Genomic DNA, 114,182 nt, shown 5'->3' on the forward strand with positions numbered 1-114,182 from the left:
TAGGCGGCTGCAAGATAATGCAGGATCGCATGCGATTCCCAGACAACCAGATCGCCATCTTTGAGAACCGGCACTTTCCCATGCGGGTTCATCATGCGAAACTCCGGCGTATCGAGGCCACCGAACGCGCCGCCAAGTTCAATATGGCGATGCTCGATATCAAGTTCGGCGAGCAGCCAGGCAACTTTCTGCACATTGGAAGAGGTTCGGCGGCCCAGAAGTGTCAGCATTGTTTCTGCTCCAGATTTCATCAGGACCATAGCATGTCATCAATCCGGATTGATTCATGAAACAAGTGATCGTGGTCAATAAATCGCTCGATCTTCCGGCGGGCAAACTTGCCGCAGGTCGCCCATGCCTTTGTTGCGGCCCTTTTGGTGGCCGCCCTGCCCGACCGTCAGGCCCGGATCGAGCAAGCCATACCAAAAATCGTTCTCGCCACGCCTTCAACCGAAATTCTGGAAGAGCTCTTGTCTCTAGCGACCGCTCGCGGCCTGCCGGCCGAACTCGTCCGCGATTCAGGAAGAACGGTGCTTACCCCCGGGACCACGACCTGCCTCGGCCTGGGACCGGCAAAAGAGCAAGATATCGACCGGCTGACGAGCCGGCTGACGCTTTACTAGACCTGTGGCTGCTGCTGCGTGGCGCAATGGATCCCGCCACCCGTTTCACCGATGGGGTCGATGTCGAGCATGACGACCTCCCTGTCTGGATAGAGCTGGCCAAGAATACGCCGGGCCTCGCTGTCGGTCTCTGCATCGCCGAACTGTGCTGCAACAATCGCACCGTTGCAGACATAATAATTGACATAGGACGCGACAAAGTCCGCTGATTTGACACGTGTGCGTTCGGGTTCCGGTATAACCGTTATGTCGAGATGGCGGCCGGACGCATCCGTAGCGGAACGCAAGATATCGTAGGTCTGGAAGGCGGCAGCGGACCATGGTTCGTCCGGGTCCAGAGTTTTCGGCAGCTGAATCAGGATCATCCCCGGAGCGACGAAGCGGGCAAGGGAATCTATATGATAGTCCGTGATGTCAGCGCCCGCGATACCCGGCGCCCAGATCATCTTTTCGGCGCCCAGCGCTTGGAGCAGGTCGTGTTCGACCTTCTGGCGGCTGACAGAATTCCGGTTCGGATTCACCCAACTGCTCTCATGGGCGATCAGCGTGCCCTCGCCATCAGCTTCCAGGCCGCCAAGTTCCCCGACAACCGGGTTGTCAAAGATATGCAGGCCGAGGCGGGCGGCGACCCGTTCGGCAACCTTCGCATCATTGTTGTGGACCTGCTTGTTTCCCCAGCCGTTGAAATTGAGCTGTGTTACGGCCAGACCACCCCTGCCGTCCGTCAGGAATACAGGACCTGAATCCCTGCACCACAGATCGTCTGTTGCTATCGGCCAGATTTCCACGTCAGAGCTCAGATACCGGCGGGCGGCATTTTCCTGCGATGCATCCATCAAAAGGACAACCGGTTCGAATGCTGAAATTGTGTTGGCTATCTCTGCGATGGATTCCTGCAACATGCGCAGAAACACCGGATCGCTGTGCACCGTTCTGTTGGACGGCCACTGCATGAAGGTGCGCAGGTGAGGATGCGCTTCCTCCGGAAAATAATATCCATTCTCCCGGGCAGATCCTTGCATTGCGGCAGTTCCTTGTGATGACAACAGTGTGGCCGCCGATATGGCGCCCGCTCTAAGCAAACTGCGTCTTGTGATCATATGCCCACCTTTCAGCAAAGCCGGCGGCACTCGGTCTTGCCGCCGGGCGTGACCGCGCTACCTGCACATCTGGATGCTCTGGCCAACCAATATAATAGCATTTTGAAAGGGAACAGTATGTCTGAAGTCATCATCACACGGCGTTCGGCGCTCATCGGCGGCGCGGCACTGCCACTCGCAGCCAGTCTTGCGGCAACTGGTACAGCCAGGGCGGCGGCGCCGATGCAGACCAGCGCCCCACTGCCGTTTGCACGCTTCAAGGTCGGTGGGTTCGAGGTCAATACGCTTCTTGACGCATCGATGATCCGCGACAACCCGAAAGGCATTTTCGGATTGAATGTGTCGGCGGAAGAATTTGGGAAAGTATCATCGGACAACTTCATCCCGACCGACAAAACCAGGTTCTTCTTCACGCCGACCGTCATCAATACCGGCAGTGAACTGGTCCTGTTTGACACCGGATTGGGTGGCGACAACGGCGGCATCGTGGCAGCCCTCGGAAGCGCCGGCTACACGCCGGACCAGATCGACATCGTGGTCATTACCCATATGCATCCCGATCACATCGGCGGCCTGATGACGGACACAGGACCGACATTCCCCAACGCGCGTTATGTGACGGGAGAAACGGAATACAATTTCTGGACGACCGAAGGCGCTGAGGGAGGCGCCGGCCCGCTCGTCGCAAAGAATGTAAAGCCGCTTGCGGAAAAGACGACGTTTATCAAGGACGGTGACACGGTTGTGTCCGGCATCACTGCCATGGAAACCTTCGGCCACACTCCCGGACATCTCATTTTCATGATCGAAAGCGAAGGTAGCAGCATGCTGCTCACCGCAGACCTTGCGAACCACTATGTGTGGTCGCTTGCCTACCCCGACTGGGAGGTGCTGTTCGACATGAACAAGGAAGCCGCGGCAGCGCAACGCCGCAAGATATTGGGCATGTTGGCAACGGACAAAATTCCGTTTGTCGGCTACCACATGCCCTTCCCGGCCCTCGGCTATGTCGAGACGCGGGGCAACGGCTTCCGCTACGTGCCGGCGTCCTACCAACTGCAACTCTGACATAATGACCGACCGGAGGGGCCGGTTCCGCCCCTCCGCTCTTGCTTCCGATCCGGCAATCTGTTGACGGTGCGTAACCGGCGAGGCCGTTGAATGCGTGCCTGCGACGCTCATATTGATCCGAAAGGAGACTGACGATGAGCTGGAACCCGTCCCTCGACGCGCAATGCCCACAAACAGGCGATGCCGACAGCATTGAGACCATTATTGTTCCGCGCGCCCGCGATCTCGGCGGGTTCGAGGTGCGGCGCGCCCTGCCCGCGCCGAGGCGGCAAATGGTCGGGCCATTCATCTTCTTCGATCAGATGGGTCCTGCGGAGTTTATCACCGGACAGGGCATCGATGTGCGCCCGCATCCGCATATCGGGCTTGCAACCGTGACCTATCTTTACCGGGGCGAGTTTCATCATCGCGATTCCCTTGGGACCGACCAGATGATCTATCCCGGGGAGGTCAATTGGATGATCGCGGGCAATGGCATCACCCATTCGGAGCGCACCAGCGCGGCGACACGGCAAGCCCCAAGCAGCCTTTTCGGTATTCAAACCTGGGTTGCACTGCCGGATGATGCCGAAGAGACCGATGCCGCATTCGAACATCATGGCAAGGGAAACCTGCCGTTGCTGGAAGGTAACGGCAAGACTGTACGCCTGATACTGGGCAATGCGTGGGGCGAGCGCGCGCCGGTCAAGACATTCACCAACATGTTCTATGCGGATGCCGTGCTTGAAGGCGGGGCGCTTCTGCCCTTGCCCGATGACCATGAAGATCGCGGTATCTATGTGGTTGAGGGATCCATCGAAGTTGCCGGAGACCGTTTTGAAAGCGGCAAGATGATGGTCTTTCGTCCCGGTGACGCGATCACCGTCAAAGCTGGTGATATGGGCGCGCGCATCATGCTCCTGGGCGGCGATACGCTCAATGGACCGCGCCATATCTGGTGGAACTTCGTCGCATCTTCAAAGGAGAAGATCGATGCCGCCAAGGAGGCCTGGGCTCAAGGCGACTGGGCTCACGGCCGGTTCCAGCTTCCGCCCGGCGATACGGACGAGTTTACTCCGTTGCCCTGAATTCGATTATTCCAAGCATGCAAGACCGAACGCCGTCGCCGGCGTCCGGTCTCCCCACCGGCGTGATCATGGCGGCGATCACACCGGCTCTCCTGCACGATCCGGCCACGCCGTGATTTGCCCCAGCGACGTAGCGGATCGTGAAGGTCTATGGCGATGTGTGATGAGCCCCATGCCCGGAAACCTTCGCAAGCGGTTTCAGGCGCCTGCAAAAACAGGCTCAATGCTCCACCACCCGTTGCTCAGGTCGTTGTTGCACAGTCAAGCTGAATGCCGCCCGAACACGCTAGTGGATATACATCTGATTTAAATGTCGGACAGGATTCGCAACAGGCGTAACAGTTCCTGACGCTCGTCAGGATTGAGCCCGCGGGCGAAAAGGTCCTCACATGCTTCGATCTTCGGCCGCAAACCCTTGAACCAGAGTTCTCCGCTTTCTGTCATATGGTAACAGATAACACGCCGGTCTCTGGTCGATGGTGTTACGGCAATCGTGCCGTCGACAAGCAAGGGTTTGAGGGTTGTTGTGACAACCGACGGGGCAGCACCCACGCCACGGCTGATGCGCGAATGCGAGATACCGGGATTTCGCGAGATGAGTTCCAGGATCATGAACTGCAGCGATGTAATGCCGTCGCCGTCAAAAACTTCCGCAAACGTCGCCTGGCCCCTGTTGAACGCGTGCCGTAGCAGATGTCCGACAAGATCGTGGAGCATACCGTGATCGATTTGTGTACCGGGCTGGTCCTTTGTGGCGATCATGTTTGGCTTCAGTCCGTTTACTGGATAAACAATATTTGACATTCGTTTATCACATAAACTAATTTCAATTCAACAAACGGATGAGCCAACAGAAGGACGGATCACAGATCCGAACAGCCCATGACGGTCTTGATTGCCGGAGCCGGCATTGCCGGGTTGTCGCTGGCCCTCACCTGCGAACAGATCGGGGTGCCTTTCAAGGTCTTCGAGACAGCAGAAGAGCTAAAGCCGCTCGGTGTCGGGATTAACCTGCAACCGAATGCGGTTCGCGAGCTCTTCGACCTTGGGCTTGAAGACGATTTGTCCGACATTGGCGTTGCAACCCGCGAATACGGTTTCTTCTCCAAATCCGGCCTTGAAATCTGGACCGAGCCCCGCGGAAAATGGGCCGGATATCATTGGCCGCAATACTCCGTTCACCGCGGTGCCCTGCAGATGCTGCTTTACCGCAAGCTTGTCGAACGGGCAGGTCCTGATTGTGTCGAAACCGGCTGGCGGGCCGTCGGCTTCGAGAATACGTCTGAAGGAGCGGTTCTACGACTTGTTTCGACGCGAGACGGCGGCGAACGCAGAGAAGCGGCACGTCTGGCCGTTGGTGCGGACGGTATTCACTCGGCCATCAGGGCTCAGATGGAGCCTGATGAAGGCCCGCCAAAATGGGCGGGCGCGGTCCTGTGGCGCGCGACAACGAAGACCAAACCGTTCAGGACCGGGGCCAGCATGGCCCTCATCGGACACGCAACGCAGCGCCTCGTCGCCTATCCGATCTCAAAGCCGGATCCGCAATCGGGCCTTGTCACCGTGAACTGGATCGCGGAACTGACTTTCGATCCGGACGCCGTCTGGAACAAGGAGGACTGGAACCGCAAAGCCGATATCGGCGATTTCCTGCCCGCCTTTGCCGACTGGACCTTTGATTGGATCGATGTTCCCGCCCTCATCACCGGCGCCGAGACGGTCTATGAATATCCAATGGTCGACCGCGACCCGATCGAACGATGGACCGATGGCGCCGTTGCGCTGATGGGCGATGCCGCCCATGCCACCTACCCCGTCGGCTCAAACGGAGCGAGCCAGGCCATTGTCGATGCCCGCAAGATCGGACGTGCCTTTCTTGATCATGGCGTAACGCCCGAGGCGCTGCTGGCCTATGAAGATGAGATATTGCCGGCTACCCGCAATATCATTCTGACCAACCGTGGCAGCGGACCGGATGCGGTCCTGCAGATGATCGAAGATCGGTGCGGCGGCTCCTTTGACCGGATCGAGGATGTCGCCAGCCATGCCGAGTTGGCCAGCCATGCGGAGAAGTACAAGAAGATTGCCGGCTTCAGCGTTGATGAGTTGAACGCCCTGCCTGTAACAATTCCGGATGGCGCGCGCGTGTGAGACGCGGCAAATCGCATTGCGGGATTTTATTTAGCTGTGCAATCATACCAATACGTCCGCAGGCACGTCTCGCCCACCCGTGTGTGCTTGCACCAATGGAAAAGACAATTTGAGGCGCAGTGCGCTCGCGAATGCACCAAGATTTCCGCCGGCGAACATCAACACCGGTGAGCACCGGCAGGCAGCAAGCACAGGAAACGCAACAATGAAGCAGATCAAAGCCACCGCACGCATATGCATCTCATTTGCCGTCCTCGTCTTTGCGTTACCCCTCACCCAGCACGCCAATGCTCAAAGTCAATGGACCCCTGAACTCAGCCTTCAGGTGAAGCGGCTGTCGGACCTGTCGTTCTCACCCGACAACAAAAGCTTGCTCTACGGAATAAACTCCGTTGATCTGGATGGCGATATTTACCTGACCGAGTTCGTTGTCTCGGACCTTTCGGGGAAAAACATCCGCACGCTTTTGGCCCCCTCTGCACACATCTCCAGTGCCCAATGGTCCGCCGACGGTAAAACGGTCGCCTATCTGTCCTCTGAATCCGGTGTGAACAATATCTGGATGATTGACGCCGGGGGCGGAAAAGGCAGGCGGATAACCGATGTGAAAAACGACATATCGAGTTTTCAATGGGCGCCGGATTCTCAATCCATTGCATTTGTCATGACCGACCCGGATTTCAACGCACCGGATGTTCAGGATCCAGAAATCTTTAACAAGAACCGCCTTTGGCAACTCAAGCTGGATGATGCCAGAACGGGTGGGCAGATCATAAATCTGACAAAAGATCAGGACTTTACTGTCAGCGACTGGGCAGGCAGCTGGGCGTATGATTGGTCCGCCGACAGCCGGAAAATTGTGTTTGCCTATCAGGATGATCCGGGGCTTGATGCATGGACAAAGGCGCAGCTCGCCGTTGTGGAGACCGACACCGGGAGCCTGACCAAAATCGCTACGGAAAATGACCGGTGGAAGTATTTTCCGAAGTTCTCTCCCGATGGCAAGTGGATTGTCTTCATTAATGCGCCCGGCGCGTTCAAGTGGTCGTTCCTTTGGGATATGAAACTTGTTCCCGCCGATGGCGGAAGCATGATCAGCCTCGCCAGCTCAAACCGCCGCTTGCCATTTCCGTGGCAATGGGCGTCAGATTCCAAGAGTATCTATTACGTCGAGAATGATCGCGCGACTTACTCGTTCTTCAGCATGCCGGTCGACGGTGGGGCACCCGAAAGGGTTTTCGGTTCACCAAGCGATCTCGATGTCCCGGGGCTGAACACCTACCTCGTGTCCTCCTTTGTCGATGTCAGTTCAGACAATGAGAAAGTCGCCATCATTGGCCAGACCTACAACAAGCCGCCGGAGATATATGTCAGCGACCTCAAGCCCTTTTCGCCGGAGAAAGCAAGCGACGCCAACGCCGCGTTTTATGATGTGCCGATTGGAAAGACGCAACTGATTGAATGGCATTCGCTGGACAATACAAAGGTCGAGGGAATTTTCACCTATCCGCAGAACTTCGTTGACGGACAAAGATACCCTCTGGTCGTCCAACTCCATGGCGGACCGAATGGCGCAGACTTTAACGAGTACCTGCCGCTGATGAAGTTTTTCTCGACGGCGGCTTATTCAGCAAAAGACTATTTTGTCTTGCGTATAAACTATCGGGGCTCACTTGGGTACGGCAAGAAATTCCGGGAGGACCTCATCGGCAAGTTCGGTGTTGTGGATATCCAGGACATCATGTCCGGCGTTGCGCATACGATCAATCTGGGGCTTGTCGATCCCGAACAGCTTTTTGTTATCGGCCAAAGCAATGGCGGCACGCTGACAAGCTGGATCATCACACAGACTGATATGTTCAAGGCCGCCTGCCCGATCGCAGGCGAAACGGATTACATCAGCCTGGAGGGAACAAACGGGTATTTTCAGACAAGCTGGTATCTGGGCGGCAGCTTTACGGACAATCTGCAGCGTTTCCTGGAACGCTCACCGATTTTTCATGTCAAGAACGTGCGAACTCCGACACTGGTCCAGGGAGGCCTGCTCGATGACAACGTTCCCCACACGCAGTTGCAGGAATTCTACCGGGCGCTGAAAAGGGTCGGCGTTGACGCCCATCTGGTTGGATATCCGGGATCGGACCATGATGAATACCCACCGAAGCTTTATCTCAGGCTGCTTCAGTCATGCCTGGAATGGACGGACCGGCACAGGGCATCAGCCGGAAAGTAGATCACCGAACTTTTCGCGCAACACGTTCTTCTGCACTTTGCCCATGGTGTTACGCGGCAGTTCGTCGACAATGACCAGCCTCTTGGGCTGCTTGAAGCGGGCAATCTGTCCATCGATGGCGGCCATGATCTCTTCTGCAGCGAGGTCGCGCCCCCGTTCCGGCACAACAAGGCCGATGACGCCCTCGCCGAAATCGGGATGCGGTACGCCGATCACCGCCGATTCCAGGACGCCGTCCTGTTCATCAAGCAGGAGTTCGATTTCTTTCGGGTAGATATTGTAGCCGCCGGAGATGATCAAATCCTTCTGGCGGCCGACAATGTGCACATAGCCGTCCTCATCGACCCGGCCGAGATCGCCCGTAATGAAAAACCCGTCATCGCGGAATTCCTCTTTCGTCTTTTCAGGCATCTGCCAATAGCCCACAAAGACGTTCGGTCCGCGCACCTCGATCACGCCAATTTCGCCGGTGGCAACAGGCTTGCCACTTTCCGGGTCAGCAACGCGCAGTTCGACACCTGGCAGCGGAAAACCAACGGTTCCTGCCCGGCGCTCGCCATCGTACGGATTGGACGTGTTCATATTGGTCTCGGTCATGCCGTAACGCTCGAGAATGCGATGTCCCGTGCGGCCTTCGAAAGCGATATGCGTTTCGGCGAGCAACGGCGCGCTGCCCGAAACGAAAAGGCGCACATGCGAGGCCAGTTCTCCGGTGAAACGCCCGTCATCCAGCAAGCGCGTGTAGAATGTCGGCACGCCCATCATCGACGTGGACTTCGGAAGATGTTCCACCAGATCATCGACGTTGAAGGCGGGCAGGAAGATAACCTGACAGCCGGCAAGCAGGCTGACATTCATGGCCACAAACAGGCCATGGGTGTGAAAGATCGGCAGCGCATGGAGCAGCACGTCTTTTGAGGTGAAGTGCCAAAAATCCACCAGGGTTTGCGCGTTCGACAAAAGATTATTCTGGGTGAGCATTGCGCCCTTCGAGCGACCGGTCGTGCCCGATGTGTAAAGCAGAGCCGCCAGATCGTCCCCGCTCCGCTCAACCGTTACGAACTCAACCGATTTTTCTTTCGCAGCCTGAGCAAAGCTTCCACTTCCATCGGCATTCAGCGTCATCAGCGATGCACCGGTTTTGGCAGCGATAGGCGCAAGCGCTCCGGCAGCGCCGTCGTCGCACAAAAGCAGCTTCGCACCGGAATCATGCAGAAAATATTCAATTTCCGCTGGGGTGTAGGCGGTGTTGAGCGGCAGGAAGACGACACCAGCGCTTACGCAGGCAGCGTATACGGCAAAGGCCTGCGGCGATTTTGCGACCTGTAAAGCGAGGCGATCACCGGGCTCAAGGCCGGCATCACGGATCGCGTTGGCGAAGGTTCCGGCCATAAGCAAGAACGCCTCGTATGTGATTGCGCTGCCGTTTTTCAGGTGAAGGAAAGTGCCGGAATTGCCACGATGGGGCGCAAAGAGGGAATCATAGAGCGGGTTAGCCATTGACCGTCTTCCGTGTCTTGTTGTCGGGCGGACCGGCCCGCAGAATGGATTGAACCGCGCGCGACTGGGCAACAACCTGTCTGGAAGCAAACTCCTCGTGGTTCTGCTCGACACGCGAAAGGTCGTAGAGATAATTCACCATGACTCCGCCCGATTGCCTCAGGCCGTTCGGCGAGATGTCAGCCAGCGCATGGATATCGTGGACGGACGCTCCATTGCCGAGATGAAACCGTGCGACCGGATCGCGCGGCAATCCATTTGAGCGTTTTTCTTCGATGAGATACCAGGCTGCAAGATACCGCAGATCATTCGAAAGCTGTTCCAGTTCTGTCGTATCACCGGTGTCAGCCGCACGCTCGACGGCGCCGACAATGTCTTCGGGACCTGGGTCCGGCTCATCGCCGTCCAGTTCCTTCAGCCATGCTTTCAATCCGGGGATCGGAGACAGCGTCACGAATGTCTTCAGATGCGGCAGTTCGCGAGACAGATCCTCTACGACCTGCTTGATCAGGGAGTTGCCGAAGGAGATGCCGCCAAGACCGCGCTGGCAGTTGGAGATGGAATAAAAAACCGCCGTATCTGCCTGCGATTCATCGAGAATGTCCCGTTCTTCGGCAAGAACATCCTGAACCGAGGCCGGAATACCTTTAGAAAGCGCAACTTCCACAAATATCAGCGGCTCGTCGGGCATCACAGGATGGAAAAAGGCAAAACAGTGCCGGTCCTGCGGTTCGATCCGGCGGCGCAGATCATCCCAGTCGTCGATGGCGTGGACGGCTTCATACTGGATGATCTTCTCGAGGATATTGGCAGGCGTATCCCAATCGATCCGTCGCAGCACAAGGAACCCCCTGTTGAACCAGGATGAAAACAGGTGGACGAAATCCAGATCGGTTCGACCGAATGAGGGCTCTGCGTCCAAGATATCAAGAAGGTCAAGACGCATGGCGACAAGTTTCGCCGTTGCGCCAGGGGCCTGATTGATACGGCGCAGCAGTTCCTGGCGCACCGGCTCGGCGGTGCGCACAAGTACTTCGAGGTGCTCTGGTGTACGCTCTCGGCTGTAGTTCTCAGCGGCTGCTGCAACAGTGTCGGTATCGACGTCGAGTTCATCGTTGAGGAATGTAAAAAACGCCTGCTTCTCGTCCCGATCCAGCAGTGCGTATCGCGACACGACCGCACGGGCCAGTTTGAGTCCGGTGACTTCACCAGTCCCGCTGAGCAAAGACCGGCAAAGTTCCTCGATCGGGCGCTTGTCGACATCGGCTGAAGCGGAATATCGGCGCTCGAAGATGGTGGACAATAGATCCGACAGAAAGCGTGACCGGTTCATCAATCAGTTCCAGGTGGCCTTGAGCCCGGCGAGATATTACGTCGCCCGGTCTGGGAAACATGAACCGAGGCTATTCATTTTGCATTCCATGTCAATCATCTTGTATACAAGAATTCAGATCGAACGAGCCGCGAGAGCAAGCCGGGTATTCACCATGGATCAACAGATGGCAGACAGCGTACGCCAAAAGCTGGAAGAGTTGATCATCACGGGAGCCTTCGCCGACGGAGAGCGGCTCGACGAAATGCGTCTTGCACGCCGTTTCCGTGTTTCGCGTACGCCGTTGCGCGAAGCGTTCCGGATGCTCGCGGCCTCCGGCCTCCTGGAACTGGTGCCCCGCCGCGGCGCCTATGTACGCCATCCCACCATGGTGGGACTGGTGGAAATGTTCGAAGTCATGGCAGAGCTAGAAGCGTTGTGCGGCCGGCTCGCCGCGCGACGCATTTCCGATGAAGAGCTTGCCGCTTTGGAAAAGGCAGCAATTGCCTGTGAACAGGCGCTCGGCGAAGATGACGCCGATGCCTATTATCACGCCAATGAAACGCTTCACACGATCCTCTACGAAGCAAGCGGCAACGGGTTTCTGGCCACCGAAGCCCGCAAATTGCAGCGACGCCTGCAGCCCTTTCGCAGAATGCAGCTTCATGTGCGCGGGCGCATGAAACAGTCAATGGGCGAGCACCGCTCTATCATCGCCGCACTCGAAGCCGGCAATGCGGCTGAGGTGGAACGTTCACTTCGCAAGCACGTAGCCATACAGGGCGAGAAGTTCAACGATCTGGCGGCAAGCTACAGCCGGTCCGGATTGCAGCGTTTGAACTGACGCTGCCTGCTCAAATCTTTTCCAATGCACCTCGTCCCGCTTTCAGTGCCTGGCATGTGAATATCGCGGCTATTAAATTTTCAGCCGGCGTTATCCACGCTTGACCGCTCAATAATTTCTATATAACTAGAATATTAGTTTTATTAGATTCGCAGGACCGAGAGAAACCGACTGTGGCTATCATTTCGACCGACGAAACACACAAACCTTTGTTATTGCCCGGAAAGTTACTCTCTCCGTGGTCCGCGGTGGTCGCCGTTCCTCTCGCCGTTCTGATCTTGGATCAGCCAAATGCGATACCCGTCGTGGTATTCGCCCTGAGAGCTCTTGCAAACACGCTGCCCTACATCCTCATCGCCGTCATCATGATCGCCTGGCTGAAGGCGGCGAGTGCGGAAGCCTATGCAACGCGTGTTTTCGAGGGACGCGAAAACCGGATGATCGTCTTTGCTGCCCTGGTGGGCGGGCTTGCGCCTTTTTGTTCCTGCGAGGTTATTCCGTTCATCGCCGGCCTCCTGGCCTTTGGAGCTCCATTGTCGGCCATCATGGCCTTCTGGCTGTCCTCTCCGCTGGTCGATCCCCCTACCCTGATCATCACGGCAAGCGCCCTTGGATGGCCCTTCGCGATCGGCAAGGCTGCTGCTGCAGTGTTCATCGGGCTTGCCGGGGGCTTTGCCATCAAGGCAGCCCGTGCGACAGGCTTTTTTTCCAATCCGACACGGCCACGGGCGGGCAGCACTTGTTGCAGCGCGCCAAAGCCTGCAGAGCAAAGCCCGCGCTGGACGTTCTGGCACGAAGCGGAAAGGCGTGATGTCTTTCGCTCCGAGTTCATTGCCAATGGGGTCTTCCTCGTTAAATGGCTCGCATTTGCCTATGTGATGGAAGCGCTTCTGGTCACCTATGTGCCGGCTTCGCTAATCGCAGCATCTGTCGGCGGCGACGGCGTCGGCTCGATCATAACGGCGGCGGTCGTCGGCATGCCGGCCTATCTCAACGGCTACGTGGCGCCACCGCTTTTGGCCGGCTTGATGGATCAGGGTATGGGAGCCGGTGCCGCCATGGCCTTCATGGTCGCCGGGGCGGTCAGTTCAATTCCGGCGATGGCGGCTGTCTGGTCGCTGGTCAATCGCGGAGTTTTCGCAACCTATCTGGCGCTGGGCCTGTCCGGAGCCATTGTGTCGGGGATCATATTCCAGGCCATTCACTAGGCGACAAAACCCTTCCTAGAACCTCAGAAAATGAGCAAGCCTTGCACCGCTTTCATAATAGGCTGCTCTCAGCGCGGTCGCTGTCTCCGAATGCCTTTCGGATGGTGGAACAGGTAACTCATCCTCGTTGTCCGTTGCAATCGCGGCTGCCAGCCGGATCCCAAACAGAGTTCCCGGCGCAATGCCTCGTCCTGAATAACCGAAGACGGAATAGGCGCTTGGCCCAAGTCGCATGACTTTCGGCAGATGATCGGACGTCATCGCGATACGTCCATGCCATGCAAATTCAATCGGCAGGTCTGCCAGATGCGGAAACAACTGCAAAACCTTCGCCCTTGCCCAGTTGCGGTGGATCCGTTCGCCAATGCCGGCCAAGGATCCGACAGCGCCAACCAAAAGCCGTCCGGCTGCGTCCCGTCTGAATGATGACATGACCGGTGCTGTATCCCAGCATCCCTCAAGACCCGGCAAAATGGCGGCGGCACTGGCGTTTTTCATAGGGGCCGTTGCCACCTGAAAGTAGTGAACAGGCACAAAGGCCGGCTGAGCGACGCCATCGACGGCCTCATGATAGGCGTTGGTTGCGAGCAACATTGCGCGTGCCGAAACCGAACCACCATCGGTGTGCGCGATCCAGCGGTCGCCCTTGCGCCCGACGTTCTTTACAATCGTTTCGGTAAATATACGGGCGCCGGCCTGATTTGCTGCTCGCGCGAGCCCGTTGCAATAGGCCGATGGCTGGATGGTTCCGGCACGCCTGTCAAATAATGCCCCATGATACCTGGAGGTGCCGGTGCGGGCGGCGGTATCGAGAGGATTGAGAAGCCTGACAGGCGCGCCCCGCTCAATCAGTTGATCAAAACGGCGGCGCAGATCGGACATGCCAGCCCGCGAATGTGCGCAATGCAAGGTGCCTTTCCGCGTCGCCTCGCATTGGATGTCATGTTTATCAACAAGGGAGAAGACTGTTTCCGGCGCTGCGGCCAGCAGTGCATTCAACTTGGCCCCGACCTCCCGGCCAAGTTTCTTTTCAACCTTTTCCGGCGGGGTCCACAGGCCCGCATTGACCAGGCCGACATTTCGCCCGGAGCCGCCATGGGCAATGCGGTCGGCTTCGATCAGGCATACGTCGAGACCGCGCCCGGATGCCTCCAGCGCCGCCGCGCAGCCAGTGAAACCGCCTCCAATGATTACCAGATCCGCTGCAAGGCTCCCCTCGAGCCTCGACCCTGTGTATTTTTCAGCAGTCGTTACCTGCCAAAGACTGCTCTCCAAAATTTTAACACTCATAAAAATAAATCTTTAGTTGTGTCGACTACACCAGACTAACCGATAAAACCAAGCGTTTTCCGCCGCAATACCCATGACTCGGTACGAACTTCTTCCGCACCTTTCATCAGGATTGTGTTCGTTTGCCGGATCACGGAATGTAATTGAGTTCAAAATCGCACACCCTTTCCGGGCCTTTCGCTTTGCAAAATACTGTCATTTTAGGCAAGGGTCTGCGTTGAATGTCCGGCAAGGAGAGAGCCGTTGGATAATCTGGCGACCAGAACATACAATATCGATGACTTTCCGGCTGTCGCGATCGGCATCATCGTATTTTTCCTTGGCGCCTTTTTGACCCGCCGGGTGTCATTCCTGAAAAACTATAATATTCCCGAACCTGTCTCCGGTGGGCTTACCGCCGCACTCGTCACCTGGATTATCTTTTCCTGGTTCAATCTCGAAATCACCTTTGACCTGAGCACCCGGGATGAGCTGCTGGTCGTCTTTTTTGTCACCATCGGGCTTAATGCCCGGGTATCGGACCTGATTTCAGGCGGGCGGATATTGATTATCCTGCTTGCGGTCACTTTGCTTTTCATCGTCCTTCAAAATGCAATCGGACTCGTCGGGGCGACAGCATTTGATCTTCCCAGGCCAGCCGCGGTCCTGCTTGGTTCCGCATCACTGATCGGCGGACACGGCACCGCAATTGCCTGGGGGCCGACCATTCAGGAGATGACCGGTTTTGACGCTGCGGCTGAAATCGGAGTGGCGGCGGCGACGCTTGGTCTTGTCTGTGCCGCGCTAATTGGCGGACCGATTGCAAAGCACCTGATCGACCGCAACCAGTTGGAAGCCTCGGCATCCGCCGGACCGATTGTCGGCCTGCCTTACCGGACCGACAACAAAGAAGCCGGAGCAGTCAATCACATCAGCATCATGCGCTCGATCCTTGCCATCTATATCGCGATCATTATCGGTTATGGTGTCAATGAGGCGATCCTTTCAGCGGGGCTGAAACTACCGTTGTTCGTTTCCTGCCTGCTTGTTGCGATCGTCATGTCCAACACGATTCCGCTTGTTTTTCCCGACCTGCCCTGGCCGGCGCGCACCCGAGCCCTTGCCGTCATCTCCGACTATTCGCTGTCCGTCTTTCTCGCCATGTCACTGATGAGCCTGAAGCTTTGGTCGCTCGCCGGGCTCGGCGGCCCTTTGATCGGTGTGCTTGTACTTCAGGTTGCCGGAACAGCCGCGTTCATCGTTTTCATATTTTTCAAGATCATGGGTCGCGACTATACGGCAGCGGTGCTCAGTTCGGGCTTTGCAGGGTTTACGCTTGGGGCAACGCCGACAGCCATCGCCAATATGTCGTCAGTGACCAAACGATACGGCCCTGCCCCATTGGCCTTCATCATTCTTCCGATGGTTTCGGCCTTCTTCGTCGATCTTGCCAACGCTGTGATCATCCGTTTTTTCATCACACTCTAGCGCCGCCTTTCAAAACAGCAGCTTCAAAAGTTGACATAATACCTTTTGGTGTTATTTTAAATAGTACTAAAAGGTATTACATTGGAGGTCGCCATGCATTCCCGGTTTCAAACCAGAGCCCTGTCCAGCTTTATCGCATTGTCAGCTTGCACCATGCCTGCACTTGCAAGCGAGCCCATAACAAATGCACCACCAGATCAATTTGCCTGGGAGAGGACAGCTGAAGGGGTTGGATTTGCCGCGCTCGACGGCAACCGATTCGAAGAGGCTTATATGGCCATGGTTCGCTTGCCGGCAGGCCTCGTCAGCCCTGCGCACACCAAAAGCGCCACTATGTACGGCGTCGTTGTTTCTGGGGTGCTGGTACATACCGAGGCCGGTGTTGGCAAAAATGAAGAGACACGGCTCCCGCCGGGATCCTTCTACAAGATTCCCGCGGATTTACCGCATGTCAGCAAATGCGTCTCCAGCACGGACTGCGTGACGTTCCTTTATCAGGACGGACGTTTCGACTTCCTGCCGGTGCAGCCATGAACGGCGGCATACAGGGAGCATTTCGGGCGCTGGCCGACCCAACGCGGCGGGAGATCCTGATCAAGCTCAGCGAACGGGAGATGACCATTGCGGAAGTTGCCGAAAATTTCGCCATAACGCGAGGAGCGGTCAAAAAACACCTCACCATTTTGGAGGAAGGTCGTTTGATCAGTGTCCACACACACGGACGCGAACGGATCAATCGCCTGGAGGCGGACGCACTGCGCCCCGTTTCCGATTGGCTTTCCTACTTTGATCGCTTCTGGGGCAGCCGGATGCTCGATCTGAAAAGTGCCGTTGAAAAACATGAAAGGAATTCAGATGAGTAATGCCGAGATAATCAAAACGATTTTTCTTGCTGCTTCGCGAGAGACGGTTTGGGACTTCCTGACAAGGAGTGAGAAACTCGCCGAATGGTTTCACCCAGCAGAGCGTGATCTTGCAGAGGGCGAGGACTATGCCTTGATGGGGCAAACCGATGACGGCGCACCGGCCAGGCTTTGTTGGGGTACCGTCGTTGAAATGGACAAGCCGTCAAAAATGGTCTGGACTTTCACCATTCGTCCCCTTGATGGCGCAATGACCACCGTCACGTGGCTGCTCGACGACGTCGCGGATGGCACACGCCTTACCCTGCATCACACGGGCTTTACGGACATCGCAGCGCCATTTGAACTGATGAGGGCTCTCGATTCCGGATGGGACAAACACCTCTCTGATTTGCGCGCTGCAGACGCACTTTAGATTTCGGTAGGTATGCGGACCTCCTGACAATTACTGTCAGGAGGTTTTCGGTCGGCACTTGAACCTGACTCTGCACCGCGCAATTGCTATTTAATAATTCAGTTAAATAGTGGAGGAGCCGATGCACTGCATAACGATTACTTACAAATATTCAGGTCCGGAAGATGCCTGGCGGCATGCAATGCAGACCTTTATCTCCGCCATTGATAAAGACGCGGATATCGCCGGCAAATTCACCTACCAGGTCTCGGTTGCGGATGATGGAGAAACCCGCATTCACTGGGGCCGTTGGGATACGCAGGACACACTCAAGACCCTGCAGTCCCGCGACTATTTTGCCGCCTTTGCATCCAGGGTGCGCGTTTTCGCAGGCGGGCAGCCGCAAAACACCGGAGCCGACGTTCACTTCAAGACAGCAGGTTGGTGAAGCCCTAATTCGTTCCGGTCGACTTGAGTTTCATCCGTCGGTCAATCTGTATCTTCTGCTGAATGATGACCTTCTGGGTCCGGTCGATCAGTTCGAGATAATAGGCAGCCTCTTTCGAGCCGAACTGATCGCTCGCGATCTTCAAGTGTTTCTCCGCCTCGTCGAAACGCTGCGTCAGGAAATAGAGCTCTCCGAGATTGCTGTGAACCGCCCCTTCGGTATAGGTGTCTGTTCCCTCGGTCAGCTTCTCGGCCTGCAAGAGCAAACGCTCGGCACGCGGAAAATCACTGTTCTTCAGACTGGACCATCCGGCCGTGTTTATCAGCGTGAAATCGTCTATCTGCTGTTCCTCGCGAATCCGCAGGGCAGTATCGAACGCGTCCGCCGATTTCTCATAGTCGCCCAATTCATGATAGGTCAGACCGAGATTGAAATAGGCGCGATAATAATCAGGTTTGCGCTCGATGACCTTCAGCAGAAGCTGTTCCGACTTTTCCGGATCATATTTGTCCTTCTGATATGGAAGGCGCATCAGCCGCGCCTGCAACACTTGGCGTTCGAGCGCTTTAGGCACGTCCTGGCCAAATTTGTCCGGCGCAGCCGTGGCCGGCGAGCCGAAGAGAAACGCCGCTGACAGTGCAAGCCCGATAATACGCATATACATGGCGCTACCCCCCACTCAGGATGCGAATGTCTGCCACTGGAGGCGGCGCCAGCAACCTGTCCTCATCCGGTGCGGTTGTCGGGGCATTATTTCCCCCGCCAATCGGTCCGCGCGCGGCTTCGTTGATCACGGTTAGTTGAGCCTGGATCTTACGGATAACGGTCGCCACCCTTTCGGCGTTCAACTGTATCTCATCATCCTCACCGTAGACGCCGACATAGGGATTGTTGATGAGTGCATGGGTCTGACCTTTGTGGACAAGCAAAATGTCGCCATGTCCCTCGTCCCACTCCGGGTGAGTCATTGTGATGTGAAGCTCGACCTCCTTGGTGGACATGTGATTTTCAAGGGCCAGTGTCACCCATTGCAGCGGCCCGGCGCACACCATGAAAACAAGTGCGATCTTCAAAAAGAAACGGCTGAGATTGACAGCCGCTTCATTCGGATCAGGCTGGCTGACGATTTGCTTGACGTTCAGATAGCCAAGAACGACAAATACCATCGACAAGCCGAGAAAGCCAAAGCCGAGTATCGTCGCGGCATTATCAAATAAACCTTGTATTGCAGGATCCATGGCCGCCCTTTCCAGTCACCGATCTGGCCCATGCAGCACAGCCTGTGCGCACGGTTTTTTCGGGCGAATGCCGGGAATTTATTTTTTTTATATTATCTTCTTACTTGCCTGCTCTTAACCAGAACATATCCGCCCACTACACTCATCAGTATAGCAAACCTTCACAGAGAACATAGTGCTAGTTTTCAACCTGCCGTTCTTAGTGAGGCAGATCCTTCCTCGTGTGTCTGAGGTCGATCATCCCATGCAGGACTGACTCAGACCGCTTCCCCGTTCTGTTCAGGGGATTTGGCGGCGACGGGCAAGGCCGCCGCCGCATGGAAGACTTGTTATTTCGGCTGCGGGACAACTCGAAGATAGGGCTTCAGTGTCTTCCAGCCATCCGGATATTGCTTTTCCGCTTCTTCGTTTGAGACAGCCGGCACGATGATGACGTCTTCGCCATCCTCCCAGTTCACCGGTGTCGCAACCTTGTGTTTGGCGGTGAGCTGCATTGAATCGATGACCCGGAGGATTTCGTTAAAGTTCCGGCCGGTGCTCATCGGATAGGAGATCGTCAGCTTGATGGACTTGTCGGGTGCAATCACAAAAACCGTGCGCACGGTCTGATTGTCCACGGCGGTACGGCCTTCAGACGTTTCACCGGCGCCGGCAGGAAGCATGCCGTACGCCTTGGCAACCTTCAGGTCGGTATCGCCGATCATGGGATAGTCGGGCATGAAGCCTTGTGTTTCCTCGATATCGGCAGCCCATTCGGCGTGATTTTCAACCGGGTCAACACTGAGACCGATAATCTTGACGTTGCGCTTTTGGAACTCCGGATTGATGCGTGCCATGTAGCCGAGTTCCGTCGTGCAGACCGGCGTAAAATCCTTAGGGTGCGAAAACAATACGCCCCAGGAATCACCCAACCATTCGTGAAAACGAATTCTTCCCTTTGTCGTATCTGCTTCAAAATCAGGTGCGATATCGCCAATTCTCAGATTTGTCATAACTGACCTCCCTTGCTGGATAGGCGCGAAAACGGCCCGAAATGTCCGCTTCAATGTCTGCGCCGGCTGGCGGGAGTGAACACCAATGAGCATCGACAATCAATAGATTATGGAGCCGTGAAGGCCTTATTACGCGTAAGTGGCGGGAACACCCCGCCGTCCCGCACAGTTGGTTTTTGCTTGCGGAATATTTCCATTGGCGCGCACAATATCGGTCTCAACAAACCGAGGATGCGGACGATGAAAAGGAAAAGACTGCCGTTACCCAAACGATTTTCAGCGGCCCTTACTGACGACGCTTACGGCAGGCTGCGTCGGCTGAACGATCAATGGGCGCTCGGCAACAACTATCTCCTGGTCGTCCTTTTGGAAAATCTCGACCGGTTCGCCGATCCGCAAAAGCTTGATGCGGTCTTCCGGGAGTTCATTGATGAGTATGGCGCGCCATCGGCGCCAAAAGCCGGGGACTGACCGTTTTACTCGGCGGGTGCGACCGGAACAGGTGCACGCGCTACGTCCCGCTCACGCAGGCTCTGGCGGACAATCTGAAAGGCCGATGTCAGAAAAAGACCCGCCATGATCGCCGCAACGGCGAGATCCGGCCAGCCGGATTGTGTGCCCCAAACGCCCAATGCAGCAATCATCACTGCAATATTGCCGATCGCGTCATTGCGCGAGCACAACCATACGGAGCGCACATTCGCGTCCCCGTCCTTGTAACGCACGAGCAACAAAACACTGACAAGGTTTGCCGCAAGGGCAAGAAAGCCGATCACGCCCATCACATGAGCCTCCGGTACCTCAACAAAGAATACATGCCAGAGTGTCGAACCGAAGACCCAGAGCCCCATTAGAAGCAGACTGAAGCCCTTTGTCAGGGCGGCTGTGGTGCGAACGGCGATGGACGAACCGATGACGGCGAGTGAAATGCCATAGGTCATTGCGTCTCCAAGAAAATCGAGGGCATCAGCCTGCAGAGCTTTTGAACCCGCCATCTGACCCGCAACGATCTCGACCGCAAACATCGTGGCATTCAGGATGATCACGATCCAGAGCCGGCGTTTGTAATCATCGGACATTCCGTCAAAATTCTGGTTCTGTCCGCAGCAGGCACTCATAAATCCACCTCTTGTCGTCTAGCGGAACAGACTATAATCTCTCTAGTGACTATAGGTTCAAGAGGGTAATTGAATTTGTTCACGATAGGCCAGATCTCGCGGGAAACCGGCGTCAAGGTTCCGACAATCAGATACTACGAGCAGATGGGGCTGATCAGCGCACCGGAGCGCTCAGCCGGCAATCAAAGGCGGTATTCACGTAGTGAATTGCAGCGCCTCGGCTTCATCAGGCACGCTAGGGATCTCGGACTTTCAATCGACGCAATCCGCGATCTTATAAAGTTGAGCGCAGATCCGGATATGCCGTGTAGCGACGCAGACCGCATTGCAGGCGAACATCTAAAGGAAGTGCGCACACGGATCCGAAAACTCAGGCGCCTGGAAAAGGAACTCGCCCGCATTACCAGTTCCTGTAAATCTGGAACGGTCAAGGACTGCTATGTTCTACATTCGCTCCTGGACCATTCGTTGTGCGAGGGCGAACACTGAAGATCATTGCGGGCCGGAAGATTCCTCATCTCGAGGCAATGGATGGGCGCGCCGCCCGATTATACCTCGACAAGGAGCATGCCCGCGCTGGTCCGCTCCTGCGATATTTCGTTGCACTCAGCCCCGAGCTCATCATACGGATCGCTGTAATCGCGCAGAAACTCCAGAAAGGAGTCCCGCGACTTCCAGTAATCGCCGGTCCGATAGCGCGTCGGATCATCCGGGTCCCGGAACAGTTCAGTCCTTATAAATGCATCGGAACGGCTGTAGAGCTGCGCCCAACGGCCACTGGCGCCGTAGAAGGCTTCAAATTCCGCGGCCTTTTCAGGCGCAACCTTGTATTCCCAGAAGAAAGCGCAGGGTGCGCGATCCCAATCACGCTGCTTTTGTTGTGTCATACCAGGCCGCCCACCTAAGACTTCAATATCGCTAAGCATGTCTCCGTACGAATTAATTTAAACTTAACCGGCTATGCGATCAATCGCATGTTTATCCAGCAACAACCTGTCCATAAACGCTGGATGGCGGCCCCTTTCGAGGCCGCCATCCCAAGGGTCTTGGCAAAGACCGTTATATTGATCGCCGCAGGTCGCTCCGCCCATCAAAGCAACCTGCAGCTTAGGGACCGCCCACCCGGGTACGGCCTCGCTTCGCCCCTCATTAGTTTGTTACCGCTTCTTGAACAAAGCCGGCAGAACACACCGCAGCGGGCATGTTCCTTGCCAGCCTCATTACTCAAACTGGCCTGCGAACATCGAGCGTTGAGCCCCTGGCCACAGAATTCAGTCGCGGCGCCCCATCAGCTGCCTGCCCACACTCTGCATTACATGTCTCGATGCCCTGGCTCCTGACGAAGCGGCAACACTTGTCGGCGCCGTAATCGATCAATCATGGTTCGCAAACCGGCAATGCCAGCGAAATGTGCAAAGGCGCGTTTGAATTCCTTTGCCTGTCCCGACAACCGGGTCGCCCGGACGAACATCGCAGGCCAGCCATTCGACCCCGTGGATATTGCGATCCCTTCGAGACTCGGTACTGACGCCAACAAAAGTTAGATGCCGGCATTCAAACAATAAATTGCTCGACCGGCACAATATTCATGCGTAGTTTGCATGAATGGATATTGAAGCGCTGAAACTCTTCGTAGAAGTTGCGAAACGCAATAGCTTTGCCGCGGTCGCCCGCATCCACAATCAGGACCCGTCAACGATCTCACGGGCGGTGGCCAATCTGGAAACCGAGCTTGGCATACGCCTTTTCCAGCGCACAACACGAAGCATGACGCTGACGGAAGCCGGAGAAATCTATCTGAACCGGATGGAAGCGCTGATCGACTATATGGACAATGCGCGTGAAGAGGCACATTCCGTCAGCGCCCGTGCGACCGGAACGATACGCATCACCGCGACGCTGGCATTCGGACAAATCTGTCTCACGCCTCTCATCCCGAAGTTCAGGGAGATGTTTCCGGATCTGAAGTTCGAATTTCACCTGACAGACGATCAGATTGACCTGGTTGCAAACCGCATCGATCTTGCCGTTCGCCTCGGCTCGAAGATTGAGGGCGACGTCATCGCCACAAAACTCTTCGACGCCCGCTATATCGTCTGCGCCAGCCCGCACTATCTCCGCGACAGCCGCCCAATCGCGCACCCAAGCGACTTGACCGAGCACAAATGTCTGCTTTTTCGCGCGCCTGTGCACAACCAGAACTGGATGGCCCGCGACGCTGACGACAACACATTCGCGGTTCCCATCGACGGTGACATCTATATCTCCTCGCTGGTTGCCCTGCAGCAAGCCGCCTGCAACGGGCTGGGGCCGGCGTTGATGGCCGACTGGATGGTCCAGCGCGATCTCGATGAAGGCCGCCTCGTCAATATTCTTCCGGACTACGATTTCAGCGGTGGCCATACGCAGGCCGCGGCATGGCTGGTCTATCCCAGCCGGCGCTACCTGCCCTATAAAGTCCGCGCGATGGTCGACGTTCTCAAGCGACACTATGCGCACGGGCAGTGAAAGCCAGACAATGCCCGATGGACCGTGTCACGGGCATGGCAACATCTGGCGTCATAGAGCTGTGTGAACTGGGGCTATCGTGTTTGGGCGCGGTCATGGGACTGTCAGCGCAACAAAGAAGCTAGGCAATCAGGCTGTGTTCAACAATGATCGCGGCCTTGGCGGGAGTTTGGCAATGAACATATCACCAGGCAGCAACGATTTCGGTGAAGCCGTAGAGAGCGATCGCGCGCATGTTTGGCATCATCTGAGCCAGCACAAGCGCTACGAGACATCCGACCCCCTCGTCATTATCGAGGGCAAGGGCATGCGCGTGTGGGATGCCAATGGCAGAGAGTTCCTGGACGCGGTCTCGGGGGGCGTTTGGACGGTCAATGTCGGTTATGGACGTGAAAGCATTGCCGACGCGGTCCGCGAGCAGCTGGTCAAACTGAACTATTTCGCCAATTCAGCCGGCAATGTTCCGGGCGCTCTCTTCGCGCGCAGACTGATCGAAAAGATGCCGGGGATGAGCCGGGTCTATTTTTCGAACTCCGGCTCCGAGGCCAATGAAAAGGCCTACAAGATCGTGCGTCAGATCTCGCACAACAAACACGGTGGCAAGAAACACAAGATACTCTACCGCGAGCGCGACTATCACGGCACGACGATTACGGCACTGAGCTCCACCGGTCAGAACCAGCGCAAGGACCAGTACGGGCCGTTCACGCCGGGCTTCGTGGAAGTGCCGCACTGCATGGAGTACCGTTCCCAGTACGGACCTTGCGACGATTATGGGGTGCGCGCAGCAAAGGCGATCGAGGATGTGATCCTGCGCGAAGGTCCCGATACGATCGGCGCCATTGTGCTGGAACCCATTACAGCGGGCGGCGGGGTTATCACACCGCCGGACGGTTATTGGGAAACCGTTCAGGACATCTGCAGGAAATACGAGATCCTGCTCCACATCGACGAGGTTGTCTGCGGCCTCGGGCGTACCGGCACATGGTTCGGATACCAGCATTACGGCATCCAGCCGGACATCGTGACGATGGCAAAGGGCGTGGCGTCGGGCTATGCCGCCATTTCCTGCACGGTGACCACAGAGGACGTATTCAACCAGTTCAAGGCGGACCCGTCGGATCCCATGAGCTATTTCCGCGACATCTCAACCTTTGGCGGTTGTGCAGCCGGCCCTGCGGCGGCGCTTGAGAACATGCGCATCATCGAGGAAGAGAACCTTCTGGATAACGTCACCGCCATGGGTGAATACCTCCTGACACGGTTCAACGAGTTAAAGGACCGCCATGAGCTCATCGGCGATGTGCGCGGCAAGGGCCTGTTCTGCGGTATTGAGCTCGTGAAGGATCGCGAGACCCGTGAGCCGGTGCATGAAAGTATCACCCAGGCGGTTGTAGCTGACTGCATGGCCAACGGCGTCATCATCGGTGCGACGAACCGGAGCTTTGATGCTTACAACAATACGCTGTGCCTGAGCCCGGCCCTGATCAGCACACCGAAGGAGCTTGATGAGATTGTCGACGCAATCGACAACGCTCTGGAACGCGTTGCCGTCGACTGATCGTCCTCACAACACGATATTGAAAAGCCGCGGTTCTGCCGCGGCTTTTTTTGTTTGGCTCCCGAATGCGGCCCCGCAGCCATGTCAAATGCGGCGTATGAGGCTATAGTCCGCTGAAACTACGAGGGAATCGGATTGCCGATCAAATGGACACGACGACCATAGAAAACTGTACGCCATTTGTGCGTGTCGCTAGCATGAAACTGGCCATACCGTTTTACAGCAGTATCGGCTTCAAGGAGGACTGGCGCCGGCAGTTCGATTCCGCATTTCCTATTTTCTTGTCGGTGAGCCGCGACGGCGTTCGGCTCTTTCTTTCCGAACATGCCGGAGACGGCGTTCTTGGAACGCGACTGTTCCTCAACGTATCGGATGTCGACCATTTCCACGCCGAATGTGTCAGCAATGGCGTTTCAGTCGACGAAGCGCCCCAGGACATGGCCTTCGGCGTCCGGCAGATGAGCTTGCGTGACGTGGATGGGAACGTGCTGGTGTTTGCGACACCCCTGCCGCGCAGACTGTTTTAGCTCCGCATTATCAGAATATATGCGGCAGGTCGTGAAAGGCCGAATTCAGTGCCTTTGACCAGGCATCCGACAAACGCTCGAAATCCTTGTCGTCCGGTTCGATACGCCGGCGCTCTGTAATCTTCAGGGCGTCTGTTTCAATGATTGCAAGATCCAGCGGCATGCCGACTGAAAGATTGCTTCGCAGGGTGGAATCCATGGACACACAGGCGGCAAGCTTGGCCTTCTCCAGCGGTGTGTCCGGCGTAATCACGCGATCGAGGATCGGCTTACCGTATTTGTGCTCCCCGATCTGGAAGAACGGCGTGTCTCTGGTCGCCTCGATGAAGTTGCCAGCGGAGTAGACGAGAAACAGCCGGGTGGAGCCTCCCTTGCGCTGACCGGCAACCAGCACCGTTGCATCAAAGGACGCGCCCTGCGCTTCCATTCCTTCGCGGTGGCGCTCTTGTACGTCGCGCATCGTTTCCCCGACCATCTGGGCCACCCGGAACAGACTGTCCGCGTTGAGGATCGTTTCGCATTCGGGATCGATGGCGGCCATTTCGATGCGCTTTTCTAGCCGCGTAATGACCCCTTGGGTAATTGAGAGGTTTCCAGCGGTCATCAGCACCACGGCGCGCTCGTCGGGCACTTCCCAGGAATGCATCTTTCCGTACCGGGAAATATTGTCCAGACCGGCGTTGGTTCGTGTATCGGAGAGCAGCACCAGGCCGGCGTCCAACTTGATGGCAACACAATATGTCAACGGGTCTTCCTACTGCTGCTGGTTCTCGGAAACCGCGACATCAGCCGTCAATGTAATTTGCGATCCCCCAACGACATGACCTTTTATCGGAGTCGCATCATCCGCGTCCAGTCCGCATGCAATCCGTACATAATGATCGGTCGGCGAAATGCCGTTTGACGGATCAAGGCCCACCCAGCCGAAATTCCTGATATGGGCTTCCGCCCAGGCATGGGTCTCCAGAAGTTCATCTTCATCGTCAGCCGCCTTGAGATAACCGGTCACATAGCGGGCGGGCATCTCGAGCGAGCGGCAGGCCGCGATGAGAATATGGGCATGGTCCTGGCATACGCCGGCGCCGATTGCCATTGCTTCGGCCGCCGTGGTTTTGCTGTTGGTGGCCTCAGGCCGGTAGTCGACGGTCTCTCGGATCGCCGATGACAGGTCATGTACCGTCTTCAGCTCATCATCCTGGCGCGCTGCCTCGGCAAGCGCACGAATTGCATCGTCCGCCTGCGTCAACCGTGTCGATCGCATGAAGATGGCCGAAGGCGGTTTGCGTGGAAGATCGCGAATGATGCCGTTTTGGTCTTCGGTCACGATGACCCCTTCGGCAAGCACCTCAACGCTGGACACCTCCCCGTCGCTTTGCCACAGGCCGGTCTCGTCGCCGTAGCCGGTGATGTAAATCGGCTCGACCGGGTCGCCATTGACTGTCACCGACCAGTTTTCCACCAACTGCCCGTCATAGACAGACGGATAGAGTTTAAGCCGAAGGGAAACCCGCGCTGCCGCCGGTTCATAGGCATATTCGGATCTGTGACGTACGCTAAGCCGCATCAGCGTTCGCAGTCAGAAATGATAGGCATCCGACACCTCCTTGCTGATGCGCGCCGTCTTGGCGATCTGGTCGTTGATGAACTCGTGCAGCCCGTCGCTGAAAACCGCGTGAATATCGAGCCGGCTCAGCCGGTTCAGTTCGGCCCGGGCCGTGCGCTGGCAATTGTGAGCGCCGCCGTAGTTCTTTTCCAGCTTCGCAAGACAGCCGTCGATCTGGCCATAGCTGAAAGCGACCGAGCGGGGAAACGCCTGATTGAGCAGCAGGAAGTCGGCAATGTTCCAGGGAGCATAATCGCCGGCATAGTTGTGATGATAGGCGCGCAGGCCCGAGACGGCATGCAGCATCGACATCCACTGGTGATGGTCCCTGCCCCCGCCGACCACTTCGGTCTCCGGCAAAAGCAGGAAATATTTCACGTTCAGCAGGCGCAGTGTCATATCGGCGCGCTCGATATTGCTACCAAGGCGAAGGAAGAAATAGCCTTCCGTGCGCAGCATCGATGTCTCGACGGCGCCGCGAAAAATCGCCGCCTTGTTGCGCACCCATTCCAAAATCTGGACCAGCTGGCGGCGCGCGGTCTGCGTGTCCATCGATTCCAGATAACGCCAATCCTCGTTGAGACTTTCCCACATCTCCTGGGTGAGCGCGGTGCGCACGGCACGGCCGTTCTCCCGCGCCTTGGACAGGCAACCCTGTACGGCCGACGGACTTTCTGGATCGAGGATCAGCAGCGCAACGATATCGGCTTCCGTGATCGCCCGTTCTTCGGGAGGCGGCGTACCCGTGGCCTGCATCAAAGACGTCCATTCCGATTGCCCTTGCGTTCCGGGCAGCATGGCCATGCGCTGGCCCATTGAAATCATCCGCGCGGTCGCCTCGGCGCGCTCCATATAGCGGCCAAGCCAGAACAGACTTTCGGCGGCACGGCTCAACATGGCGTTATTCCCTCAAGACCCATGTGTCCTTGACCCCGCCACCCTGGCTTGAATTGACCACCAGCGATCCTTCCCTCAAGGCCACTCGCGTCAGGCCGCCGGGTACAAGCCTTATGTTCTTGCCGACAAGACAAAAGGGCCTGAAATCGACATGGCGACCGCAAAGATCACCCTCGTGCAATGTGGGTGCGGTCGATAGATCAAGCGTCGGCTGAGCGATGAACTCGGCCGGATCGGCGGCGATGCGCTTGCGGTACTCTTCGATCTCTTCTTTCGTGCTCTTCGGGCCGATCAGCATTCCGTAGCCGCCCGAACCGTGAACCTCCTTGACCACGAGTTCATGCAAGTTTTCCATCACATAGGAAAGCTCGTCTTTTTTGCTGCACTGATAGGTCTGGATGTTCTCAAGGATCGGTTCTTCGCCGAGGTAAAAGCGGATCATCTCCGGCACGTAAATATAGATCGCCTTGTCGTCGGCAACGCCGGCGCCGGGCGCAGAGCAGACATTCACATGTCCTGCCCTATAGGCATCAAAAAGCCCGGCCACTCCCAGCATGCTGTCGGGGCGGAATGTCAACGGATCGATGTAATCGTCATCAATACGCCGGTAGATCACGTCGACGCGCTGCGGACCGCGTGTCGTGCGCATCCAGACCTTGGCCTCGTCGACAAAAAGGTCTTGCGGCTCGACCAGTTCAATCCCCATCAGGTCTGCAAGGAAGGAATGTTCGTAATAAGCCGAGTTGAGCGAACCCGGCGTCAGCAGCACGACGGTTGGCTCGCCGTCACAGGAGGCCGGGGCAACCTCCTTGAGCGTGCGCAGCAACTCGTCCGGATAATGATCCACCGGCTTGACCGGGCCGCCACTGAAGATATCTGGGAACATGCGAGCCATGATTTCCCGGTTCTCCAGCATATAGCTGACACCGGACGGTGTCCGGCAATTGTCCTCAAGAACCTGGAAACTTCCCTCGCCGGTACGCACGATGTCAATGCCGACAATGTGGCTGTAAACGCGGCCCGGCGGCGCAAAGCCCACCATCTCAGGCAGGTAGGCCGTATTGCGATAAACCAGTTCTGCAGGGATGACACCGGCCTTGATGATCTCGCCGCGGTGGTAGATGTCATACAAAAAAGCGTTGAGCGCACGCGCGCGCTGACGGATACCACGGTCGAGCTGATCCCATTCGGAAGCCGCAAAGGCGCGGGGTATCAGATCGAACGGTATCAGCCGCTCGGGATCGCCGCCCTCGCCATAGACAGCAAATGTGATGCCGATTTTCCGGAAGATCGCTTCCGCCTCGTCACGGCGGCGGCCAAGGAGCTGCGTGCCTGTTTCTTCAATCCAGTCGGCGATGCGCCTGTATGGCGCACGCACACCGCCCGGTTCTTCCATCTCGTTAAACGGCACGCTCAGCCTTCTTGCTGTTTCCCCTCGCACTTTAGTGCTTAAAAGCGAGCCTAGCAAAAGTCTTCGCGATCAGGAAGACGCCAAGATGATTGAAAAATGCTTCACGTTCTCCCCGCCCCCGGGGAACAGAGCGGGCGCCCGGAGATGTTTCCGCGCGGGCTGCTAAACCAGCGCGCCCGATACGCGCCACTCGACGCCCGGCTTGTGATGGAAGAAGCCGTTGGAAAAGGGCACATCGGGTCCGCAGTCCTGCAATAGCCCATTTGCCTCTTCAGCGGTGATCTCATCATCAAGGACCGCGCGAAAGACCTTTGCGGCATGCATGGTCCCGGCACTATGCGGCGAAAGGCGGAAATGGCTGATGCCCAGTTCCATCAGTTCAGCGAGTTCGCAAACTAGATTGAGGCGGGTGTAGGACATGGTCTGGATGCCGTTGACCGTCAGGAAGGGCTGGCCGTCAAGGGTATTCAGTTCCATTCCGTCCGGATCAAGGTCGCAGATGAACTTGCAGCTGTCCTTGGTCCGACCGTGGGCGCGGGCGTGATAGCAGCGCGCCGAAAGGGCAAGCGGTATCCTGCCGAAGACTTGTGTTTCCAAGGTAACGCCGCGTTCCTGCGCGCGTGCCGTGAGCGCCGCGATACCCTCTTTCGGAAGCTCGGGCGACAGGCAGATATGGGTGGCGCCCTCGTCGGCAAGAGCGTCGAGGCTGTCTTCATTGTAGACATTCACGAAGGGTCCAATGACATGGGGTTTTCCCGAAAGGTGCCACAGGGCGGAGATGTCATTGACTTCGATCGCCGCATCGTTGTCTGTCGTTACGGCCTTGACCAGGCGCCTGTCGATCGCGCTGGAGACCTCCGCCAGGCTTGAAAAGTACACCTGTTTGCCGCCCGTTTTCAGCCGATCGACAACTGCATCGACATATTTATCGAATAACGGCGCCCGCTTCGAACAGACAACCTCACCGACATAGACCCTAGAGACGGGCGCCTCATCGGCGATCTCGAAATAAAAATCCCGCCACACTTCCGGCTGCCAGTTGAACAGAACCGGCCCGAGCGTCAGTTCACCTTGCATTGTCATCTCCAGGTTTTCGAGCGGAATGCGCCCTGTGTTTCGCGCTGGCCTTCGGTCAACGCGAGCAGATGGCTGACATCCGGTGTGCGGCCTGCGGCATAATCGTCAACCGCTCCCCGGAACGCCGATACGACAGAACGCACATAGGCGCGCGAGCGCTGCCGGCCCTCGATCTTCAAGGCCGTCACGCCGACCTGGACCAGATCGGCCAGGAGATGCGTCAGGTTCAGGCTGACAGGCTCCTCAAAGGCATAATAATGCTCGCGGTGTGGGGCACTGTAACGCCCTTTGCAGATGGTCGGATAACCGGCATGTTCACCCTGGGCGAAACGATCAATTGTCACATCGCGCAGGCTTGATGTGAGATTGCCTTGCCTGTCTTCTTCATAGTGGACGTCGCCCGCAGGCGAGCACACGCCGTCCAGATTGGTGGAACAACCGGTGACATAGTTCGTCAGGGCGCAGCGCCCCTCTGCCATCATGCCGATATTGCCGAAGACGAATGCCTCGATCTCGCAAGGTATCGCATCGTGTATCTGCTTGATTTCAGCGACGGTGAGGATACGCGGCAGGACGACCCGCTTGACATCGAACCGGTCACACCAGAACCGGATGGCTTCAGCCGACGATGCGCCGGCCTGAACCGACAGATGAATACGCTGCTGTGGATGGCGGGTACTGAGATAACGGGCCATGCCGATATCGGCGATGATAATGGCGTCCACGCCGCAAGCGACCGCTGCATCGACCGCCTCCTTCCATACATGGGTGCGGCCCGCCGTCGGAAAGGAATTGATCGCAGCAAGCACCTTGGCATCGCGCTCATGGGCGTAGTCCACGGCCTTCGCCATCTGTTCCGGCGTGAAATTGAGACCGGGGAAGTTGCGCGCATTGGTCGGCCCCTGGAAGCCGCAATAGACGGCATCAGCGCCCGCATCGACCGCCGTCCGAAGCCCGGCCGGCGTGCCGGCGGGACAAACGAGTTCCGGTGGCTGGATTGAGCTCATTTTCCATTCCTTCCGCTCACTGCATCAAGAACAACCCGGACTGGACGGGCAAGCGGACCGAAGCAGGACACCACATCTTCGGCCAGTGTGGTGTCGAGATCGTCCAGCGCGTTGCGAAGCGCTACCGAAGCTTCCGTGTCGCCTGAGATCGTCAGTTCACGGCTGAAAAACAGCGCATCGCTGTCCGTCTGACCGTCGATCATACGCAACAGCGTCGGAAACGAGCCGGAGATGCGGACATCACTGGGCGGCAACCGATGCCTGTTGAAGGCCTGAAGGCGCGGCGCAGTCCCATCCGGTTGCAAGAGCAGAACCAGCGGCAGGCCGCGTGGATCTATCAGGAAACGTTTCTTCTGGCTGTCGCCAAGCCGCTCAAAAAGATCCGGATGCTTGCGCGCGACAGTCGTTACGATATGGCGAAGCAAGGGCTGGAGGACAAAGAGCGGCAAAGGGAGGAATAGTCCCTGTGCGGGTGGACCGGATCCATGCATTCGAACCGGATTTTTGCCGGGACCGGCCGATTCTCGATTGTAGGTCATGGACCGGTTTTAGGGACGCTCTGCGACGGCAGACTTGATTTATGTCAAGCGGTAACAAATTTGCTCCGGCTTGCAGGCAGCTCCGACCCAATGTGCCCGAGGACTAAAGGTCGACCCTGATTTTTCCACCGGCTTCAGCGGCTCTGGAGCAGCACAGGATGACGCGGTCCTTACGCTCTTTTGCCGACAAGACGTGGTCCCGGTGCTCCACCTGGCCATCAACAAGCGTGGCAGCGCAAACACCGCACAACCCGTCTGTACATTTGACGTCGACATGGATCCCGGCGTCGTTCAATGCGTCTGCCGCCGTCTGGTCCGCTGTTACAACCAACTCGCGCCCGGAACGCGCCAGTTCCACGGTGAAGTCGTGATTGACGTAATCTGGCGTTTCCGGGACGGAGAAGTACTCCTTCAAAAGCGCCTCCTCCGGCCAGCCCTTGGCGGCGGCCACATCGAAGACCCCATCCATGTAGCGATCGGCTCCGCAGGTATAGAGCCTGAAACCGTCCCGGAATTGCGGCACAAGTTCACTTAGCCTGGCACGCCGTCCCTCGCCTGAAAAATGAAAAAAGACGCGCTCCGACCAGGGCATTGATTTCAACTCATCTGCGAAACCGCACTGCTCCGCGGACTTTGCGCTGTAGTGCAGAATAAACTCCTTGCCGAGCGCATGCAGCCGGTGGGCCATGGTCATCAGCGGAGTTACGCCAATTCCCCCGGCCATCAAGAGGGAAAACTGCGCTGTCTCGTCCAGAGGGAAGTGGTTGCGCGGCTTGGAGATAAAGATCCGCCTGCCCTCCTTGAAGACACGGTGCATCAGCAGCGAGCCGCCCCGCCCTTTTTCCTCCCGTTGGACGCCCAGGACATACTTATCTGCATCGGCGGGATCGCCAGCGAGCGAATATTGCCGCTGATATTCGGGCGCGATGACCACATCGACATGGGCACCGGCCTCCACTTTCGGCAGAGGCTTGCCGTCGGCACGCTCGAGTTCAAAGCGCACGATGTCCGGCGCGGGGTCCGTGCGCCTGGAGACGACAACAGGAAAGACCTCCGGGTCGGCGGAGGGCGGCTGCGCCTTTGGCGCAAGGCCCTCAGTCTCGCCTTTCGACAGTTTTTCGCGATAGGCTTCAGGTGTCAGCAAGGAGCGGTAGCGTTCGATACCGGTTTCCCGATCAAGCGGATGCGTCACGGGATAAGGCGGCGGCATCATGTCCGCCGGGTAGACCGCAAGGGTCTGATCGGCATAGTGAAGCTTCAGGTCCTTTGACAAACCGCGTTCGTTGACGGCCGCGGCAGGCACATAGCGGCCGGCTTCAACATTCAGTTCTATATCCCACCACCACTTTTTGACCGGATTGATTTCACCTCTGCCAAGCCGGTCATCGAGGGCTGCCAGTGTCTTGGCACTCGCCGGTGCATTGATCGCAAGCCAGCGGAAGGCTTCGTCGGCAAACAACCCCTCCAGGTTCCAGGGGCAGGTTTTCATGCAGCGTCCGCACATGCCGCCGGCTGCATTGGTGATACGGTAACGGGCGCATTTTTCCGCATCGGACTTCCAGATCTCATAGCCGTTATACATCAGCTTCGGACCCGCGGTGATTGCCCCGGACGGGCATTCACGGGCACATTTGTTGCATGAGTTGCAGAAGTGCTGGAGACCGAAATCGATTGGCTTGTCATGCACCATCGGCATCGAGGTGGTGACGACCCCGGATTTCAGGCGCGGCCCCAAAAACGGGTTGAGGATGACTTCGCCGATCCGGCTCACCTCGCCAAGCCCGGACAGCAACAGCAAGGGTGGCTGCAGAACGTCGCCATCCAGCACCGAGTGCACCCTTGCGGAATAGCCAAGCCGCCTGACCTGCTCGCCGATCACGCCGCCGAGAAGCGAAAACCGCAAATAGGCGCGCATGGACTGGGCAACGGAAATCCAGTCGTCTCCACTGGCGCCTTCCATTGTGTCGAAGCCCTGGTCGAGAAGCAGCGAAACACCATTGTCGTGATAGGGCTCAATCGGGTTGCCGCCGGCATCATGGGAATAATAGGCCCAGTCGGGTACGCGGCTCAAACCAACCGCATCCGCTGACAGATAGTAGGACGCCGCCTTGAGATTGTCGGCATTGCGTTGCGGATCGTGCGTGTCCGGAGAAACCGGCCCGCGTGCCTCCCCGAACTGCAAAAGAAGAAGGGCGCCCAGGGCCCGGCGCGCGCAGGCGCCAATTGGGCTCTTCATCACATACATTCCGCCTTTCGCACCCTCCTGGACCTTGCGGCCGATGTCGCCGAAAAGCGCACGAGCGAAGAAATCTGCTCTTTTGGGAAAGCGCGGAACGCGCTCCTCATCGATAAAGGTGGTGGGTTTGTCGGTCCGCTTGATTGTCTCAAAAGGATGCGGCCCCATGCGAAAGTCACGGTCCTTGTAGGGTGTTGCCGTACCTGCCCGGCGCTGTGTTCCGCGGCCCATCCACCAGTCAGGACCGTGGGAGCGCCAGCCGGCTCGCCCGGCATCGGCCCCAAGGGGCAGGTCCTCATCCAGATCGAGGGTTGTCGTAACAGCGGCCAGACCGAAGCGGGAGCCCACAAACGGATTGATCAGCGCTGCGGTCTCGCCTGCACCTTGAACCGCACACAGGCCGGATGAGACGGCAAGCCGGCCAAGATCGACATCACTTGTCGTTGCCGTGTGCGCGCGCGCCTCATGTCCCAGCATCCGGATATAATTTGCGATCACAACCGCCACGTTGGAGGTCAAGAGCGCGGCGCGTTCGGCCTGCGTATCAACAAACCATTCGGTGCCCGCCTCGTCCGGCTTCGGATCGCGCGTGTATTCGACAAGAAACATCAGGGCGTGGGTGTGATGGGCGACCGGTCCCAGCTCCTCGCGTGCCGATTCCAGAACATCCGCGTAAATCGCATCCACTCCGGAGGCAAAACTCTTCGGCTGCCCTGCTTCCAGTTCTTCCTTCAGGTCGGCGACCATCGGATTGCGGATCGGTTCGGCGAGAAAATGCGCGGGCCCAAGCTTTGCAATGCCGACCATCGACGCGTCAAAATAATAGGCCGCAGCCTTCATGTGATCCGCACGCTCGCGCGGATCGGTCGGGATTTCCGCCGTTTTATGGACAATCCTGCCGTCACGCACGGTATCGAGCATGCCCTGAAACCTGGCCATTGCGTGGGCGAGCGAAGCGGATGGATGGCGCGAAAAATCCAACGGCCGCATGGACGGGACCGCAGACAAATCGGGCTGCGTCTCATTCCGTCTCAGCTTTTCAAGTGGAAACGGGCCAAGATGGAACGGACGGTGCTTTGCCGAAAAGAAGTTCACACTCATGATCCTAAAGGCGCTCGAGTTCGCGCGTTTCGCCGGACGACAGCACATCGATATTCCGCAGCAGGATATTGAGGTCGGCATCAGCGATTTTTGACGTGAAATGGTCGTTGAGCCATTCGACATGAACCCGGCACTGCTCCATGACATCTCGCCCTTTGTCGGTCAGCCTGATTTCGATGCCCCTGCCATCACCCGAGGCGGGCTGCCGGATAATCAGCTCCATTTTTTCCATGGAGCGCAAGGCGCGCGACACTGCCGAACGCGCGACGCCGACATAAGACGCAAGCTCCGAAGGCGTATGGACCCCCTCCAGGCCGACACCGCTCAGGACACACCACATAAGACGCGTCACGCCATAATGGCTGATTTTTTCTTCAAGCCGCGCCTCCATCAGGCGTGCGAGCCGCGAGACCTTGTAGCCAAGCCGACCATGCAGACGATAGTTACACCCCATGTGCCTTCTCTTTCGACCATGCAATCCATATAATTAACTGTGTCAATTATATAGTTATCATTGTTAACTTCAAGACGCTTCAACCGGGCACATTGTCGGTTTATGTACAAGGCTGCATAAAACGGGGACCAGACCATGAATGACGCAGACATCTTGATTGCCGGAAGCTTTTCACAATCAGCCGAGGAGATGTTTTCCAAGTCTTTTGTCTGCCATCGTCTCCTTCAGGACGCGGATATCCAGTCACTACCGGTGGGCGTTGCGGAAAAGATTCGCGCGATCGCGGCCGCTCCAAACGCCTCAGTGCATAGCAATCTGATCAAAAAGCTCCCCGGCCTTGAGATCATTGCGAATTTCGGTGTCGGTTACGACAATATCGATGTCAGCTATGCCGCAAGACACAAGATCATCGTCACAAACACCCCGGATGTCCTGACCGAAGAGGTTGCCGACGTAGCAATCGGCCTCATGATCATGACCGCGAGGGAGTTGTCCGCCGCCGAACGATGGCTGCGCGACGGCAATTGGAACGGCAGCTACCCGCTCACTCGCGGCACCTTGCGATCGAAGCGCCTGGGCATATTCGGCCTCGGGCGTATTGGCCTTGCCATCGCGAAGCGGGCCGAAGCAATGAATATGGAAATCTGCTACCACAACAGAAACCGCGTACGGGACGTGCGCTATCCCTATTGCGCCAGCCTGCGCGAACTTGCATCTCACTGCGACATTCTGCTTTGCGCCGCCCCCGGGGGAGATGCAACGCGGCGGGCCATCGGATCGGAGATATTCGAGGCGCTCGGCCCCGATGGCATCTTGATTAATATCGGCCGCGGATCGACCGTTGACGAGACGGCCCTTATCAAAGCGTTGAAAGACGGCACGATCATGAGCGCCGGGCTCGATGTTTTCCACGACGAACCGCATGTGCCGGAAGACCTCCTGACAATGGACAATGTGGTTCTGCTTCCCCACGTTGCGTCCGCATCTCAGTTCACGCGTAATGCGATGGGAAAGCTGCAGGTTGACAATCTGGTGTCCTGGTTCCGGGACGGCTTACCGCTGACACCCGTGCCGGAAACGCCCTGGCCCAGGCCTTGAACTTTTCGCATCCACCAGGAGGAGAGCAGCCATGACCCCTACCCCCTACCTGTTTTTCAATGGCGAATGTGCACAGGCAATCGCCGCCTATGTGGCTATTTTTCAGGCAGAAATACTGGAGCAAATGCCGGCATCCGACATGCCGCCGGACTTTCCCGTCCCCGAAGATAGAAAAGACTGGATCATGCATGCGCGCCTCAGGATCGGAGACGGCCATATCATGGCCTCCGACAACATTGCGGGTGACAGTCAACCCATGGCCGGCTCATCCGTCCTGCTGAGTTTCCCGACCGCTGCAGAGGCAAAAACTGTATTTGACAAGCTCGCCGATGGCGGCACCGTGGACATGCCCTGGGCGCCCACATTCTGGAGTGCCGGTTTCGGAACGCTGACGGACCGATTTGGCATCAGATGGATGATTGGCTGCGACGAACAGCCCGGCGCCTGAGTGGCCGAAGACCCGGAACCCCATATCCTGGAAAGACCAAAAAAGGCAGGACCAGCCCGTTGAGGCGTATAACGGCTGACCCTGCCTTCTATTTGCCGAACGAAGTCTGGGCGTAGACCTCGCGCAACCGACAAATCATTTAACAGGACGATCGCCATCCCCTGCGGCTCACGTCCCAAAGCGACGCGCACGACTATGCCGCCTCTCATACCCGTCCATTGCAGCGCCACCACCGAAAGGAAATCCGGTCGTGACTTAGGCACGAATCGACAGCCCGTCATCGTGAGCGACAGACGGAAATTAGGGGACCGCCACAGCGGGCTCAATCACCCGAATGGGTGACAGGAAACTCCTAACACACTCGTTTGCTTGAGAAATCACTTGCCCCCAATAGTGGCAAAACCGCCGCAATTTGAATAAGACTAGCAGAACGCAAGTTGGTGCCTGCCGGCATCACGCAGGGGACAATCGCATGACGCAAGCCGAGGCGCCGGTTGACGACAGGCTGATCGAAATCAGGATCGCCCAGCAACTGCTTACCCGCTCACCGATCGCAACAACATCCTCTTTTCTGTTCGCCTTGCTGTGCGTTACTCTGCTTCACGACAGGGTACCGACAGACATCGCAGCCGGCTGGCTGGTCTCGGTTTTTGTCGCCGGCTGCCTGCCTTTCGCATATATGGCCGTGCAAAGACGTCATCCGTTCAGTCGCTCGAATATTCGCACATATCTGTTTTTCAACACGCTCAATGCCCTCATATCGGGCCTTGTATGGGGTATCGGGATGTCGGCGCTGACCGATACATCGTCCGCCCCCTCGATCGCCAACAGTTTTCTTGCAATTTTGGCCTACTCAACGGCCGCCGTGGTCAGCCATGGCGCCTTTCCACGCTCCTATGCCGCTGCGGCAGGTTCGGCACTTCTCATTTACGGATCTTTCCTCATCGTTTCAGCGCCCGCCCCCGAATGGCGCTTCGGCTTTGTATCGGTCATCATGTTCCTTCCGTACATGCTGATTGCGCGCAACATCCATCGCACCACGGTATCGGGTCTGGTCTCCCGGCAGCGACACGATGACATGGTCGAGACCCTGAGACAGCAACGCGATGCCATCGAGAAAATCAACGACGACAAAACCCGGTTTCTCGCGGCCACAAGCCATGACCTCGCGCAACCCTTGCATGCGCAGGGCAATTACATTGCCGCCTTGCACCGAAAGCTGACACAGCCCGATCAATATGAACTGCTGCAAAAGATCGAAGCCAGTTGGAGAAGCATGGGCAGCATGCTTGAAGGGCTGGTCGATATTTCCCGGCTTGAGACTGGAAGCGTCGTGCCCAACATCGTGCCCGTGGAGCTGTCAGCACTGGTCTTCGAAATTGTCGACGAGTTCGCGGAGGTTGCGGACCAGAAACAAATCCAGTTGAGTGCGGATACCTATAAGGCGGTCACCGATACCGACCCTTACCTTTTCAGCCGGGTCCTGCGAAACGTTGTTTCCAACGCCATCAAGTTCACACCACCTCATGGCCGGGTTATTGCCCGGTTCCGGCAAGACGGCGAAGACATCGTGTTCGACATTCAGGATACCGGTATCGGCATCCCGGCTGACAAGATCGGACAGGTCTTCGACGAATATATCCAACTACAAAATGATGAGCGAGATCGCACCAAGGGACTTGGGCTCGGCCTGTCGATCGTCCGCCGGCTGTGCAACCTGCTCGAAATCGACCACCAGCTCGTATCACACCCGGAAAAGGGTAGCTGCTTCACCTTCCGCCTGCGGCAATCACGATCCATTCCGGAAACAACAGCATCAAAAAGTGAGCAGCGCGACGCCTTGCGCATGAGCGTCCTCGTGGTGGATGACGAGCGTACCATCCTGGACAGCATGTCGGTGATCCTTTCGGACTGGGGCTGTGAAGTGTTTTGCGCGCCGTCGGTTTCGCAGGCGGTCGAGCTGGTCAAAACCTTGAACCTCTCGCCCGATGTCCTGATAACGGATTTGCGGTTGCCGGGAACTGTCGGCGGCAGCCAACTTGTCGACCTCATCCGCACGACTGTAAAACGAAACCTTCCCGCTATCATCATGACCGGTAATATCAAGGGCGTCAGCAAGAGCGACCTGCCCTCAGACGCCCTTTTGCTGACAAAGCCGGTCGACGCGGGAACGCTCTATCATGAGCTGTCGCAAATCAACGCCTGCGGATCAGATGTAGCGTAAGGTGCCTGCACCAGCCCGCATTCCGGCACATCGGGCTTAATCAATCAGTCCGAGTGATTGCGCCCTTCGAACACAGGCCGCCCGCGTGTTGACGTCGAGGATCTGAAATATTCTTTTGACATGGGTCTTGATCGTGTTCTCGCTGACCTGGAGCACCCCCGCCACGCGGCGGTTTGAGTACCCCTCCGAAACCAGCTGGAGCACTTCAAGCTGACGTTGGCTGAGCTTGACCGATGTCTCATCCGCCCCTTGTCTCATCGCGGCCGGAGAGCGGCTATTGTGTTCATAAATATCCCACAGCTTCGGCGGCAGAAATATGTCACCGGCAAGAACAGTGTCCAACGCTTCGTCAAGCATGGCCGACGAGGCGGTTTTCGGGATGAAACCCTGAGCACCAAGGCGTAAGGCCTCTTCCACCGGCGGCGCTGTGCTGATGCCCGAGATGATGAGCACAGGCATGCGGGCACCGCGTGCGCGCAATGCCTTTACGAACGCAATGCCATTGATGCTGTCCATGATGAGGTCGGAGATCACGAGGTCGAACCGCCTGCCCTCCTCAAACATGCGTAACGCTGTGAGAGGCGATGCGATGGATGTGCACCTATAATGATCGCCGATCCCGCTAATCAGCCCTGCGAGCCCATCTGCAAACATCTGGTGATCATCTACGATCACGACTTCGACCGGTTTCGCCATCAAATCGGTTTTCCCTGCCCCGCCCCCGTAGTCGCATGTTTGTAGGCCACGGTCAAAGCCGTAAAACTGCGGTAGAGCGCAGCTAGGCGACGGCTTTCAATCACGGAAAAGGCAGACAGTTTTCTCTTCGGTCTTAACCTAAAATAAGCGCTCTTGTGCTACCCAAAGGGACAAAATCCGACATCAAAGCCGCAATCATCGGCAAATCAAACGCATGACCATCTAAGAAAGATGAATACTTCGAACGCATCCCAGGAACGGCATAACCTGTCCATCCTCACCGGTCAGGGCACGCTCTCCACCATCGCGTGGACGATGGCAAACCCATCCATCGTGCTGACATATATCGCGATCTCACTGGATCTTCCGGTTCTTCTTGCCGGATTGCTTGTCACATTCAGCCAGGCCGCACGGCTTTTTACCGCCACATTCGGGACGCCCGTCGCAGAAAGGCGCATTCAGAAGAAACGAGATCTTGCCATAACCGACATGGCCTTGGCTTTCAGCTTCATCGTTGCATTGACAGCAGCGGCTTTCGGCACTCAGACCATCGTCGCCATATCATTTATCCTCTGCATATTGATTGTAGGGGCCGCTTCCGAGTATCAGGCCATTATCACCGCTGGATTTTATGGCAACGTTCTGAATTCAAATTCGCGCAATATCCTCATGTATTCGGTGATGACGCTCGGAGGTATTCTTGCATCCGGTCTGGCCTGGTGGGCGCATCGTGCGTTCTTCCATGACCCGCCGTTCGAGCGCCATGTCGTCCTGGTCTCGATCGGTGTCGTGTGTTTTGTTGTCGCCAGCATCGTCATCCTGCTGGTTCGTGAATACACCATCCGGTCCGAGCAGGAAGACCACCACGGGCACCAGCCGCATCAAAGACGGTCTTTCATCGCAATTGTGGAAACGCAGCTACGCGACGTCTACGACAAATTTAGCCTCCTCCTGACCATGGAATGGTTCCGCAGCTATTTAAGGATCCGGCTCGCTTTGCTGACGGTTGAGTTGTCAGTTCCGTTTTATGCGATCCTGGCTGCACTTTCGCACCATGAATCTCCAAAAGGGCTTGCCGCACTGATTATATCCTCGGCGACCGCGCTCATCGTATCGGGCCCGCTTTGGGGCGCTATCGGCACCAAATCGACCCGATTGGTCATGGTCCTCGGAGCCATGATGGCAGCGTCGGCTGGCCTGCTGCTGATCGTGGATCATTTCATCCAGCTTGCAAGCGCTCCCTATATCCACGCAGTCGCGCTGTTTCTCGTTACAATTGCGGTTCGCGGCGTTACCACGGCACGCTATCTCTATTTCATTGATATCGCACCGGAAAAATATGTTGTTACGGGTATTGGAGTTTCGAAGGTCGCCGTTCGGATCGTTGGTATAGGCCTATCGTTCGTATTGGCATCCGTTGCCCATATCCAGCACGTCCTTTGGGCGATCCTTGCGCTCGCGCTGATCAACGGTGTTACCGCGATACTGGCCATGCGCGCGCCGGAGGCGCCAAGAAACGGTGAAACGGCCAACGCCTAGAACGCTTGCGCGCTGGCCCGGGCCCAGTGATCCGCATAGGCAGGGTTGATTTTCTTGCCCAATAATTCGCCTGGCTCAAGCAACGGATAGATTTCGTCATAGGCGCGCTCGGTTTCATCGGCCACACGCTGATAAATCAAGTCGGGTGAAAGCTGCGCCGGCGAGGTCAGACCCATGGCTCCGACAAGGTCAAGGAAACTCTCGATCGTTGCGTTGTGGAAATTGGCGACACGTTTCTGCCGGGAACGAATGTCGACGGCCTTTGCACGTCTCCGGTCCTGCGTCGCAATGCCGGTCGGGCAGGTGTTGGTGTTACAACGCACAGCCTGAATACAACCAAGCGCAAACAGCATGGGCCGGGCCACGTTGCACATGTCGGCTCCAAGCGAAATCTTCTCGACCATGTTGAAGCCGGTGACAACTTTACCGCTGGCAATGAGGCGCAGTTCGTCCCGTAAGGAAGCCCCGACGAGACAGGACTGGACAAAAGACAATCCCTCGTTGATTGGCACGCCCAACCGGTCGGTGAATTCAAACGGGGCAGCTCCCGTTCCGCCTTCCGCCCCATCGACCGTGATAAAATCAGGCAGGATACCGGTCTCCAGCATCGCCTTGACGATACCCATGAACTCATGCCGCCTGCCGATGCAGAGTTTGAAGCCAATCGGCTTGCCACCGCTCAGCTCGCGCAGCCGCGCCACCCATTGCAGCAGCCCCTCGGGCGTGGAGAAAGTGGTGTGAGCCGGCGGCGAAATGACATCTTGGCCCATAGGCACGCCACGAATGCGGGAAATCTCCTCATCCACCTTGGCGGCGGGAAGGACACCGCCATGGGCGGGCTTGGCACCCTGGGACAGTTTAATCTCAATCATCCGCACAACTTCGTTGTTTGCGATACCGACGAACTTGTCCTCGTCAAATTTGCCCTCCGGCGTGCGGCAACCGAAGTAACCGGTGCCAATCTGGAAAATAATGTCGCCGCCGCCCGCCAGATGGTAGGGGCTCAGCCCGCCTTCGCCGGTATTGTGGGCAAAGTTCCCCCGACGCGCGCCGGCATTAAGGGCGTGAATCGCCGTCGGGCTGAGCGCGCCGAAGCTCATTGCCGAAATATTGAGGCGTGAGGCGGAATAGGGTTTCTTGCATTCGGTTCCACCGACAACGATACGCGCCTCACTGTCCGGAACTTCTTTCGGAGCCAGAGAATGGCTTGCGCGGATAAAGCCGACATCCATCAGATCCCTTTGCGTGCCGAAGGGCTGGGTGTCCACGGCCGCTTGTGCCCGCGCGTAAACGAGATGCCGCTGCAGACGGTTATAGGGTTTACCGTCCTCATTACTCTCAATGAAGTACTGGTGAATCTCAGGACTGATGAACTCAAGCGCATAGCGCAGATGACCAATCACCGGATAGTTGTGGAGAACGTTGTGGCCCGCCCAAAGGATGTCATAGATGCCGATGAGGATCAGCGGCACGACGATGACGAGGGCCCACAAGATCGGCGGCCAGGCAAATGAAACCAATCCGATAACGACCAGCGCGACGGCTGAAACGATATAGAAGACTGTCCGCATCATGGCTGGTTCCTTTCGTCCTTGCGCAACTCTACCCGTCGCTCAAAATGACGATCAAGGAGTAATCTGCGCAAAACACATCTATATCCGACGATTGTAGCGCGTTGCGCCCGCCGGATGGACGTGTCCTGTCGCATTTGTCTCCATATTGCCTGCTAAGCACCACAATGCCGGCCCACTTTGGCCGCGAATCTGCATTTCCTGTTGATTGTTGATTTTGCGCTCCGGACAGGCCCGTGGCCGGTAGCCGCCGATCAGCACACACAAACGGCAGGAGTGAAAAAATGTTCACCAAAAACTTACAAACAGTTCTGGCTGCAACGATTGCGGCAGCCTTTTGCACGGGCGTTGCCGGAGCGGCGGACACACCTCTACAGGAGATTGCTCCGGCACCGGCACCGGCGGCCAAGCAGCACTTCACCAAAATCGGCGTCCTGAGCTGCACAAGCAATGGCGGCATCGGCTATGTCATCGGTTCATCCACCGATCTGTCATGCTCATTTCGCAGTCGCAGCCAAAGCAGCGACTTCGAATACTATTCCGGTTCAATAACAAAGGTCGGGCCGGACATCGGCTTCAAGCGCAGCGAGCGGGTCATATGGGCCGTTTATGCACCGACTTACCAGGTTCCCCGGGGTCGGCTGGACGGGACCTATGTGGGCGTTTCAGCGGCGGCAGGACTTGGCATCGGCGTCGGCGCAAACGTGCTGGTCGGCAATCTGAAGAACAATCTCAATCTTGTTCCGGTCAGCGTGAGCGGCAATATCGGCCTTAACGCATCAGCCGGCATCGGCGCGCTGACACTGTCGAGCAGCACCGCATCGCGCTGATGGAGGTTTTGGTGTGAAGCCGGTCGCACACCATGTGTCCGGCTTCATACGGCCCCTGTCGCGTAGTCAGCCAAGCCGTTTCAAAACGCTTTCGCACCAGGTAATCCAACCCTGCTCGTACTGGATACCAAGTTCGAGTCCCATCAGCTTGCCCAGGTCTTCCGGCCCGGGCTCTCCGTCGCTGAAACGCACGTCGCGGATATGAAAATACTGCTCGAGCTGCTCTTTGTGCACTTTGAGGCGTCCGCAAATCTGTTGACGCAACGCATCGCGATCCACGTGTTCGATTGCCTGCAGACGCACCAGCAAGTCGTCCTTTATCAAAGGCGGGCCGACCGGCTCCCTTGACCACTCTTTCAGGGCCCGCCTGCCCGCTTGGCTTATGCTGTAGACAATACGGTTTGGTTTGCCGGACTGTATTTCTTCGCTCGACGTCACGTATCCCTTTTCGCCAAGCTTCTTCATTTCACGATAAATCTGCGGGTGGGTCGCGCGCCAGAAGAAGCCGATCGAGGTATCGAAGAACTTGGCAAGGTCATAGCCGGACATCGGCCGCTCGGTGAGACAGACCAGAATGGCGTGGGATAAGGCCAACAGGCAAACTCCATTTTCTCTTGTCACACCTATTAAACTTTGCATATATGTGTCAACGCACATATGAAGCGCTGTGATGATACGGTTAAGGGAGGATCACCATGTCAGCACCGCCCGGACTGAACCCGGCAGCCCGCACATCACTCGATCTTTGGCACGATATGCTGCTTGGCGCAGATATGCGCCGCCTTGGCGATATCACGTCCGATGCGGTTGTTTTCCGCTCACCCGCCTTCTTCAAGCCCTATCACGGCAAATCCGCCTTTGTATTTATCATCAGCGCTGTCTCTCAGATTTTCGAGGACTTCCGCTATCACCGGCAGTTCGCATCCAGTGACGGAATGAATGCCGTCTTGGAATTTGAAGCGCGCATCGGTCAAAGAAGCCTGAAAGGCATCGACATGATCCGTTTCGACGAAGACGGGCTGATCGCTGAATTCGAAGTCATGATCCGGCCGGCCAATGCGCTGGCGGCTCTGGCCGAAAAAATGAGCGAGAAGGCAGGTGCAGGTCTTGCTGAATACCGCGCCGTGACCGGCCGATAACTCGAAGCTGAGCAATTTTGAACGAGGACTACCCATGACGCACTACCCTCATATTTTCACGCAGCTCGATCTGGGCTTTACGACACTGCCCAACCGCATCCTCATGGGGTCGATGCATACGGGTCTGGAAGACCGCAAGGCGCATGAGCGTGTGGCCGCCTATTTCGCGGAACGGGCGCGTGGAGGCGTCGGGCTCATGGTAACCGGCGGCGTTGCGCCGAATGAAGAAGGCGCCGCCCTTCCCGGCGCTGGCAAGCTGTCAGTGATGGATGAAGTGGCGGAACACGTGCCGACCACTGAGGCTGTTCATGCAGAAGGCGGAAAAATCGCCATGCAGATCCTGCATTCGGGGCGTTATGCCTATCACAAGGGCGGAGTATCGGCATCGGCCATCAAATCTCCGATCTCTCCCTTTGCGCCCATCGAACTCGATGAAGCCGGCATTGAAAAGCAGATCGCCGATTTTGCAAAATGCGCGTCGCTTGCCCGTGAGGCCGGATATGACGGCGTTGAGATCATGGGGTCCGAAGGCTATTTCATCAATCAGTTCCTCGTTACCCACACGAACAAACGTGAAGACGATTGGGGCGGCAGTTATGCAAACCGCATGCGTTTGCCGGTCGAGATCGTCAAACGCGTACGCAAGGCCGTCGGAGAAGACTTCATCATCATCTACCGGCTCTCGATGATCGACCTGGTGCCCAATGGTTCGACATGGGAAGAAGTCGTTCAACTGGCGAAAGCCATCGAGGATGCTGGTGCGACCATCATAAACACCGGTATCGGCTGGCACGAAGCACGCATTCCGACCATCGCAACGTCGGTGCCCCGGCGCGCCTTTACTTGGGTGACGAAAAAGCTGATGGGCGATGTATCGATACCGCTGATCACGTCAAACCGCATCAACTCGCCGGAGGTTGCCGAACAGGTTCTTTCGGATGGATGCGCCGACATGGTGTCGATGGCACGGCCTTTCCTTGCCGATTCCGAATTTGTTAAAAAGGCAAAGGAAGGCCGATCAGACGAGATCGCGCCCTGCATCGCCTGCAACCAGGCCTGTCTGGACCACACATTCCAGATGCAGCTTTCGACCTGTCTTGTTAATCCACGTGCCTGCCACGAAACCGAATTGAACTATCTGCCGACCGACAACCCGCGCAAAGTCGCGGTCGTCGGCGCAGGTCCGGCCGGACTCTCGGCGGCAATCGTCGCAGCCGAGCGCGGTCACGAGGTGACGCTGTTCGACAGAGCCGAGGAGATTGGCGGCCAGCTCAACATGGCCAAGAAGATACCCGGCAAGGAAGAATTTTTCGGCTTGGTCGATTACTACAAACGCCAGCTTGAACTCAAACAGGTGCGCACCGTGCTTGGACAGTCTGTCGACCCCGACACCCTTGCCGACAAGGGTTTTGACGACGTGATTGTCGCGACCGGCGTTCTGCCGCGCGATCCTGAAATCCCAGGTCAGAACCATCCGAGCGTGCTGAGCTATATCGAGGTCCTGCGGGACGAAAAGCCCGTCGGCAAGAAAGTCGCGGTGATCGGCGCCGGTGGCATCGGCTTTGACGTGTGCGAGTTCCTTGCCCACGAAGGCGAGTCGCCAACCGAGGATCTCGACCTTTGGAAAAAGGAATGGGGTGTCGGCGATCCGTCCCAATCACGTGGTGGCTTGAACCCTCAGGGCGCGCAACCGGAAGCCTCACCACGCGAAATCACGCTGCTGCAACGCAAGTCGAAAAAACACGGCGCCACGCTCGGCAAGACAACCGGCTGGATCCACCGGGCGGCACTGGCGATGAAAGACGTGCATATGCTCGGTAACGTCAACTACGAGGAAATCAGCGACAAGGGATTGCGCATCTCATTTGGCGAAGAGCGGCGCGACCCGCGGTGGCTCGACGTCGATACGATTGTCATATGCGCCGGCCAGCTTTCGGACACAGGTCTTGCTGAAGCCCTGGAGGCGCGCGGTGTTGCCAGCCAGATCATTGGTGGCGCATTCAAGGCCGGCGAACTCGACGCGAAACGCGCAATCGATCAGGGCAGCCGGGTGGCGGCAGCACTTTAGAACCTATCCGGTTCAGACCTGATGAAAGCCGTGTTTGCGCAAGAGTGAGATCATCAGCGACTTGGCGGCGATACGGTGATCACGGTGGATACGGCGGGCCAGCGGGCCGTCCCCCTTCTCAAGCGCATCGATCAGCGCCAGGTGATCCGCATTCGATTTTTGTGGAGCCGGACGTATGTAAAGGGTCAGTGCACGTGCGCGCCGCACCTGATCATTGAAATTGGCGATGACCGATTTCAGGCGTTCGCTGCCTGAGAGGTCCAAGAGCCTGCTGTGAAAGTCTTCATCGGCTTTGGCCCATGCCTCGCGGTTATCGGCCTCCAGTGCCGTTTCCATGCGCCGGGACGCCTCGCGCAAAGGCTCAAGCATAACAGGATCGTCACAGCGTTCGGCGACACGCTCAGCCGCCAGGCACTCCAGTTCCGTCAGGATCTGATAGATTTCTTCCATATCGTCCGGCGAAATCGACAGAATTCGAACGCCGCGGCGCGGCCTGACTTCGACAAGTCCCTGCGCTTCCAGCATCAGCGTCGCTTCGCGCACCGGTGTGCGCGACATGCCAAGCATTTCCGCCAGTTCGGTTTCAAGATAGCTGGAGCCGGCGGGCAGTTCGCTGGAGACGATCATGCGCTTCAACTCAGACACGGCGCGCTGTGTCTGCGATTGCGCTTTTGGCTCCTGAGTGACTGCCTGCTCGCTCTGCTGCATTGTCTAAAGGTTGATCCGCTTTCCGGTTTCGTTCGACCTGTAAACCGCTTCGACCAATTTGATGTTCCGGAGATAATCCTCCGCCAGATTCTCGATCGGTGTGCCGCTTATCAGCCCTTGGATAACATGTTTTTGCAAGGCGTGGACGCAATCGCCGCCAAACCCTTGATATTGCTGGGGTTCCAGTAGAATTTCTTCTTCCTGCGCACCGAATCGCCGAAAGCGGACAGCGCCCGCACCATCGAGGAACAACGTGCCATCAGTGCCTTCGGCTGCTGCCTCACCCAGCGTGACGCGATGGTTTTCGGCATTGTGGTCCAAAAGCCGATTGCCGTCGAAAACAGCGCGGCTGCCGTCGGCAAAACCCATGATGAAATGGCCGGCATCCTCTCCGGCAATCACCGGATTGTGCCGTCGCAGATCGGCATAGATTGTATCGGGTTCGCCAAGCATGTAGCGAAAGACGTCGATAAAGTGGACGCCCGTCTCATGGATGAGCAGACGCGGCATGGTCTGAAAGTAGGGTTGGCGGTCAAGATAGGCATTTTCGCCCTGCCCATCCCCGGTGCGCAGCCGGAACGTTAGCTGCAGCAGAGTGCCGATACGCCCGTTTTCGATCTCCTCGCGCATCAGCCGATACCAGGGCTGAAAGCGGAAATTCTCATGCACAACGAGAATGGTTTCAGCCTGTTTGGCTATGGCAACAGCTTCCTTCGCCTCTTCAAGATCGCGGCAGAAGGGCTTTTGGCAGATGATGACACGAACACCCTTTGCCGTCGCGCGCCTGATGGTGTCCAGATGGGTTTCGGGCGGCGTGATGATGTCCAGCAGGTCCGGTGCATGGTCATCCAGCGCCTGTTCGAGATTATCGTAAGCTGCAAGGCCGGTTGCCTTTGCCTTTTCAATATCCCGGTTCACGGACGCAACGGGCAGCGCATCGGCAATGCGCTGCCAGGCATCGTAGTGAAAACGGCTGAAATATCCCGCGCCCTGGCAGACCACCTTGATCGGGCTCTTGAAACTCATGCAGCCACATCCTCCAGCATGGTGACAACCGCCGCGCCTGCCTCCTCGGTCGAGGCCTGGCCGCCAAGATCGCGGGTCAACGCCAACGAACGGGAAAGCGCCTCATCGACCGAACGCCTCAAGGCGCTGCCTGCCTCAACCGCCGCCCCGATATCATTCTGGTGACCCAGCCACTCGAGCATCATAGCAGCCGACAGGATCATGGCGAACGGATTGGCCGCGCCCTGACCGGCAATATCAGGTGCGGAGCCATGACAGGGCTGGAAAACGGCATGGCGGTCTCCAATATCCGCAGACGGCGCAAGGCCGAGCCCACCCATCAGGCCGGCCCCGAGATCGGACAGGATATCACCGAACATGTTTTCGGTGACGAGCACATCAAGATCCCATGGCGCCTGGACCATGCGCAGCGCCATGGCGTCGACATAGGCATGATCGGCTTGAAGGTCGGCATGGCGCGCCGCCTCTTCGTCGAAAATCGATCGGAAAAAGGCAAAGGCGCGGAATACGTTAGCCTTGTCGACACAGGTCACACGCCCCTTGCCGCGGCCATTGACTTTTCTTTGCGCGGCTAGATTGAAGGCAAAGCGAAACAGCTTCTCGGATGTCTTGCGCGTTATCACAAGGGTTTCGCGGGCCTCGTCTTCGCTGACCTCGCCTTTACCCAGCGACCAGAACAAGCCTTCGGTGCTTTCGCGTATCAAAACGAAATCGACCCGGCGGCCCTTTGCCCCGGCAATCGGAGAGCTTTGCCCCGCAGCCAGCGTGACGGGTCGCACACCAGCATAAAGATCGAGTTCCTTGCGCAGGTCGATCTGCGGTGAAATCTCCGTTCCGTCGTCATAGCGCACGTCCGGCAAGCCCATCGCTCCCAGCAAAATCGCGTCCGCAGCGCGCGCTGCCTCCAGCGACGAAACGGGAAGCGCCTCCCCGGTTCTTGCGTAATGCGCTGCACCCGCCGGCACCTCGTTGAAGCTGAGCGAGAGGCCGTGCCTGCCGGCGATCCGATCCAGAAGCTCCAATGTGGGCTTCATGATTTCCGGACCGATCCCGTCTCCCTCAAACACGGCAATCTCAAACGAAGGTTTCATGGATTTTTCCCGTTGTTCTTTTTGTGAGCCGATAGCGACGCGACCTTGTTGATAGCGACAACGGCTCTTGTTGACAATGTATTTGTTAATGTATACATAAATTTATACATCGCAACACCGGTTCGGGAGGAATCATGAAAAACCTTGCAACTTCAATTGGATTGGCGGCGGCACTCGCGGCCTCTGTTGCCGTGGCACCGGCTACCGCGCAGGAATATCCATTCAGGGACATCACCACCGCAGTGGTCTGGGGCGCCGGCGGCGGCACTGACAGCATCAACAGAATGATCATGGCGGAGATGGAAAAACATCTGCCGGTCAGCATTTCTGTGATCAACCAGACGGGCGGCGTCGCCGGTTCGAACGGCATGACCTATGTCATGAACCAGCCGGACGACGGTTACACGCTGGTCGGTCTTTCGGAATCGAATGTCACCGCCGCAGTTCAGGGCGGATGGGACAAGCGTTTCAACTACTGGCATCCCTTCATTGTCGGCGGCTCGCCGGACCTGATCTCCGTTCCGGCCAACAGCCCGTACAATACGCTTCAGGAACTGGTGGAAGCCGCAAAGGCAGAGCCCGGATCAATTCCCGCGGCCGCGTCCGGCTCCGGTTCGATCCACCATCTCAACCTGCTTGCCATTGAAAACGGCACCGGCGCCAAGTTCAAATTCGTGCCCTACAAGGGATCGGCGCCCGGTCAGGAAGCCGCAGTTGCCGGCGAGGTCGCCCTTGTCGTGACATCGCTTGCGGAACAGGCACCGCTGATCGCAGGCGGCCAGTTGAAGCCGCTTGCCATGTTGACGCCGGAAGACGCCGAGTTCAACGGCCAGAAGATCCAGTCGGCATTTTCCATGTATGAGGGGCTCGACAAGTACCTGCCGCTCAAACAGGCCATCGGCTTTGCCGTGCACACCTCGGCTCCCGATGACGTCAAGGCCAAGTTGACCGACGCCTTCGACAAGGCCATCGCGTCCGATGTCGTTGCGGAATGGGCGGCCGCCAACAATTACGATATCGGCGGGCAGTCAGGTGACGATGCAACAGCGATCTTCGACAAGCTGGAAAGCACATTCGCCTGGACCCTTTGGGACCTTGGCGCTGCAAAGGTCGATCCGTCCACGCTGAATATCCCGAAGCCCTGATACAAAGGCTCAGGATCCATTCAAACGGATGCTCCGGCGAGGATAACCTCGCCGGAGCCGATTTATCCGCAAATGCGAGGATCAGTCTTTGACCGACCGGACCATCATGCGCAGGCGCGATTTCTGGACGTCGATCTTTCTCATTGTCGTCAGTGCCTTCTTTCTTTACCGAACAAGCCTCATCCCCTTTTTCAAGGCGGACGCCGCAGGTGTTCAGGGCGCCTGGTTCAATTCAGCAGCGCTTGTTCCATTCGGCATTTTCTCCGCGCTTTTGCTTCTTGCGTTCGTTCTTCTGGCCATTGCCGTCAAGGATGGCGGAATGGTGGGGGCTCTCAGCGCGCGCGCCATGGGCTTTACCCGTTCAGAAGCCGAGAGGTTGGCCTGCGTTGCGCTGATCCTTTGCGCCTATATCTTCGCCCTTGTGCCGCGTACTGATTTCATCGCCTGCTCGGCGCTGCTCATTACAGCACTGATCTGGGGTTTTCATTCGGGCAACCGCACGGCCATGCGGCTTTCGGCCTTGATGATCCTTTTGCCGTCGGCTTATGCACTGATTGTCCACTTCCCGCGCGATCAATGGACCAAGCCGCACGACGACGACATCATCGTTCTTATCGCATTTCTTGTCCTCACCGCGCTGATGTTCTTATTGTCGCGGCGCCTCGGCATCATGGGCCGCGTCGTGCGCATCACGCCCGTGATCGCCGTGCTGACACCCTTGCTTCTTGTCATCGCCATGGCGTTCGGTTTTCGCCAGAATGTACCAAACCGCCAGGGGCTGATCTTTTCCAAGATTGAATACCATTACTATGTCACGCTTAAGCCGTTCTGGAGCGGCAACTGACATGGAATTCGTCACCACGCAGATCGCCGGATTCTGGATCGCGCTCGCCGAGCTTGCGAGTGATCCGGTCACCTATGTCTATCTCATTGCTTCGGTTTTCCTCGGCATCGTCTTCGGCGCCCTGCCGGGTCTGACCGCTACGCTGGCGGTCACGATCCTGACCGGTTTCTTCAGCAACAAGTTTCCACTAGAGCAATCGCTGATCGCGCTCATCGGCGCCTATGTCGGGGCAATCTATGGCGGATCCTATCCATCCATACTGCTTAATATCCCAGGCACCGCCGCATCGGCTGCAACGGCCATGGACGGCTATCCGCTGACAAGGAGCGGTCGCGGCGGCGAAGCGCTGGGCATCACAACAACGGCCTCCTTCATCGGAACGCTGTTCGGCACGGTCTGCCTGCTGATCTTCGTCTGGGTGCTACTTTTGATGTCGAAGAACATCGCTTCGCCGGAAAAGGCGCTTCTGGCGCTTTTCGGTATCCTCCTGTCAGGCACGCTGATGAGCCAGGATCTCGTTGTCAAAGGCTGGATCGCCGGGCTCATCGGCCTCGCGATGGCCATGGTCGGCCTCGACCCGATCCTGTCGGAGGACCGTTACACATTCGGCTGGTCCTACCTGCTGTCAGGTTTCCAGATCGTCCCGGTCCTGATGGGCGCATTCGCCATCCCACAGATCATGGACGGCTTGCGGGCAACGACAATGGCCGCGCAAATTCCCCAGGTCGGCCGGATCGTTCCGAAATTCGGCGAGGTCCTGCGCCGGCTGCCCGGCATCACCCGCTCCGGCGCGATCGGTACCGGCGTCGGCGCCCTGCCCGGCGTCGGCGAGGATGTCGCCGGATGGGTTTCCTACGGCGTCGGCAAAGCGTCCTCCAAGGAAGGCTCGAAATTCGGCCGCGGCTCGGTTGACGGCCTGATCTCGGCGGAAGCCGCCAACAATGCGGCGATCGGCGGCGCGCTCATTCCGCTTCTGGTGCTGGGTATTCCGGGCTCTCCCCCGGCCGCCGCGCTCCTCGGAGCGCTCAAGATCAACAACGTCATTCCCGGCCCGACGATTGATCCGGCGCTGATCCTGAGGGTTGTGGCGATCCTCGTGATGGCATCGCTCACCATGTTCATCATGGGGCTTTTCACGGCGCGCATCTTTATCATGATCCTGCGCATCCCCCAGACCGTTTTCCTGCCCGTTGTCATGGTACTGACGACGATTGGCTCATTCTCGGTTGGCGGCGGCGTCAACGATCTCTTCCTGATGATCTGCGTCGGCCTCGTCGCCTATGCCATGAACGTGATGAAATATCCGATTGCGCCACTGGTCATCGGAGCCATTCTCGGCGGCCTTTTCGACGAAACCTTCCGCCGATCCCTGCTGATCTCCGATGGCGACCCGTCAGTCTTTTTCAGCCGTCCGGGCGCCGCCATATTGCTGACATTGAACGTTCTCCTCATAATGAGTCAGCTTCCGTTTGTCAGACGCCGATTTTCACGGCTAAGACGCAACAAGGAGACCCCGGCCTGATGTTCGCCGTTGTCGTGACTTTTCAAATCAAAACAGAGCATTGGGACAGTTTTCTGGAGATCATGCGGGACAACGCCCGGGCTTCGAAAGAGCTGGAGCCGGCTTGCAGGCATTTTGATGTCTGTACAGATGATAGCCGGCCTTACGAGGTTTTCCTCTACGAACTCTACGATGACGAAGCGGCCTTTGAAACTCATCAGCGGATGGCGCACTTCAAGGAGTTTTCCGCCGCGGCCGCTGACATGATCGCCGACAAGAGCGTCATCACCTTCGGATCGGTCACATGAGCGACGATATCTGGCAGGTCTTTGCCCTTAAATATGCAGAGCGCAACGCCCGCACCCGGGCGAACAGTTTTATCTTCGACGATGATCACGCCAGTCCGCACGACATGGACTACTTCATCTGGGTTGCGCGCAACAGCAAACGGACCATTCTGATCGATACCGGTTATGACACCGAGGAGGCGAACCGGCGCGGCCGGCCCGTGTTGCGTCATCCGGTCGAGGCGCTCAAAGTGCTCGGCATTCGGCCCGAGGATATCGACACGATCATCATTACCCACCTGCACTATGACCATGCCGGCGGACTTGATGAATTCCCCAACGCCGTTTTCCATCTTCAGTCCGCAGAGATGGCCTTCGCGACAGGACCATGCATGTGCCACGGCACGCTGCGCATGCCCTATACGGCGCAGCATGTGTGCCAGATGATCCACCATGTCTATTCGGGCCGGGTCATCTTCCATGACGGCGAAGGGATTGTTGCACCGGGCATCACCCTGCACCACATCGGCGGTCATTCGCGCGGCCTGCAATCGGTGCAAATCAAAACGGCTTCCGGTCATTTATGCCTCGCCTCCGACGCCTCCCACTATTATGAGAATTTCATCAGCCAGAAACCGTTTCCCATCGTCGACAGCATCGCCGACATGCATAATGGCTGGCAGACTATTCAATCCCTCGCCAGCCATCGCGACCTTGTCATTCCGGGACACGACCCGCTGGTAACCCGCCACTTTCCGGCTTTGGACAATACCGACTTCGGCTGGCGCCTTGATGTCGGGCCGCACAAACCCATCGAGATTTGATTTATGCTTCTAGGCTGTATCGGCGATGATTTCACCGGCTCAAGTGATATCGCAAACACGCTGGCAAAACGCGGCATGCGCGTGGCGCAGTATACCGGCGTCCCGGCGCGCAGCGCCTCATCGGATGTCGAAGCCGGCGTCGTCGCGCTGAAGACACGCACGGAACCGGTCGCCGAGGCCGTGTCAAAATCGCTGGCGGCGGCGGACTGGTTGCTGGACCAGGGATGCGGGCAGATCGTTTTCAAATACTGCTCGACATTCGACAGCACGCGCCAGGGCAATATCGGCCCGGTCGCTCAGGCATTGGCGGAGCGTCTTGGTGAAGACCGGGTGATCGTGTGCCCTGCATTCCCGGCAACGGGGCGTTCAATCTACAAGGGGCATCTCTTTGTCAGCGATCAACTCCTGAGTGAAAGCGGCATGCGCGACCACCCGCTGACGCCGATGACGGATTCCGATATCCGCCGGTGGCTTTCCCATCAGACCGGTTGGCCGGTTGACCATATCGATGCGTCGACCGTGTTTGACGGCAGCGATGCGATCCGCGCCGCCTTGGCGCAACCGAAACGGGCCATGGTTGTTGTCGATGCGATCCGTGACGAGGATCTGGTTGCAATCGGCAAGGCGGCAAAGGATAGAAAACTGCTGACCGGCGGTTCGGGCATCGCGCTCGGCCTTCCCGACAATTTTGCAGATCTCATCAAGGGCAATGACGGCGCAACGGTCTGGAAGGGTGCTGACGGACCAGCCATCGTGCTTTCCGGCTCCTGCTCACTGGCAACGCGCGGGCAAGTCACCCATCACATCAAATCACATCCGTCGCTGGAAATCCGTGTCGAAGCCCTGGTGTCCGGAGAACAGACCGCCGACAGTATCGCCTCATGGCTGATCGAGCATCAGGATCACGGCCCGATTGCCTATTCCTCCGCCGATCCGGGCGTCGTGCGGCAGGCCCAGGATCTATTCGGCCGCGAAGCATCCGCCGAGCAGGTCGAAGCAACCTTTGTATCGGTAGCCCGAAAGGTCGTAGGAAGCGGTATCCGCAAGATTATCACCGCCGGCGGCGAAACCTCGGGGGCGGTGGTGGAAGGCCTGGAGATCAACAGTCTCGCAATCGGTCCGGAGATCGCTCCCGGTGTTCCGGCTGTGCATGATCCGGATCAAGATCTTTACCTGGCGCTCAAATCCGGCAATTTCGGCCAGGAGGATTTCTTCGCCCGGGCAATGACAATGCTCGAAAGAGGCAGCACATGAGCGACACCAAGCTGCGCGATGCGATATGCCGATTAGCCCGGTCACTTTATGATCGTGGGCTCGCTCACGGCTCGACCGGCAATATCTCCACCCGAACGGAAGATGGCGGACTTCTGGTCACACCGACAGGCAGCAGTTTCGGCTGGCTCGATCCGGAACGCATATCCTGTTTCGACGCCGAGGGCAGACATATCGCCGGTGATGCGCCGACCAAGGAGATGCCGCTTCATGCGGCCTTTTACGACACGCGCGGAACCCGTGCCGGTGCGGTTGTCCATCTGCATTGCCACCATGCCGTGGCACTGTCGACGCTGCCGGACACGGACCACGACAATGCCCTGCCGCCCTACACCCCCTACTCCATCATGCAGCTGGGGCGGGTGAAAATCCTGCCCTACTTTCAGCCGGGCGATCCGGCAATGGGAGAGGCGGTGCGATCTCTGGACGGGCAGCGATCGGCGGTCATCCTTGCCAATCACGGACCTGTCGTAACGGCAGGCACGCTTGAAAAGGCCGTTTATGCGATGGAGGAACTGGAAGAAACCGCCCGGCTCGCCATCACATTGACGGATCGCCGGGCGGCTATGCTGGATGCAGCGCAGATCGCCAGCCTTATCCAGACCTTCAACATCGATTGAGACCTTGAAAGCCCAGACCGGTCAGAGATCAAGCTGCAGATGCGGCTTGCCGTTGGATGTCTTCTGCGGGGTCGTCCCGCGCGAATCGATCACAGCGGTCACTCTCTGGCGATAGGCCGAGAAGCTGTCAAAGCTCACCACATCAACCGGGCTGTCGAAATGCAGCGTGACCCGAAACCGGTCATGCGCCGACAGGACACGCGTGCCGATGACACGCCCGGTAAAGCGCTGGCCCAGATAGGTGCCGGTTACAGCCTCACCCACATAGACCGGCGTCGCCGGCCCGGCATTGGAAGACCGGGCACTGATCGTGTTCCAGTCCTTGTAGCCGTATTGATGGGCAATCGCCTCAAGAGCCTGACTATGGCCCATGGAGCGTCCGTTTTTCTCAAGCAATTTGCGCAGACGACGCGCCTGGTCCTTGAGCGTTTCAATTGTCGGAAGGGAATCCGTCATCCTTCGCCTCATTCAGTTGCGCGCGTTTGGAAACCGGTGCTCGCATTGCCATCGATCCAGTTGCACTGAATTGGCTTGGACTAAGATGTCGAGGTCTTCACCATAGCTTTCGCTTGCGAGCGGCGGGCGCCTCGAGCCCGGGCCTTATAAAGTGATGCGAAGGACAAATGTCAAGACAACCAACGACAATGCAAGTCCGCTCTACTTCGCCGCCTTGAACCCGATTGTTGCGATACATACTTGCGATGAACACGCGAAACGGGGGCCGGATATGAAAATTCTCATTCTGACGATCGGTTCGCGCGGCGATGTGCAGCCCTATGTGGCGCTTGGCAAGGGCTTGAAGGCTGCCGGGCATGAGGTGACGCTCGCGACCTGCGAACGGTTTCGCGGTTTCGTCGAAGAGCACGGGCTGACCTACGGCTATATCAGCGACGATCTGATGAAGATCATCGATTCCCCGGAGGGCAAGGCCCTCATGGAAGACACGACCAATATTTTCCGGACCATTGCGGCCATGATCAAGATGGCGCGCCAGACCGCGCCCTTGAAACGGGAAGCCGTTGAGAACAGTTGGGCCATCGCGGAAGAGGCCCAACCGGACCTGATCTGTTTCCACCCCAAGGCCGTTCTTGGACCTTCCATCGGTGAGAAATTGAATATCCCATACGTTCTTGCCACGCCGATACCGATGATTGTTCCGACCGCAGAATTCCCCTGTGTCGGCTTTCCGGACCTCAGGCTTGGCGGCTGGTCCAACCGGCTTGGCTACAGGATCGTCAATGCGCTCATCAAGGTTTCGTCGAACAAAGATGTACGAGCCTGGCGAGAGAGCACGGGAACACCCCTTCGCCGCAATAATATCGACTATCTTCAAGATAGCGGCGGAAATCCGGTTCCGGCGCTGCATGCGATCAGCGAATATGTGCTGCCACGCCCATCGGACTGGCCGAAGACGGCCATCATGTCCGGCTACTGGTTCCTTGACGCATCCGAAGGCTGGACACCGCCAACCGATCTCGTGTCATTCCTCTCCGACGGTCCCCCGCCCCTTTATATCGGCTTCGGCTCGATCTCGGGCCGCGATCCGAAAAGGCTGGGTGACATGGTGATCGACGCGCTGCGAAAGTCCGGTCATCGCGGTGTGCTGGCACGCGGCTGGGGCGGCCTCGATGCGGACGAGTTGCCAGCATCGGTCTTCATGATCGACGAAGCACCGCATGAATGGCTTTTCCCGCAAATGGCAGGTGTCGTGCATCATGGCGGGGCCGGCAGCACCGCAGCGGGGCTGAGGGCCGGCAAGCCGACGATGATCTGCCCGTTTTTTGCGGACCAGCCATTTTGGGGTCAGACCGTTCACCGTCTCGGGGCCGGCCCGGCGCCGATCATGCAAAAGAAGCTCACGACCGACAGTCTCGCCAATGCGTTCGATCAGTTGATTTTCAATGAGAGGATGCACCAACGTGCTGAGATGATCGGCGCGGCCTTGCGAGAAGAAGACGGGGTTGCCAGGGCGGTTTCGTTTCTGGAAACAGTCGCGGCAGATTTCTCGAAATAGCAGCATGGCGGGCGGCAAAACCGCCCGCCAGCATTTGTCAGGCCGGCTGCATTGCACCGCCATTGACCGAGGGCGCATTCGCTTTGCTTGCAGCGTGCCCTTCATTCTCCATGGTCGCAATCCAATTCACGATCAGCCGGTCGCAGATTGTCGAGAACGGCCCGGCCGCCATCTTCAGCATAAGGCCGTTGAGAAAGCCCGGTTTGGCGGTCACATCGAAGACCATGCGGATTTCCGTGCCACCCGTGACCGGGCTGAGCGTCCAGACACCTGATAACTCGGCAAAGGGGTAAGGATAGTCCTCGGCCTCGGTGTGAACACGGAATGCAAAGCCTTTGCCCTGCTCCCACATTGTACAAGTCTCGTTCCAACCTCGCCCCTTCTTGTCGTAACATCTGCGGCGCAGATCTGCGCCTGCCCCGGACAGGACTTCCACCCGGGAGATGTTGTCCGCGACATCCGCGTAGGCTTCCTGATCGCTCATAACAGACCAGACCCGGTCCGGTGCCGCCTTGGTGGTGCCCGTCGCGGTCATATGAAGCTTCCGGCCCGTAAAGCGGGCTTCGACTCTGTTCGAGCCTTGGTAGAGCACGGAAAGGCCGATGGCCTGTTCGATGGCGAACACAGCGACAAGCACCGCGATACCGCTGACAGCCCAGAACCCGGCAGTTGAAAACAGGTCCGGCATGAAGATCATCAGATCAATGCTTGCAAGGACCCAAAGACCATCAAGTACAGTGATCGTCCAAACCGTTTTGCGGCCAATCATCGGCCGGCTCGCGGCCCAGAAGACCAGTCCGGCAAACAGAATCAGGCCGATGCCAAGTTCCATGACCAGCACCGGCGCTGCCAGGCGCAGAGCGGCATCCGGTTCGGACAGGACAAGCGTTGCGATGGCTCCCGGTGCAAGCAGGCAAGCTGCTCCCGATAACAGTGAGAAAACGCCGTTGGCCGCGAGTGCCAGACGCACCGGCCGTGCATTCGATTGATATCGCGTCATAACCGTTCCTTTCGACTGGTTGATGCATGGCCAAATCGTAGAAAAAGCACGTATGCCGGCAACTACCCCGCAGGTAGTTGTTTTCGCGTCGGGCAGCGGCAAGAATGCCGCGTTGAAGGAGACGAACCCATGCAGACTGAAGAATTCCCGCGCATGCTGAAATCCTGGCGCGCCCGCGCCAATGTCAGCCAGCTGGAGCTATCGATGCTGTGCGATGTCTCTCAAAAGCACATCAGTTTCATCGAGACCGCCCGCTCATCGCCAAGCCGCGCGATGGTGCTGCAGATATGCGAAGCACTCAACGTACCGCTTCGGGACCGCAACGGGCTGCTTGTTACCGCCGGTTTTGCGCCTGAATTCCGCGAAAGCGCGCTCAGCGAACCTGAAATGGCGGAGGTCGACAAGGCCCTCGACATGATGCTGTCACATCAGGACCCCTTCCCTGCGATGGTTGTTGACGGACTCTTCAACGTGCAGCGCGCAAATCTCGGCGCGATAAAGCTCCAGTGCTTTCTCTATGATGTTGATCATCCCGAGGACTTGCCGCCCGTCGCCGGCAATATGATGCACAGCCTCTTTTCGCCCGACGGCATACGCGACCATATCGCCAACTGGGACGAGATCGCACCGTTCTTTCTCAAGCAATTGCACGCCGAGGCGCTGGCTCACCGCACTGCTGGACCGTTTTCGGATCTCGTTCGCACGCTTGAAAGCTATGACGGCGTTCCGTCCGACTGGAAGAGGCATCAGCCCAACCACTGGCAAGCACCCATCCTGACCGTCGACATCGACAAGGACGGCAAACGTCTCAGTTTCTTTTCCACCATTGCAACGCTTGGAACGCCGCGTGACATCACCCTGCAGGAAATGCGGATCGAATCCTATTTTCCGGCGAATGACGCCACCAGGCGCTTTTTTTCCGATGCCTAGGGCAGTTTGAACTCGGGATTGTAAATCAGGCCGATCGCGTTGCCCCACGGATCGGTGACGGCTGCGACAACGATCTCTCCTCCTACATTGGTGGGCTCTTCTATCGTCTCTGCCCCCATGGCGTTGAAATGCGCCACCGCTTTGGCGGCATCCTCAACACCCCAATAGGTGAGCACATTGGCCGCTTTGGCGGCTGCGGCCATATCGTCTTCCAGCAGGCCGAGCTCGTAGCCGGCGATATTGAAGCCGACATAGAACGGCTCGTCGAAATAGGGTTTTGTGCCGAAAGCGTCGCTGTACCAGCGTTTTGCTTCCTGAAGATCGGGAACCTTGTAGATTGTCGTGCGAAGGCCGAGGAATTTGACGGACACTGCTCTTCTCCTTCTTTGACGTGAATCGAGTCACTCCAGTCTAGTAGCAGACAGATCAATTGTCCCGGCCAATACCGGCCCAAAAACAATTGCGCTATGGCAAGTAAGATGCTCTGTAGGCGCGATATCAAGCATTCCAGCAAAGCCCGGACATGACCCCGTCAGACATTTCTCCCAGTTCCATTCGTGCCGCCCGTGACGCCCTGGAAAATCGCATCATTCGTACGCCGATGCTGCCGCTTCGCCAGCAACCGTTTGCGCATCAGATCGGTGATGGCATTTCGGCATGGATCAAGCTTGAACTGTTTCAGCATGCGGGATCCTTCAAGGCACGCGGCAACCTGCTCGGCATTGAACGGCTAAGCCGCGATCAGCGCGCATCAGGTGTCATCGCGGCGAGCGGCGGCAACCATGCGCTGGCAGTGGCCTGGGCGGCGGCCCAAAACAAAGTGCATGCAAAGCTGATTATGCCCCGCGCCACCGACCCGCTGCGTGTCGACGGCTGCAAATCAATGGGCGCCGAGGTTGTGCTCGTTGATGACATCGCAGCCGCCTTTGACGTCATGAACCGGGATGCCGAAGCTGACGGTCTGACCGTCATGCACCCGTTCGAGGGCGAACATATGACCCTTGGTGCGGCGACGCTCGGCGCGGAGATTGTGGAAGACCTGCCCGATATCGACTGCATGGTCGTCGCCGTTGGCGGTGGCGGACTGATCGGCGGTGTCGCCGCGGCCATCGCTCAGGAGAAACCGGATTGCGAGATCATCGGGGTCGAACCGTTCGGAGCCGACAGCCTTTCACAGAGTTTCGAGCAGGGTGAGCCAGTGCGCATCGGCACAGTCGACACGATTGCAGACAGCCTGGGATCGCCCACTGCGCTCCCCTACTCTTTCGCCGTCGCCCGCCGTTATGTCAGCCGGATCGTGCGGATTGAAGACAAATCGATGCTGGAAGCCATGGCGCTGTTGCGCGACGGATTAAAGATCATCGCCGAACCGGCCTGCGCCGCTTCACTGGCGGCAATCATGGGTCCACTGCGCGATTCCCTGTTGGGGCGCAATGTCGGCATCCTTGCCTGCGGCTCCAATATCGGACAGCAGCGCTTTTCTGCTCTGCTGGGCGAGGACTAGAGAGTTTTCTTCGCCCATCGCCGGGTTGTTCTGATCCATTCCAGCGTACGCGCCTGCGGATTGTCGTTTGTGACTATATCGGTCACCACGGCAGCGATGTCCGCACCGGCATCAAAAACGCCGTGAAGGCGTGACGGATCGAGTCCTCCGATCGCAACGAGAGGTATGTCTCCGATGCGCTGTTTCCAGTCCCGGATACGGTCGCAGCCTTGCGGGCGCCAGGGCATCTTCTTCAGCCGGGTTTCATAAACGGGCCCGAGCGCCACGTAGTTCGGCTGGACAGCCAGAGCTGCTTTGAGCTCGCGACTATCGTGGGTGCTGACACCGACGCGTATTCCGGCAGCGCGGATGGCGGATACGTCCGCTCCGGCCAGATCCTCCTGGCCGAGATGGATGTAATCGCAGCCCTCTTCGATTGCGAGACGCCAGTAATCATTGAGAATCAGCTGGCAGCCATGGTCGCCGCATACCTGTTTGGCCGCCGCAATGTCGCGCCGCATATCTGCCTCGGACATGTTCTTCATCCGAAGCTGCACCAGCCGCACACCGAGCGGCACCAGCCGTGCAATCCACTCGGCATTGTCCACAACAAGGTAAAAGGGATCGAGCTTCATGAGAACGCCGCCATGCCAATGACCGGGGTTGAGGGTACCGCTGTATCGCGCGGTTCGAGGACACCGGCGTGCCAGGCTGTTCGTCCTGCTTTGACGGCAGCCGAAAATGCGCGAGCCATATAGACAGGGTCATTGGCGCGGGCAACCGCAGTGTTCAGTAGTACGGCATCATAGCCAAGTTCCATGACACAGGTCGCATGGGAAGGCCGGCCGATCCCGGCATCGACAATCAGCGGCACATCGGGGAAATGCCCGCGCAGGGACCGCAGGGCATCCGGGTTCGACGGTCCCCTTGCCGATCCGATGGGCGCACACCAGGGCATCAACACCTCGCATCCCGCATCGAGCAGACGCTCTGCGACCACTAGGTCGTCGGTCGTATAGGGAAATACATCAAAACCGTCCGCAGTCAGGATGCGCGCTGCCTCGACCAGCGCAAAGACGTCGGGCTGCAACGTGTCCTGATTGCCGATGATTTCGAGCTTGACCCAGGGTGTGCCGAAAATCTCGCGCGCCATATGGGCTGTCGTGACCGCCTCCTTGATGCTGTGACAGCCGGCTGTATTCGGCAGAACCGGAACATTCAAAGCCTTGATCAGCGACCAGAAGCCGCCTCCGGAGTCACCCGCCGGCGAAGCGGAGACCGTTTCGCGCCGCAGGGACACAGTCACTGCGGCAGCGCCGCCAGCCCGGACAGCGTCGGCCAACACATCCGGCGACGGATAGCGCGCCGTGCCGAGAATGAAGCGGGACGAGAGCTTTACGCCGTAAACTTCAAACATATCAGCCTCCCTGCATGGGTGAGAGAATTTCGACCCGGTCGCCGTCACTCAAAACGAATGAGACGCGCTCTTCACGCCGGATCAGTTCGCCATTGACGGCTGTTGCCAGCCAATCGCCTTCATAAGAAAATTCGCTGAGCAGCACATCCAACCGTCGCGCATTGGCTTTGACCGGCTGGCCATTGATCACGATGTCGATCGTTTCCATGTCAGGCTGCCCTCCCGGTCAAGGCCAGACCGGCGGCCCGCGCGGCCATCGCCGGCGCCAGAAGAAAACCATGGCGGTAAAAACCGTTTATGCTGATTGTTTCGCCGTTTCGGGTTACGCGCGGGAAGTTGTCGGGGAAAGCAGGACGCACACCGACACCAATCTCCTCGATGACGGCTTCGCCGAATGCCGGATGCAAGGCATAGGCCGCGTTGAGCAATTCCATCACGGATCGCGCAGTCGCAGGCCCTGCCGATGCGCTTTCGATCATGGTAGCGCCGATCATAAAGAGGCCATTACCGCGCGGGACGACATAGACCGGGATGCGCGGATGCAGAAGTCGGACCGGTCGGGACAGTATCAGGCCATCGACGCGCAGCAGCAGCATTTCACCACGCACGCCGCGCAGATCCGTGTGGCTACAGTTGAGCCCGGTGCAGTCGACAATCCGGTCGTAATTATCCTCGGGCGGCACAATGCTGCCGAGGTGAAATATGCAACCCGCATCGGTCAGCTGTCTTTGCAGCTCCTGCATCGCCGCTCGCGGGTCCAGGTGCGCCTCATCAGGAAAGTACAAACCGTCTGCAAAGCGCTCCGCCAGGTCGGGTTCCAGCCGGGCAATGGATGTCGCGTCTATCCTTTGATGGCCGCTGGAACGCCCGGCAAAGTGTCCAAGCTCGGCGCGATCCCGTACCCGTGCGACCACAAGGGTGCCGTTGGTTGATACGTGCCCGGGAAGTGCTTCGCTCCACCATTGCGGAGCCGTGCCGCCAAAATCAACGACACCTTGCCCGGCCGTCTCCGCCTCGCACCAGGGCGCAAGCATCCCGCCGGCAAACCAGGAGGCTGCGCCGCCCACCCTGTCGCGTGTGTCGATCACCGTGACCGACGCGCCGCGCCGGCAAAGTTCCCAAGCCGCCGTCAGGCCTGCCACGCCTGCGCCTTTGACCAGTATCCTCACAACCGGCACTCCAGGCATGACGGCCGGGATCGTGTCCGGTTTCGAAAATATAACATTGGTGCCTCCATCGACCTTTTCGGACGATCCAGAGACGCAGGTTGCGGATTGCTGAAAACGCTTCCAAAAAACAGGGTGCAGGCCCCGAAGCGCTTGTACCGTCCCTACGCCAGCGTGAACTGGATCAGGTTCAAAGGGTCACTGCGCCGCGATTGCCAGCAGTCTCTCAGCCCCTTGCCGGGACTCCCCTGGTGAATGACCAAAGAAGACCAAGGCAAGGCCGCATTGTCAAGCGCACAGTTGCCGCTTTCCGGATCAGGCGTATCACGTGGTGGCAGCCTTAAGAGCCGGCCGAGCCGTGATCGGGTTGCAGTGCGGCCCGTGCAGCCGAAACAATGGAAATCCATTCCGCAAATTCACCGAGACTTAGAATAAGCGATGCTCGACTTTGCCCGCGCTTCAAATCATTTTCGTCATAGAAACCAGTGCCCTGTGCAGCAAGGATGCCTTCCTCAAGGGGCCAACATCGAGCAGGGCATGTTTGTGCCGCACAACGACGCGGAAAGACCGCTTGGAGACGACATGAAGACTTTCAATGAAGAAACCGTTCTTTCGGTTCATCACTGGAACGATACGCTTTTCAGTTTCAAGACAACCCGCGACGCAGGGTTTCGTTTCCGCAATGGCGAATTCACCATGCTGGGGCTTGAAGTGGACGGACGCCCCCTGTTGCGTGCCTATTCCATGGCCAGTGCAAACCATGAGGAAAATCTGGAATTCTTCAGCATCAAGGTGCCGGACGGACCGCTGACTTCACGGCTGCAGCATCTGAAAGAAGGGCAATCCATTCTCGTCGGCACCAAACCGACGGGCACCCTGGTCACCGACCACCTGCTGCCCGGCAAAAATCTCTATCTTCTGGGAACCGGAACAGGCCTCGCGCCGTTCCTCAGCCTCATCAAGGACCCGACCGTCTATGAGTCGTTCGAGAAGATTGTCCTCGTTCACGGTGTGCGTTTCATCAAGGACCTGGCCTATTCCGATTACATTGCCGGGGAACTGCCGGCCAACGAGTATTTCGGCGATATGGTGCGCGAGCAATTGACCTACTACCCGACGGTGACCCGTGAGCCATATGTCCACAACGGGCGCATCACCGAGCTGATGGAAAGCGGCAAGCTGTTCGACGATATCGGCCTTCCACAGATCGACAAGGACAACGACCGGGTCATTTTGTGCGGCGGTCCGCAAATGCTTGAAGACACGCGGTCTTTCTTTGAAGCACGCGGTTTTACGGAAGGGACGCGCGCCAATGCCGGAAGCTTCCTGATCGAAAAGGCCTTCGTGGAAAAGTAAGCGAGCCACGGATAAGGCAGGGCGGCCACAAGGCGGACAAATTTCTGTAGATGCTTGCGCGGCCCGTTCAGAAACCGCACAAGCCCCCCATGCCTGCCCTGCGACGAAAACACCGGTTCATCCTAGCCTTTGCCGCCGCATTGTTCGCCGCCCTCGCAGCGGCTTATGCGTCTGCACCCTATCTTCCCCGCCTCGCCGCCGAGGGCTATCCGTCAGATCGTTGGCCGTCGGCGGGATCCCACTTGGTTGTGAAGGGTGTACAAACCCCGATCCTGCTTCAAGGCGAGACCACACCGCCAAGCGAGCGGGCCACGGCATTGTTTACGGACAATGGCGGACGGGCCCTGCTTGTGTGGCAAGGCGGTGATCTGCGGTCGGAATTCTACGACACCGCCGCAGGTCCGGATACGCGCTTCAACTCGTTTTCCATGGTGAAATCCCTTGTCGGAGCGCTTGTCTTACGGGCGCATGCGGAAGGCCTGATTGCCGAATTGTCCGACCCGATCGGACGCTATCTGCCTGATATCGGCGATGCGGGGCTGCGCGCGGTGCCGATCGAACGCTTTTTGACCATGCGAAGCGGTGTGACTTTCGAAGCCGGCACAAAGGTGCCGGTCGGCTTCAGCGGCCATAAGGAAGGGGCCGTCGAGTTCAACCCGTTCGGGCCGATGGTCCGGTTGCATATGCTTGGTCTTGGCGCCGTATCAAACCGGCTACACAGCGAAAACGGCAGTTCCCCGGCCTTCAACTATCAGAATGTCAACACCGCTATTTTGGGGCATTTAATCTCTACGCTTTACGCACAACCGCTTGAGTCGATCGTTTCGGAGAAGATCTGGCAACCGAGCGGTGCCGGCGATGCGTTCTGGCGCAGACCGTCCGAGGACCTCCCGGTGTCGGCCTATTGCTGTCTCTACGCAACGGCACGAGACTGGGTAAGGGTCGGTGTTTTCATGCTTCAAAACGGGACAGATGACGCACCCTTCATGCCAGACCAGCTTTGGAAACAGTTCTTCGGGTCCGATGTGTCGAGTGAGGAACGGCATGCCGGAACCTATGGCACCCATGTTTATCAAAACGTCCTGGACCGGTCAGGAGAGCCCCTTCAAGGGCCGTTCACCTATATGATGGGCCGAGGGGGCCAGATTACCTATATGATGCCGGAGCGGAATCTCGTGGTTGTGCGCTTCGGCGAGCGCATCCCGTTGCTGCACTCGACACTCTATGCGGCCTGGGACAGTGTTCCAAGTAATGAGCCAGTTGGTCAGACAGCGGGCAAGGCAGGCTCCAAAAACTGAGAGCGCTGCTCGGTTTACGATGAGATTTCAAAAGCCGCCAAGGGATTCCTCAGTGTTGTGTCAGCCCTCCAGGCGAACCCAGTCCTCCGGGACGATATCGGGATTGTGTGCCGAGGGGTCGGCAAACCAGCGGGCTGGAGCGACTACAAGCTTTTCGGGCGACGGATTGAGCCAGGCGCCCCACCATGAAAACGAGCTGTTTGCCACAACGTGGTGACGGCAGGCCGACATCAGCCGCAAATCCTCGTAGTTCTTCGCGCCATTGTGGCTGACGATCCGCATTTCGTAGGGCAGACGCAGATTGTCTGCGACCCAGCCCGGTTCATCGGAAAACACATAAAAGACCGGTTCCTGCCCCATCGTGCGGGCAATCAGGCTTGCTGCATTTTCATAGTATGCAAGCGAGCAGATGCCGTGCACCGCATTGGCCTTGGGGTCGCTGACATAGTCCCCGCGCCGGATATGCAGAGACGCGGCCGGCGTGATCATGATCTCGTCAAACAGCCTCGCATTCGTTTCATCCGGCTCGGTCTTTACCGACAGCTCCTTGCGTATTTCTTCTTTGAAATCCGCAAAGAACCGTTCCGATTGCCAGTATCCATGCAGCCAGACGTCTGCAGGCAACCCGATAATCTGCGGATCGAAGGCGGCCCCGTTCTGGCGTACAAATTTTGGCGGCAATCCCAATCCACGCCATAAAAGATAGCGCAGCTTCTGTTTCTTGCTTGGCGGCAAGTCGCGATCCGGAACCTTCGCGTTAACGATGTTGAGATGATGCAGCCCGGGCCTTTGTCCGGGGCCGGCAACAAAATCACGGGTATCGAGAACGATCTCGCTACCGGTGCGCAGTGCCAGTGCGCGCCCACAGGCATATTGGAACATCTGGTTTCCCAGACCTCCGAAGATACGGACGTAGATTTTGCCGGTTTTGATCACGTCGAATCAGGACGTGTTTGACCGCATGTCGCCCTATACGTCATGCGCACGATTGCTTCTGAACAGAATCCTTTTTTCAATCGACAGCTTCCACCCAACCGGATAATGGCCCCTGCCCTCAATAGCCGATTGGCACAGAACAGAAAATAGGAATCAGGATACGGGCGCGACGTGTTGATCAGTCGCGCAAGTTCCGGGCGGATGCCACTAGCAGATCTGCTGCAAAGGAGGCGGCGATGGCGGCGCCCTCGTCATATTTTGCCTTGTTCGTGGCCACCATCAACAGTTTTTCCGCGAACTCTTCATCGCTGGTCGCCTGCTCACAATTGCCGTGGGACAGCACATTTCTCATTGCCATGCCATTGCTGCAGACAATCGGCTTTCCGGCAAAGACCCCATCCATGATCATACCGGATCCGCTGAACTGGTAGCGGCTCACATTATAGGGCAGCAACAGGATGTCGGCATCCAGGACCAGCCGCCTGAAACGCTGTTCAGAAAGGCCGCTACCGACAAAATCGATTGTGATATTCGGATTTGCGAGCCGATTGAAGCGTGTTTTCAGTTCCAGGGACAACCGGCGCAGCCGCTTGGTTCCAACGGCCTGATACAAAAAATGTATCCGCAGTTTCTCCGAATGCCGATCGGTCAGCCGTCCCAGGTGTTTCATGATCGAGGGAATGCGATAGCTTCCCTTCTCGGACCTTTGCCGCCCCAGAACGCCAATGGTCGTCACATCCTCAAAGCCTCTTTTTCCGGCCTCGATATCCGGATCGTCCGGCAAGATCGTACAGGGCAGATTAAGCTGGCCCGCAATCGGCAGGCCGTATCTGTCTTCGAAATGGGCCTGCAGTTCTTCGGCTTCGGTGAGAAGCTTGATTTTACCGGATTGGCAGGCGTTGCGCAGCCTATCAAGGAAAACGTCCGAGCAACCGGACAGGATGTCGGCACTTAAAATGCGCAGCTTAGCTGTCGGAGAGTCTTCATCGGCATGTTCTTCGTAGTACGCCATGAGCGCTTCGATCTCATCCGGGCCAGCCGACGGCACGAGTATGAGATCGGCTTGCGTGAGACCCGTTGACAGGACAGCTTCCTTCAACTCGGCCCCGAAATGAGCGCCCCTGGGAAGAACCGGCATAATGTTGAGGTCATCGATTTGACCTGACAGGCCAAAACCGTAGCGGGTGGCAATTGCAATCTCGCTTTGCGGCAATAGCGATTGGACTGCCTTGATCTGGGTGTGCTCGTGCCCGTCCAGCGATTCCAGTTGCGGCTGCACCATCAAGATTTTTTTGGGATCCCGGATGCCTGTCATGTCGCCTTTGAATATCTGGTTGTGAGCATTGCCGCCGCGAGACCGCAACAGAACCGCACCGCCCCGTCGGGACCTCGCGCCCACCATTATCAAACGCCGCCCGATTAACAAGCATTCACCTGAAAATACAGCGATCCGCGACAGGCGCACGTTCACATTCGCTGGCCGATCCTGTAATAGCCGCGATAGTTTTGACAGGTCATTGTCACTCCATAGGGCGCCACGACGTTGAAATCCTTATTCAAACGATGGTCAAAGTCGTATCGAAAACGGCAACGTGTGGAATCGCTGCGGCGCGACGCCCATCGCAAACATGCCCTTTTGAGCTATTTGAACGAAGGTATCCGCCTTGCAGAAGATGATCCCTTTTTCGACGGGCACACCAATAAATGGGAATGCCGGGAGATCGCTCATATTCTGTTCGATCTCGGGTACAATGTGGACGTCATACACTACCTGAATGATAGTTTCTTGCCTGCAAAGCCCTATGACGTCGTCATCGATCTTCACGGCAATCTACCAAGGCTCGCGCCACATCTAACGCCTGATTGCCGGATGGTCCTGCATGCAACCGGCTCTTACGTGCCCTCCATGATGGAGGCTGAGGCGCAACGGCTTGAGGCCTTGAAACGCCGGCGCGGCATAAAGTGCAGACCGAGGCGTATATCCGATGGCGATGCGTTCAAGGCATCGATCGAAGCAAGCGGACACATAAGCCTCATTGGCAACAGGACCACGCTGTCGACCTATCCCTTGAATGCACAGTCGAAAATAACCTGTATCAACCCGTCACCCTCCAGAACAAAAGCCGTTGATCGATCGTCGTTGCCGGAGCAGCGGGAGTTCATGTGGCTGGGCGGCGGCGGTGCCGTATTGAAGGGGCTCGACCTGCTGCTGGACTGTTTTGTACGGCGTCCCGATCTGCACCTGCACATCGTTGGCGGCGTTAGCGGTGAACGCGATTTTTCTGCCGGCTATGCAACGGAACTGTTTCAGACCGACAACATCCACTACCACGGTTTCATGGACCTTGCCGGTGACGAGTTCAACACATTGGCGGCCCGGTGCGTCAGCGTGTTGAAACCTTCGGCTTCAGAGGGCATGTCGACGTCGGTGACAACAGCAATGACGATCGGCCTTTATCCCATCATCTCGAGGCAAACCGGAATTGATCTGCCCGATGGCGCCGGCATTTATTTGCGGGAACTGACCTGTGACGCCATTGACGAAGCAATCGACCGATTTCTCCTGCTGAGCGATGAGCAATTGCTTGACGATTTGGCCAACATCAAACGCTATGCTCAAACGCAATACTCGAGGCAAGCCTTCTCAAGCCAGTACAGAAGCTTTCTGACCAACACCGTTGGCGTCTAGAACCTCAACCCTTCGGCAAAACCACAGTGGCGGTCAGGCCACCCTGCTCCCGGTTCGTCAGTTTCAAAGTTCCGCCATGGGCGTGAATATTTGAGCGGGCGATGGCAAGGCCAAGACCGATGCCACCTGTCTCCTCGCTGCGGGAATCTTCCAGGCGCAGGAAAGGCTCAAAAACCTCGTCGAGCCTGTCCTCCGGGATGCCCGGACCTTTGTCGGAGATTGTGATACGGACCGAGCGTTCATCGTCGGAAAGTCCGATACCGGCTTCACCGCCGTAACGCACGGCGTTGTCGATGAGGTTACGCAATGCGCGCTTGATGGCAAGCGGACGGCATGTGACGATGATGCGGCCGCTGTTTTCAGACAGGCCTCCATCAAACTGTACGGGTTGGCCCATGTCCTGGTAATCGGTGACAATGGCGTCGAGGAACTCACCCAGATCGACGCGACTTTGCTGTTCTCCACTCGCCTCATCACGGGCAAAGGCCAATGTGGCCTCCACCATGCGCTGCATCTCGTCAAGCGTCTGGATGATGCGGTCTCGGTTTTCCTCGTCCTCGACAAATTCCGCCCGGATGCGCAGCGAGGTGATCGGTGTGCGCAGATCGTGGCTGATGGCCGCGAGCATCTTGGTGCGGTCCTGCACGTATCGGGTCAGGCGTTCCTGCATAACGTTGAAGGCGTGGATGGCGCTTCGAACCTCATGCGGCCCGGCTTCTGCAACCTGAAGACCTTCAGCCCCGCGGCCAAGCTGATCGGCGGCGTCTGCCAGATTGCGCAGAGGTTTGGTCAGCCGGCGCACGGTGAATCCGACGATTACAATCACGGCAATGGCCATGATGCCAATGGATGCGAAGACACGCTCAAGCGAACTGCGCTGCATATTCAAGCTGGAGGCCATGTTCAGCCAGCGCCCGCTTTCCAGTTGGACGGACATGGCGACCACCAGAGGAACCCGCCGCGTCGCGCTCTTCTTTTCAGGCCGATCTGCGCGCGGCTTTCCGCGATGATAGCGCGGTATCTCGATATTCGGGCCGACCTGCGTTCGCACGTCGCGGTCCTCGCCGATTTCATCCGTCAGCGCCCTTCGGATGCGCTGGTCTGTCCGGTTCTCGCCGCTTTTTTCCAGCGCCGGTCGATTTGATATCCAGTAATGGGAAAGCGGGCTGGATGCAGCCCGTCGAAGCTGGTCGTGCAATTGCGGCGGCGTATCATCAAGAAGCTCGACGAGCGCGGCCGTACGCGCAACCACGCGCCCACCCGCCAACTCGATCAATGCGACCCGCCGCTCATCAGTGAAAAGCCACAGAGTAAATATCTGCGATACCACGAGCGCGATCAGAATCAATCCGATCAACTGACCTGCGAGCGTGCGGGGCCAAAGGGTGATGCGCTGCCAGATCATGAGTCCGGATCCCGAACATCGGCCGTGAACGTGTAGCCGCCGCCCCAGACCGTCTTGATCAGTTCGGGGTTCTTCGCGTCCCGCTCGATCTTGCGGCGCAGCCGGCTGACCTGGTTGTCAATGGAGCGGTCAAAGACATTGGGTGTGCGCCCGCTCGTCAAATCGAGCAATTGATCGCGCGAAAGTACAGCCTTCGGTCTTTTAAGAAAGGCGACCAGGAGCTGGAACTCACCGGTCGACAACGGAACGATGACATCATCCGGACCGATGAGATGGCGCCTGGAGAGATCAAGGACCCAGTTCTCAAAGGCGAGCCGTTCGCTTGTCACGGGGTCGCGTTCTTTCGGAACGAGCGCCGTACGGCGCAGCACAGCCTTGATGCGCGCCAGCAATTCGCGGGGATTGAACGGTTTGGTCACATAGTCGTCGGCGCCGATCTCCAAGCCGACAACCCGATCCGTATCCTCCGCCATGGCGGTGAGCAGGATGACGGGCGGACCACCCTTTTCAACCAGGTAACGGCAGAATGACAAACCGTCCTCTCCAGGCATCATGATATCGAGAACAACAAGATCGACCGATGCGGCGGTCAGAGTCTTGCGGGCCTGGGCGGCGCTGTCGGCAACTGACGCACGCAATCCGTTCTTGACGAGATAACGCGCCAAGGTTTCGCGAATATCGCGATGGTCGTCGACGACCAGGATATGTGCGCTCGTGTCGTTCATGCGCGATCTGCCCGGTGTTGGAGGCGATACAGCCTCCTTGTAATCAGAGACTTAGCCCTTTGATTGCCCATGATGAAATGGAAAGTGTAACAAAGTGTATCAATCGCGCGCCTTGCGACAGTTGGCGACAAAATGGGGGCTTTACGGTCGTAGTTTTGCGACAACCCGGACCTAGCTTCAGGCTATCGCAACGAACCGAAAGGACAGGAACGATGAGCACCCCCAAGAAAATCCTCGTTTCCCTTATGGCCACCTCTTTCCTCGGCGCAAGCCTTGTACCGGCCCTCGCACAATCCGGAACCCCGGGTAACAAACCCGTCGCAGAGAAGCGCATGGCTCATGCCGGTGCCGGCAAGCACGGCAAGCGCCAGCGCGGCGCGATGAAGCGCGCCTTTGAGCGCTACGATGTCAACAAGGACGGCGTCATCACGCAGGAAGAAGTCGACGCCGTCATTGTCGAACGCTTCAATGCGTTCTCCGGCGACGATGATACGATCTCGCTTGAGGACTTCCGTGCCGCGTGGCTCGATCAGTCGAGAGACCGCATGGTCAGAGCATTCCAGCGCCTCGATCGCGACGGCGACGGAGCCATCTCCGCCGAGGAATACGATACGGCCTCGGAACGCATGTTCAGCCGGCTTGATCGTGACGGCGATGGTGAACTGACCCGTCCTGCCAAGGGCGATCAAGCCAAGGCCGGTGGCAAGCACGGCAAAAAAGGCAAGATGGCAAAACGCGGCGGTCCGCGTCACGGCCAGGGCGCCGCCCGGCTGATGGAACGCTTCGACACCGACAAGGACGGCAAGATCACCCGCGCCGAGTTCGATGCCGTTCGCGCAGAAATCTTCGGCGGCGCCGATGCCGACGGCAACCAGGCCGTATCGCTCGAAGAGTTCACCACGATCTGGCAGGGCATGAACGACAACCGGATCGTCCGCGGCTTCCAACGCTATGACGCCGACGGCGATCTGTCGATCACGCTCGAAGAGTACACAGCGGGCAATGCAGACTTTGTCAAAAAGCATGACCGCAATGGCGACGGCGTCGTCACCAAGGCGGACATGAAAGGCGGCAAGCACAAGGGCAAGCGCTCGGGTCAGCACATGAAAAAGGGTAAAGACCGCGCATCCATGCAAAAACCAATGAAGCCGGTTCAGCCTGTCCAGCCTGACACGCAAGGCTAACAGGTCAGACAGCACAACAGTTGCTTGAATGGAGACAGCCCGGCTGCGAAGCCGGGCTGTTTGCTGTCTCACCCTGCGACCATTCGGGTTGAACAGCTCAAACCGATCAGGCGGGCACTTTCGTCAACACGGACTGATCGATCATGAAACGGTCGAAGATCGGCAGACTGGCGCCACCGATGACCCGGGCCTCGGCACCCACCTGAGCCTCGACAATTGCCGGCTCGCGGATGCCCTGCCTGTCCAGCTTGTGAAACTCTCTTTCGACCGTTTCAACCAGACGGGTGCGCACGGATCTCGGAAAACCGCCGTCGATCAGAACTGCCTCCATGTCGATGATGGCTGATATGGCGACAATCGCGATCGCGATGTTTCGTGATGTTTCGTCGATCCAATTCGACAATATGACGCCGTAGTCCGGCCATGTATCCGGATTGAGCCACAGGGGCGACGGGTCGAGCCCGGCTTCCTTCAACCGGTTTTCGAGAACGAAGATTGATGCCTGGTTGAGCAACTGACGCGGCTTTCCGCCCGGTCCAGGAACCGGGATCGGCCCAAACGCTCCGGCGTTGCCGCTTCGGCCCGTATAAAGCGCATGGTCGAGCACCAGCCCTCCACCGATGAAGGAGCCGACAAAAAAATAGGCGAAGTCCGAAAACTCACGCCCGCGGCCAAACACAAGTTCTGCGCCGCACGCAGCAGTCGCGTCATTTTGAACGATCACTGGAAGGTCCGTGATGTCAGCCATGGCCTCCGCAAAGTCGAAATCGCGCCAGGCATCCATCTCGTTGCGGGGCGCGCCGACCTGGTCCAGCCAGTTCCAAAGCTCGAAGGGCGATGCAATGCCGATGCCCGCGATGCGGCCTCTGGAGGTTTCATCGAGCTCATCCTGGAGTTGCCGCAGACCGGCTTCGGCGAACCGGATGATCTGTCCGGGCAGCGGATAGGCAAACGTCTCGCGCAGTTGACGGCGCACGCCGCCGATAAAATCCATCAGGACAAGGTCCGCGCTTCGTCGCCCGATCTTCAGGCCGACGGAAAAAACCGCGTCCGGATTAAGGGCCATCGGGATCGATGGCTGCCCAACCCTGCCGCGAACCGGTTCACCACGGATCAGCAGCGCATCCTTTTCCAGCGCCCGCATGATGACGGATACCGTCTGCGCGGAAAGTCCCGTACGCCGCGCAATGTCTGCCTTGGCAAGACTGCCATGGCGGCGCACCAGAGACATGACCAGGCGTTCATTGTGCGCACGTACGCGTGTCTGGTTGGAACCACCGCTCGGATCCTTGATCCGCTTCACGGTGTCGTCCGCCCTGTTGTGAGGCGACATACTCAATCTGCTTTCCCCCGCGTTGGCCTGAGGCCACGACAAGCATAGCTATACGGGTGGGCAATTTCTTCCTCGCCGGCGCACTTTGGCACAGAAAATAAATAAATCAAGTAGATTTATTTATTGACAAGACGCCATGCAGCATGTGTGATTGCCAGCGTAGAGACGTCTGCCCGCAAGGACCATTGCATGCTGGTGGCGGCGTCGGGACGCCTCTTCAACGGGCAAGTCGACCCGACTTTCAGGGTCTGCGTGTCCAGCCAGCCGGAACAACCTGGCGGCCTCTCCTTGCCGGAGATGCCCGAAGGCCTGCCGGCCGAGCGGTTGCAGTTTGCCTTTAGGAGCGGCGCTGCAACCAAAGTGATCAATCGGGAGGAAGATCGTGAAACATACATTCATCGCAGCAAGCCTCGGTGCCATGGTACTCGGTATCGCCGGAACAACAGGGGCGCAGGCCGAAACCATTGGCGCCTGCCTTATCACCAAGACGGACACCAATCCGTTCTTCGTGAAGATGAAAGAAGGCGCGACAGCAAAGGCGAAAGAACTCGGTATCGAACTGAAGTCCTATGCCGGTCGGATTGACGGCGATTCGGAAAGTCAGGTTGCCGCCATCGAAACCTGCATCGTTGACGGTGCGAAGGGCATTTTGATCACGGCCTCAGATACAAAAGGGATCGTGCCGGCAGTGCAACAGGCGCGGGACGCCGGTCTGCTGGTGATCGCACTCGACACGCCGCTCGAGCCAATCGATTCGGCTGACGCGACATTCGCGACCGACAATTTCCTCGCAGGCGAGTTGATCGGGCAATGGGCGGCGGCAACTCTCGGCGACGAGGCTAAGAACGCCAAGATCGCAATGCTCGACCTTGCGGTCAGCCAGCCATCGGTTGGCGTTTTACGCGACCAGGGTTTTCTGCAGGGATTTGGTATCGACCTGAAAGATCCCGGCAAATGGGGCGATGAGGATGATCCGCGCATTGTCGGCAACGAAGTGACGGCCGGCAATGAAGAAGGTGGACGCACGGCCATGGAGAACCTTCTCCAAAAAGATCCGGGCATCAATGTCGTCTACACGATCAACGAGCCTGCCGCCGCAGGAGCCTATGAGGCCCTGAAAGCGGTTGGCCGCGAAAACGACGTGTTGATCGTTTCGGTGGATGGCGGCTGTCCGGGCGTACAGAACATAGCCGATGGCGTTATTGGCGCGACCTCGCAGCAATACCCGTTGCTCATGGCTTCACTCGGCATCGAGGCGATTGCTGCCTGGGCCAAGGATGGCACCAAGCCGACCAACACCGAAGGCAAGGATTTCTTCGATACCGGTGTTGCGCTGGTCACAGACCAGCCGGTTGACGGTGTTCCGTCCATCGACACCAAGGAAGGCATGGACAAGTGCTGGGGCTGATGAGCCTTTGAAGCTGGCCGGTTCGGGCAAACAGCCCGAACCGGTGCGGTTTACAAACCCGCACACCTTCAGGACAATACCAGGCATGGCAGCACACGGATGGCGCGCGACGACGTTGCCGATCCTGATGTTTGCCATTTAACCCGGGGAAACAGTCATGCCCGATACCACCGACAAGGCCGGAGAGGATTTCGAGCAGGTTCTCGATCAAAGCGCGACGGAGGTCGCGTCCTTTGACCACAGACACCACACCCCACTGGAGCGTTTGCAGCACCTTCTGCACTCCAATCCGGCAGCGGTGCCGCTCATCGTCCTCGTCATGTCCCTCCTCATCTTCGGACTGATTGTCGGGTCCAAATTCTTTTCCCCGTTCGCGTTGACGCTTATCCTTCAGCAGGTCGCGATTGTCGGCTTTGTCGGAGCGGCGCAGACACTGGTGATCCTGACGGCGGGCATTGACCTTTCGGTCGGGGCAATCATGGTCTTGTCATCCGTGGTTATGGGGCAGTTCACATTCCGCTACGGATTTCCGCCGGAAATCGCGGTCCTGTGCGGTTTTGCGGTCGGAGCGGCCTGCGGCTTTATCAATGGCGCGCTGGTCGCGCTCGTCCGGCTGCCGCCCTTCATCGTCACACTCGGCATGTGGCAGATTATCCTTGCCTCCAATTTCCTCTATTCAGCCAATGAGACGATCCGCAGCCAGGACATTTCGCAATCCGCCCCCTTGCTTCAGTTCTTCGGCAACAAGATTTCGATCGGCGGCGCCGTCCTGACCTTCGGCGTCATCACCATGGTGCTGCTGGTTCTGGCGCTCAACTATGTTCTCAATCACACGTCCTGGGGGCGACATGTCTATGCGGTCGGGGATGACCCGGATGCCGCGGAACTCGCGGGGGTCCGTGTTAAACGGACACTGATATCGGTCTATGTCTGTGCCGGGCTCATCTGTGCCCTCGCCGGCTGGGTGCTGATCGGGCGCATCGGCTCGGTGTCGCCAACGGCCGGACAATTCGCCAATATCGAATCGATTACAGCCGTGGTGATCGGTGGCATTTCGCTGTTTGGCGGCCGCGGCTCGATCCTCGGCATGATGTTCGGCGCGTTGATCGTCGGGGTCTTCTCGCTGGGCCTGCGTATGATCGGCACCGACCCGCAATGGACCTATCTGCTGATCGGCCTGCTCATCATCTCGGCCGTTGCGATCGACCAATGGATAAGAAAGATTTCGGTATGAGCGAGCCTATTCTCACAGCCCGCAATCTCGTCAAGCGGTTTGGCCGCGTCGTGGCCCTCGATCACGCGAATTTCGATCTTTATCCCGGCGAGATCCTGGCGGTCATTGGAGACAATGGAGCCGGAAAATCGACGATGATCAAGGCAATCTCCGGGGCCGTTGTTCCTGACGAAGGCGAAGTCTTGCTGGAGGGCAAACCGGTCCATTTCCACACGCCGCTCGAAGCACAGCAGGCCGGTATCGAGACCGTGTATCAAAATCTTGCGCTGTCCCCTGCCCTGTCGATCGCCGACAATATGTTCCTTGGCCGCGAATGGCGAAAGCCGGGTCTTGCCGGCAAGATTTTCCGCCAGCTCGACCGCTCCGCGATGGAGAGGTTCGCCCGCGACAAGCTGAGCGAACTTGGCCTTTTGACAATTCAGAATATCGGCCAGGCCGTGGAGACACTCTCCGGCGGCCAGCGGCAAGGCGTGGCCGTCGCGCGGGCCGCGGCCTTCGGCTCGAAGGTCATCATCATGGACGAACCCACGGCGGCACTTGGCGTAAAAGAATCGCGCCGCGTGCTTGATCTCATCCTCGACGTGAAGTCCCGCGGCCTTCCAATCGTGCTCATTTCCCACAACATGCCGCATGTCTTCGAGGTTGCCGACAGGATCCATATCCATCGGCTCGGCCGGCGGTTATGCGTCATCAATCCCAAGGAACACAGCATGTCGGATGCCGTCGCCTATATGACCGGGGCGAAGGTGCCTGAAGAGCTGGAAGCTGCATGAAGTCAATCGCGTCCGCAGACCTTCCGGCCATGATTGCCGGTTCGGCTGCTAAGAACCGCCGCACCCTTGTCGCCATCGCCGGCCCGCCCGGAGTTGGCAAATCCACCTTGTCGGAAAGCCTCCGCAACGATTTGATCGCTCTTGGCCAGCCCGCATGCATCGTGCCGATGGACGGCTTTCATATGGACAACTCAGCGCTGGACGATCTGGGTTTGCGTCAACGCAAAGGTGCGCCGCAAACCTTCAATGCCGAAGCCTTCGTCCGCTTCGTTGCCGAACTGCGCGATGCGAGCCGGGACCATCTTGCACCGGATTTCGACCGGACAAATGATTGTGTCCGGGAAAACACGATCACGATCGCACGCAACTGCCGGGTTGTGCTGGTTGAGGGCAATTACCTGCTGCTTGATGAAACGCCCTGGTGCACGCTTCAGGACATTTTCGATATCACGGTCTTTCTGAGCGCATCGATGGATACCCTTCGCGACCGTCTTGTTTCGCGATGGATCGATCACGGCTACGATCCCGAGGCCGCACATCAAAAAGCTCTCGGAAACGACATCCCGAATGCCGAGAACGTGCTCCATCATTCCAGGCGTGCCGATGTTATCCTCGACGTTTCGAACAGGACCTAGGGCATGTCCAGATACCGCCTGATCCAGTCATTCTCGCCTGAAAGTAGCAATGATCCACAGCCTCGGCGCGACGCGCTGTACTTCAGCGTTCATCCTTTTGCTCCGTAGAAACGATTGATTCTAATCCGGTTTTTGCGACGCATCCGGCCTGTCGAGTTTTGTCTTGACGCCGTTGCGTCAAACCAAATCTCCAAACAGCAAATACAGCCGGCAATAAGAACTTGACACCATAGGCGTCTCGTCGCATGCTTCAAATGTAATCGATTACAAACTGCCATTTTTCAGGATGTAATCGATTACTTGTGTAACGGTCTTCACAGATCATTCGGGCGCGGCGGGAGACCAGCGCCCATGGGAGGTTCATATGCATCGTATCAGGACAGCTCTTGTAGCAACCACAATTCTGGCTGCTGCCGGCGCCGCGTCTGCCACCGACCTGGAAGTCACACACTGGTGGACATCAGGTGGCGAGGCAGCGGCGGTCAAGGCTTTTGCCGACGCTTTCAACGCCGCTGGCAACAACTGGGTGGATGGTGCTATCGCCGGATCCGGCGACACAGCCCGCGCGACCATGATCAGCCGCATCACCGGCGGCGATCCAATGGGCGCGACCCAGTTCAACCATGGACGCCAGGCGGAAGAACTGGTCGAAGCCGGCCTGATGCGCGATCTGACCGATGTTGCCGAAGCCGAGGGCTGGATAGACCTTGTCCATCCGAAAGGCTTGCTGGATGCCTGCACTGTGGATGGTAAAATCTACTGTGTTCCGGTCAACATCCACTCGTGGCAGTGGATCTGGCTCTCAAACAAGGCATTTGAGGACGCCGGCGTGCCGGTCCCCAGCAACTGGGACGAATTTGTTGCCGCCGCTCCGGCGCTTGAAGCCGCAGGCAAAATTCCGCTCGCCATGGGTCAGCAGTCCTGGCAGACATCCGGCGCCTTCCAGGTGCTGATGGTGGCTTTGGCCGGCCCGGAGGTGTTTCAGAAGGTCTATGGCGATCATGATGCCGAGGTCGCGGCCGGTCCCGATGTCGCCCGGGTTTTCAAGGCGGCAGATGACGCCCGCAAAATGTCACAGAAGTCCAACGTTCAAGATTGGAACCAGGCAACAAATCTTGTCATAACCGGTAAGGCCGGCGGGCAGATCATGGGAGACTGGGCACAGGGCGAATTCCAGGTAGCAGGACAAGTTGCAGGCGAACACTACACCTGTCTGCCCGGTCTGGGCATCAACGAAGTGATTTCCACGGGCGGCGATGCCTTCTATTTCCCCAAGCTTGACGATGAAGAGCTGTCGGCAGCCCAGGCGAAACTTGCGTCCTTGATGCTTTCCAAACAGGTTCAGGTCGATTTCAATCTGAAAAAGGGCTCGTTGCCGGTTCGCGGTGATGTTGACCTTGCAGCAGCCAATGACTGCATGAAGAAGGGCCTTGAGATCCTCGCCAAAGGAAACATCATATCCGACACGAACCAGTTGATGTCGCCGGATTCCCTTGGACAGATCAACGACCTGTTCGTGGAGTTCTTCAACGACAACAACATTACGCCAGAGGATGCGCAGGAGCGTTTTGCGCAGATCGTCGCGGCTGCCGACTAGACCTCTGTAACTCCACCGTGCAGCCGGCTTGTTGGCCGGCTGCCGCCAGGCGTTTAAAAACCATTTTATGAACTGGACCGTGGGAGGATCTTCCGATGACGGACGCTCGCCGCCCCGTGCAAATTTTCCGGCATCTCAGTGCCAAAATCGCAGCCATTCCGATGGTCCTGACCGCGCTCGTCATCTTTGTGGGATGTTCGGTATGGACGATTGTTTATTCGTTCACCGGCTCCAAACTTCTGCCGCGCCTGAAGTTCGTCGGGCTTGATCAGTACGACCGGCTCTGGTCCACAAATCGCTGGCTCGTTTCAATCGAAAACCTGTTTGTATACGGGATCTGCATGCTGATCCTGTCTCTGGTGCTCGGCTTTGTCCTGGCTGCCCTGCTCGATCAGAAAATCAGGTTCGAAAACACCTTCAGAACCGTTCTCCTTTACCCATTTGCGTTCAGCTTCATCGTTACCGGTCTGGTTTGGCAATGGGTTCTCAATCCGGAATTCGGGGTTCAGAACATTGTCCGCAGCCTTGGCTGGGATACGTTCACCTTTGACCCGCTCTACAATTCCGACATCGTCATTTACGGCGTTCTGATTGCCGGGCTGTGGCAAAGCACCGGCCTGATCATGTGTCTCATGCTCGCCGGTCTCAGGGGGATCGACGAGGACATCTGGAAGGCGGCCCGGGTCGATGGGATTTCCACATGGAAGACTTACCTTCTGATCATCATCCCGATGATGCGGCCGGTGTTTATCACGACGCTTGTGATCATCGCCTCCGGTATCGTGAAGGTCTATGACCTGGTTGTTGCCCAGACCGGCGGCGGCCCTGGCATCGCCTCCGAGGTTCCGGCCAAATATGTCTATGACTTCATGTTCCTCAATCAGAATCTCGGACAGGGGTTCGCGGCCTCAACCATGATGCTGCTGACGGTGATTATCATCATCGTGCCGTGGGCATATCTGGAATTCGGAGGGAAACGACGTGTCTAATCCCGGCACCCTGGCGACGGCTGTCGTCGCGGCGGACGCACTCAAGGAAAGTGCACGCGGACCGAGCGGTCCACGGCCCCGCCGCAGAATCTCCCGGCGCAATATCTTTGTCTACGGAACGCTGCTCGTCGTCTCCGTGTACTATCTTCTGCCGCTCTACGTCATGATCGTCACATCGCTCAAAGGCATGCCGGAAATCCGTCTCGGCAACGTCTTTTCGCCGCCCGTGGACATTACCTTCGAGCCCTGGGTCAAGGCATGGTCGCAAGCCTGCACCGGCCTCAACTGCGACGGGCTGAGCCGCGGCTTCTGGAACTCGGTCAGGATCACGGTTCCAAGCGTCGTGATCTCTATCGTCATTGCCTCCATCAACGGCTACACCCTTGCCAACTGGCGCTTTAAGGGCGCCGATGTCTTTTTCACGATCCTGATCGTCGGCGCGTTCATTCCCTATCAGATCATGATCTACCCGATTGTCGTGGTGTTGCGCGAAATCGGCCTTTACGGCAGCATCTGGGGTCTGGTTCTCGTCCATTCGATTTTCGGCATGCCGATCCTGACGCTTCTCTTCAGGAACTATTTCACATCCATCCCGGAGGAGCTGTTCAAAGCCGCCCGTGTGGATGGCGCAGGTTTCTGGCGGATCTATTTCAAGATCATGCTGCCGATGAGCCTGCCGATCTTTGTCGTCGCAATCATCCTTCAAGTCACCGGTATCTGGAACGACTTCCTATTCGGTGTGATTTATACAAAGCCCGACACATACCCGATGACCGTACAGTTGAATAACATCGTCAACTCGGTTCAGGGTGTGAAAGAATACAATGTCAACATGGCCGCCACGATCCTCACCGGTCTCGTGCCACTCGTCATCTATTTTATCTCTGGCAAGCTCTTCGTGCGCGGCATCGCCGCCGGCGCGGTGAAAGGTTAGATCAATGGCCGGATCCAAAAGCATCGAAATCCGCAACCTGTCACTCAGCTTCGGCGAGCTGAAGGTTCTGGAACAACTCGACCTCGACATATTTGATGGCGAATTCCTGGTGCTGCTCGGCGCCTCGGGTTGCGGAAAATCAACCCTTTTGAACTGCATTGCCGGTCTGCTCGATATCTCGGACGGTCAGATTTTTATCAAGGGCAAGAATGTCACCTGGGAGGAGCCGAAAGACCGGGGCATCGGCATGGTCTTCCAGTCCTATGCGCTTTACCCGCAGATGAGTGTCGAGGGAAACCTCTCATTCGGCCTCAAGAATGCCGGGATGGCAAAAACCGAGATCGCCGAACGGGTCGCCAGAGCAGCCTCCATCCTGCAGATCGAGCCTCTCCTGAAACGCAAGCCGTCGCAGCTTTCAGGCGGCCAGCGCCAGCGCGTCGCCATCGGCCGCGCCCTTGTGCGGGAGGTCGACGTCTTCCTGTTCGACGAACCTTTGTCGAACCTTGATGCAAAACTGCGCGCGGAACTGCGTGTCGAGATCAAGCGTCTTCACCAGCGCCTCAACAACACGATGATCTATGTGACCCACGATCAGATCGAGGCGCTGACGCTTGCCGACCGCATCGCAATCATGCGCGGGGGCCAGGTTCAGCAGCTGGACACACCGCATGCGATCTACAACCACCCGGCCAACAAATATGTCGCCGGCTTCATCGGCTCACCGGGAATGAACTTCATGGAAGGCACGCTGAACGGCGGCGACAAACCGCAATTTTCCACTGGTCAGATGAACGTCGATTTGTCGCGCTACAACTTTATAAACGGCGGCTCACTCGACGGATCGCAGGCGTGGCTTGGCGTTCGCCCCGAACATGTCTCGACCGGCAGGGATGCAGCCGACAAAACCTTTTCCAGCCAGGTCAGCGTGGAAGTTGTCGAACCCATGGGGTCCGACACACTGGTGTGGACGACACTGGCCGATCAGGAATTCCGGTTCCGCATGGACGGACAGAAGACTGTGGAAGTCGGAGAAACGCTTCAGATCGGATTCGACCCGGTCAGCGCCTCCGTCTTCGACGCGCAAACCGAAAACAGAATGTAACTGCTTCTTTTGATTGGACCTTCAATGGATTTGTCTTTTCAGCTCTACAGCGCACGCAATTTCACGCCCTGGGACAAGGTGCTCAGTTATCTTTCGCAAATGGGCTATACCCAGGTGGAAGGCTTCGGCGGCGTCTATGAGGACGCCGCCGCCTTCCGCGGCTCAATGGATGACAACGGCCTGGCCATGCCCACAGGCCATTTTGGGGTCGAAACGCTCGAGGATGATTTCGATGCGGTCATTGCGCTTGCCGAGACCTTGGGTATCAACTCGATCTTCTGCCCCTATCTCAATGAGGATCAGCGCCCGACAGATGCGGCCGGATACACGCAATTTGCCAGGCGCCTTTCGGCGATCAATACGAAAGTCCGCGCGACCGGCCGCCGCTTCGGCTGGCACAACCACGATTTCGAGTTTCGCCCGCTCGCCGACGGCACCATTCCGCAAAAGGTGATCCTTGACGAGGCGCCGGACATCGACTGGGAGGCCGATATCGCATGGATCATTCGCGGCGGCGGCGAGCCGCTCGAATGGATCGAGAACTACGGCTCACGCATCACGTCGGTACATGTGAAAGACATTGCGCCCGCCGGTCAGTGCGAGGATGAGGACGGTTGGGAGGATGTCGGTCACGGCATTGTCGCGTGGAAGAACATCCTGCGCGCGCTCAACGAGAGTGCAAAGGTTTCCTACTTCGTCATGGAACATGACAATCCTAACGATTTTGAACGGTTTGCACGTCGTTCATTCCAGGCAATGAGCAGATTTGCGGAGGAAGCCAATGGCTGAACAACTCGGTGTCGGCATCATGGGATGCGGCAACATCTCGGCGGCCTATATGAAGCTCGCGCCGCTTTTCAGCGGATTTGAGATCAGGGCTTGCGCGGATATCAGCCAAGAGGCGGCCAGCGCACGCGCCGAGGAATTCGGACTGAGGGCGGAAACTGTGGACGGTCTGCTGGCAGCCGATGATATTGATATTATCGTCAACCTGACCATTCCGGCCGCCCATTATGAGGTATCGCGCTCTATCCTCGAGGCTGGAAAACACGTCTACTCAGAAAAGCCGTTTGTACTGTCCGTCGCCGAGGGCCGTGACCTTTCGGAGCTCGCAGCGTCAAAAGGCTTGCGCATCGGATCAGCACCGGACACCTTCCTTGGCGGATCGCATCAGCTTGCCCGCCATCTGATTGACGCAGGCACTGTCGGCAAGATTACCGGTGGCACCTGTTACGTGCTCAGCCACGGCATGGAACACTGGCATCCCAATCCGGATTTCTTTTTCAAACCGGGGGGCGGGCCGATCCTCGACATAGCGCCCTACTACATAACCAACCTGGTTCAACTTATCGGGCCGGTAAAGCGCGTCGCCGCACTTTCCTCCACCCCCTCTCCAGAGCGGACCATCACGTCGCAACCGCGTCACGGCGAAAAGATCACGGTCGAAACGCCCACCACGTTCCATGCCATCTTGGAGTTCCGGAACGGCGCGACCGTCAGTCTCGGGGCAAGCTGGGATGTGTGGCAGCATGGTCATTCGCCCATGGAGCTTTATGGCGAAGACGGCAGCCTTTTCGTACCGGACCCCAATTTCTTCAGCGGGGAACTGAAGGTCACGAGCAAGGCCGAGTTCACCGACGAGAGGCCGGCTTGGAATCATCCGTTCAACAAGATCAATGAAGGATCGGAAGACAACGGTGTTGCCAACTACCGCGCCTCAGGCCTTGCCGATATGGCGCATGCCATTGCCGTCAACCGGCCGCATCGCTGTTCGCTCGAGATGGCGCTTCACGTTGTTGAGGTAATGACAGCCATCCTTAAGTCAGGCGAGAACGGGACCTTCCAGATCATGGAAACGGATTGCGAGCGACCAAAGGCCCTGCCACCCGATGAGGCGGCTGCGCTGATGGCGTAACCGCCCTTGCTCAGTTACGGAGTAAACCATGGCAACCAATATCAAAGGCCCGGGCCTTTTTCTGGCGCAGTTTGCCGACGATGAAGCCCCGTTCAATTCGCTTCCGGCCATCACGCAGTGGGCAGCATCCCTTGGCTATGAGGGTGTTCAGATCCCGACCTGGGATGAACGGCTCTTCGATCTGGAGACAGCGGCGCAATCACAGGCCTATTGCGAGGACATCAAGGGCCAATGTGCCGAAGCCGGTGTCGAAATCACCGAGCTTTCGACCCATCTTCAGGGTCAGCTCATCGCGGTGCATCCGGCCTATGACGAGCAGTTCGACAGCTTTGCTCCGGTCCGGCTGCGCGGCAATCCGGCTGCCCGGCAGGAATGGGCCGTCGCCCAGCTCAAGCAAGCGGCACGCGCGTCGCGCAATCTGGGGCTGGACGTGTCCGTCTCCTTTACCGGTGCCCTCGCCTTTCCCTACCTCTATCCGTGGCCGCAACGCCCGGCGGGGCTGATTGACGAGGCCTTTTCAGAACTTGCACGGCGCTGGCGGCCGATCCTTGACGTCTATGAAGAAAACGGCGTCGATGTCGGTTATGAAATCCACCCGGGGGAAGATGTTTTCGACGGCGCCACGTTTGAAATGTTCCTGGAACGGCTTGATGGCCACAAGCGCTGCACGATCAATTACGACCCGTCGCATTTCGTCTTGCAACAGCTGGATTACCTGGCGTTTATCGACATTTATCACGAGCGCATCTCGGCCTTTCACGTCAAGGATGCCGAATTCAACCCGGACGGGCGGCAAGGTGTCTATTCGGGCTACCAGGGATGGACGGAGCGTGCCGGGCGCTTCCGCTCGCTGGGTGACGGACAAGTTGACTTCTCGGCGATCTTCTCGAAGATGGCCCAATATGATTACGACAGTTGGGCTGTACTGGAATGGGAATGCTGCCTGAAGCATCCGGTCCAGGGCGCGGCCGAGGGCGCCCCCTTCATTGCCGACCACATCATCCGGGTTACTGAAAAGGCGTTTGACGATTTCGCCGGCGGTGTGGTCGACAGGAACCAGATTCACCGGATGCTAGGGTTGCAGGGATAAGATATGGCAAAACATGCTACTGGAAAGACTAACATCGCTCCGGTGCGTCTCGGGATGGTCGGTGGCGGTCAAGGCGCCTTCATAGGCGCCGTTCATCGCATCGCCGCCCGTCTCGACGGACATTATGACCTAGTCGCGGGCGCCCTCTCCTCGGATGCGGACCGCGCTCTTGCTTCGGGTCTCGAGCTCGGCCTTGCGCCTGACCGCTGCTATCGTTCCTTCAAGGACATGGCCAAGATCGAGGCAGCCCGCGACGACGGGATTGAAGCGGTGTCCATCGTAACGCCGAACCATGTCCATTACCCGGCTGCCAGGGCTTTTCTGGAAGCGGGAATCCATGTCATCTGCGACAAACCCCTCTCCTCCTCCCTTGCGGATGCCAAAAAACTCGCCAAAGTTGCGGAAAAGTCGGACGCGCTGTTTGTACTGACCCACAACTACACCGGATACCCAATGATCCGGCAAGCGCGCCGGATGATCGCCGAGGGGCGTCTCGGCACCATCCGGGTCGTGCAGGCTGAATATGCGCAGGACTGGCTCACCGAGGCGGAGGAAGATACCGGCAACAAACAGGCTGAGTGGCGCACCGATCCCGAACGCTCAGGCGTTGGCGGTTGCGTCGGAGATATCGGTACACATGCGTGGAACCTTGCTACGTTTGTCAGCGGTCTGGAAACCGACAGCCTGGCGGCTGATCTCGACAGCTTTGTCGACGGCCGGCGCGTCGACGACAATGTGAACGTTCTGCTTCGTTTCAAACCCGAGGCGAAAGGGAAGCCGGCAAAGGGCATGCTGTGGAGCAGCCAGGTTGCACCGGGCAATGAAAACGGGCTGAAACTGCGGATCTATGGAGATGCCGGCGGCATCGAGTGGCGGCAGGAGGATCCCAATCTCCTGTGGTACACTCCATTCGGCAAACCGAAACAGATGCTAACCCGGGCCGGTGCGGGTTCCAATGCCGCGGCCGCACGGGTCACGCGTGTGCCTGCCGGGCACCCCGAGGGCTATCTGGAAGGTTTTGCCAATATCTATAGCGAAGCGGCTACAGCCATTCGGGCCCGCAGAAAAAAGAATGGCAAGATCCCGAAGGATGTGCATTTTCCGACGGTTCGGGACGGCGTTGACGGCATGCGGTTCATCGACGCCTGCGTTCGTTCATCGGCACAAAATTCCGCTTGGATCAAACTCTAGGCGGCACTGCCAGCCGAACCGGTGAGCAATCGTATAAATTGTACTGCAAGAACCTTGGGCCAGATGTTTAAACCTCTCTTAAAGATCGTGCGGCATAGTTTCAGCCGGCAGCGCAGTTTCTGAATTTTATCACCATGAGATAATCGCGCCCGCATGATGCATCCACGCCAGCCTTGACAGGCATGCCGCATTCCGACCGCGACGCAGTCGGATCAATGCTCAAGTCGGGGACTACGGATGCAGATTTCAAAAAAATTGCCCTTGGCCGCTGTCCTCATGACGGTCCTCGCGATTGCCGCGACAAGTATGGGCGGTCTCTATGTCGCGGGACAGGCAAATGTTCAGGAAGTGGAAGACAAACTAGCCGCGCTGGCGATAGGAAAAAGAAACGAGCTGCATCAGTACATTGCGAATATCAACAAGGATGCGGAGTTCATTTCTGAAAATCGTACGGCGATTGAGGCGCTGGAACTCATAGACTTCGAGTTCAGCCTATTTGAGGACAAGGCACGCGAAACCCTGCAGCAACGTTACATTGCGGACAATCCGAATGCCGCCGGTGAAAGGCATCTGCTGGTTAACCCGGATATCGATGTTTATGACAATGTGCATGCGCACTACCACAATTATTTCTCACGATATGTGACCGACTACGGTTACAGCGACATAATCCTGATCAATCCCAAGGGCGGGATCATCTATTCAGTTTCCAAGGTGGACGACTTTGCCACGAACGTGCTGAGCGGGCCGTGGAAGGACACAGCCCTGGCGCAAAGCTTCAGATTGGCGATCACCGCGCCGGAGACGGAACAAACCGTGTCTTCTGATTTGCAGCCCTACGGTCCTATCGACAATGCTCCTGCCGCTTTCTTCGCTCGTCCGGTGTTAAAGGACGGCACGCTGCTGGGTGTCGTGGTCCTGAGGATAGATTCAACACGAATTTCACAGATCCTGGCGAGCCGGGAGGGCTTGGGTCAGACCGGGGAAACACTGCTCATAAACGGTGATGGCTCGATTCTGTCGGATTCACCGTTGACCCAAGGCGACGACACATTGCAACAGCAGATCAACACGCCGCTCCTGAGCAAGGCAGCAACCGCAGGAGTGTTGACAGGCGAAGTTTTGGGCTACCGGAATTCGGACAGATTGGCGGCCATCGTTCCGTTGAGTCTTGACGGACATGATTGGTTCGTCTTTGCAAGCATCGACGAAGCAGAGGCTTTCGCCGGCTTGAATCGCATGCGCACGGTTATGCTTTTGATTGCGGGTGCCGTCTCGCTCCTCTGCCTCATCCTTGCGATTATGTTCTCACGGACGATTACCCGGCCGATTAACAATCTGGCCGAACGCATGCGTGAGCTTGCCGAGGGCGATACACAAATCGACCTCGACCTGGAGCGCTCGGACGAGATTGGAGAAATGGCCAGATCGGTGGCCGTTTTCCGCGATGGCGCCGTTGAGAAAAGCCGCCTGGAGGATGAAGCCAGGCAAAACCAGCAATTGTCAGACAAGGAACGCGCCGACCGCGAAGTCGTCAAACAGCTTGAAGACGGCAAGACACGCGAAGCAGTGGACGCACTTGCCGACGGGCTGGAAAGGCTGGCTGCCGGCGACGTCTCCAAAACCATCGACGAGGCGTTCAAACCGGAGCTTGAGAGCCTTCGACAGAATTTCAACGACACGACCGCCAAGTTGTGCTCCACCCTTGCCGCGGTCAGAAGCAGCATGGCCTCGCTACGCAGCAATGCCGGCCAGGTGCACGGGGCTGCGGACGATCTTGCACGGCGTACGGAGCAACAGGCTGCGGCGCTTGAGGAAACGTCCGCGGCACTTGAGCAGATCACCGTCACGGTCAGCACCGCCTCAGACCGAGCCGAGGAAGCCAGCCGCATGGTGGCAGCAACAAAAGACAATGCGGAGCAATCAGGCGAAGTCGTCTCGAATGCCATAAGCGCAATGCAGCGCATCGAGACAGCGTCCGGGGAGATATCCAGCATTATCAACGTAATCGACGAGATCGCATTTCAAACCAATCTGCTCGCATTAAATGCCGGCGTGGAAGCCGCACGCGCCGGAGAAGCCGGCAAAGGCTTTGCCGTCGTTGCCCAGGAGGTCCGCGAGCTTGCTCAACGTTCTGCGAATGCTGCCAAAGATATAAAGGAACTTATTACGAAATCAGGTGAGGAAGTTAAGTCGGGCGTCGGGCTGGTCAACGACGCCGCCGCCGCGCTGTCGAATATCGGTGAGGACGTGCTGCGTATCAATGATCACGTTGATGCCATCGCGACGGGATCGCGCGAACAGGCACTCGGCATACAGGGGATCAACGACGCCGTCGGCCAGATGGACCAGATGACGCAACAGAACGCCGCCATGGTCGAGGAGAACAATGCGGTCAGCCAGATGCTATCCGACGACAGCGACAGCCTTGCCCGGCTTCTGGAGCAATTCAAACTGGATGACGGCCCGGTCTCAAAAGCAGAATCTGCAAAACCAGCCCCCTTGTCCAAACCCGTCAAACCATCCGCGGCTGTGCCGGTAACGGTTGGCAACAATGCCCTGGCAGCCACAGAGGACTGGGCAGAATTTTAAGAAGCCTCCGCCCGAAGAACCAGACACCCAACCAGCCTCAGATACGGCGTGTCACGCGCACCGTTAGCGCTCGGTCGCGCCGATCCGCAATGACATTTGCGGTTGATTAAGATTCATCGTCTATCATCACTGCGTGTGACGGTTGCTGGGCGAGCGACCCGTCTTGACTGTGACTTGCAGGTTTACGGTGAGTTCACGCGGCGGCTGTTCCTTTGGAGCCATGCAGCCTTTGAACTCTGGCGGACCGTGGCCGGGATGAATGCATTCCGTTGGTATGGGCATGAGACGGCTGTTTGGAAACATACGAAAAGATCCGGAACATCGGATTCGCATCGCCTATCGCCTCGTGCTTCTTGCGATGATTGGGCTTTTGGCGACATCGCATGTGGCCATCATTGTCGCGACGGAACGCAGTCAGCACTATGCCCTGGCATTCAAAGACATCAGCAATGAGCGCATGCTTTCGCAGCGGATCGTTCTTCTTAGCCAGCATGCCTTGAACGAAGCTGACGCCGTCACGCGTGAGGAAACACTGAGACTTGTCAAAGAAGCGCTTCTGGATCTGGAAGCTGTCCACACGGATCTTGCAAAGAAGGTGTCCGACGAGGCCGAAAACAATGCTGCAAGCCGACAGGTCAACGAAGTATTCTTTTCCTGGCCCGCTCAGCTCGACTACCAAATCCGTTCCTTGATAACCAATACAAATCAGTTCCTGAATTTTGCGATGTCTTCTCCGGATATTGCCGCCATCTACATGGCACCGATGGAAGACATCGCTACATCCCAAGTGCTTCCCGCACTCGACGAGGTCAATGATATCTATCAGGACAATACAAAGAGCGCGGTCGAGCTATTCAAACAGATTCAGCTCGCTTTACTGTTCTTGTCCCTGGGCATGCTGATCGTTGTCTGGCGGGCCCTCTTCCGGCCGCTCGCTGCTCAGATAGGCCAGCGCACACGGGAGTTGATTGTTGCACGCGACGATATGCAATATGCGGCCAATCATGACGGCCTGACCGGCCTTGCCAACCGCGATTTCGCTCTCCAGAAAATAGAAGAGGTCACGGAACACAAAGAGGAGAAGGTTGCGGCTCTCGCATTGCTTCTGCTCGACCTTGACGATTTCAAGAACATCAATGACAGCTACGGTCATCAAAGCGGAGACCGTCTTCTTTGTACTGTCGCCAACAGGTTGCGATCGGTTCTGGGGGATGAAGGATTGGCGTGCCGTATGGGCGGCGATGAATTCCTGGTGATCGTCGAAGGTGAAGCCTCTGTTGACAACCTGCCGCAAATCGCAGATCGCATCCTCAAACGCATGAATACCAAGGTGCCGCTTGGCGGCGCGGCCACATATGTGAAAGCAAGTATCGGGATCGCGCGTTTTCCGAAGGACGGCTCGGACACGGAACATCTGCTGACGGCGGCGGATCTGGCTCTCTATGCAGCCAAGAAGGCCGGCAAGGGCACCTATCAGTTCTTCAATGAAGATATGCAGCGTGAACTGATTGAAGCAAAGGTACTCGAGCACGACATCGACGATGCTCTGCGGTCGCAGCAGTTTATACCCGTATTCCAGCCTCAGGTGGATATCACAACCGGCACCGTTGTCGGTGTGGAAGTGCTGGTGCGCTGGCATCACCCCAGGCGAGGCGTTTTGCTGCCAGGTGATTTCCTTGACGCAGCGGCCAGTCTCGGACGTATGCCGGAGATTACCCGCATGGTCCTTGATCAGGCATTCGCCGCGGCTTCGAACTGGCAACAAAACGGCGTTAAATTCGGCCGCATGGCTGTGAATTTTTCACAACATGATCTCATGTGGAACAGTTTCCTGAACAATCTCATTTCAACGGCTGAAGACCACGGGCTGACCTCGGACTGCATCGCGGTGGAAGTCGTGGAATCCGTCGCGATCAAGAATGACAGCGAACAGGCAGCGCAAGCGCTCTATAATCTTCGCAAGAAGGGGTTCCAGATCGAGATCGACGATTTCGGCACCGGATTTGCTTCGCTTTCTCATCTTAACCGAAACCTCTTCGACCGGGTCAAGATCGACCGTCAGTTCGTAGCAGATATCGATACAAGCGAGCGCCGCAGGATCATCGTGGATTCCATCATCCGTCTGGCGCGCGCGCTCAACCTCAAGGTGGTTGCCGAAGGTCTGGAACGTCAGCAAGAAATCGATACGCTGACGAAGCTGGGCTGCAAGGAATTCCAGGGCAACGCCATCGCGCCGCCGATGCCGGAAAATGTCGCGCGTGAGTGGCTGCTTGCCCATGATCCCTCGGCTGTCAAGGCAATGGCTCAATCGGCAGTATCCGGCAACGCTTGACATCACGCTGTCGCCCCAACACTTTTTCAGTGTTGAAGACCCGAACGCACATGAAACTCAACGCCGACCAGATCACACGACTTACCGAAATCAGACACGCGCTGCACGCGGCACCGGAGCTTTCGGGAGCGGAGCACGAAACGGCTGAATTCATCCGATCGCATCTGGTATCGCTTGGGCCGGACGACGTTGTGACCGGGCTTGGCGGAACGGGCGTCGCTGCGGTCTATGACAGCGGCAGACCCGGCCGTTCGGTGTTGCTGCGCTGTGAACTCGATGGTCTTCCAATTGAGGAAATCAGCGATCTTGCCTACCGGTCCACCATCAGCGGATGCGGGCACCAGTGCGGCCACGACGGACACATGACCATGCTTCTGGGTGTCGCGATGATGTTGCAGGAAAACCCGCCAAACAGCGGCCGCGTGATCCTGCTTTTCCAGCCGGCGGAAGAAACCGGCAAGGGTGCAAGGGCCGTCATCAACGACGAGCGGTTCAAGTCACTTCAGCCCGACTATGCAATCGCGTTGCACAATCTGCCGGGCTTTGACCTGCATACGGTTTTGCTCAAGCCCGGAGCTGTCAACTGTGCGTCACGCGGTATCCGCATCGCGCTGACCGGGCGAACAGCGCATGCCTCGCAGCCGGAAACGGGGCTATCGCCGGCCCTCGCAACGGCCCGGATCATTGAGCGCCTGGACGGGCTGTCCAATTGCGAGCGGTTGGATGCCGGTTTCAGCCTTGTAACCGTGGTCCATTGTCGCCTTGGCGAACAGGCGTTCGGTGTTGCGCCGGCGGATGCCGAGATATGGGCAACGCTGCGAACCGTCACGGATGACGCGATGGGCACACTGGTCAGCTCCGCAGAAACCGTCGCCCAAGAAACCGCCCGGCACCACGGGCTCGCGCTCAACATCAGCTATGACGATGTCTTCAGCGCCTGCGACAACGACCCGGCACTCATCGTACAACTACGGGAAAGCGCAAAACGACTTGGTTTGACCATCAGGGATCTGGATGACCCGTTTCGCTTTTCCGAAGACTTTGGAGAGTTCGGGAGCGCCGGTGCGTCAGCAATGTTCTTTGTCGGCGCGGGCCTTGGTCAACCCGCATTGCACAACCCTGACTACGACTTTCCGGACGATATAATCCAAACCGGTACAAGCATGTTTTACGAAACGACCTGTCGGCTGCTGGGTGAAAACGGGCGTTAATGCTGAACAATCAAGCGTCGATGGTGCAAGCCAGCACGCGGCTGATATGCGTGAGCGGACGGCCCGATTGACGTCGCCATTGATTAAAGGCGGCCTGTGTTTTTTCCATGTCCTTTTTCGAACTTGGCGCCTTGTCGACAACGCCTTCGCGGATCAGCGCCGCAACAACGTCGCGTGACAGGATAAAACTATCCACTCCCATGAATCTGAGAAAATACATCGCGCTGTTGCCGCCAAGGCGTGCGGCTTTCTTTTTCAACATGGCCAGCAGTTCGACATAGTCCTCCGCCGGCCAGTGCGCAAATACGGTTGCGGCCGACCCATGCTCGCCCGCAAGATGGGCAAGGAACAGTGCGTTGTCACGAATCGCGGAAATTTTCTTACCGTGCCTTATTATGCGCGGATTGCTGAGATGCTCCCCGATCTCTTCGTCGGTCATAAAGCCCATGCGCCCGATATCGAACCCATGGAACACCTCTTCCATGTCGTCCCATTTGTTCTCAACGACCTTCCAGTTAAAACCTGCCTGAAAAATGCACTTGCTCATCTGCGCAAGCCAGCGATCGTCGGGGATCAGCTGAAGTTCAGACGCGCATTTGGGTGATGAAAGCGTACCCTCAAAGGCGTCGGTCCCGCCTTTCCGGTCGGCCGCGATCTTATAGAGCGTCTCGAAGTCCTGCATCGTCAATCCGTTCGTATTCGGTTGTTTATCCTATGCCTCATTGGCTTCAATTGTGATCGTGACCCGGCGCGGATCGAAGGCCACATAATCCGCGATCAGTCCGGCGAATTCTAACGGCTGTTCATAGGACCACGCCAGTTCGCTGGCTATTGATTGGTCCGCCCCCGTTACATCAAAATAGCTGGCCTGTCCCTTGAGCGGACAGTAGGTCGACTTTTCCGTCTTTTTCAACGTCGCCACAATGTCCGACCGCGGGATGTAGTATTGTGGAGGATAAATCTTGCGGCCGACTTCCTGAAGGCGGAGCGCATTGCTCGACTCAGCAATTTTCTGGCCACCGCGCATGACATGGATCTTCTGCTCCATGGCGTCGACCTGCATAAAATGCTGGGGACGATCCGGATTGTGTATCGCATTTTCGATCATGACAGATCCTCAAAGACAAAATTGGTCCCCACCATGGTCAAATGGGATCAACGCGTCAAATAGTCGAGACGAGGTGGCCGTCTTTGAGGGTTTTGCCGCTTTCTTATGAGCGGATTGACCGGGCGCACAAACAGCAGCGCGCCCGGACAAGCGTATTCCTACATATTGACCGCTTGCGCAGGCATCTCGTCGACGTCCGGCCCATCATGATCGACATGATCTCCCCGGTTGTCCCCGTCGCCGTCTATTACGAAACGGCTGACCAGTTCGACAAGGTGGTCGCTTTCCTGAGAGAGCATCCGGGTTGCGGCCGTCGCCTCTTCTGCCATGGCAGCGTTTTGCTGAGTGGCTTGATCAAGCTGACCGATCGCCATGTTGATCTCTTCGATGCTGAGGTCCTGCTCCTTGGCTCCGGCAAATATCTCACCGACCATTTTGTCGACCTCACCAACTTCCACAACGATCGCTTCCAACGCTACGCCTGTCTGTCGGACGAGTTCGGCGCCCTGTTCAACGCTCGTTGCAGATTCGGAGATCAATGCCTTGATCTGATTGGATTCTTCAGCCGAGCGCTGAGCCAGCGCCCTGACCTCGGAAGCGACAACCGCAAAGCCCTTTCCTGCATCTCCGGCACGGGCGGCCTCGACCCCGGCATTCAGTGCCAGAAGGTTTGTCTGGAACGCGATTTCATCAATAACGCCGATAATCTCGTTCATACGGCTGGCCGACTCCTCTATGTCGCGCATCGAGCTAACGGCTGAGTTGACGACATCACTGCCCCGCTGGGCCTTGCCCTTGGCGGTCGCCACCATCTCGCTTGCCTTCGTTGCGGCCTCGACCGTCGACTTCATCGTTTCCTTGATCTGGGCAACGGCAGCCGCCGTTTCTTCAAGCGATGCCGCCTGGCTTTCGGTGCGGCGGGACATCTCTTCGGATGCTTCGGCTATGCCACCGGAATTCGAGCGGATTTCATTTGCGGCCTGGGAAACTGTGCCCAACGCTTCCTGCAACTGTGTTGCCGCTGCGTTGAAATCCTGTTTGGTCTTCTCGTATTCGGCAGCGACATCCGCACCGATATAAGCGGTCAGGTCACCCTCGGCCAGGCGACCCAATGCGCCGCTGACCTGACTTACCGCATATTCGAGCTGATCGAATATCTGTTTACGTTCCTGCTCGGCTTTCCGTCTTTCCTCCTCCGCCTCCTTTTCCAGCTGCAACTTGTCGACAGCGGCCTGTTGGAAAACCTTGAGCGCACGGGCCATGACGCCAATCTCATCCTTGCGGTCGGTGCCTTGCACCTCAAAATCGATTTCACCTCCGGAAAGGCGTTCCATTGAATGCGTCACGTCGGCGACCGGTCTGGTTATGGATTGTGAGACATAGCGCAGCAGAAAACCCCCGATCAGCATTACCGCCGCCGAGATGACAAGATCCAGTACTAGGCTCCGCCAGCTCGCTGAGGTCAGGCTGTTCACATCGTCGATCATCGCCTTCGAGATCACGCCCTCAACATCCCTCATCAGGTTTATCTTTTCGGTAATGGCGGTGAACCATTGAGCCGATGTGATGCCCCGCAGGTCGCCGGTCCGAACAGATGCCAACGCCGTGTCGCGCATTCTTTGAACCTCATCGACCACAGGACCGGACACTGTCTCGTTGAAAAGGCCTATCAGCGCGGGATCGGCCAAGTCCGTGAAATCGGAAAAATAAATCTTCTGCGCCTGAATAAAGCGAATTAGATTGTCGTAGATCTCCGTTTCAAACCTACCGACACCGAAACCCACAGCGCCCATGGCGCGTTCACGGCCGGCATATTCCTTGCCGCGCAGGAAACTCAGATAGCTGATCATCGCCTTACTGATCCGGTCGTTGTGACTTGCAACTTCCAGTTCGTGTGCGATCTCAAGAAGCGCCTCGATCGTGGTCGTGTAGTACTGCGCCATCTGAGGCACGGTTATGTCGAAGCTATCGACCGCCACCCTTTTGGCGTCCAGCTGGGACAAATCATTGCGGGCGTGATTGACAGCCATTCCTAGCGTTTCGGGCAAGTCGCTCAGATCGAGCTTATCCAACTCGGCTTTGGCCTGCGCCAGCACATTATCAGTGTCGGTGCGTTGAGATGGCAGTTCGGATGAAAACGCCCCGCCACCCGATGAAATAAAACCGGCAGAGCGGCCGCGCTCCTTCTGCAACTCGTGGACCAGGGAGCCGATTGACGGCATGAGTGCGGCAAGCCTGCCCGAACTCTGCAGCTCAAGAGCTGATTTTGCATCCAAATAGACGACTTCGCTTGCAAAGAACAGCAGGCCCAGGGCCGTCACCATTGTGCCAGCCAGCAGCCGCATCGATATACTCAGGTCGTTGAATCTTTTAATCAACATAACAATCCCTCCACCCGCGACACTGCACACGGATGCCCGTTTGCGCGACGCGGATTTCGCCTTACCGTCGGATCAAAAATTTCAGGAAACCACAGCCGGAATATGCTGCAGGTTTTCGATCCCAATCAACATCTCGAACCAGACTCGAAACGGCGGGAATGCTTCATGCCGGGAACGGTGTTCCCCCTCCGTAGAAGCAAGTATCCGGCAGAGCCTTTGAGAAATGGTTAATGAAACCTGTCTCAAGTAAATACAATTTTACGTTTTATTTAGTATTTCTCTCTATTTAAACGAGTGTTTACAAAAGAAATACTCAATTAAAACAATGAATTGCTTTTCATATCTCAAGCCATTTGACTGGATATAACTGGAATGACGACGAACCATTCCAAATACATATCAAATAGATGGAGTTACATGCCGTCGACAATGACCAACGTGCAGTCGGCATTTGCGTGACGAATTGCCTTGACCGGCGCATATTCTTCGCTGTGGACGAAGTCGCGCGCCTTTTGCATATCCGGAAACTCAACAACGACAATACGTGTGGGCGACCACAAATCGCTTTCCACCACATCCGTTTCACCGCCCCTTGCGCGATATATGCCGCCATATTTCTCGGCAATCGGCCGTGCCAGAGCCTTGTAGTTCTCATATTCTTCAGGATTGGTGATTTTCGTATCGACGATAACGTAGGCGCTCATGGGTGGCGTTCCTGTTCGCAAAGCCGGGCCTTGGCCGCGACGGTTTCCGGTCCCGGACCGTCGCATAGGCGTTTGCGCGGGACAAGCGGTTTGTTTCGCTGACACTTGTCCGGCGCTTCAGGTCAGACCAGGGATAATGAGGGGACATCTCCGTGAGGCCAGGAGCCAGAACGGCGATAGAAGCCTCTCCTTACCGGCACAAATCCGCTGCCTGAAGCAGGCCGTGGCCGAAGACATCGTCCCTGCCCGGTTCTCCCAGATCCACGGCGCGCCTGGCGAGGGCCGCCATGACATCGTCATGGCCGCTGACCTGGGGATCCTGCAGTGCAAGTGCCGTGGCCGCGGTAATGAACGGCACGGCATAGGAGGTTCCGGTCGCAAACTTTGCACCGCGTATCGAGGCGGCAATCCACACTTCAACACCGGGGCCGGAAATATCGATGTGTTCGCCGCGCCCCGCACGGCGATAAACGCGTTTTCGATGATCCACGGCTGTCACCGCGATAACGCCCGGATAGGCCGCCGGATAGACCGGCTCGGCCCGGGGCCCGCGATTGCCGGCGGCCGCGACAATGATAATCCCGCGTTCATTGAGACTGCGGATTGTGCGCTCCAACACAGCGTTGGCTGGGCCTGACAGGCTCATATTGATGATGGCGACATCGCGGCTCGCAACCATGTCTATCGCCCGAACGAGCGTAAAAACGTCGCTGCGTTCATCGCCTCCTCCACCACGATAAAACGCATCGACGGCGATGACAGTGGCATTGGGCAGAAGTCCCGGAGACCTGCTTTCGGCAGACCCTATGAGGATTGAGGCCACGGCGGTTCCGTGCCGGCGCGACGACTTGCGCTCACCTTCCTTGACCGGAGAGCCAATGACTTCAAGTCGGCCTCCTTTGAACGCCGTATGATCAGGATTGATACCGGTGTCGATAAGACCGATCCTCACACTGGCGCTGCAGGAACCGCCACCGTTGACGGGCACCGGCCAGCCGATCATTTCGCGAGCCGGACAACCCGGTCCCTCGCAACGCGGCTGTTTCGGGCTTTGCGCTTCATTTGTCCGGTAGAAATGATTGAAGTCCGCGGTCGCATCATCGTCTGTAGCGACTATCTCAAGACGGGCGTCTTCCAGCGATATTCCCTCGCGAATACGAAAGCGCACCACGGTTTCATCGAGGACATCGATCTCCTCCAGGCTGAGGACCGTGTAGCCCTGCTCCACCAGATTCTCGACATCGTCATCGTCGAGGCCGGTCGCTATGATTTCATCGGGAGCGCGCGTTGCCCGCGGCGCCGGACGCGCCGTGGCCGTGTTGCGGCGTACCGGCCGGTTGGGGCGAAAGATATCCAGAATGTTGGGCAAATTCGGAACGCTCAAGCCCCTCGATCCGGACGAAGCGCCCCGCTCATTGTCATCGTCATCATCGTCGTCGTCCTCGTTGCCGCCATAGCCGTTGTCGCCGTTATCGCCATTGTCGCCACCATCACCACCATCCCCGTCTCCATCACCATCACCATCACCGTCATCGGCAAAGGCCGCCGCATGCCAGGTCCGCTCGGGGTCGACCAAGGCCTCAGCGGATAAAAAAAGTGCCGCAAGGATCAAAACACTGATAAAAGCCGACATCGAAGACGACGGATTACGGGGGGTTCCAAAAGGTGCCATGCTTGCCTGCTTTTTTGTTGCCTCGGGCCGAGCGACCCAACATCACTCTGGCAAGTTAACGTACGTGCAACCGTTTTATTCCAGAAAAGATTTTATTTCCGCCTGAGGGGTCCTATCACATATGGCTGACGAATTTGGCCAACAATTGATCGCCCTGCTGCCAAACCTGAGGCGATTTGCCATCTCGATCTGCAGATCACGCGATATTGCGGACGACCTCGTGCAGACCACGTGCGAAAAGGCGCTTGCAAACCGAGGCAGCTACCAGCCCGGCACGCGTATGGATGCATGGCTTTTCCGGATCCTGCGCAACAGCTGGATCGACCGGACCCGGCGGCAAAAAACCGAAGGGCCGACGACCGACATAGATGATGCGCATTTTCTTGTCGGTCAGGATGGTGCCGCTGTCACCGAGGCACGGTTGATGCTCGACGAGACAGCCAGATGCATCGCGGCCCTGCCGGACGACCAGCGCGAGGTGCTCATACTCGTCAGCGTGGAGGGCCTTTCCTACAAGGAAGCTGCCGAAGTGCTCGAACTGCCGATGGGAACCGTAATGAGCCGCCTTGCCCGGGCGCGCAAAAAAATTATGGGTGAAATGGGAATAGATGGCGTGACCACACGTTCTGAAGACAGGAAAGGTTTATCAAAATGACCGAACAGCGCTTCAGTGACGAAGAACTCATGGCCTTTGCCGATGGCCAACTGGACCCGGACAAACAAGCCGCGGTCGAGCGGGCCATCGACGCCGATGAGGAGGTCGCCGCACGCGTGGCGGCACTTATGGAAAGCGGCACAATGGCAAAAGACGGCCTGAAACCGCTGCTCGACGAACCGGTGCCGGCATCCCTCACGGCAGCGGTGGAATCAATGGTCAACCAACAAAGCAACGTAACGGCCTTTCCGGGCCGCGCCCGCGCAACGCCGCCAATGCGCCAGCGCTGGGCCCTGCCCCTTGCTGCCTCGATTGCCCTTGTTGCCGGTGCGATCGGCGGCTATTTCGTCGGCTCCCCCTCCCAGAACACCACGGGCGGCCTGAAGATGGCCGATCTGGCCCAACCGGGTATCGTCACCGCGCTTAACTCCGTCGCTTCCGGCGCTGAAAGTGCCCTTTCAGACGGAGAGCGGTTCCGCGCGATCGCCAGCTATCGCGGCGCGGACGGCGCGTTGTGCCGGGAATTCGAAGTTGACCACGCCGATGACACCACGGTGGTCGGCGTGGCATGCAGACCGTCCGAAACCTGGACGCTGCAGTTCACCGTGGTGGCGGGCGAAAATGCATCCGGTTATGCCCCCGCATCCTCGCTCGAAGCGCTTGATGCCTATCTGACAGCCGTCGGCGCGGGACAGCCGCTGTCGGTGGAAGACGAGGCCAGGCTTCTGGAAGCAATCAGGTAAAATCAGCGCGTTTCCGGCTTATGTGGAAACAGTTTGCCGGGGCATTTTGGCCTCCGACACGACTGCTTGAGTGCCGTGGTGTTAGCCCGCCACAGGCGCGAACCAACCCAGTTACAGACATATGCGTCAGGCTCATTCATCGCGGTACTTCAACATGATAGCCATTTAAGAGGCAACGGAATATCGGTTCATCGATGTCGCTGCGCCGCTTGCCCGAAGCCCGTATCGCGCTGCGCGGCACGCCTGGCCGAATGGACCGATTTTGAGCCATCGAATGCTTCCACCTGAGCCAGAAACGATTTGGTCGATCGCACCGAGCGAAAAAGCGCTCACGGGTGTTTCACGCCACCCGTGAGAGCCTTGGGGTCAGGTCGATCCTGTGGAAACGCTGGACGAGATCGAGGGGCGGATCCCCGGCAAGGACGACGGTTACATCGCGCTTTGCGAGTTCCAGAAGCAAGGACTCAAACACCTCCACATCGCCCGCAAGATCCGCATCGGCTATAAGGACGAGCTTGCTACGGCGCAAAACAGCCCTTGCCGCACGCACGCAATGCGCCGGAAGATCGAACAGCCGTCCATCCTCACGCACCTCCCGCGCCGCCTCGCACGCCGTTATTCCGAAGGCCGAGAGGACACGCTGGACTTCTTCGCCATCGACATCGGAAGGCGCACCGAGCGCGACATTCGATGCAACACTTCCCTTGACCAGCGGGAAGCCCGGTGAAACCGATGCGATATTGCGAAGCCAGGTTCTCGGGCGTATCGAAGCGCTTTCGTTTCCGAACAGAAAGAGCCCGCCGCCGCCTTTGGGTTTCAGACGCGAAATCTTGAGCACAAGATCCAAAGCTTCAGCCTCCGAAAGACCCGTTAGGGCAAGGCGTTCACCAGGGAGCGCGGTGAATGATACTGGCCGATCCAGCGGCCCGACCGGCATCTTATCGAGGCGCAGACACGGCTCATCCGGTAAAGGTTCAAGGTTCTCTCCCTGGTCGAGCTCGATGGTCGGCAGGCCAAGCACCGTCTTCAAACGCTCCATCGCGACGCGGTGCGCCAGCCGATATTCCAGCCCGAGGGCCACGGAGCTCAGATGGGTGGCAAGAAGGCCTGTCGTCATTGCCAGAACGCCCAGTGAGACGGCATCCATTGAACGCCCGGGCAGCGAAAAGACCAGACCGCTGGCAAAGACAACGACGGAGGGGAAGATGAGATCGCCACTGGACCGCATCAGGCCGGAAAAAGTGGCACGGCCGACCAGCGCCTTGTTCAAACGAAGCGAACGTTTCTCAATTCCACGCACAACCGGACCATGACGTCCAAAACCGAGCAGCGTCAGCCGCCCATTGAGGATTGAGCCGGCGCGCGCCGCTATGCGCCCCCGGCGGCGCCGGCTCTCCCGAATCCGCTTGTTCAGCGGACGCAGGCAAAAAATCACAGGAATGACCCACAGGCCGAACGCCAGGGCAAAAAGGACCGCCAATGCCGGCTCGAACTGTGTAAGCAACGCGATGATCGTTGCCAGCATGGCGCCCGCGACGACCATGGCGACAAGGCCGCTGGCAAGCCAAAGCTTGATGGCGGAGAGATCATTGACAACCCGTGTCATGACAAGGCCGGAACGCATCTGCCGCGCATCGGCCGGGATGCGCAGTATATGACTGATCAATGCCGTGCGCAGCTCTGTCACATAGCCGAGCGCAAAGGCTTCGGCATATCTGCGCTGCAGGATACGGCCAAGGATCAGCAGCGTCGTGCCACCAATCACGGCAGCCAACAGCGCCGGGCGCAGATCGGGTTGACCTGCGCCGGTCAGCAGGCGGCTGCCGGCAAAGGCGACCGTAAGAGCCGAAGCCGCCTGGACAACACCGATGGAAGCAAGACCGGCCAGCTGCAAAAGCCTGCGGCCGGTCCACAAGACGGGGATACTCATGGCTACTGTCCCGCGACGGCAGCCAGATCCATGCCCGCAAGGCCCGCCCACTCCATCACCGCATCGCGATCGAGCAGTTCATTAAGACCCATGACCGGGAAACCGGATGCTGTTGCAGCTTCACGGGCGGCAAGCGGCGAACGGGTCAGCGCGCCCGATATGCCGAGTACCCTGTGTCCATAGCGGGCAAGGTCGGATGCACCGGACACCGCACCCATGGCATCGCCCGCCGCAAAGAATGTACCGGTCAGGATCGACTTCAGCTGCTCCATTTGAGCAAGAGCGGCAGTCTCGGATTGGTAAAGTCCGTCCGCAATCTCGACGACCGCAACCGAACAACCCCGGCGTGACAGGGTCCCGAGCAGGTTTTCAGCGCCCTCAAATAAACGGTCCGGGTGAATGTTGAACGTGCTGGCATGACCAACATCGGTGAAGTCCAGCACTTCGGATGCACCGTAATCGCGCATCAGCCAGGGATCACCGCCTGCAGCCGTGCCTGTGATCTTGGCTGCTCCGACCCTGTACCCTGCGTCGGCAAAGCCCTTGACCAGCGTTGCGGCCGTTATCGTTTTGCCAGCGTTCATGGACGTGCCGAAGACAGCGAACACCGCCGGCGGCATCGCCCCCCTGGCGCTGTCGATCGCGAAGTCGGCCAGGTTGAGCGGCTCTGCCCGGGCGCAGCCGAGCAGACCGATCGGCTCTATGCTTGTCGGGCCGCTTCCCATCCTGTCGTGCCATGCGATGGCACGCGAGGCGACGCCACCGGCGGCTACGAGATGGCAAGGCCGAAGGTCCTTTGGAACATAAGCCTCATACTGGTCCGGCGCATAACGGTCACCATAGACAACGATGATCTCATCGCCGGGAAGGAGCGCGGCGCGCCTGCCGCTCGGCAACTCGATCCGTTTGTGCGAACCCAGCCGGCTGACGCGGGCCAGGACGAGATCGCCGGCTCGCGGTCCGGGCCGGTCCTTTATTAAAGTCTTTATTTTTTCGGTGGGAACACGCCGGCAGGAAAACGCCCTCTTTGCCGCGTTGACCACGTGTCTTTCGAGAATCTGCATCGGTCTCCCTTTCTATTTTCGACCAGCCGCACAGCGGCAATGGAAGGGGAACGGCGCAGCGGCAAACTTATTCCAGCCTGATCATTGAGTTTTTTTCTTCGCCGCCGCATACCGCCGCAAACAGGCGGAAATGGTGGCTTGCGGGCCGCATGTCACGTTCGGTTACAGTTGGTGGCATTGCGTGTTTTTGAGGGACAGCGGCGCCAACACTGCGTGGTTGATCTATCGCAAGGCGACGTGCAGGAACGCGGCCTAGGCTTTCAAGCACCAACAGCTCTTGTCCTTGCGACTGCACGGAGGTGAAACATGCGCATACTGCTTGTCTACGGCACCACCGAGGGTCAAACCCGGAAAATTGCAGAATTCTGTTCAACCAGACTGACCGAGGCCGGTCACGAGGTGGAGATGAGGGATAGCCGCAGGCGCATGGTCGATCTCGACATGCCCTCTTTTGATGCTGTGATACTGGCCGGATCCGTACACCAGAAGCAGCATCAGGAAACCCTGCAGAATTTCGCCGTGGCTCATCGCAAACAGCTCAAGGCGATTCCGACAATGCTTCTGTCGGTCAGCCTTTCGATCGCGTTTGAGAACGGTGAAGCAGAAGCAGCACGATACGTTGATGGCTTTGTGGAAGATACAGGGCTGAAGCCTGATTTTGTCGAACTCGTCGCCGGAGCGCTGAAGTTCGATCAATACGACTACTTCATGAACCAGATCGTCGAACACATCGTTCTGGAAAACCGGGAGCCGATAACGGAAGACCGGGAATTTACCGACTGGGATGCCTTGGGCAAGGCGGTCGACGCTTTCACGGGCTCCGTTGCAGATCGATGATCATCGACTGAACCTGACAGGAAGCCGACCTGCCGCACGCAATACGCCGCCGGGCGAGACCGAAGAAATGTTCGATGTTCTCCGGCTTCCTACGCCGACCACTTTTGGAAGCAGGCAATGAAGCCTGTGGCGCGGCATTTATCGCAAACAAATACTTAATAACATTCATAAAATACGGCTTCTGCATTTTCCGGAATCTTGAGTTGATTGAGTCACACTGCCTCCAAGTGGGGGTTGTGTTGTGTTTAGACTGTTCGCTTCGATATTGACCTGGATGTGCCTGACGATGGCTTTGTCGCTTCCCGCACATGCCGCATCCGCGCTGATGTTCAACATGACCATGGCATCTCCGAAAATGCTGATGGTGTCACCACAGTCGCCCTTGTCCGCCACTGCGGACGCCGAAGGTTTCTGCCTCGCGCTTGCGATCTATCATGAGGCCCGCGGCGAACCCGATCCTGGTCAATATGCAGTCAGCATCACGGTGCTGAACCGCGTTCGTTCAGGCGCTTATCCGGACAGCATCTGCGACGTTGTCTATCAGAATGCCGAGAGACTGAACCGCTGCCAGTTCTCCTTTGCCTGCGACAGGCTGAGCGACTTTCCTGGAAATCTTGAAGCATTTGCCAAGGCCCGCCGGATCGCGGAATTCACCAATGGTGTTCAGCCGCTTTTGGACAACGAGGCTGTCCTGGGCTCGCCCTTCGCGACGGTTGGTGTCATGACACACTATCATCGATTTGATGTCCGGCCGGTTTGGTCCAGGAAGCTCAAGCGTCTTGGGCAGGTCGGCGACCATATCTTCTTCAAGAGTGATCGTGTGGTCAAACGTTACCGCAAGATCAAAAAGCCGGTCCCGGCAGAACTCGCAGCTTTTGGCGGACCCGGTCCTGTTTATCCGGCTGTTGCAGACAAACCGTCATCCTAGTGTCCTCAAGCCGCCAGCGTCCGGCGTTGCTTGACACCCGATGATCGCGCTCGCTTAATGACTCCCGATACAAAATACGGGAGCACCCATGCATATCGCGCGCCTCGACCATGTGAACATCATTACCGTCAACCTGACGGAAATGGTGGCTTGGTATGAAGATATCCTCGGCCTCGTCGCAGGAGAACGCCCTCCATTCAAGTTTCCGGGTGCCTGGATTTATATTGGCAATGATCCGGTCATTCACCTCGTGACCACCGAGGGCGACCGCCAATCAATCGAGCCGAATATTGAGCACTTTGCACTGTCTGCCAGCGGACTTGCCGCGTTCATCAAGCGGCTGGAGGACAAAGGCGTCGGCTATCGCATGAACCTTGTTCCGGATTTCCCGATCGTGCAGGTCAACATCCACGACTATGACGGCAATCATATCCACGTCGACTTCCCGCTGGACGAACTCAGCGATGAGCTGAAGGCCAAATTGTAAGACTTCCCTCCCCCTGGGAAACACATAGACGAGCGGCGGGTTCTTCAATCTATCAACCGCTCGGTCGCCCAATCCCATGGCTCGCCGGCTCACAAACTCAGCGGATCACGGTAATTTCCGGCAGTTTCTCATCCGCCGTCAGTCTGACAAGTTCGGCTATTTCCTTGAACATAGGTGCATGAACGGACCGCTTGCGCCAGGTCAGCCCGATCTGCCTGAAAAGGTTCGGTGCATTCAGGTTCAACACGGCGATCTCGCTGCGGCCGCTGATTTCGGAACGCACATAAAGGGCCGGCAGGAATGCCAGTCCTACCCCCATGCCAGCCATCAGGCGCAGCGTATCCAGGCTGGTTCCCTCATAATCACGCAGCAGCGTCGCACCGAAATCCTCACAGAGCCGGCTGACCTGATCGTGCAGGTGGTGCCCCCGCTCCAACGCCAGGACGTTCTGGCCTGACAGATCCGAGCGCAACACCGTGTCCTTTGAAGCCAGAGGATGGTCGGGCGCAGCAACGACCCTGAGCGGCTCGCGGAATAGGCGATCCATTTCCAGATCGGCCTGGACGATCGGCAATGGCGAGATAACCAGATCGAAACCGCCCGACTGCAACTGGCTCTGTAGCTCCGAGGGTTTGCCTTCGCTCACATAGAGCCTCAGACTGGGATATTTCGCGTGCAGATCCGGGATCATGTGGGGCAACAGATAAGGCCCGAGTGTCGGCGGCACACCGAGACGAATCGTGCCGTCAAAACCGTGGTGCGAGGAGGCAGCAAGATCGACAATATCCTGGACATCCGACAGAACGCGGCGTGCACGTTCGGCGATCTCCCTGCCAAGGGGCGTCAACATCACCCGAGAGGATCCGCGCTCGACGAGCGGAGCATCCAGCTTCTTCTCCAGTTCCTGTATCTGCGCACTGAGTGTCGGCTGCGTGACATACATACGCTCGGCTGCCCGCCGGAAGTGCAGCTCTTCAGAAAGTGCGACGAGATATCTGAGCTGGCGAAGCGTAGTCATCGTGTCTGTTTGGTCCTGTGGATCGGAGTACCGGGCTGCAGCGGCGGATTGTGGCGTCTGCTGCGCATATATTTGAGTGCGGATCCGCACCGTCGCCAGCGCAAAACCCTATGATAGAGAAAAACTATCAGGAATTACATAATTTACAATTTGGCTCTTAGGGCATTTGGGTCAATAACGCGCCGCCGATCATTCTCCCGGAGCCGAACCATGATCTCAAATACCTGTCCGCCCAGTCAGGGCATAAATGACGCCGTCCCCGAACCCGTATGCGCACTGCCGTGCACAGTTCACGGCATGACCTGGGGGCTTTGACATGGAAACGCTCTTCTCCCCCGTCATACTGTTTTTCGTGCTGGGCGCGCTTGCAGCGTTTGCCCGGTCCGATCTCGCATTTCCCGAACCGATGTCGAAGGCGCTGTCGCTCTACCTGATGTGCGCCATCGGATTGAAGGGCGGCATCCTCGTCGCAGGCAATGGATTCACCATCGACCTGCTGCTTGCCGCCACGGCAGGCCTGGTGCTCAGTTGTCTCATACCCGTCGGCGCCTTCGCGGTGCTTCGCTCGTTCGGCCGCCTTGATTCCACCAATGCCGCCGCAGTCGCGGCGCATTACGGCTCCGTCAGTGTCGTCACCTTCATAGCCGGCAACCAGATTCTGACCGACAGCGGCATGCCGCCAGCAGGCTACATGATTGCGGTGCTGGCGCTCATGGAGACACCTGCTATCATCGTCGGACTGTTTCTGGCCCGAGGTGGAAACGGCATGAAAATGCAGTCCGGACAGGAACTTATGCGCGAGACGCTGCTGAACGGGTCGGTGGTCCTTTTGACCGGCAGCTTCATCATCGGCCTCGTCATCGGCAAGGAGGGTTTCGAACCCATCGCTCCGGTTTTCGAAACCGGCTTCAACGGTCTCCTGTGCCTGTTCCTTCTCGATATGGGACTGATTGCGGCGCGCAGAATCAGCCATGCGCGCAGCCTGACGGCCCGCCTTGTCCTGCTTGCCATCATATTCCCCATCGTCAACGGAACCATCGGCTGTATCGTCGGCGCCATGATCGGCCTCGACGTGGGCACAACCACCGCGCTCGCGATCCTTGCCGCCAGTGCCTCATACATCGCGGTGCCTGCGGCAATGCGGCTTGCCCTGCCAAAAGCGGATGCCGGCCTTTATCTTTCGCTGTCGCTCGCCGTGACGTTTCCGTTTAACATCACGATCGGCATTCCACTTTACACGCAGCTCGCAAAACTGATGGTCTGATTATGGTAACGAAATCTCCCCGTAAAAAAATTGAGATCCTCGTCGATACCCCTCTCCTGCGGCGCTTGCGCGAAGTGGCCGAGGGTGTGGAGGCTGACGGATATACGGTCCAACGCACGCAAGGTGGGGAAGGCTCGCGCGGACGATGGTTTGATGATCAGGTCACCGGTGGCGCAGGAAGCAAGGTCGTCTTTACGACGATCCTTGACGATGCAACCACGGACCATCTGCTTCAGGCTTTGGAGCCGCTGATCGACGAATACGGCCTTCTGGTGACGGTGAGCGATGTGGATCTGGTCCGCGCCCAAAAAGATCAGGCCGGATAGTCGGCTATCGCTGCGGGATCAGCAATAGAGGCTTTCGATTGGTCCGCGCATCAGTTTCGATTGGAATTCCGCCGTCGCCGACATCACCTCATGGTTTCATTCGTAGATGCGAGGAAACCGGAGACCCGATGCCATGACCATCAACCAACTTCTCGGCCAGTTTCTGGGCGGTGGCCAGTCCGGCGAAAAAGCCGACACGTCAGCAAGCCCGGTCGCACAGCTTCTCAACCCGGCAGGGCTTGGCGGCGGCTTGGCAGCCGGCGGCCTCATCGGGCTGCTTGCCGGAAACAAGAAGATGCGCAAGAAAGCCGCAAAATATGCCGGCGGAGCCGCCGCGATCGGCGGTGGCGCAGCTCTGGCGGCGATCACCTTCCGGGCCTTCAGCAACTGGCAGGATAAAACGCGTTCGTCGCAGGCCGGCGCACCCGCGCCAGCAGCACCGATTGCGGACAAACGTTCGCTGTCCCAATTCGATCCGGAAACGTCGACGGGAGCGGACGGCACGCCGTTCCAGTTCGCGCTGGTCAAAGCCATCATTACCGCCGCAAACGCGGACGGCCATATCGACGCGGATGAACGCAAGACGATCAAGGATGCCATTGCAACAATGCAGCTCGATGAGCAGTCAAATATGCTGATCTTCGATACGTTGAGCGAACCGCCGGACGTGGACACCATTGCCGGCTATGCAAACGGGCTGGGACAGGCCAGCGAGATTTATCTCGTTTCGAGAATGGTACTGGATACCGACAATCCAGACGATCTGAGTTATCTGCAGGCGCTTGTCAAAGCACTGGCGCTGCCGCGCGACCTTGTCCTGCATCTTGAAGAGCAGTTGTCGCGCCCGGCCCACGAGGCAGCCTGATCCGGTCGAGCGCATTCCGACATCGAATCGCCTTTGATAGGAATGGCGCTCATGGCGACCGGCTCCGGCCGGTCGCCTACTTTTTTGACCGCAACAAACCCGTCTTGACAGAATCGTAAATGCCCCGTCTTAATGGCAGGCGTGAAACCCGGGGAGCTCCGACAAGGAGCTGAGAGGCCGATAGCGCGTCAGCGCAGCGCGGCGACCCGTAGAACCTGATCCAGTTAACGCTGGCGTAGGGATGGTACAGCCGCATAGGCCGTTTCAGGCCGAATGTGTTCTTTCGTATCCCATTGCCGTGCCGAAACTTGGATCCCCAACCACGGGAGATTCAAATGAACGCCGAAACACCCAATATCACACACGGGCCGCTGCCCGCCTCGCGCAAGATCTATTCCGCCGGTACGTTACATGAGCAAATCCGCGTTCCGCTCCGCGAGATCGCACTGCACCCGACCGCTGGCGAGCCCCCGGTCAGAGTCTATGACAGTTCAGGTCCCTACACGGACGGCAACATCGAAACTGACATCGGCGCCGGGCTGCCGCGCCTTCGCGAGACATGGATCAAGGCGCGCGCGGATGTTGAAAGCTATCATGGACGGAACACGAAGCCGGAAGACAATGGCTTTGTTTCCGGCGACCGGCTGACACCGGAATTTCCCGTCCGCCACTCCCCCTTGCGGGCCGTTGACGGACGTGCCGTCACCCAACTTGCCTATGCGCGCGCCGGCGTCATCACACCGGAAATGGAGTTCATCGCAATAAGGGAGAACCTTGGCCGCGACGAATTGCGGCGCGGGATCGCGCGGGATGGCAACAGCCACGGCGCCGCCATACCCGACCATGTCACACCGGAATTCGTGCGCAACGAGGTGGCCCGGGGCCGCGCCATCATACCGGCCAACATCAATCACCCGGAAAGCGAACCGATGATCATCGGTCGCAATTTCCTGGTCAAGATCAACGCCAATATCGGCAACTCAGCCGTCACCTCGTCGATGGCCGACGAGGTCGACAAGATGGTTTGGGCGATACGCTGGGGCGCTGACACGGTCATGGATCTGTCCACCGGCCGCAACATCCACAACATACGCGAATGGATTATCCGCAATTCGCCTGTCCCGATCGGGAGCGTTCCAATCTATCAGGCCCTGGAGAAGGTCAATGGCATAGCCGAGGACCTGAACTGGGAGGTATTTCGCGACACGCTGATCGAACAGGCGGAACAGGGGGTGGATTACTTCACCATCCACGCGGGCGTGCGCCTGCACTACGTCCCGCTGACTGCGGAGCGCACCACGGGCATTGTCTCCCGCGGCGGCTCGATCATGGCCAAATGGTGCCTGCATCACCACCAGGAAAGCTTCCTCTACGAACACTTCGAGGACATCTGCGACATCTGCCGTGCCTATGACGTCTCGTTTTCGCTTGGCGACGGGCTGCGTCCAGGCTCGATCGCAGATGCCAATGATGCGGCACAGTTTGCCGAATTGGAGACATTGGGTGAACTGACCCGTATTGCCTGGGACAAGGACTGCCAGGTGATGATCGAGGGTCCGGGCCACGTCCCGATGCATAAGATCAAGGCCAATATGGACAAGCAATTGGAGACCTGCGGAGAAGCACCGTTCTATACACTCGGGCCGCTGACGACGGATATCGCCCCCGGCTATGACCACATCACGTCCGGTATCGGGGCCGCGATGATCGGATGGTTCGGCACGGCAATGCTTTGTTATGTGACGCCGAAGGAACATCTCGGCCTGCCGGACCGCGACGACGTGAAGACCGGCGTCATCACATACAAGATCGCCGCGCACGCCGCCGATCTTGCCAAGGGGCATCCCGCCGCGCAGGTACGGGACGATGCACTGTCGCGCGCACGGTTCGAATTCCGCTGGGAAGATCAGTTCAACCTGGCGCTCGACCCGGAAACGGCACGTGATTTTCACGACCAGACCCTGCCGAAAGAGGCGCACAAGGTGGCGCATTTCTGTTCGATGTGCGGTCCCAAATTCTGCTCCATGCGCATTTCTCACGACATCCGCAGCGAAGCGCAGAAGGAGGGCATGGCCGCGATGGCCGCCAAGTATCGAGACGGCGGCGACCTCTACATGAAGCGCGACGAAGCCGCCGAAACGTAGACTTCGCGCACGTCGGCCCAACTTGCGGACGCAGGGCGGTTCAACTAGATTTCGAGCCGTCCTGCACCCGTTCTTCCGGGCGGGATTTTGAGGGGAGTACGAGATGACACCGCACAATGAAGCCGAGAAAGGCGACTACGCCGAGGTGATCCTTTTGCCGGGCGATCCGCTGCGTGCCAAATGGATTGCCGAAAACTTCCTGGAAGGCCCGCGCCAGGTCAATGGCGTGCGCAACTGCCTGGGCTTTACCGGGAAATGGCAAGGCGTTCCGGTCAGCGTTCAGGCAACCGGCATGGGGCAACCTTCGACCGGCATCTATGTCCACGAACTCCTTGACGTTTACGGTGCGAAGACATTGATCAGGGTGGGCACCTGCGGAGGTCTTTCAACGCGCGTAAAGGTGCGGGATATTGTCCTTGGAGCGGCCGTGTCCACCGATAGCGCGATGTATAAGCCCACCTTTGCCCCATTCACCTACGCCCCCTTTGCTGATTTTGAACTGCTGAGAGCGGCAGATGAATACGCAACGGGTCAAATGCTGGAATCCCATGTCGGCGGCCTTCTGTCTTCCGACATGTTTTATGGCGGCGATCCGAAAAAGGTCTTTGAAACGGTTGCCGCGCACAATGTGCTGGCGGTGGAGATGGAGGCCTACACGATCTACACGCTGGCGGCGCGCTTCAAGGCGCGCGCCCTTGCGATATGCACCGTGTCGGACTGCCTCGTGACTGGTGAGGAAATAACTCCGGAGGACCGTCAATCAACGCTCGATTCCATGGTTGAAATGGCGTTGACCGTCGGAACGCGCTAGTCCGACCGAACTGCAACCGGTTCTACCCGACTTGCGTCAGGCCGCGCGCTCTTGTCCGGCGGCGGGCTCCACGACCCTTCTGTAAAGGTGCCAGGTCGCGTGGCCGAGAATTGGCATTACGATCGCAAGGCCGATGAGAAACAGTATCGAGGCGATCAAAAGGGCAACCGCCACGATCAGCCCCCACAGAATCATCGGCAAGGGATTGGCGGCAACCGCACGCATCGACGTCTCAACCGCCACGTGCGCTCCGATATTGCGGTCCAGAAGCAGTGGAAAGGCAACCACGCTGATACACAAGGCGATCACCGCGAAGACGAAGCCGGCAGCATTTCCGACAAGGATCAGCGCCCATCCCTGGGGCGTCGTCAGCACATCACCCAAAAAGGCAGCCGCGGACGCCGGGGCCGTCGCCCCGAAGATACTCTGATAGATGGCCTGCGCGGCATACATCCAAACGACGAACAGGACCACCAGCATGCCGCCGACAGCCAGAATGGATCGCAGCGAGGGCGCACGCAGCACCTCAAACGCA

Annotated in this window: 110 protein-coding genes and 2 riboswitches (2 of these 112 only partly in view); of the genes, 63 read left to right on the forward strand and 47 right to left on the reverse strand. The window is 57.8% G+C overall.

Annotated features, from left to right (window positions below; translation table 11 throughout):
* Positions 1-230, reverse strand: the beginning of a protein-coding gene (locus tag OQ273_RS09980; RefSeq protein ID WP_267990322.1) for a glutathione S-transferase family protein. The gene continues 418 nt to the left of window position 1, outside the view; only the first 230 of its 648 coding nucleotides appear in the window; it begins with the start codon at positions 228-230; its stop codon lies beyond the left edge, outside the window.
* 108 nt (positions 231-338) lie between these two features.
* Here OQ273_RS09980 and OQ273_RS09985 point away from each other — a divergent pair, with 108 nt between their 5' ends.
* Positions 339-623 carry an aminoacyl-tRNA hydrolase gene (locus tag OQ273_RS09985; protein WP_267990323.1) on the forward strand — a complete coding sequence of 95 codons (285 nt, stop codon included), beginning with the start codon at positions 339-341 and terminating at the stop codon, positions 621-623.
* Here OQ273_RS09985 and OQ273_RS09990 read toward each other — a convergent pair.
* Entirely contained in the window at positions 620-1,645 is a 1,026-nt protein-coding gene (locus OQ273_RS09990; protein ID WP_267990325.1) for an agmatine deiminase family protein, read from the reverse strand. The genes OQ273_RS09985 and OQ273_RS09990 overlap by 4 nt on opposite strands.
* A 195-nt stretch (positions 1,646-1,840) precedes the next feature.
* On the opposite strand from OQ273_RS09990, the gene OQ273_RS09995 reads away from it, so the two are divergent.
* A complete protein-coding gene (locus OQ273_RS09995) occupies positions 1,841-2,791 on the forward strand; it encodes an MBL fold metallo-hydrolase (protein ID WP_267990327.1) in 951 nt (316 codons plus the stop codon).
* A gap of 137 nt (positions 2,792-2,928) precedes the next feature.
* Positions 2,929-3,861 carry a pirin family protein gene (locus tag OQ273_RS10000; RefSeq protein ID WP_267990329.1) on the forward strand — a complete coding sequence of 311 codons (933 nt, stop codon included), beginning with the start codon at positions 2,929-2,931 and terminating at the stop codon, positions 3,859-3,861.
* 306 nt (positions 3,862-4,167) lie between these two features.
* Here OQ273_RS10000 and OQ273_RS10005 read toward each other — a convergent pair whose 3' ends face one another.
* Complete coding sequence (locus tag OQ273_RS10005) at positions 4,168-4,665, reverse strand: MarR family winged helix-turn-helix transcriptional regulator (protein ID WP_271292104.1); 498 nt, start codon at positions 4,663-4,665, stop codon at positions 4,168-4,170.
* Between the two features lie 78 nt (positions 4,666-4,743).
* Between OQ273_RS10005 and OQ273_RS10010 the strand changes: the two genes are divergently transcribed.
* Complete coding sequence (locus OQ273_RS10010; protein WP_267990333.1) at positions 4,744-6,012, forward strand: flavin-dependent oxidoreductase; 1,269 nt, start codon at positions 4,744-4,746, stop codon at positions 6,010-6,012.
* A 205-nt stretch (positions 6,013-6,217) separates the two neighbouring features.
* Complete coding sequence (locus tag OQ273_RS10015) at positions 6,218-8,245, forward strand: S9 family peptidase (RefSeq protein WP_267990335.1); 2,028 nt, start codon at positions 6,218-6,220, stop codon at positions 8,243-8,245.
* On the opposite strand, the gene OQ273_RS10020 is transcribed toward OQ273_RS10015, so the two are convergent.
* Both OQ273_RS10020 and OQ273_RS10025 read right to left on the reverse strand, forming a co-directional pair.
* Entirely contained in the window at positions 8,231-9,745 is a 1,515-nt protein-coding gene (locus OQ273_RS10020) for a malonate--CoA ligase (protein WP_267990337.1), read from the reverse strand. The two genes, OQ273_RS10015 and OQ273_RS10020, sit on opposite strands and share 15 nt — an antisense overlap.
* Positions 9,738-11,078 carry a malonyl-CoA decarboxylase gene (locus OQ273_RS10025; RefSeq protein WP_267990338.1) on the reverse strand — a complete coding sequence of 447 codons (1,341 nt, stop codon included), beginning with the start codon at positions 11,076-11,078 and terminating at the stop codon, positions 9,738-9,740. Before OQ273_RS10025 ends, OQ273_RS10020 begins: the two co-directional genes overlap by 8 nt.
* Before the next feature lie 166 nt (positions 11,079-11,244).
* Here OQ273_RS10025 and OQ273_RS10030 point away from each other — a divergent pair, with 166 nt between their 5' ends.
* Complete coding sequence (locus tag OQ273_RS10030) at positions 11,245-11,901, forward strand: GntR family transcriptional regulator (protein WP_267990339.1); 657 nt, start codon at positions 11,245-11,247, stop codon at positions 11,899-11,901.
* Positions 11,902-12,179: 278 nt separating this feature from the next.
* Entirely contained in the window at positions 12,180-13,109 is a 930-nt protein-coding gene (locus OQ273_RS10035; RefSeq protein ID WP_267990340.1) for a permease, read from the forward strand.
* A gap of 15 nt (positions 13,110-13,124) precedes the next feature.
* On the opposite strand, the gene OQ273_RS10040 is transcribed toward OQ273_RS10035, so the two are convergent.
* On the reverse strand, positions 13,125-14,399 hold the full coding sequence (locus tag OQ273_RS10040; protein ID WP_267990341.1) for an NAD(P)/FAD-dependent oxidoreductase: 1,275 nt from the start codon (positions 14,397-14,399) through the stop codon (positions 13,125-13,127).
* 243 nt (positions 14,400-14,642) lie between these two features.
* Between OQ273_RS10040 and gltS the strand changes: the two genes are divergently transcribed.
* The 5 genes from gltS (at position 14,643) to OQ273_RS10065 (ending at position 17,571) form a co-directional block, all read left to right on the forward strand.
* The gene (gene gltS / locus OQ273_RS10045) at positions 14,643-15,866 is read left to right on the forward strand and encodes a sodium/glutamate symporter (RefSeq protein ID WP_267990342.1); all 1,224 of its coding nucleotides are present in this window, start codon (positions 14,643-14,645) and stop codon (positions 15,864-15,866) included.
* 93 nt (positions 15,867-15,959) lie between these two features.
* A complete protein-coding gene (locus OQ273_RS10050) occupies positions 15,960-16,400 on the forward strand; it encodes a cupin domain-containing protein (protein ID WP_267990344.1) in 441 nt (146 codons plus the stop codon).
* Positions 16,397-16,729: an ArsR/SmtB family transcription factor gene (locus tag OQ273_RS10055; protein ID WP_267990346.1), complete on the forward strand. Its 333-nt coding sequence runs from the start codon at positions 16,397-16,399 to the stop codon at positions 16,727-16,729. The genes OQ273_RS10050 and OQ273_RS10055 overlap by 4 nt, the downstream gene beginning before the upstream one ends.
* Positions 16,722-17,144 carry an SRPBCC family protein gene (locus OQ273_RS10060; protein ID WP_267990348.1) on the forward strand — a complete coding sequence of 141 codons (423 nt, stop codon included), beginning with the start codon at positions 16,722-16,724 and terminating at the stop codon, positions 17,142-17,144. Before OQ273_RS10055 ends, OQ273_RS10060 begins: the two co-directional genes overlap by 8 nt.
* A 121-nt stretch (positions 17,145-17,265) precedes the next feature.
* Positions 17,266-17,571 (forward strand): hypothetical protein, encoded by a 306-nt coding sequence (locus OQ273_RS10065; protein ID WP_267990350.1) that lies wholly within the window; start codon positions 17,266-17,268, stop codon positions 17,569-17,571.
* A gap of 4 nt (positions 17,572-17,575) precedes the next feature.
* On the opposite strand, the gene OQ273_RS10070 is transcribed toward OQ273_RS10065, so the two are convergent.
* From OQ273_RS10070 to OQ273_RS10080, 3 genes are all read right to left on the reverse strand, one after another.
* Positions 17,576-18,235, reverse strand: a complete 660-nt coding sequence (locus OQ273_RS10070) for a tetratricopeptide repeat protein (RefSeq protein WP_267990351.1) — start codon at positions 18,233-18,235, stop codon at positions 17,576-17,578.
* A 4-nt stretch (positions 18,236-18,239) separates the two neighbouring features.
* On the reverse strand, positions 18,240-18,809 hold the full coding sequence (locus OQ273_RS10075) for a hypothetical protein (RefSeq protein ID WP_267990352.1): 570 nt from the start codon (positions 18,807-18,809) through the stop codon (positions 18,240-18,242).
* Positions 18,810-19,138: 329 nt separating this feature from the next.
* Positions 19,139-19,801 carry a peroxiredoxin gene (locus tag OQ273_RS10080; protein WP_267990353.1) on the reverse strand — a complete coding sequence of 221 codons (663 nt, stop codon included), beginning with the start codon at positions 19,799-19,801 and terminating at the stop codon, positions 19,139-19,141.
* A gap of 240 nt (positions 19,802-20,041) precedes the next feature.
* Between OQ273_RS10080 and OQ273_RS10085 the strand changes: the two genes are divergently transcribed.
* Positions 20,042-20,272, forward strand: a complete 231-nt coding sequence (locus OQ273_RS10085; protein ID WP_267990354.1) for a hypothetical protein — start codon at positions 20,042-20,044, stop codon at positions 20,270-20,272.
* A gap of 5 nt (positions 20,273-20,277) precedes the next feature.
* On the opposite strand, the gene OQ273_RS10090 is transcribed toward OQ273_RS10085, so the two are convergent.
* Positions 20,278-20,919, reverse strand: a complete 642-nt coding sequence (locus tag OQ273_RS10090) for a cation efflux transmembrane domain-containing protein (protein ID WP_267990356.1) — start codon at positions 20,917-20,919, stop codon at positions 20,278-20,280.
* A 75-nt stretch (positions 20,920-20,994) separates the two neighbouring features.
* On the opposite strand from OQ273_RS10090, the gene OQ273_RS10095 reads away from it, so the two are divergent.
* Entirely contained in the window at positions 20,995-21,408 is a 414-nt protein-coding gene (locus OQ273_RS10095; RefSeq protein ID WP_267993071.1) for a MerR family transcriptional regulator, read from the forward strand.
* A gap of 59 nt (positions 21,409-21,467) precedes the next feature.
* Here the strand turns inward: OQ273_RS10095 and OQ273_RS10100 are convergent, their stop codons facing one another.
* Positions 21,468-21,806 (reverse strand): antibiotic biosynthesis monooxygenase family protein, encoded by a 339-nt coding sequence (locus OQ273_RS10100; RefSeq protein WP_267990358.1) that lies wholly within the window; start codon positions 21,804-21,806, stop codon positions 21,468-21,470.
* Between the two features lie 718 nt (positions 21,807-22,524).
* On the opposite strand from OQ273_RS10100, the gene OQ273_RS10105 reads away from it, so the two are divergent.
* The 3 genes from OQ273_RS10105 (at position 22,525) to OQ273_RS10115 (ending at position 25,515) form a co-directional block, all read left to right on the forward strand.
* On the forward strand, positions 22,525-23,427 hold the full coding sequence (locus OQ273_RS10105; RefSeq protein ID WP_267990359.1) for a LysR family transcriptional regulator: 903 nt from the start codon (positions 22,525-22,527) through the stop codon (positions 23,425-23,427).
* A 175-nt stretch (positions 23,428-23,602) separates the two neighbouring features.
* Positions 23,603-24,988, forward strand: a complete 1,386-nt coding sequence (locus OQ273_RS10110; protein ID WP_267990360.1) for an aminotransferase family protein — start codon at positions 23,603-23,605, stop codon at positions 24,986-24,988.
* Positions 24,989-25,134: 146 nt separating this feature from the next.
* Positions 25,135-25,515: a glyoxalase superfamily protein gene (locus OQ273_RS10115; protein WP_267990361.1), complete on the forward strand. Its 381-nt coding sequence runs from the start codon at positions 25,135-25,137 to the stop codon at positions 25,513-25,515.
* 10 nt (positions 25,516-25,525) lie between these two features.
* On the opposite strand, the gene OQ273_RS10120 is transcribed toward OQ273_RS10115, so the two are convergent.
* From OQ273_RS10120 to OQ273_RS10160, 9 genes are all read right to left on the reverse strand, one after another.
* Positions 25,526-26,260 carry a proteasome-type protease gene (locus tag OQ273_RS10120; protein WP_267990362.1) on the reverse strand — a complete coding sequence of 245 codons (735 nt, stop codon included), beginning with the start codon at positions 26,258-26,260 and terminating at the stop codon, positions 25,526-25,528.
* Between the two features lie 9 nt (positions 26,261-26,269).
* Complete coding sequence (locus OQ273_RS10125) at positions 26,270-27,079, reverse strand: transglutaminase family protein (RefSeq protein ID WP_267990364.1); 810 nt, start codon at positions 27,077-27,079, stop codon at positions 26,270-26,272.
* A gap of 12 nt (positions 27,080-27,091) precedes the next feature.
* The gene (locus tag OQ273_RS10130) at positions 27,092-28,015 is read right to left on the reverse strand and encodes an alpha-E domain-containing protein (RefSeq protein WP_267990366.1); all 924 of its coding nucleotides are present in this window, start codon (positions 28,013-28,015) and stop codon (positions 27,092-27,094) included.
* Between the two features lie 4 nt (positions 28,016-28,019).
* Positions 28,020-29,432 carry a circularly permuted type 2 ATP-grasp protein gene (locus OQ273_RS10135; RefSeq protein WP_267993072.1) on the reverse strand — a complete coding sequence of 471 codons (1,413 nt, stop codon included), beginning with the start codon at positions 29,430-29,432 and terminating at the stop codon, positions 28,020-28,022.
* 156 nt (positions 29,433-29,588) lie between these two features.
* Positions 29,589-30,503: a ubiquinone anaerobic biosynthesis protein UbiV gene (ubiV, locus tag OQ273_RS10140; protein ID WP_267990368.1), complete on the reverse strand. Its 915-nt coding sequence runs from the start codon at positions 30,501-30,503 to the stop codon at positions 29,589-29,591.
* Positions 30,504-30,505: 2 nt separating this feature from the next.
* On the reverse strand, positions 30,506-31,510 hold the full coding sequence (gene ubiU, locus OQ273_RS10145) for a ubiquinone anaerobic biosynthesis protein UbiU (RefSeq protein ID WP_267990370.1): 1,005 nt from the start codon (positions 31,508-31,510) through the stop codon (positions 30,506-30,508).
* The gene (gene ubiT / locus OQ273_RS10150; protein ID WP_267990371.1) at positions 31,507-31,959 is read right to left on the reverse strand and encodes a ubiquinone anaerobic biosynthesis accessory factor UbiT; all 453 of its coding nucleotides are present in this window, start codon (positions 31,957-31,959) and stop codon (positions 31,507-31,509) included. The genes ubiU and ubiT overlap by 4 nt, the downstream gene beginning before the upstream one ends.
* Before the next feature lie 193 nt (positions 31,960-32,152).
* On the reverse strand, positions 32,153-35,380 hold the full coding sequence (locus tag OQ273_RS10155) for a 2Fe-2S iron-sulfur cluster-binding protein (protein ID WP_267990372.1): 3,228 nt from the start codon (positions 35,378-35,380) through the stop codon (positions 32,153-32,155).
* A 10-nt stretch (positions 35,381-35,390) separates the two neighbouring features.
* The gene (locus OQ273_RS10160; protein WP_267990373.1) at positions 35,391-35,840 is read right to left on the reverse strand and encodes a MarR family winged helix-turn-helix transcriptional regulator; all 450 of its coding nucleotides are present in this window, start codon (positions 35,838-35,840) and stop codon (positions 35,391-35,393) included.
* A gap of 135 nt (positions 35,841-35,975) precedes the next feature.
* On the opposite strand from OQ273_RS10160, the gene OQ273_RS10165 reads away from it, so the two are divergent.
* The 3 genes from OQ273_RS10165 to OQ273_RS10175 all read left to right on the forward strand — a co-directional run bounded on the left by OQ273_RS10165 (position 35,976) and on the right by OQ273_RS10175 (position 39,610).
* Entirely contained in the window at positions 35,976-36,938 is a 963-nt protein-coding gene (locus tag OQ273_RS10165; protein ID WP_267990375.1) for a 2-hydroxyacid dehydrogenase, read from the forward strand.
* A 31-nt stretch (positions 36,939-36,969) separates the two neighbouring features.
* Positions 36,970-37,386 carry a VOC family protein gene (locus OQ273_RS10170; protein WP_267990377.1) on the forward strand — a complete coding sequence of 139 codons (417 nt, stop codon included), beginning with the start codon at positions 36,970-36,972 and terminating at the stop codon, positions 37,384-37,386.
* Positions 37,387-37,858: 472 nt separating this feature from the next.
* Positions 37,859-39,610: a hybrid sensor histidine kinase/response regulator gene (locus OQ273_RS10175; protein WP_267990379.1), complete on the forward strand. Its 1,752-nt coding sequence runs from the start codon at positions 37,859-37,861 to the stop codon at positions 39,608-39,610.
* Positions 39,611-39,646: 36 nt separating this feature from the next.
* On the opposite strand, the gene OQ273_RS10180 is transcribed toward OQ273_RS10175, so the two are convergent.
* Positions 39,647-40,306, reverse strand: a complete 660-nt coding sequence (locus tag OQ273_RS10180; RefSeq protein WP_267990381.1) for a response regulator — start codon at positions 40,304-40,306, stop codon at positions 39,647-39,649.
* A gap of 231 nt (positions 40,307-40,537) precedes the next feature.
* Here OQ273_RS10180 and OQ273_RS10185 point away from each other — a divergent pair, with 231 nt between their 5' ends.
* Entirely contained in the window at positions 40,538-41,845 is a 1,308-nt protein-coding gene (locus tag OQ273_RS10185) for an MFS transporter (RefSeq protein WP_267990383.1), read from the forward strand.
* On the opposite strand, the gene OQ273_RS10190 is transcribed toward OQ273_RS10185, so the two are convergent.
* Positions 41,842-43,419 (reverse strand): FMN-binding glutamate synthase family protein, encoded by a 1,578-nt coding sequence (locus OQ273_RS10190; RefSeq protein ID WP_267990384.1) that lies wholly within the window; start codon positions 43,417-43,419, stop codon positions 41,842-41,844. The two genes, OQ273_RS10185 and OQ273_RS10190, sit on opposite strands and share 4 nt — an antisense overlap.
* Before the next feature lie 281 nt (positions 43,420-43,700).
* On the opposite strand from OQ273_RS10190, the gene OQ273_RS10195 reads away from it, so the two are divergent.
* Positions 43,701-44,246 (forward strand): DUF992 domain-containing protein, encoded by a 546-nt coding sequence (locus OQ273_RS10195; RefSeq protein ID WP_267990385.1) that lies wholly within the window; start codon positions 43,701-43,703, stop codon positions 44,244-44,246.
* A 66-nt stretch (positions 44,247-44,312) separates the two neighbouring features.
* Here the strand turns inward: OQ273_RS10195 and OQ273_RS10200 are convergent, their stop codons facing one another.
* Positions 44,313-44,840 carry a PadR family transcriptional regulator gene (locus OQ273_RS10200; RefSeq protein WP_267990386.1) on the reverse strand — a complete coding sequence of 176 codons (528 nt, stop codon included), beginning with the start codon at positions 44,838-44,840 and terminating at the stop codon, positions 44,313-44,315.
* Positions 44,841-44,941: 101 nt separating this feature from the next.
* Between OQ273_RS10200 and OQ273_RS10205 the strand changes: the two genes are divergently transcribed.
* Complete coding sequence (locus tag OQ273_RS10205; RefSeq protein ID WP_267990388.1) at positions 44,942-45,385, forward strand: nuclear transport factor 2 family protein; 444 nt, start codon at positions 44,942-44,944, stop codon at positions 45,383-45,385.
* Positions 45,386-45,419: 34 nt separating this feature from the next.
* Entirely contained in the window at positions 45,420-47,453 is a 2,034-nt protein-coding gene (locus OQ273_RS10210) for an NADPH-dependent 2,4-dienoyl-CoA reductase (RefSeq protein ID WP_267990390.1), read from the forward strand.
* A gap of 12 nt (positions 47,454-47,465) precedes the next feature.
* Here the strand turns inward: OQ273_RS10210 and OQ273_RS10215 are convergent, their stop codons facing one another.
* The 3 genes from OQ273_RS10215 to OQ273_RS10225 are packed head-to-tail and all read right to left on the reverse strand — an operon-like array spanning position 47,466 to position 50,278.
* Entirely contained in the window at positions 47,466-48,161 is a 696-nt protein-coding gene (locus tag OQ273_RS10215; protein WP_267990391.1) for a GntR family transcriptional regulator, read from the reverse strand.
* A gap of 3 nt (positions 48,162-48,164) precedes the next feature.
* Positions 48,165-49,187 carry a Gfo/Idh/MocA family protein gene (locus tag OQ273_RS10220; RefSeq protein WP_267990392.1) on the reverse strand — a complete coding sequence of 341 codons (1,023 nt, stop codon included), beginning with the start codon at positions 49,185-49,187 and terminating at the stop codon, positions 48,165-48,167.
* Positions 49,184-50,278 (reverse strand): isocitrate/isopropylmalate dehydrogenase family protein, encoded by a 1,095-nt coding sequence (locus OQ273_RS10225; protein WP_267990393.1) that lies wholly within the window; start codon positions 50,276-50,278, stop codon positions 49,184-49,186. The genes OQ273_RS10220 and OQ273_RS10225 overlap by 4 nt, the downstream gene beginning before the upstream one ends.
* Before the next feature lie 134 nt (positions 50,279-50,412).
* Here OQ273_RS10225 and OQ273_RS10230 point away from each other — a divergent pair, with 134 nt between their 5' ends.
* The 7 genes from OQ273_RS10230 (at position 50,413) to otnC (ending at position 56,771) form a co-directional block, all read left to right on the forward strand.
* Positions 50,413-51,423, forward strand: coding sequence for a tripartite tricarboxylate transporter substrate binding protein (locus OQ273_RS10230; protein WP_267990394.1), 1,011 nt, complete (start codon positions 50,413-50,415; stop codon positions 51,421-51,423).
* Positions 51,424-51,511: 88 nt separating this feature from the next.
* On the forward strand, positions 51,512-52,267 hold the full coding sequence (locus OQ273_RS10235) for a hypothetical protein (RefSeq protein ID WP_267990395.1): 756 nt from the start codon (positions 51,512-51,514) through the stop codon (positions 52,265-52,267).
* Position 52,268: 1 nt separating this feature from the next.
* Positions 52,269-53,789: a tripartite tricarboxylate transporter permease gene (locus OQ273_RS10240; RefSeq protein ID WP_267990396.1), complete on the forward strand. Its 1,521-nt coding sequence runs from the start codon at positions 52,269-52,271 to the stop codon at positions 53,787-53,789.
* A complete protein-coding gene (locus OQ273_RS10245) occupies positions 53,789-54,076 on the forward strand; it encodes a putative quinol monooxygenase (RefSeq protein WP_267990397.1) in 288 nt (95 codons plus the stop codon). Before OQ273_RS10240 ends, OQ273_RS10245 begins: the two co-directional genes overlap by 1 nt.
* A complete protein-coding gene (locus OQ273_RS10250) occupies positions 54,073-54,879 on the forward strand; it encodes an N-acyl homoserine lactonase family protein (protein ID WP_267990398.1) in 807 nt (268 codons plus the stop codon). The genes OQ273_RS10245 and OQ273_RS10250 overlap by 4 nt, the downstream gene beginning before the upstream one ends.
* Positions 54,880-54,882: 3 nt before the next feature.
* Entirely contained in the window at positions 54,883-56,133 is a 1,251-nt protein-coding gene (otnK, locus tag OQ273_RS10255; protein ID WP_267990399.1) for a 3-oxo-tetronate kinase, read from the forward strand.
* Positions 56,130-56,771, forward strand: a complete 642-nt coding sequence (otnC, locus tag OQ273_RS10260; RefSeq protein ID WP_267990400.1) for a 3-oxo-tetronate 4-phosphate decarboxylase — start codon at positions 56,130-56,132, stop codon at positions 56,769-56,771. The genes otnK and otnC overlap by 4 nt, the downstream gene beginning before the upstream one ends.
* Before the next feature lie 21 nt (positions 56,772-56,792).
* Here otnC and OQ273_RS10265 read toward each other — a convergent pair whose 3' ends face one another.
* Positions 56,793-57,227: a glyoxalase superfamily protein gene (locus tag OQ273_RS10265; RefSeq protein WP_267990401.1), complete on the reverse strand. Its 435-nt coding sequence runs from the start codon at positions 57,225-57,227 to the stop codon at positions 56,793-56,795.
* Between the two features lie 271 nt (positions 57,228-57,498).
* Between OQ273_RS10265 and OQ273_RS10270 the strand changes: the two genes are divergently transcribed.
* Entirely contained in the window at positions 57,499-58,785 is a 1,287-nt protein-coding gene (locus OQ273_RS10270) for a glycosyltransferase (RefSeq protein ID WP_267990402.1), read from the forward strand.
* 37 nt (positions 58,786-58,822) lie between these two features.
* Here the strand turns inward: OQ273_RS10270 and OQ273_RS10275 are convergent, their stop codons facing one another.
* Positions 58,823-59,785, reverse strand: a complete 963-nt coding sequence (locus OQ273_RS10275; RefSeq protein WP_267990403.1) for an SRPBCC family protein — start codon at positions 59,783-59,785, stop codon at positions 58,823-58,825.
* 129 nt (positions 59,786-59,914) lie between these two features.
* Here OQ273_RS10275 and OQ273_RS10280 point away from each other — a divergent pair, with 129 nt between their 5' ends.
* On the forward strand, positions 59,915-60,715 hold the full coding sequence (locus OQ273_RS10280; RefSeq protein WP_267990404.1) for a helix-turn-helix domain-containing protein: 801 nt from the start codon (positions 59,915-59,917) through the stop codon (positions 60,713-60,715).
* On the opposite strand, the gene OQ273_RS10285 is transcribed toward OQ273_RS10280, so the two are convergent.
* Positions 60,712-61,086 (reverse strand): VOC family protein, encoded by a 375-nt coding sequence (locus tag OQ273_RS10285; RefSeq protein ID WP_267990405.1) that lies wholly within the window; start codon positions 61,084-61,086, stop codon positions 60,712-60,714. The genes OQ273_RS10280 and OQ273_RS10285 overlap by 4 nt on opposite strands.
* Before the next feature lie 152 nt (positions 61,087-61,238).
* Between OQ273_RS10285 and OQ273_RS10290 the strand changes: the two genes are divergently transcribed.
* A complete protein-coding gene (locus OQ273_RS10290; protein WP_267990406.1) occupies positions 61,239-62,219 on the forward strand; it encodes a threonine ammonia-lyase in 981 nt (326 codons plus the stop codon).
* Here OQ273_RS10290 and OQ273_RS10295 read toward each other — a convergent pair.
* From OQ273_RS10295 to thiO, 4 genes are read right to left on the reverse strand one after another with little or no spacing between them, the layout of a single operon-like run.
* Positions 62,216-62,833 (reverse strand): thiamine phosphate synthase, encoded by a 618-nt coding sequence (locus tag OQ273_RS10295; RefSeq protein WP_267990407.1) that lies wholly within the window; start codon positions 62,831-62,833, stop codon positions 62,216-62,218. The genes OQ273_RS10290 and OQ273_RS10295 overlap by 4 nt on opposite strands.
* Positions 62,830-63,615 carry a thiazole synthase gene (locus OQ273_RS10300; protein WP_267990408.1) on the reverse strand — a complete coding sequence of 262 codons (786 nt, stop codon included), beginning with the start codon at positions 63,613-63,615 and terminating at the stop codon, positions 62,830-62,832. The genes OQ273_RS10295 and OQ273_RS10300 overlap by 4 nt, the downstream gene beginning before the upstream one ends.
* A gap of 1 nt (position 63,616) precedes the next feature.
* Positions 63,617-63,814 (reverse strand): sulfur carrier protein ThiS, encoded by a 198-nt coding sequence (gene thiS, locus OQ273_RS10305; protein ID WP_267993073.1) that lies wholly within the window; start codon positions 63,812-63,814, stop codon positions 63,617-63,619.
* 10 nt (positions 63,815-63,824) lie between these two features.
* Positions 63,825-64,802 carry a glycine oxidase ThiO gene (gene thiO, locus OQ273_RS10310; RefSeq protein ID WP_267990409.1) on the reverse strand — a complete coding sequence of 326 codons (978 nt, stop codon included), beginning with the start codon at positions 64,800-64,802 and terminating at the stop codon, positions 63,825-63,827.
* 122 nt (positions 64,803-64,924) lie between these two features.
* A riboswitch (TPP riboswitch) is annotated at positions 64,925-65,041 on the reverse strand.
* A gap of 322 nt (positions 65,042-65,363) precedes the next feature.
* Here thiO and OQ273_RS10315 point away from each other — a divergent pair.
* Together OQ273_RS10315 and OQ273_RS10320 are read left to right on the forward strand one after the other, a co-directional pair.
* A complete protein-coding gene (locus tag OQ273_RS10315) occupies positions 65,364-66,137 on the forward strand; it encodes a ferredoxin--NADP reductase (protein WP_267990410.1) in 774 nt (257 codons plus the stop codon).
* Between the two features lie 89 nt (positions 66,138-66,226).
* Positions 66,227-67,435, forward strand: a complete 1,209-nt coding sequence (locus tag OQ273_RS10320; protein ID WP_267990411.1) for a serine hydrolase domain-containing protein — start codon at positions 66,227-66,229, stop codon at positions 67,433-67,435.
* 60 nt (positions 67,436-67,495) lie between these two features.
* Here the strand turns inward: OQ273_RS10320 and OQ273_RS10325 are convergent, their stop codons facing one another.
* Positions 67,496-68,371, reverse strand: a complete 876-nt coding sequence (locus OQ273_RS10325) for an alpha-1,2-fucosyltransferase (RefSeq protein WP_267990412.1) — start codon at positions 68,369-68,371, stop codon at positions 67,496-67,498.
* A gap of 178 nt (positions 68,372-68,549) precedes the next feature.
* On the reverse strand, positions 68,550-69,686 hold the full coding sequence (locus OQ273_RS10330) for a glycosyltransferase family protein (RefSeq protein ID WP_267990413.1): 1,137 nt from the start codon (positions 69,684-69,686) through the stop codon (positions 68,550-68,552).
* A gap of 279 nt (positions 69,687-69,965) precedes the next feature.
* On the opposite strand from OQ273_RS10330, the gene OQ273_RS10335 reads away from it, so the two are divergent.
* The gene (locus OQ273_RS10335) at positions 69,966-71,060 is read left to right on the forward strand and encodes a glycosyltransferase (RefSeq protein WP_267990414.1); all 1,095 of its coding nucleotides are present in this window, start codon (positions 69,966-69,968) and stop codon (positions 71,058-71,060) included.
* A gap of 4 nt (positions 71,061-71,064) precedes the next feature.
* Here OQ273_RS10335 and OQ273_RS10340 read toward each other — a convergent pair whose 3' ends face one another.
* Complete coding sequence (locus OQ273_RS10340) at positions 71,065-72,465, reverse strand: ATP-binding protein (RefSeq protein WP_267990415.1); 1,401 nt, start codon at positions 72,463-72,465, stop codon at positions 71,065-71,067.
* Positions 72,462-73,190 carry a response regulator gene (locus tag OQ273_RS10345; protein WP_267990416.1) on the reverse strand — a complete coding sequence of 243 codons (729 nt, stop codon included), beginning with the start codon at positions 73,188-73,190 and terminating at the stop codon, positions 72,462-72,464. Before OQ273_RS10345 ends, OQ273_RS10340 begins: the two co-directional genes overlap by 4 nt.
* 212 nt (positions 73,191-73,402) lie before the next feature.
* Between OQ273_RS10345 and OQ273_RS10350 the strand changes: the two genes are divergently transcribed.
* Positions 73,403-74,374, forward strand: coding sequence for an EF-hand domain-containing protein (locus OQ273_RS10350; RefSeq protein WP_267990417.1), 972 nt, complete (start codon positions 73,403-73,405; stop codon positions 74,372-74,374).
* A 106-nt stretch (positions 74,375-74,480) separates the two neighbouring features.
* On the opposite strand, the gene OQ273_RS10355 is transcribed toward OQ273_RS10350, so the two are convergent.
* The gene (locus OQ273_RS10355) at positions 74,481-75,707 is read right to left on the reverse strand and encodes an ROK family transcriptional regulator (protein ID WP_267993074.1); all 1,227 of its coding nucleotides are present in this window, start codon (positions 75,705-75,707) and stop codon (positions 74,481-74,483) included.
* A 382-nt stretch (positions 75,708-76,089) separates the two neighbouring features.
* Here OQ273_RS10355 and OQ273_RS10360 point away from each other — a divergent pair, with 382 nt between their 5' ends.
* The 15 genes from OQ273_RS10360 (at position 76,090) to OQ273_RS10430 (ending at position 94,710) form a co-directional block, all read left to right on the forward strand.
* Complete coding sequence (locus tag OQ273_RS10360) at positions 76,090-77,115, forward strand: sugar ABC transporter substrate-binding protein (protein ID WP_267990420.1); 1,026 nt, start codon at positions 76,090-76,092, stop codon at positions 77,113-77,115.
* Positions 77,116-77,272: 157 nt separating this feature from the next.
* Entirely contained in the window at positions 77,273-78,349 is a 1,077-nt protein-coding gene (locus OQ273_RS10365) for an ABC transporter permease (protein ID WP_267990421.1), read from the forward strand.
* Positions 78,325-79,122: an ATP-binding cassette domain-containing protein gene (locus tag OQ273_RS10370; protein ID WP_267990422.1), complete on the forward strand. Its 798-nt coding sequence runs from the start codon at positions 78,325-78,327 to the stop codon at positions 79,120-79,122. The genes OQ273_RS10365 and OQ273_RS10370 overlap by 25 nt, the downstream gene beginning before the upstream one ends.
* Positions 79,119-79,757, forward strand: coding sequence for a nucleoside/nucleotide kinase family protein (locus tag OQ273_RS10375; RefSeq protein ID WP_267990424.1), 639 nt, complete (start codon positions 79,119-79,121; stop codon positions 79,755-79,757). The genes OQ273_RS10370 and OQ273_RS10375 overlap by 4 nt, the downstream gene beginning before the upstream one ends.
* Positions 79,758-80,121: 364 nt before the next feature.
* Positions 80,122-81,354 (forward strand): ABC transporter substrate-binding protein, encoded by a 1,233-nt coding sequence (locus OQ273_RS10380; RefSeq protein WP_267990425.1) that lies wholly within the window; start codon positions 80,122-80,124, stop codon positions 81,352-81,354.
* Between the two features lie 95 nt (positions 81,355-81,449).
* On the forward strand, positions 81,450-82,343 hold the full coding sequence (locus OQ273_RS10385) for a carbohydrate ABC transporter permease (protein ID WP_267990426.1): 894 nt from the start codon (positions 81,450-81,452) through the stop codon (positions 82,341-82,343).
* Positions 82,336-83,277 carry a carbohydrate ABC transporter permease gene (locus OQ273_RS10390; protein WP_425493370.1) on the forward strand — a complete coding sequence of 314 codons (942 nt, stop codon included), beginning with the start codon at positions 82,336-82,338 and terminating at the stop codon, positions 83,275-83,277. Before OQ273_RS10385 ends, OQ273_RS10390 begins: the two co-directional genes overlap by 8 nt.
* Positions 83,278-83,281: 4 nt before the next feature.
* The gene (locus OQ273_RS10395) at positions 83,282-84,379 is read left to right on the forward strand and encodes an ABC transporter ATP-binding protein (protein ID WP_267990427.1); all 1,098 of its coding nucleotides are present in this window, start codon (positions 83,282-83,284) and stop codon (positions 84,377-84,379) included.
* A gap of 24 nt (positions 84,380-84,403) precedes the next feature.
* Positions 84,404-85,168 (forward strand): sugar phosphate isomerase/epimerase family protein, encoded by a 765-nt coding sequence (locus OQ273_RS10400; RefSeq protein WP_267990428.1) that lies wholly within the window; start codon positions 84,404-84,406, stop codon positions 85,166-85,168.
* Positions 85,161-86,294: a Gfo/Idh/MocA family protein gene (locus tag OQ273_RS10405; RefSeq protein WP_267990429.1), complete on the forward strand. Its 1,134-nt coding sequence runs from the start codon at positions 85,161-85,163 to the stop codon at positions 86,292-86,294. Before OQ273_RS10400 ends, OQ273_RS10405 begins: the two co-directional genes overlap by 8 nt.
* Positions 86,295-86,322: 28 nt before the next feature.
* Positions 86,323-87,384: a sugar phosphate isomerase/epimerase family protein gene (locus tag OQ273_RS10410; RefSeq protein WP_267990430.1), complete on the forward strand. Its 1,062-nt coding sequence runs from the start codon at positions 86,323-86,325 to the stop codon at positions 87,382-87,384.
* A gap of 3 nt (positions 87,385-87,387) precedes the next feature.
* On the forward strand, positions 87,388-88,575 hold the full coding sequence (locus tag OQ273_RS10415) for a Gfo/Idh/MocA family protein (protein WP_267990431.1): 1,188 nt from the start codon (positions 87,388-87,390) through the stop codon (positions 88,573-88,575).
* 237 nt (positions 88,576-88,812) lie between these two features.
* Complete coding sequence (locus OQ273_RS10420; RefSeq protein WP_267990432.1) at positions 88,813-91,167, forward strand: methyl-accepting chemotaxis protein; 2,355 nt, start codon at positions 88,813-88,815, stop codon at positions 91,165-91,167.
* Between the two features lie 280 nt (positions 91,168-91,447).
* Positions 91,448-93,499 (forward strand): putative bifunctional diguanylate cyclase/phosphodiesterase, encoded by a 2,052-nt coding sequence (locus OQ273_RS10425; RefSeq protein ID WP_267990433.1) that lies wholly within the window; start codon positions 91,448-91,450, stop codon positions 93,497-93,499.
* A 50-nt stretch (positions 93,500-93,549) separates the two neighbouring features.
* Entirely contained in the window at positions 93,550-94,710 is a 1,161-nt protein-coding gene (locus OQ273_RS10430) for an amidohydrolase (RefSeq protein ID WP_267990434.1), read from the forward strand.
* 10 nt (positions 94,711-94,720) lie between these two features.
* Here the strand turns inward: OQ273_RS10430 and OQ273_RS10435 are convergent, their stop codons facing one another.
* The 5 genes from OQ273_RS10435 to OQ273_RS10455 form a co-directional block, all read right to left on the reverse strand.
* Positions 94,721-95,392, reverse strand: a complete 672-nt coding sequence (locus OQ273_RS10435; protein WP_267990436.1) for a DNA-3-methyladenine glycosylase I — start codon at positions 95,390-95,392, stop codon at positions 94,721-94,723.
* 30 nt (positions 95,393-95,422) lie between these two features.
* Complete coding sequence (locus tag OQ273_RS10440) at positions 95,423-95,818, reverse strand: DUF427 domain-containing protein (RefSeq protein WP_267990438.1); 396 nt, start codon at positions 95,816-95,818, stop codon at positions 95,423-95,425.
* 158 nt (positions 95,819-95,976) lie between these two features.
* Entirely contained in the window at positions 95,977-98,199 is a 2,223-nt protein-coding gene (locus OQ273_RS10445; protein ID WP_267990439.1) for a methyl-accepting chemotaxis protein, read from the reverse strand.
* A gap of 413 nt (positions 98,200-98,612) precedes the next feature.
* A complete protein-coding gene (locus tag OQ273_RS10450) occupies positions 98,613-98,903 on the reverse strand; it encodes a DUF1330 domain-containing protein (RefSeq protein WP_267990440.1) in 291 nt (96 codons plus the stop codon).
* Positions 98,904-99,093: 190 nt separating this feature from the next.
* Entirely contained in the window at positions 99,094-100,575 is a 1,482-nt protein-coding gene (locus OQ273_RS10455; protein WP_267990441.1) for a S8 family serine peptidase, read from the reverse strand.
* A gap of 121 nt (positions 100,576-100,696) precedes the next feature.
* Between OQ273_RS10455 and OQ273_RS10460 the strand changes: the two genes are divergently transcribed.
* Complete coding sequence (locus OQ273_RS10460; RefSeq protein ID WP_267990442.1) at positions 100,697-101,230, forward strand: RNA polymerase sigma factor; 534 nt, start codon at positions 100,697-100,699, stop codon at positions 101,228-101,230.
* Positions 101,227-101,973 (forward strand): anti-sigma factor family protein, encoded by a 747-nt coding sequence (locus OQ273_RS10465; protein ID WP_267990443.1) that lies wholly within the window; start codon positions 101,227-101,229, stop codon positions 101,971-101,973. Before OQ273_RS10460 ends, OQ273_RS10465 begins: the two co-directional genes overlap by 4 nt.
* Positions 101,974-102,313: 340 nt before the next feature.
* Here OQ273_RS10465 and OQ273_RS10470 read toward each other — a convergent pair whose 3' ends face one another.
* On the reverse strand, positions 102,314-103,903 hold the full coding sequence (locus OQ273_RS10470; protein ID WP_267990444.1) for an ABC transporter transmembrane domain-containing protein: 1,590 nt from the start codon (positions 103,901-103,903) through the stop codon (positions 102,314-102,316).
* A gap of 2 nt (positions 103,904-103,905) precedes the next feature.
* Positions 103,906-104,967 carry a P-loop NTPase family protein gene (locus tag OQ273_RS10475; RefSeq protein WP_267990445.1) on the reverse strand — a complete coding sequence of 354 codons (1,062 nt, stop codon included), beginning with the start codon at positions 104,965-104,967 and terminating at the stop codon, positions 103,906-103,908.
* A gap of 306 nt (positions 104,968-105,273) precedes the next feature.
* Here OQ273_RS10475 and OQ273_RS10480 point away from each other — a divergent pair, with 306 nt between their 5' ends.
* From OQ273_RS10480 to OQ273_RS10490, 3 genes are all read left to right on the forward strand, one after another.
* A complete protein-coding gene (locus OQ273_RS10480) occupies positions 105,274-105,804 on the forward strand; it encodes a flavodoxin domain-containing protein (protein ID WP_267990446.1) in 531 nt (176 codons plus the stop codon).
* A 241-nt stretch (positions 105,805-106,045) separates the two neighbouring features.
* Positions 106,046-106,732 carry a cell wall hydrolase gene (locus tag OQ273_RS10485; protein ID WP_267990447.1) on the forward strand — a complete coding sequence of 229 codons (687 nt, stop codon included), beginning with the start codon at positions 106,046-106,048 and terminating at the stop codon, positions 106,730-106,732.
* Positions 106,733-106,820: 88 nt separating this feature from the next.
* Entirely contained in the window at positions 106,821-107,219 is a 399-nt protein-coding gene (locus OQ273_RS10490; protein WP_267990448.1) for a VOC family protein, read from the forward strand.
* 97 nt (positions 107,220-107,316) lie between these two features.
* Here OQ273_RS10490 and OQ273_RS10495 read toward each other — a convergent pair whose 3' ends face one another.
* A complete protein-coding gene (locus OQ273_RS10495; RefSeq protein WP_267990449.1) occupies positions 107,317-108,237 on the reverse strand; it encodes a hydrogen peroxide-inducible genes activator in 921 nt (306 codons plus the stop codon).
* Between the two features lie 316 nt (positions 108,238-108,553).
* Here OQ273_RS10495 and OQ273_RS10500 point away from each other — a divergent pair, with 316 nt between their 5' ends.
* The 5 genes from OQ273_RS10500 to deoD all read left to right on the forward strand — a co-directional run bounded on the left by OQ273_RS10500 (position 108,554) and on the right by deoD (position 113,647).
* Complete coding sequence (locus OQ273_RS10500) at positions 108,554-109,501, forward strand: sodium-dependent bicarbonate transport family permease (protein ID WP_267990450.1); 948 nt, start codon at positions 108,554-108,556, stop codon at positions 109,499-109,501.
* 2 nt (positions 109,502-109,503) lie between these two features.
* Entirely contained in the window at positions 109,504-109,827 is a 324-nt protein-coding gene (locus OQ273_RS10505) for a P-II family nitrogen regulator (protein WP_267990451.1), read from the forward strand.
* Positions 109,828-109,960: 133 nt separating this feature from the next.
* Positions 109,961-110,692, forward strand: coding sequence for a tellurite resistance TerB family protein (locus tag OQ273_RS10510; protein ID WP_267990452.1), 732 nt, complete (start codon positions 109,961-109,963; stop codon positions 110,690-110,692).
* 139 nt (positions 110,693-110,831) lie between these two features.
* A riboswitch (TPP riboswitch) is annotated at positions 110,832-110,952 on the forward strand.
* A 75-nt stretch (positions 110,953-111,027) separates the two neighbouring features.
* Positions 111,028-112,836 carry a phosphomethylpyrimidine synthase ThiC gene (gene thiC / locus OQ273_RS10515; RefSeq protein WP_267990453.1) on the forward strand — a complete coding sequence of 603 codons (1,809 nt, stop codon included), beginning with the start codon at positions 111,028-111,030 and terminating at the stop codon, positions 112,834-112,836.
* A gap of 103 nt (positions 112,837-112,939) precedes the next feature.
* The gene (gene deoD / locus OQ273_RS10520) at positions 112,940-113,647 is read left to right on the forward strand and encodes a purine-nucleoside phosphorylase (protein ID WP_267990454.1); all 708 of its coding nucleotides are present in this window, start codon (positions 112,940-112,942) and stop codon (positions 113,645-113,647) included.
* A 36-nt stretch (positions 113,648-113,683) separates the two neighbouring features.
* Here the strand turns inward: deoD and OQ273_RS10525 are convergent, their stop codons facing one another.
* Positions 113,684-114,182, reverse strand: partial view of a DUF2189 domain-containing protein gene (locus OQ273_RS10525; protein ID WP_267990456.1) — the 3' portion only. The gene runs 320 nt beyond the window's last position; only the last 499 of its 819 coding nucleotides appear in the window; its start codon lies off the right edge, out of view — the gene reads right to left on this strand; its stop codon occupies positions 113,684-113,686.

Source organism: Hoeflea prorocentri, from assembly GCF_027944115.1.
Classification (GTDB): domain Bacteria; phylum Pseudomonadota; class Alphaproteobacteria; order Rhizobiales; family Rhizobiaceae; genus Hoeflea_A; species Hoeflea_A prorocentri.

What these genes read in the sequence shown, in the direction of transcription:
- OQ273_RS09990 (WP_267990325.1), bottom strand. Translation starts at nt 1,645, where the DNA reads ATGCAAGGATCTGCCCGGGAGAATGGATATTATTTTCCGGAGGAAGCG.
- OQ273_RS09995 (WP_267990327.1), top strand. Translation starts at nt 1,841, where the DNA reads ATGTCTGAAGTCATCATCACACGGCGTTCGGCGCTCATCGGCGGCGCG.
- OQ273_RS10000 (WP_267990329.1), top strand. Translation starts at nt 2,929, where the DNA reads ATGAGCTGGAACCCGTCCCTCGACGCGCAATGCCCACAAACAGGCGAT.
- OQ273_RS10005 (WP_271292104.1), bottom strand. Translation starts at nt 4,665, where the DNA reads ATGTCAAATATTGTTTATCCAGTAAACGGACTGAAGCCAAACATGATC.
- OQ273_RS10010 (WP_267990333.1), top strand. Translation starts at nt 4,744, where the DNA reads ATGACGGTCTTGATTGCCGGAGCCGGCATTGCCGGGTTGTCGCTGGCC.
- OQ273_RS10015 (WP_267990335.1), top strand. Translation starts at nt 6,218, where the DNA reads ATGAAGCAGATCAAAGCCACCGCACGCATATGCATCTCATTTGCCGTC.
- OQ273_RS10020 (WP_267990337.1), bottom strand. Translation starts at nt 9,745, where the DNA reads ATGGCTAACCCGCTCTATGATTCCCTCTTTGCGCCCCATCGTGGCAAT.
- OQ273_RS10025 (WP_267990338.1), bottom strand. Translation starts at nt 11,078, where the DNA reads ATGAACCGGTCACGCTTTCTGTCGGATCTATTGTCCACCATCTTCGAG.
- OQ273_RS10030 (WP_267990339.1), top strand. Translation starts at nt 11,245, where the DNA reads ATGGCAGACAGCGTACGCCAAAAGCTGGAAGAGTTGATCATCACGGGA.
- OQ273_RS10040 (WP_267990341.1), bottom strand. Translation starts at nt 14,399, where the DNA reads ATGAGTGTTAAAATTTTGGAGAGCAGTCTTTGGCAGGTAACGACTGCT.
- OQ273_RS10050 (WP_267990344.1), top strand. Translation starts at nt 15,960, where the DNA reads ATGCATTCCCGGTTTCAAACCAGAGCCCTGTCCAGCTTTATCGCATTG.
- OQ273_RS10055 (WP_267990346.1), top strand. Translation starts at nt 16,397, where the DNA reads ATGAACGGCGGCATACAGGGAGCATTTCGGGCGCTGGCCGACCCAACG.
- OQ273_RS10060 (WP_267990348.1), top strand. Translation starts at nt 16,722, where the DNA reads ATGAGTAATGCCGAGATAATCAAAACGATTTTTCTTGCTGCTTCGCGA.
- OQ273_RS10065 (WP_267990350.1), top strand. Translation starts at nt 17,266, where the DNA reads ATGCACTGCATAACGATTACTTACAAATATTCAGGTCCGGAAGATGCC.
- OQ273_RS10070 (WP_267990351.1), bottom strand. Translation starts at nt 18,235, where the DNA reads ATGTATATGCGTATTATCGGGCTTGCACTGTCAGCGGCGTTTCTCTTC.
- OQ273_RS10075 (WP_267990352.1), bottom strand. Translation starts at nt 18,809, where the DNA reads ATGGATCCTGCAATACAAGGTTTATTTGATAATGCCGCGACGATACTC.
- OQ273_RS10080 (WP_267990353.1), bottom strand. Translation starts at nt 19,801, where the DNA reads ATGACAAATCTGAGAATTGGCGATATCGCACCTGATTTTGAAGCAGAT.
- OQ273_RS10085 (WP_267990354.1), top strand. Translation starts at nt 20,042, where the DNA reads ATGAAAAGGAAAAGACTGCCGTTACCCAAACGATTTTCAGCGGCCCTT.
- OQ273_RS10090 (WP_267990356.1), bottom strand. Translation starts at nt 20,919, where the DNA reads ATGAGTGCCTGCTGCGGACAGAACCAGAATTTTGACGGAATGTCCGAT.
- OQ273_RS10100 (WP_267990358.1), bottom strand. Translation starts at nt 21,806, where the DNA reads ATGACACAACAAAAGCAGCGTGATTGGGATCGCGCACCCTGCGCTTTC.
- OQ273_RS10105 (WP_267990359.1), top strand. Translation starts at nt 22,525, where the DNA reads ATGGATATTGAAGCGCTGAAACTCTTCGTAGAAGTTGCGAAACGCAAT.
- OQ273_RS10110 (WP_267990360.1), top strand. Translation starts at nt 23,603, where the DNA reads ATGAACATATCACCAGGCAGCAACGATTTCGGTGAAGCCGTAGAGAGC.
- OQ273_RS10115 (WP_267990361.1), top strand. Translation starts at nt 25,135, where the DNA reads ATGGACACGACGACCATAGAAAACTGTACGCCATTTGTGCGTGTCGCT.
- OQ273_RS10125 (WP_267990364.1), bottom strand. Translation starts at nt 27,079, where the DNA reads ATGCGGCTTAGCGTACGTCACAGATCCGAATATGCCTATGAACCGGCG.
- OQ273_RS10130 (WP_267990366.1), bottom strand. Translation starts at nt 28,015, where the DNA reads ATGTTGAGCCGTGCCGCCGAAAGTCTGTTCTGGCTTGGCCGCTATATG.
- ubiV (WP_267990368.1), bottom strand. Translation starts at nt 30,503, where the DNA reads ATGCAAGGTGAACTGACGCTCGGGCCGGTTCTGTTCAACTGGCAGCCG.
- ubiU (WP_267990370.1), bottom strand. Translation starts at nt 31,510, where the DNA reads ATGAGCTCAATCCAGCCACCGGAACTCGTTTGTCCCGCCGGCACGCCG.
- OQ273_RS10160 (WP_267990373.1), bottom strand. Translation starts at nt 35,840, where the DNA reads ATGGGGTGTAACTATCGTCTGCATGGTCGGCTTGGCTACAAGGTCTCG.
- OQ273_RS10165 (WP_267990375.1), top strand. Translation starts at nt 35,976, where the DNA reads ATGAATGACGCAGACATCTTGATTGCCGGAAGCTTTTCACAATCAGCC.
- OQ273_RS10170 (WP_267990377.1), top strand. Translation starts at nt 36,970, where the DNA reads ATGACCCCTACCCCCTACCTGTTTTTCAATGGCGAATGTGCACAGGCA.
- OQ273_RS10175 (WP_267990379.1), top strand. Translation starts at nt 37,859, where the DNA reads ATGACGCAAGCCGAGGCGCCGGTTGACGACAGGCTGATCGAAATCAGG.
- OQ273_RS10180 (WP_267990381.1), bottom strand. Translation starts at nt 40,306, where the DNA reads ATGGCGAAACCGGTCGAAGTCGTGATCGTAGATGATCACCAGATGTTT.
- OQ273_RS10185 (WP_267990383.1), top strand. Translation starts at nt 40,538, where the DNA reads ATGAATACTTCGAACGCATCCCAGGAACGGCATAACCTGTCCATCCTC.
- OQ273_RS10190 (WP_267990384.1), bottom strand. Translation starts at nt 43,419, where the DNA reads ATGATGCGGACAGTCTTCTATATCGTTTCAGCCGTCGCGCTGGTCGTT.
- OQ273_RS10195 (WP_267990385.1), top strand. Translation starts at nt 43,701, where the DNA reads ATGTTCACCAAAAACTTACAAACAGTTCTGGCTGCAACGATTGCGGCA.
- OQ273_RS10205 (WP_267990388.1), top strand. Translation starts at nt 44,942, where the DNA reads ATGTCAGCACCGCCCGGACTGAACCCGGCAGCCCGCACATCACTCGAT.
- OQ273_RS10210 (WP_267990390.1), top strand. Translation starts at nt 45,420, where the DNA reads ATGACGCACTACCCTCATATTTTCACGCAGCTCGATCTGGGCTTTACG.
- OQ273_RS10215 (WP_267990391.1), bottom strand. Translation starts at nt 48,161, where the DNA reads ATGCAGCAGAGCGAGCAGGCAGTCACTCAGGAGCCAAAAGCGCAATCG.
- OQ273_RS10220 (WP_267990392.1), bottom strand. Translation starts at nt 49,187, where the DNA reads ATGAGTTTCAAGAGCCCGATCAAGGTGGTCTGCCAGGGCGCGGGATAT.
- OQ273_RS10225 (WP_267990393.1), bottom strand. Translation starts at nt 50,278, where the DNA reads ATGAAACCTTCGTTTGAGATTGCCGTGTTTGAGGGAGACGGGATCGGT.
- OQ273_RS10230 (WP_267990394.1), top strand. Translation starts at nt 50,413, where the DNA reads ATGAAAAACCTTGCAACTTCAATTGGATTGGCGGCGGCACTCGCGGCC.
- OQ273_RS10240 (WP_267990396.1), top strand. Translation starts at nt 52,269, where the DNA reads ATGGAATTCGTCACCACGCAGATCGCCGGATTCTGGATCGCGCTCGCC.
- OQ273_RS10245 (WP_267990397.1), top strand. Translation starts at nt 53,789, where the DNA reads ATGTTCGCCGTTGTCGTGACTTTTCAAATCAAAACAGAGCATTGGGAC.
- OQ273_RS10250 (WP_267990398.1), top strand. Translation starts at nt 54,073, where the DNA reads ATGAGCGACGATATCTGGCAGGTCTTTGCCCTTAAATATGCAGAGCGC.
- otnK (WP_267990399.1), top strand. Translation starts at nt 54,883, where the DNA reads ATGCTTCTAGGCTGTATCGGCGATGATTTCACCGGCTCAAGTGATATC.
- otnC (WP_267990400.1), top strand. Translation starts at nt 56,130, where the DNA reads ATGAGCGACACCAAGCTGCGCGATGCGATATGCCGATTAGCCCGGTCA.
- OQ273_RS10265 (WP_267990401.1), bottom strand. Translation starts at nt 57,227, where the DNA reads ATGACGGATTCCCTTCCGACAATTGAAACGCTCAAGGACCAGGCGCGT.
- OQ273_RS10270 (WP_267990402.1), top strand. Translation starts at nt 57,499, where the DNA reads ATGAAAATTCTCATTCTGACGATCGGTTCGCGCGGCGATGTGCAGCCC.
- OQ273_RS10275 (WP_267990403.1), bottom strand. Translation starts at nt 59,785, where the DNA reads ATGACGCGATATCAATCGAATGCACGGCCGGTGCGTCTGGCACTCGCG.
- OQ273_RS10280 (WP_267990404.1), top strand. Translation starts at nt 59,915, where the DNA reads ATGCAGACTGAAGAATTCCCGCGCATGCTGAAATCCTGGCGCGCCCGC.
- OQ273_RS10290 (WP_267990406.1), top strand. Translation starts at nt 61,239, where the DNA reads ATGACCCCGTCAGACATTTCTCCCAGTTCCATTCGTGCCGCCCGTGAC.
- OQ273_RS10295 (WP_267990407.1), bottom strand. Translation starts at nt 62,833, where the DNA reads ATGAAGCTCGATCCCTTTTACCTTGTTGTGGACAATGCCGAGTGGATT.
- OQ273_RS10300 (WP_267990408.1), bottom strand. Translation starts at nt 63,615, where the DNA reads ATGTTTGAAGTTTACGGCGTAAAGCTCTCGTCCCGCTTCATTCTCGGC.
- thiO (WP_267990409.1), bottom strand. Translation starts at nt 64,802, where the DNA reads ATGCCTGGAGTGCCGGTTGTGAGGATACTGGTCAAAGGCGCAGGCGTG.
- OQ273_RS10315 (WP_267990410.1), top strand. Translation starts at nt 65,364, where the DNA reads ATGAAGACTTTCAATGAAGAAACCGTTCTTTCGGTTCATCACTGGAAC.
- OQ273_RS10320 (WP_267990411.1), top strand. Translation starts at nt 66,227, where the DNA reads ATGCCTGCCCTGCGACGAAAACACCGGTTCATCCTAGCCTTTGCCGCC.
- OQ273_RS10330 (WP_267990413.1), bottom strand. Translation starts at nt 69,686, where the DNA reads ATGACAGGCATCCGGGATCCCAAAAAAATCTTGATGGTGCAGCCGCAA.
- OQ273_RS10340 (WP_267990415.1), bottom strand. Translation starts at nt 72,465, where the DNA reads ATGATCTGGCAGCGCATCACCCTTTGGCCCCGCACGCTCGCAGGTCAG.
- OQ273_RS10345 (WP_267990416.1), bottom strand. Translation starts at nt 73,190, where the DNA reads ATGAACGACACGAGCGCACATATCCTGGTCGTCGACGACCATCGCGAT.
- OQ273_RS10350 (WP_267990417.1), top strand. Translation starts at nt 73,403, where the DNA reads ATGAGCACCCCCAAGAAAATCCTCGTTTCCCTTATGGCCACCTCTTTC.
- OQ273_RS10355 (WP_267993074.1), bottom strand. Translation starts at nt 75,707, where the DNA reads ATGTCGCCTCACAACAGGGCGGACGACACCGTGAAGCGGATCAAGGAT.
- OQ273_RS10365 (WP_267990421.1), top strand. Translation starts at nt 77,273, where the DNA reads ATGCCCGATACCACCGACAAGGCCGGAGAGGATTTCGAGCAGGTTCTC.
- OQ273_RS10370 (WP_267990422.1), top strand. Translation starts at nt 78,325, where the DNA reads ATGGATAAGAAAGATTTCGGTATGAGCGAGCCTATTCTCACAGCCCGC.
- OQ273_RS10375 (WP_267990424.1), top strand. Translation starts at nt 79,119, where the DNA reads ATGAAGTCAATCGCGTCCGCAGACCTTCCGGCCATGATTGCCGGTTCG.
- OQ273_RS10380 (WP_267990425.1), top strand. Translation starts at nt 80,122, where the DNA reads ATGCATCGTATCAGGACAGCTCTTGTAGCAACCACAATTCTGGCTGCT.
- OQ273_RS10385 (WP_267990426.1), top strand. Translation starts at nt 81,450, where the DNA reads ATGACGGACGCTCGCCGCCCCGTGCAAATTTTCCGGCATCTCAGTGCC.
- OQ273_RS10395 (WP_267990427.1), top strand. Translation starts at nt 83,282, where the DNA reads ATGGCCGGATCCAAAAGCATCGAAATCCGCAACCTGTCACTCAGCTTC.
- OQ273_RS10400 (WP_267990428.1), top strand. Translation starts at nt 84,404, where the DNA reads ATGGATTTGTCTTTTCAGCTCTACAGCGCACGCAATTTCACGCCCTGG.
- OQ273_RS10405 (WP_267990429.1), top strand. Translation starts at nt 85,161, where the DNA reads ATGGCTGAACAACTCGGTGTCGGCATCATGGGATGCGGCAACATCTCG.
- OQ273_RS10410 (WP_267990430.1), top strand. Translation starts at nt 86,323, where the DNA reads ATGGCAACCAATATCAAAGGCCCGGGCCTTTTTCTGGCGCAGTTTGCC.
- OQ273_RS10415 (WP_267990431.1), top strand. Translation starts at nt 87,388, where the DNA reads ATGGCAAAACATGCTACTGGAAAGACTAACATCGCTCCGGTGCGTCTC.
- OQ273_RS10420 (WP_267990432.1), top strand. Translation starts at nt 88,813, where the DNA reads ATGCAGATTTCAAAAAAATTGCCCTTGGCCGCTGTCCTCATGACGGTC.
- OQ273_RS10425 (WP_267990433.1), top strand. Translation starts at nt 91,448, where the DNA reads ATGAGACGGCTGTTTGGAAACATACGAAAAGATCCGGAACATCGGATT.
- OQ273_RS10430 (WP_267990434.1), top strand. Translation starts at nt 93,550, where the DNA reads ATGAAACTCAACGCCGACCAGATCACACGACTTACCGAAATCAGACAC.
- OQ273_RS10435 (WP_267990436.1), bottom strand. Translation starts at nt 95,392, where the DNA reads ATGCAGGACTTCGAGACGCTCTATAAGATCGCGGCCGACCGGAAAGGC.
- OQ273_RS10440 (WP_267990438.1), bottom strand. Translation starts at nt 95,818, where the DNA reads ATGATCGAAAATGCGATACACAATCCGGATCGTCCCCAGCATTTTATG.
- OQ273_RS10445 (WP_267990439.1), bottom strand. Translation starts at nt 98,199, where the DNA reads ATGTTGATTAAAAGATTCAACGACCTGAGTATATCGATGCGGCTGCTG.
- OQ273_RS10450 (WP_267990440.1), bottom strand. Translation starts at nt 98,903, where the DNA reads ATGAGCGCCTACGTTATCGTCGATACGAAAATCACCAATCCTGAAGAA.
- OQ273_RS10455 (WP_267990441.1), bottom strand. Translation starts at nt 100,575, where the DNA reads ATGGCACCTTTTGGAACCCCCCGTAATCCGTCGTCTTCGATGTCGGCT.
- OQ273_RS10460 (WP_267990442.1), top strand. Translation starts at nt 100,697, where the DNA reads ATGGCTGACGAATTTGGCCAACAATTGATCGCCCTGCTGCCAAACCTG.
- OQ273_RS10465 (WP_267990443.1), top strand. Translation starts at nt 101,227, where the DNA reads ATGACCGAACAGCGCTTCAGTGACGAAGAACTCATGGCCTTTGCCGAT.
- OQ273_RS10470 (WP_267990444.1), bottom strand. Translation starts at nt 103,903, where the DNA reads ATGAGTATCCCCGTCTTGTGGACCGGCCGCAGGCTTTTGCAGCTGGCC.
- OQ273_RS10475 (WP_267990445.1), bottom strand. Translation starts at nt 104,967, where the DNA reads ATGCAGATTCTCGAAAGACACGTGGTCAACGCGGCAAAGAGGGCGTTT.
- OQ273_RS10480 (WP_267990446.1), top strand. Translation starts at nt 105,274, where the DNA reads ATGCGCATACTGCTTGTCTACGGCACCACCGAGGGTCAAACCCGGAAA.
- OQ273_RS10490 (WP_267990448.1), top strand. Translation starts at nt 106,821, where the DNA reads ATGCATATCGCGCGCCTCGACCATGTGAACATCATTACCGTCAACCTG.
- OQ273_RS10495 (WP_267990449.1), bottom strand. Translation starts at nt 108,237, where the DNA reads ATGACTACGCTTCGCCAGCTCAGATATCTCGTCGCACTTTCTGAAGAG.
- OQ273_RS10500 (WP_267990450.1), top strand. Translation starts at nt 108,554, where the DNA reads ATGGAAACGCTCTTCTCCCCCGTCATACTGTTTTTCGTGCTGGGCGCG.
- OQ273_RS10505 (WP_267990451.1), top strand. Translation starts at nt 109,504, where the DNA reads ATGGTAACGAAATCTCCCCGTAAAAAAATTGAGATCCTCGTCGATACC.
- OQ273_RS10510 (WP_267990452.1), top strand. Translation starts at nt 109,961, where the DNA reads ATGACCATCAACCAACTTCTCGGCCAGTTTCTGGGCGGTGGCCAGTCC.
- thiC (WP_267990453.1), top strand. Translation starts at nt 111,028, where the DNA reads ATGAACGCCGAAACACCCAATATCACACACGGGCCGCTGCCCGCCTCG.
- deoD (WP_267990454.1), top strand. Translation starts at nt 112,940, where the DNA reads ATGACACCGCACAATGAAGCCGAGAAAGGCGACTACGCCGAGGTGATC.